The organism is Nonomuraea sp. NPDC049646, assembly GCF_044465525.1.
Taxonomy (GTDB): Bacteria; Actinomycetota; Actinomycetes; order Streptosporangiales; family Streptosporangiaceae; genus Nonomuraea.
In genome coordinates this window covers 161334-275246 of the sequence record NZ_JBITLU010000007.1, presented here as the reverse complement: position 1 = coordinate 275246, position 113913 = coordinate 161334, and the positions used below count along the sequence as shown (strand labels likewise).

Annotated in this window: 98 protein-coding genes, 1 tRNA gene and 1 pseudogene (1 of these 100 cut by a window edge); 62 read left to right on the top strand and 38 right to left on the bottom strand. The window is 71.8% G+C overall.

From position 1 onward, the window contains the following. The 5 genes from ACIBQ8_RS22540 to ACIBQ8_RS22520 all read left to right on the top strand — a co-directional run. On the top strand, positions 1-518 hold the 3' portion of the coding sequence (locus ACIBQ8_RS22540) for a YggS family pyridoxal phosphate-dependent enzyme (protein ID WP_397171362.1). Its footprint begins 175 nt before the window's first position; the window shows 518 of its 693 coding nt (coding positions 176-693); its start codon lies off the left edge, out of view; it ends in the stop codon at positions 516-518. A 138-nt stretch (positions 519-656) separates the two neighbouring features. After that, positions 657-1157: a cell division protein SepF gene (locus ACIBQ8_RS22535; protein WP_125630470.1), complete on the top strand. Its 501-nt coding sequence runs from the start codon at positions 657-659 to the stop codon at positions 1155-1157. An 80-nt stretch (positions 1158-1237) separates the two neighbouring features. Beyond that, complete coding sequence (locus tag ACIBQ8_RS22530) at positions 1238-1531, top strand: YggT family protein (protein WP_125630468.1); 294 nt, start codon at positions 1238-1240, stop codon at positions 1529-1531. Positions 1532-1639: 108 nt separating this feature from the next. Then, positions 1640-2515 carry a DivIVA domain-containing protein gene (locus tag ACIBQ8_RS22525; RefSeq protein WP_352325076.1) on the top strand — a complete coding sequence of 292 codons (876 nt, stop codon included), beginning with the start codon at positions 1640-1642 and terminating at the stop codon, positions 2513-2515. Positions 2516-2556: 41 nt separating this feature from the next. Beyond that, a complete protein-coding gene (locus ACIBQ8_RS22520) occupies positions 2557-4209 on the top strand; it encodes a hypothetical protein (RefSeq protein ID WP_397192889.1) in 1653 nt (550 codons plus the stop codon). 130 nt (positions 4210-4339) lie between these two features. On the opposite strand, the gene ACIBQ8_RS22515 is transcribed toward ACIBQ8_RS22520, so the two are convergent. Further along, positions 4340-4615, bottom strand: a complete 276-nt coding sequence (locus ACIBQ8_RS22515) for a hypothetical protein (RefSeq protein ID WP_397192888.1) — start codon at positions 4613-4615, stop codon at positions 4340-4342. Between the two features lie 262 nt (positions 4616-4877). Beyond that, positions 4878-8018 carry an isoleucine--tRNA ligase gene (gene ileS / locus ACIBQ8_RS22510; protein WP_397192887.1) on the bottom strand — a complete coding sequence of 1047 codons (3141 nt, stop codon included), beginning with the start codon at positions 8016-8018 and terminating at the stop codon, positions 4878-4880. Between the two features lie 451 nt (positions 8019-8469). Between ileS and ACIBQ8_RS22505 the strand changes: the two genes are divergently transcribed. The 3 genes from ACIBQ8_RS22505 to ACIBQ8_RS22495 are packed head-to-tail and all read left to right on the top strand — an operon-like array spanning position 8470 to position 10365. After that, positions 8470-8859 (top strand): TraR/DksA C4-type zinc finger protein, encoded by a 390-nt coding sequence (locus ACIBQ8_RS22505; protein ID WP_357705396.1) that lies wholly within the window; start codon positions 8470-8472, stop codon positions 8857-8859. After that, a complete protein-coding gene (lspA, locus tag ACIBQ8_RS22500; RefSeq protein ID WP_397171368.1) occupies positions 8823-9443 on the top strand; it encodes a signal peptidase II in 621 nt (206 codons plus the stop codon). The genes ACIBQ8_RS22505 and lspA overlap by 37 nt, the downstream gene beginning before the upstream one ends. Next, positions 9436-10365: an RluA family pseudouridine synthase gene (locus ACIBQ8_RS22495; protein WP_397171369.1), complete on the top strand. Its 930-nt coding sequence runs from the start codon at positions 9436-9438 to the stop codon at positions 10363-10365. The genes lspA and ACIBQ8_RS22495 overlap by 8 nt, the downstream gene beginning before the upstream one ends. Before the next feature lie 8 nt (positions 10366-10373). On the opposite strand, the gene ACIBQ8_RS22490 is transcribed toward ACIBQ8_RS22495, so the two are convergent. The 6 genes from ACIBQ8_RS22490 to ACIBQ8_RS22465 are packed head-to-tail and all read right to left on the bottom strand — an operon-like array spanning position 10374 to position 17216. Further along, positions 10374-11669 carry a protein kinase gene (locus ACIBQ8_RS22490; protein WP_397192886.1) on the bottom strand — a complete coding sequence of 432 codons (1296 nt, stop codon included), beginning with the start codon at positions 11667-11669 and terminating at the stop codon, positions 10374-10376. A gap of 9 nt (positions 11670-11678) precedes the next feature. Next, positions 11679-11990: an AzlD domain-containing protein gene (locus ACIBQ8_RS22485; protein WP_397171373.1), complete on the bottom strand. Its 312-nt coding sequence runs from the start codon at positions 11988-11990 to the stop codon at positions 11679-11681. Further along, positions 11987-12649 carry an AzlC family ABC transporter permease gene (locus ACIBQ8_RS22480; RefSeq protein ID WP_357968077.1) on the bottom strand — a complete coding sequence of 221 codons (663 nt, stop codon included), beginning with the start codon at positions 12647-12649 and terminating at the stop codon, positions 11987-11989. Before ACIBQ8_RS22480 ends, ACIBQ8_RS22485 begins: the two co-directional genes overlap by 4 nt. A gap of 10 nt (positions 12650-12659) precedes the next feature. Continuing rightward, positions 12660-13523, bottom strand: coding sequence for an AraC family ligand binding domain-containing protein (locus ACIBQ8_RS22475; RefSeq protein ID WP_397192885.1), 864 nt, complete (start codon positions 13521-13523; stop codon positions 12660-12662). Then, positions 13520-15367: a serine/threonine-protein kinase gene (locus tag ACIBQ8_RS22470; RefSeq protein ID WP_397192884.1), complete on the bottom strand. Its 1848-nt coding sequence runs from the start codon at positions 15365-15367 to the stop codon at positions 13520-13522. Before ACIBQ8_RS22470 ends, ACIBQ8_RS22475 begins: the two co-directional genes overlap by 4 nt. Before the next feature lie 10 nt (positions 15368-15377). Further along, positions 15378-17216, bottom strand: coding sequence for a protein kinase (locus ACIBQ8_RS22465; RefSeq protein WP_397192883.1), 1839 nt, complete (start codon positions 17214-17216; stop codon positions 15378-15380). A gap of 286 nt (positions 17217-17502) precedes the next feature. Here ACIBQ8_RS22465 and ACIBQ8_RS22460 point away from each other — a divergent pair, with 286 nt between their 5' ends. Then, positions 17503-18411, top strand: coding sequence for a chorismate mutase (locus tag ACIBQ8_RS22460; RefSeq protein WP_397192882.1), 909 nt, complete (start codon positions 17503-17505; stop codon positions 18409-18411). Between the two features lie 152 nt (positions 18412-18563). Here ACIBQ8_RS22460 and ACIBQ8_RS22455 read toward each other — a convergent pair whose 3' ends face one another. Together ACIBQ8_RS22455 and ACIBQ8_RS22450 are read right to left on the bottom strand one after the other, a co-directional pair. After that, positions 18564-19766, bottom strand: a complete 1203-nt coding sequence (locus ACIBQ8_RS22455; protein ID WP_397192881.1) for an SGNH/GDSL hydrolase family protein — start codon at positions 19764-19766, stop codon at positions 18564-18566. A 201-nt stretch (positions 19767-19967) separates the two neighbouring features. Beyond that, on the bottom strand, positions 19968-21332 hold the full coding sequence (locus ACIBQ8_RS22450) for an amino acid permease (protein WP_397171384.1): 1365 nt from the start codon (positions 21330-21332) through the stop codon (positions 19968-19970). 169 nt (positions 21333-21501) lie between these two features. Between ACIBQ8_RS22450 and dnaE the strand changes: the two genes are divergently transcribed. Both dnaE and ACIBQ8_RS22440 read left to right on the top strand, forming a co-directional pair. Further along, positions 21502-25029 (top strand): DNA polymerase III subunit alpha, encoded by a 3528-nt coding sequence (dnaE, locus tag ACIBQ8_RS22445; protein ID WP_397192880.1) that lies wholly within the window; start codon positions 21502-21504, stop codon positions 25027-25029. Positions 25030-25178: 149 nt separating this feature from the next. After that, positions 25179-26549 carry an amidase gene (locus tag ACIBQ8_RS22440; RefSeq protein WP_397192879.1) on the top strand — a complete coding sequence of 457 codons (1371 nt, stop codon included), beginning with the start codon at positions 25179-25181 and terminating at the stop codon, positions 26547-26549. On the opposite strand, the gene ACIBQ8_RS22435 is transcribed toward ACIBQ8_RS22440, so the two are convergent. After that, positions 26546-27058 (bottom strand): hypothetical protein, encoded by a 513-nt coding sequence (locus tag ACIBQ8_RS22435; protein WP_397171389.1) that lies wholly within the window; start codon positions 27056-27058, stop codon positions 26546-26548. The genes ACIBQ8_RS22440 and ACIBQ8_RS22435 overlap by 4 nt on opposite strands. A gap of 63 nt (positions 27059-27121) precedes the next feature. Here ACIBQ8_RS22435 and murA point away from each other — a divergent pair, with 63 nt between their 5' ends. After that, positions 27122-28432, top strand: coding sequence for a UDP-N-acetylglucosamine 1-carboxyvinyltransferase (gene murA / locus ACIBQ8_RS22430; RefSeq protein WP_397171391.1), 1311 nt, complete (start codon positions 27122-27124; stop codon positions 28430-28432). A 25-nt stretch (positions 28433-28457) separates the two neighbouring features. Next, positions 28458-30710 (top strand): transglycosylase domain-containing protein, encoded by a 2253-nt coding sequence (locus ACIBQ8_RS22425; RefSeq protein WP_397171393.1) that lies wholly within the window; start codon positions 28458-28460, stop codon positions 30708-30710. 16 nt (positions 30711-30726) lie between these two features. Here ACIBQ8_RS22425 and ybaK read toward each other — a convergent pair whose 3' ends face one another. Together ybaK and ACIBQ8_RS22415 are read right to left on the bottom strand one after the other, a co-directional pair. Further along, a complete protein-coding gene (gene ybaK, locus ACIBQ8_RS22420; RefSeq protein ID WP_397171649.1) occupies positions 30727-31182 on the bottom strand; it encodes a Cys-tRNA(Pro) deacylase in 456 nt (151 codons plus the stop codon). A 62-nt stretch (positions 31183-31244) separates the two neighbouring features. Further along, positions 31245-31982 (bottom strand): helix-turn-helix domain-containing protein, encoded by a 738-nt coding sequence (locus ACIBQ8_RS22415; protein ID WP_397171395.1) that lies wholly within the window; start codon positions 31980-31982, stop codon positions 31245-31247. Positions 31983-32037: 55 nt separating this feature from the next. Between ACIBQ8_RS22415 and ACIBQ8_RS22410 the strand changes: the two genes are divergently transcribed. Next, a complete protein-coding gene (locus tag ACIBQ8_RS22410) occupies positions 32038-33159 on the top strand; it encodes an MFS transporter (RefSeq protein WP_397192878.1) in 1122 nt (373 codons plus the stop codon). Between the two features lie 32 nt (positions 33160-33191). On the opposite strand, the pseudogene ACIBQ8_RS22405 reads toward ACIBQ8_RS22410, so the two are convergent. From ACIBQ8_RS22405 to ACIBQ8_RS22395, 3 genes and pseudogenes are all read right to left on the bottom strand, one after another. Further along, positions 33192-34484 (bottom strand): annotated as a pseudogene (locus ACIBQ8_RS22405) (trypsin-like serine peptidase); the annotation flags it as partial. Between the two features lie 337 nt (positions 34485-34821). Beyond that, entirely contained in the window at positions 34822-35823 is a 1002-nt protein-coding gene (gene ligD / locus ACIBQ8_RS22400; RefSeq protein WP_397171399.1) for a non-homologous end-joining DNA ligase, read from the bottom strand. A 48-nt stretch (positions 35824-35871) separates the two neighbouring features. Beyond that, positions 35872-36066, bottom strand: a complete 195-nt coding sequence (locus ACIBQ8_RS22395; RefSeq protein ID WP_397171401.1) for a hypothetical protein — start codon at positions 36064-36066, stop codon at positions 35872-35874. 367 nt (positions 36067-36433) lie between these two features. Between ACIBQ8_RS22395 and hisD the strand changes: the two genes are divergently transcribed. The 9 genes from hisD to hisF are packed head-to-tail and all read left to right on the top strand — an operon-like array spanning position 36434 to position 42462. Beyond that, positions 36434-37750: a histidinol dehydrogenase gene (gene hisD, locus ACIBQ8_RS22390; protein ID WP_397171403.1), complete on the top strand. Its 1317-nt coding sequence runs from the start codon at positions 36434-36436 to the stop codon at positions 37748-37750. Further along, the gene (locus ACIBQ8_RS22385; protein ID WP_397171404.1) at positions 37747-38859 is read left to right on the top strand and encodes a histidinol-phosphate transaminase; all 1113 of its coding nucleotides are present in this window, start codon (positions 37747-37749) and stop codon (positions 38857-38859) included. The genes hisD and ACIBQ8_RS22385 overlap by 4 nt, the downstream gene beginning before the upstream one ends. Then, a complete protein-coding gene (hisB, locus tag ACIBQ8_RS22380; protein ID WP_397171406.1) occupies positions 38856-39449 on the top strand; it encodes an imidazoleglycerol-phosphate dehydratase HisB in 594 nt (197 codons plus the stop codon). Before ACIBQ8_RS22385 ends, hisB begins: the two co-directional genes overlap by 4 nt. Further along, positions 39446-39601 (top strand): hypothetical protein, encoded by a 156-nt coding sequence (locus ACIBQ8_RS22375; protein WP_352326349.1) that lies wholly within the window; start codon positions 39446-39448, stop codon positions 39599-39601. Before hisB ends, ACIBQ8_RS22375 begins: the two co-directional genes overlap by 4 nt. Then, a complete protein-coding gene (gene hisH / locus ACIBQ8_RS22370) occupies positions 39598-40233 on the top strand; it encodes an imidazole glycerol phosphate synthase subunit HisH (protein ID WP_397171407.1) in 636 nt (211 codons plus the stop codon). Before ACIBQ8_RS22375 ends, hisH begins: the two co-directional genes overlap by 4 nt. Next, the gene (locus ACIBQ8_RS22365; RefSeq protein WP_397171409.1) at positions 40230-40559 is read left to right on the top strand and encodes a hypothetical protein; all 330 of its coding nucleotides are present in this window, start codon (positions 40230-40232) and stop codon (positions 40557-40559) included. The genes hisH and ACIBQ8_RS22365 overlap by 4 nt, the downstream gene beginning before the upstream one ends. Beyond that, positions 40560-41282: a bifunctional 1-(5-phosphoribosyl)-5-((5-phosphoribosylamino)methylideneamino)imidazole-4-carboxamide isomerase/phosphoribosylanthranilate isomerase PriA gene (priA, locus tag ACIBQ8_RS22360; protein WP_397171411.1), complete on the top strand. Its 723-nt coding sequence runs from the start codon at positions 40560-40562 to the stop codon at positions 41280-41282. It abuts the gene before it with no gap. 32 nt (positions 41283-41314) lie between these two features. Next, positions 41315-41704, top strand: a complete 390-nt coding sequence (locus ACIBQ8_RS22355) for a Rid family hydrolase (protein WP_352326354.1) — start codon at positions 41315-41317, stop codon at positions 41702-41704. Continuing rightward, positions 41701-42462, top strand: a complete 762-nt coding sequence (gene hisF, locus ACIBQ8_RS22350; RefSeq protein ID WP_352358369.1) for an imidazole glycerol phosphate synthase subunit HisF — start codon at positions 41701-41703, stop codon at positions 42460-42462. Before ACIBQ8_RS22355 ends, hisF begins: the two co-directional genes overlap by 4 nt. Positions 42463-42545: 83 nt before the next feature. Here the strand turns inward: hisF and ACIBQ8_RS22345 are convergent, their stop codons facing one another. The 3 genes from ACIBQ8_RS22345 to ACIBQ8_RS22335 all read right to left on the bottom strand — a co-directional run bounded on the left by ACIBQ8_RS22345 (position 42546) and on the right by ACIBQ8_RS22335 (position 44954). Further along, on the bottom strand, positions 42546-43907 hold the full coding sequence (locus tag ACIBQ8_RS22345) for a glutamine synthetase family protein (RefSeq protein ID WP_397171415.1): 1362 nt from the start codon (positions 43905-43907) through the stop codon (positions 42546-42548). Between the two features lie 62 nt (positions 43908-43969). Next, a complete protein-coding gene (locus ACIBQ8_RS22340; RefSeq protein ID WP_185844438.1) occupies positions 43970-44131 on the bottom strand; it encodes a hypothetical protein in 162 nt (53 codons plus the stop codon). Positions 44132-44294: 163 nt separating this feature from the next. Next, complete coding sequence (locus tag ACIBQ8_RS22335) at positions 44295-44954, bottom strand: TIGR03085 family metal-binding protein (RefSeq protein WP_397171417.1); 660 nt, start codon at positions 44952-44954, stop codon at positions 44295-44297. A gap of 117 nt (positions 44955-45071) precedes the next feature. Here ACIBQ8_RS22335 and ACIBQ8_RS22330 point away from each other — a divergent pair, with 117 nt between their 5' ends. Next, complete coding sequence (locus tag ACIBQ8_RS22330; RefSeq protein ID WP_397192993.1) at positions 45072-46874, top strand: ABC transporter ATP-binding protein; 1803 nt, start codon at positions 45072-45074, stop codon at positions 46872-46874. After that, a complete protein-coding gene (locus ACIBQ8_RS22325) occupies positions 46871-48649 on the top strand; it encodes an ABC transporter ATP-binding protein (protein WP_397171419.1) in 1779 nt (592 codons plus the stop codon). The genes ACIBQ8_RS22330 and ACIBQ8_RS22325 overlap by 4 nt, the downstream gene beginning before the upstream one ends. A 10-nt stretch (positions 48650-48659) precedes the next feature. Here ACIBQ8_RS22325 and ACIBQ8_RS22320 read toward each other — a convergent pair whose 3' ends face one another. Both ACIBQ8_RS22320 and ACIBQ8_RS22315 read right to left on the bottom strand, forming a co-directional pair. After that, positions 48660-49049, bottom strand: a complete 390-nt coding sequence (locus ACIBQ8_RS22320; RefSeq protein WP_397171421.1) for an ATP-binding protein — start codon at positions 49047-49049, stop codon at positions 48660-48662. Further along, positions 49042-49878 carry an MEDS domain-containing protein gene (locus tag ACIBQ8_RS22315; protein WP_397192877.1) on the bottom strand — a complete coding sequence of 279 codons (837 nt, stop codon included), beginning with the start codon at positions 49876-49878 and terminating at the stop codon, positions 49042-49044. Before ACIBQ8_RS22315 ends, ACIBQ8_RS22320 begins: the two co-directional genes overlap by 8 nt. A 141-nt stretch (positions 49879-50019) precedes the next feature. Between ACIBQ8_RS22315 and ACIBQ8_RS22310 the strand changes: the two genes are divergently transcribed. The 9 genes from ACIBQ8_RS22310 to trpA all read left to right on the top strand — a co-directional run bounded on the left by ACIBQ8_RS22310 (position 50020) and on the right by trpA (position 56430). Beyond that, on the top strand, positions 50020-50394 hold the full coding sequence (locus ACIBQ8_RS22310) for an STAS domain-containing protein (RefSeq protein ID WP_397171425.1): 375 nt from the start codon (positions 50020-50022) through the stop codon (positions 50392-50394). 8 nt (positions 50395-50402) lie between these two features. Further along, complete coding sequence (hisI, locus tag ACIBQ8_RS22305) at positions 50403-50738, top strand: phosphoribosyl-AMP cyclohydrolase (RefSeq protein ID WP_397192876.1); 336 nt, start codon at positions 50403-50405, stop codon at positions 50736-50738. A gap of 11 nt (positions 50739-50749) precedes the next feature. Further along, positions 50750-51406 (top strand): Trp biosynthesis-associated membrane protein, encoded by a 657-nt coding sequence (locus ACIBQ8_RS22300; RefSeq protein WP_397192875.1) that lies wholly within the window; start codon positions 50750-50752, stop codon positions 51404-51406. Positions 51407-51513: 107 nt separating this feature from the next. Next, positions 51514-52185 carry a DUF4190 domain-containing protein gene (locus tag ACIBQ8_RS22295; RefSeq protein WP_397171431.1) on the top strand — a complete coding sequence of 224 codons (672 nt, stop codon included), beginning with the start codon at positions 51514-51516 and terminating at the stop codon, positions 52183-52185. Positions 52186-52329: 144 nt separating this feature from the next. Then, entirely contained in the window at positions 52330-52896 is a 567-nt protein-coding gene (locus ACIBQ8_RS22290; protein ID WP_397171432.1) for a CD225/dispanin family protein, read from the top strand. A gap of 19 nt (positions 52897-52915) precedes the next feature. Further along, a complete protein-coding gene (locus ACIBQ8_RS22285) occupies positions 52916-53347 on the top strand; it encodes a DUF2752 domain-containing protein (RefSeq protein ID WP_397171433.1) in 432 nt (143 codons plus the stop codon). A gap of 119 nt (positions 53348-53466) precedes the next feature. Next, complete coding sequence (gene trpC, locus ACIBQ8_RS22280) at positions 53467-54306, top strand: indole-3-glycerol phosphate synthase TrpC (protein ID WP_125630391.1); 840 nt, start codon at positions 53467-53469, stop codon at positions 54304-54306. A gap of 20 nt (positions 54307-54326) precedes the next feature. Continuing rightward, complete coding sequence (gene trpB / locus ACIBQ8_RS22275; protein WP_397192992.1) at positions 54327-55550, top strand: tryptophan synthase subunit beta; 1224 nt, start codon at positions 54327-54329, stop codon at positions 55548-55550. 85 nt (positions 55551-55635) lie between these two features. Continuing rightward, positions 55636-56430: a tryptophan synthase subunit alpha gene (gene trpA, locus ACIBQ8_RS22270; RefSeq protein ID WP_357968156.1), complete on the top strand. Its 795-nt coding sequence runs from the start codon at positions 55636-55638 to the stop codon at positions 56428-56430. An 82-nt stretch (positions 56431-56512) separates the two neighbouring features. On the opposite strand, the gene ACIBQ8_RS22265 is transcribed toward trpA, so the two are convergent. Continuing rightward, complete coding sequence (locus tag ACIBQ8_RS22265; RefSeq protein WP_397192874.1) at positions 56513-58240, bottom strand: beta-galactosidase family protein; 1728 nt, start codon at positions 58238-58240, stop codon at positions 56513-56515. Between the two features lie 106 nt (positions 58241-58346). On the opposite strand from ACIBQ8_RS22265, the gene ACIBQ8_RS22260 reads away from it, so the two are divergent. From ACIBQ8_RS22260 to ACIBQ8_RS22230, 7 genes are all read left to right on the top strand, one after another. Next, a complete protein-coding gene (locus tag ACIBQ8_RS22260) occupies positions 58347-59186 on the top strand; it encodes a helix-turn-helix transcriptional regulator (protein ID WP_397192873.1) in 840 nt (279 codons plus the stop codon). Positions 59187-59330: 144 nt separating this feature from the next. Further along, positions 59331-59840, top strand: a complete 510-nt coding sequence (locus ACIBQ8_RS22255) for a MauE/DoxX family redox-associated membrane protein (protein WP_357968163.1) — start codon at positions 59331-59333, stop codon at positions 59838-59840. Beyond that, on the top strand, positions 59812-60576 hold the full coding sequence (locus tag ACIBQ8_RS22250; RefSeq protein WP_397192872.1) for a DsbA family protein: 765 nt from the start codon (positions 59812-59814) through the stop codon (positions 60574-60576). Before ACIBQ8_RS22255 ends, ACIBQ8_RS22250 begins: the two co-directional genes overlap by 29 nt. A gap of 27 nt (positions 60577-60603) precedes the next feature. Then, positions 60604-61611, top strand: a complete 1008-nt coding sequence (lgt, locus tag ACIBQ8_RS22245) for a prolipoprotein diacylglyceryl transferase (RefSeq protein ID WP_397192871.1) — start codon at positions 60604-60606, stop codon at positions 61609-61611. Then, the gene (locus tag ACIBQ8_RS22240) at positions 61608-62312 is read left to right on the top strand and encodes a VIT1/CCC1 transporter family protein (protein ID WP_397171442.1); all 705 of its coding nucleotides are present in this window, start codon (positions 61608-61610) and stop codon (positions 62310-62312) included. The genes lgt and ACIBQ8_RS22240 overlap by 4 nt, the downstream gene beginning before the upstream one ends. 1088 nt (positions 62313-63400) lie before the next feature. Continuing rightward, on the top strand, positions 63401-64405 hold the full coding sequence (locus tag ACIBQ8_RS22235; protein ID WP_397171444.1) for a hypothetical protein: 1005 nt from the start codon (positions 63401-63403) through the stop codon (positions 64403-64405). A 67-nt stretch (positions 64406-64472) separates the two neighbouring features. Beyond that, complete coding sequence (locus ACIBQ8_RS22230) at positions 64473-65063, top strand: hypothetical protein (protein ID WP_397171445.1); 591 nt, start codon at positions 64473-64475, stop codon at positions 65061-65063. A gap of 42 nt (positions 65064-65105) precedes the next feature. Here the strand turns inward: ACIBQ8_RS22230 and ACIBQ8_RS22225 are convergent, their stop codons facing one another. Continuing rightward, on the bottom strand, positions 65106-66647 hold the full coding sequence (locus tag ACIBQ8_RS22225) for a bis-aminopropyl spermidine synthase family protein (protein WP_397192870.1): 1542 nt from the start codon (positions 66645-66647) through the stop codon (positions 65106-65108). 312 nt (positions 66648-66959) lie between these two features. Here ACIBQ8_RS22225 and gltB point away from each other — a divergent pair, with 312 nt between their 5' ends. The 7 genes from gltB to pyk all read left to right on the top strand — a co-directional run bounded on the left by gltB (position 66960) and on the right by pyk (position 78846). Next, positions 66960-71465 carry a glutamate synthase large subunit gene (gene gltB / locus ACIBQ8_RS22220; protein ID WP_397192869.1) on the top strand — a complete coding sequence of 1502 codons (4506 nt, stop codon included), beginning with the start codon at positions 66960-66962 and terminating at the stop codon, positions 71463-71465. Between the two features lie 13 nt (positions 71466-71478). Beyond that, on the top strand, positions 71479-72957 hold the full coding sequence (locus ACIBQ8_RS22215; RefSeq protein WP_397192868.1) for a glutamate synthase subunit beta: 1479 nt from the start codon (positions 71479-71481) through the stop codon (positions 72955-72957). A gap of 102 nt (positions 72958-73059) precedes the next feature. Then, positions 73060-73641, top strand: a complete 582-nt coding sequence (locus ACIBQ8_RS22210) for a TetR/AcrR family transcriptional regulator (RefSeq protein WP_397171451.1) — start codon at positions 73060-73062, stop codon at positions 73639-73641. 90 nt (positions 73642-73731) lie between these two features. Further along, positions 73732-75177, top strand: coding sequence for an MDR family MFS transporter (locus ACIBQ8_RS22205; RefSeq protein ID WP_397192867.1), 1446 nt, complete (start codon positions 73732-73734; stop codon positions 75175-75177). A gap of 140 nt (positions 75178-75317) precedes the next feature. Continuing rightward, positions 75318-77033: a S8 family peptidase gene (locus ACIBQ8_RS22200; RefSeq protein WP_397192866.1), complete on the top strand. Its 1716-nt coding sequence runs from the start codon at positions 75318-75320 to the stop codon at positions 77031-77033. Further along, the gene (locus ACIBQ8_RS22195) at positions 77030-77380 is read left to right on the top strand and encodes a DUF2784 domain-containing protein (protein ID WP_397192865.1); all 351 of its coding nucleotides are present in this window, start codon (positions 77030-77032) and stop codon (positions 77378-77380) included. The genes ACIBQ8_RS22200 and ACIBQ8_RS22195 overlap by 4 nt, the downstream gene beginning before the upstream one ends. Positions 77381-77415: 35 nt before the next feature. Further along, complete coding sequence (gene pyk, locus ACIBQ8_RS22190) at positions 77416-78846, top strand: pyruvate kinase (RefSeq protein WP_352327603.1); 1431 nt, start codon at positions 77416-77418, stop codon at positions 78844-78846. Between the two features lie 227 nt (positions 78847-79073). Here the strand turns inward: pyk and dapD are convergent, their stop codons facing one another. Continuing rightward, positions 79074-80036, bottom strand: a complete 963-nt coding sequence (gene dapD, locus ACIBQ8_RS22185; protein ID WP_358293842.1) for a 2,3,4,5-tetrahydropyridine-2,6-dicarboxylate N-succinyltransferase — start codon at positions 80034-80036, stop codon at positions 79074-79076. A gap of 24 nt (positions 80037-80060) precedes the next feature. Next, complete coding sequence (locus ACIBQ8_RS22180) at positions 80061-80483, bottom strand: pyridoxamine 5'-phosphate oxidase family protein (RefSeq protein WP_397171458.1); 423 nt, start codon at positions 80481-80483, stop codon at positions 80061-80063. A 222-nt stretch (positions 80484-80705) separates the two neighbouring features. On the opposite strand from ACIBQ8_RS22180, the gene ACIBQ8_RS22175 reads away from it, so the two are divergent. Continuing rightward, positions 80706-81299, top strand: coding sequence for a TIGR03086 family metal-binding protein (locus ACIBQ8_RS22175; protein WP_397192864.1), 594 nt, complete (start codon positions 80706-80708; stop codon positions 81297-81299). Positions 81300-81391: 92 nt separating this feature from the next. Here the strand turns inward: ACIBQ8_RS22175 and ACIBQ8_RS22170 are convergent. Continuing rightward, positions 81392-81464: transfer RNA gene (locus ACIBQ8_RS22170), tRNA-Leu, on the bottom strand. Between the two features lie 89 nt (positions 81465-81553). Between ACIBQ8_RS22170 and ACIBQ8_RS22165 the strand changes: the two genes are divergently transcribed. From ACIBQ8_RS22165 to ACIBQ8_RS22155, 3 genes are all read left to right on the top strand, one after another. Then, positions 81554-82138 (top strand): response regulator, encoded by a 585-nt coding sequence (locus ACIBQ8_RS22165; protein WP_352327599.1) that lies wholly within the window; start codon positions 81554-81556, stop codon positions 82136-82138. Positions 82139-82289: 151 nt separating this feature from the next. Continuing rightward, complete coding sequence (locus ACIBQ8_RS22160) at positions 82290-83582, top strand: ABC transporter substrate-binding protein (RefSeq protein ID WP_397171461.1); 1293 nt, start codon at positions 82290-82292, stop codon at positions 83580-83582. Positions 83583-83836: 254 nt separating this feature from the next. Beyond that, on the top strand, positions 83837-85144 hold the full coding sequence (locus ACIBQ8_RS22155) for an ABC transporter substrate-binding protein (protein WP_387666576.1): 1308 nt from the start codon (positions 83837-83839) through the stop codon (positions 85142-85144). 3 nt (positions 85145-85147) lie between these two features. On the opposite strand, the gene ACIBQ8_RS22150 is transcribed toward ACIBQ8_RS22155, so the two are convergent. Next, complete coding sequence (locus tag ACIBQ8_RS22150) at positions 85148-85846, bottom strand: hypothetical protein (RefSeq protein ID WP_397192863.1); 699 nt, start codon at positions 85844-85846, stop codon at positions 85148-85150. Between the two features lie 340 nt (positions 85847-86186). Between ACIBQ8_RS22150 and ACIBQ8_RS22145 the strand changes: the two genes are divergently transcribed. Next, the gene (locus ACIBQ8_RS22145; RefSeq protein WP_397171464.1) at positions 86187-87482 is read left to right on the top strand and encodes an ABC transporter substrate-binding protein; all 1296 of its coding nucleotides are present in this window, start codon (positions 86187-86189) and stop codon (positions 87480-87482) included. A 57-nt stretch (positions 87483-87539) separates the two neighbouring features. On the opposite strand, the gene ACIBQ8_RS22140 is transcribed toward ACIBQ8_RS22145, so the two are convergent. The 6 genes from ACIBQ8_RS22140 to ACIBQ8_RS22115 form a co-directional block, all read right to left on the bottom strand. Then, a complete protein-coding gene (locus ACIBQ8_RS22140) occupies positions 87540-87941 on the bottom strand; it encodes a hypothetical protein (RefSeq protein WP_397171466.1) in 402 nt (133 codons plus the stop codon). 59 nt (positions 87942-88000) lie between these two features. Continuing rightward, a complete protein-coding gene (locus ACIBQ8_RS22135; protein ID WP_358293829.1) occupies positions 88001-88798 on the bottom strand; it encodes an ABC transporter ATP-binding protein in 798 nt (265 codons plus the stop codon). Next, positions 88795-89733 (bottom strand): ABC transporter ATP-binding protein, encoded by a 939-nt coding sequence (locus ACIBQ8_RS22130; protein WP_397171467.1) that lies wholly within the window; start codon positions 89731-89733, stop codon positions 88795-88797. The genes ACIBQ8_RS22135 and ACIBQ8_RS22130 overlap by 4 nt, the downstream gene beginning before the upstream one ends. Then, positions 89723-90721, bottom strand: coding sequence for a branched-chain amino acid ABC transporter permease (locus ACIBQ8_RS22125; RefSeq protein WP_352358296.1), 999 nt, complete (start codon positions 90719-90721; stop codon positions 89723-89725). The genes ACIBQ8_RS22130 and ACIBQ8_RS22125 overlap by 11 nt, the downstream gene beginning before the upstream one ends. Before the next feature lie 16 nt (positions 90722-90737). Next, positions 90738-91898: a branched-chain amino acid ABC transporter permease gene (locus tag ACIBQ8_RS22120; RefSeq protein ID WP_397171469.1), complete on the bottom strand. Its 1161-nt coding sequence runs from the start codon at positions 91896-91898 to the stop codon at positions 90738-90740. Positions 91899-92416: 518 nt separating this feature from the next. Then, on the bottom strand, positions 92417-92767 hold the full coding sequence (locus ACIBQ8_RS22115; RefSeq protein WP_387645449.1) for a PaaI family thioesterase: 351 nt from the start codon (positions 92765-92767) through the stop codon (positions 92417-92419). 131 nt (positions 92768-92898) lie between these two features. Here ACIBQ8_RS22115 and polA point away from each other — a divergent pair, with 131 nt between their 5' ends. From polA to ACIBQ8_RS22090, 5 genes are all read left to right on the top strand, one after another. Beyond that, positions 92899-95589, top strand: coding sequence for a DNA polymerase I (polA, locus tag ACIBQ8_RS22110; protein WP_397192862.1), 2691 nt, complete (start codon positions 92899-92901; stop codon positions 95587-95589). A 162-nt stretch (positions 95590-95751) separates the two neighbouring features. Next, a complete protein-coding gene (locus ACIBQ8_RS22105) occupies positions 95752-96807 on the top strand; it encodes a polysaccharide deacetylase family protein (protein WP_397192861.1) in 1056 nt (351 codons plus the stop codon). Positions 96808-96996: 189 nt separating this feature from the next. Continuing rightward, a complete protein-coding gene (gene rpsA / locus ACIBQ8_RS22100; protein WP_352358288.1) occupies positions 96997-98478 on the top strand; it encodes a 30S ribosomal protein S1 in 1482 nt (493 codons plus the stop codon). Between the two features lie 796 nt (positions 98479-99274). Next, positions 99275-101557, top strand: a complete 2283-nt coding sequence (locus ACIBQ8_RS22095) for an alpha/beta hydrolase (protein ID WP_397192991.1) — start codon at positions 99275-99277, stop codon at positions 101555-101557. A gap of 99 nt (positions 101558-101656) precedes the next feature. Further along, positions 101657-102112 (top strand): GNAT family N-acetyltransferase, encoded by a 456-nt coding sequence (locus tag ACIBQ8_RS22090; RefSeq protein ID WP_397192860.1) that lies wholly within the window; start codon positions 101657-101659, stop codon positions 102110-102112. A 307-nt stretch (positions 102113-102419) separates the two neighbouring features. On the opposite strand, the gene ACIBQ8_RS22085 is transcribed toward ACIBQ8_RS22090, so the two are convergent. Continuing rightward, positions 102420-102992 (bottom strand): TetR/AcrR family transcriptional regulator, encoded by a 573-nt coding sequence (locus ACIBQ8_RS22085; RefSeq protein WP_397171476.1) that lies wholly within the window; start codon positions 102990-102992, stop codon positions 102420-102422. A gap of 72 nt (positions 102993-103064) precedes the next feature. Here ACIBQ8_RS22085 and ACIBQ8_RS22080 point away from each other — a divergent pair, with 72 nt between their 5' ends. The 3 genes from ACIBQ8_RS22080 to coaE are packed head-to-tail and all read left to right on the top strand — an operon-like array spanning position 103065 to position 104483. Next, complete coding sequence (locus ACIBQ8_RS22080; protein ID WP_397171478.1) at positions 103065-103637, top strand: dihydrofolate reductase family protein; 573 nt, start codon at positions 103065-103067, stop codon at positions 103635-103637. A 24-nt stretch (positions 103638-103661) separates the two neighbouring features. Further along, entirely contained in the window at positions 103662-103832 is a 171-nt protein-coding gene (locus tag ACIBQ8_RS22075; RefSeq protein ID WP_397192859.1) for a hypothetical protein, read from the top strand. Positions 103833-103880: 48 nt separating this feature from the next. Beyond that, the gene (gene coaE, locus ACIBQ8_RS22070; protein WP_397171480.1) at positions 103881-104483 is read left to right on the top strand and encodes a dephospho-CoA kinase; all 603 of its coding nucleotides are present in this window, start codon (positions 103881-103883) and stop codon (positions 104481-104483) included. Between the two features lie 14 nt (positions 104484-104497). Here coaE and ACIBQ8_RS22065 read toward each other — a convergent pair whose 3' ends face one another. After that, positions 104498-110092 (bottom strand): TIR domain-containing protein, encoded by a 5595-nt coding sequence (locus ACIBQ8_RS22065; protein ID WP_397192858.1) that lies wholly within the window; start codon positions 110090-110092, stop codon positions 104498-104500. Between the two features lie 75 nt (positions 110093-110167). Here ACIBQ8_RS22065 and ACIBQ8_RS22060 point away from each other — a divergent pair, with 75 nt between their 5' ends. Next, the gene (locus ACIBQ8_RS22060; RefSeq protein WP_397192857.1) at positions 110168-111322 is read left to right on the top strand and encodes an SLC13 family permease; all 1155 of its coding nucleotides are present in this window, start codon (positions 110168-110170) and stop codon (positions 111320-111322) included. A 13-nt stretch (positions 111323-111335) separates the two neighbouring features. Here the strand turns inward: ACIBQ8_RS22060 and ACIBQ8_RS22055 are convergent, their stop codons facing one another. From ACIBQ8_RS22055 to ACIBQ8_RS22045, 3 genes are read right to left on the bottom strand one after another with little or no spacing between them, the layout of a single operon-like run. After that, a complete protein-coding gene (locus ACIBQ8_RS22055) occupies positions 111336-112115 on the bottom strand; it encodes an inositol monophosphatase family protein (RefSeq protein ID WP_397171485.1) in 780 nt (259 codons plus the stop codon). 34 nt (positions 112116-112149) lie between these two features. Further along, entirely contained in the window at positions 112150-112770 is a 621-nt protein-coding gene (locus tag ACIBQ8_RS22050; protein ID WP_358293794.1) for a hypothetical protein, read from the bottom strand. A gap of 9 nt (positions 112771-112779) precedes the next feature. Beyond that, the gene (locus ACIBQ8_RS22045; protein ID WP_397171487.1) at positions 112780-113832 is read right to left on the bottom strand and encodes a hypothetical protein; all 1053 of its coding nucleotides are present in this window, start codon (positions 113830-113832) and stop codon (positions 112780-112782) included. Between the last annotated feature and the right edge of the window lie 81 nt (positions 113833-113913).

The window sequence follows — 113913 nt, the reverse complement described above, 5'->3', positions numbered from 1 at the left end:
ACCGCGACCAGGAGGCCGCGCCCAAGGCGCACGAGCTGGCCGGCCTGCCGCTGACCTGGCACTTCGTCGGCCAGTTGCAGACCAACAAGGTGCGGTCCGTCGTCGGGTACGCCGACGTGATCCACTCGCTCGACCGCCTCCGGCTGCTGGAGGCGATCAGCAAGGAGGCCGTGCGGCAGGGCCGCAAGGTCGGCTGCCTGATCCAGGTGGCGCTCGACGACGACCCCTCCAGGGGCGGCGCCCGGCCCGCCGACGTGCTCGCGCTGGCCGACGAGGTGGCGCTGGCCGACGGAGTGTGGCTGGGCGGCGTCATGGCGGTCGCTCCCTTGGGGGAGGAGCCCGCCCGCGCCTTCGCCGTGCTGCGCGATGTCGCCGACCGCGTCCAGGAGCAGCATCCGCGGGCCACGATGGTCTCCGCGGGCATGAGCCAGGACCTCGACGAGGCGGTCGCGTACGGTGCGACACACGTGCGGATCGGTACGGCGTTGCTCGGTCGTCGCAGGCCCTTCGTCAGGTAATGTCCCCTCAAGTGGGTCTTCAGGCCCATGATCAAGTAGAGGTCGATCCGCGGTGAGCTCCAAGGGGGTACGGCTGCCGCCTCGGCCCCGGCGACGGGTCCGAGCCAGTGCGACCATGAGCAGGAGGACGACGTAGCGATGGCCGGCGCGATGCGCAAGATGGCGGTCTACCTCGGTCTCGTGGAGGACGACCGCTACGAGAGGTACGAGACCTACACCGACGAGTACGCCTACGACGACGATGTCCAGCGGACCGGCGAGGAACGGCCCGTGGCGGTCCAGGACCGCGACGAGGAGGCCGACTCCGGGGTCCCCGCGCCCAGGCCCGCCACGACGATCCTGGAGCGCCGTACGACCGACCTGGCGCGCATCACGACCCTCCATCCCCGGACCTACAACGAGGCCCGAACCATCGGAGAGCACTTCCGCGACGGCACCCCGGTCATCATGAATCTGACCGAAATGGTTGACAGCGACGCGAAGCGGCTCGTGGATTTCGCGGCAGGTCTGGTCTTCGGCCTACATGGAAGCATTGAACGTGTTACCAACAAGGTGTTCCTGTTGTCCCCTGCCAATGTCGAGGTGACCGCCGAGGACAAGGCCCGAATCGCGGAACGCGGGTTCTTCAACCAGAGTTAGAGTCTCTGTATGTCCATCGCACCCAACCGGGTCCACGCGCGGCCGGGAGGGCACACCAGAAGTGGAGGCGCGGCCGGGCCGTGGAGATCGTGAGTGGGATCTTGGTCGTAGTCCTGTCTCTGTATTTGGTACTGCTCATCGGCAGGATGATCTTTGAGACGGTGCAGGCGTTCGCCCGGCAGTGGCGGCCCTCCGGGGTCGTGCTGGTGCTGGCGGAGGCCACGTACACCGCGACAGACCCACCTCTCAAGTTCCTCCGCCGTTTCATTCCCCCGCTCCGGTTGGGTACGGTGGCCTTTGACCTAAGCTTCACTGTCCTGTTCATCGTCGTTCTGATCTTGATCCAGATCGCTGGGTCACTGGGCGGCCGGTGAGGCGGGCTGGTGGGGTGGCCGGTCGTGATCCAACTCGTGTCCGCGCTGAAGTGATTCGGGTTCACCGTCCCTCCGGACAGACTCCAAGCGCGCCAAGGAGACCAAAAAATGCCGCTGACGCCCGCTGATGTGCGGAACAAGCAGTTCAGTACCACCCGGCTGCGGCCGGGCTACGACGAGGAGGAGGTCGACGCCTTCCTCGACGAGGTGGAGGCTGAGCTCGACCGCCTGATCCAAGAGAACGAGGAGCTACGCGCCAAACTGGCCGAGTGCCTGCGTGGGAAGGTGCCGGGCGGCATGGGCATGCCCATGGCCTCCGCACCCGTCCAGGAGCAGCCGAAGCCGGAGATGATGGCGCCGCCGCAGCCGGAGCCCATGCGGGCCCCCGAGCCGCAGCCGATGCGAGCCCCCGAGCCGCAGCCCGTGGCCATGAGCATGCCTCCCGCCGAGGACAACATGGACACCGCGGCCCGCGTGCTGGCCCTCGCCCAGCAGACCGCCGACCAGGCGATCGCCGACGCCCGCCGGGAGGCGGACGAGACGGTGACCCGCGCCCGCCGCGAGGCCGACGAGATCCTCACCAAGGCCCGCCGCCAGGCCGAGCAGGTCATCGGCGACGCCCGCGCCCGCGCCGAGACGCTTGAGCGCGACGCGCAGGAGCGTCACCGCCAGGCGATGGGCTCGCTGGTGCAGACCCGCGACGAGCTCGAGCGCAAGGTCGAGGAGCTGCGCAGCTTCGAGCGCGAGTACCGCAGCCGCCTCAAGCTCTACCTGGAGAACCAGCTCGCCGAGCTCAACGTCTCCGCGGAGGGCAGCGGCGGGTTCCCGGTCATGTCCGGTCCGCAGGGTCAGGCTCCCGCCATGTCGCACGCGGTTCCCCAGGGTGGCCAGCAGCCTCTTCCCGGTGGCCCCAACCCGTTCGGCGGCGAGGCTCCGCAGGGCGCCTTCCCCGGCGGCGACGGTCCGCACAACGACCGCCGGTAAAGTAACGGGTCACTAGGACCTGTCACTCGAAAGAGCCCCCTGTGATCCTTATCAGTGCTGGTTTGGTGCTCGCGGCGGTCGTGCTGCTGATCGCGGGCTTCGTACTGGCTAAGCCGTTCCTGATCATGTGGTCCATCGTGGTCAGCGTGCTGTCCGCGCTGTTCCTGGTGATCGGGGCGTTGCTGCGGCGTCACGAGCTGTTTCCCGGTGGTGGGCGGGCCGCTGCGCCGGCCACCCCTCCGGCCCCGCTCCCGCCGCCCGGCCTGCCGTACAACCAGACCGGTCCTGCCGGGCCCCAGCCGCACCCGCGGCCGCAACCCCACCCGCAACCGCACCCGCAGACGCTTCAGCGGACCGCCGTTCCGGCCTCCGCGCCTCGCCGCCCCGCGGCGAGCGGCATCTCGCCGGACGCGATCGTGCTGGTGATCCCGGGCCGCAGGAGATACCACGTGCCGGGCTGCCGCCAGCTGGCCGGACGGGATCACGAGGAGCTCACCTACGAGGAGGCACGCGAGGAGGGCTTCACGCCCTGCACCACGTGCCTTCCGGACGCCGCGCTCGGCGGACGGCAGTTGCCGCCTGCCGCCGACCCCGAGCCCGTCGTCGCCCCCGGCCCCGGTGCCACCCCCTCCGCCGTGGCGGAGAGCCGGGCCGAGACCTCCGCGGAGACCCGGGACCTGCGCCCGCCGGTCGTACCGCCGAAGCCCGACACGAAGGCTTCCACCCCCACCCCGGAGCCCGCCGCCCCCCGCGAAGAGGGCGCCACCGGGTGGTTCGGCCGTCCGGCCGCCGCCGTCAAGGCGAGCGACCCGGCCAAGTCCCCCTCCGCCGCCGTGCCCGATCCTGCGCCCGATTCCGGGGCCGGTCCGGACGACGACGAGCAGGGGGAGATCGAGACTTCCTACTTCCGGCCGCCGTCGGAGCGCGAGCGGCCCGCGCGTCCCGCTTCGCCGGACGACGCCAAGGGCCCGTCGGCCGCCCCCGCGAGCCCCGCCTCCAAGAGCCCGGCCAAGAGCTCGTCGGCTGCCGGGGCTGGTGAGGGTGAGGATGCGGCCAAGTCGTCCAAGGGCGCGGCTGCGGCCAAGGCCGGCGCGGGTGCGGCGGCTTCGGGGCAGAGCGGTGATGACGCGGCTGTTTCCGGCAAGTCGAGCGAGAGCGCGCCGGGCAAGCCGTCCTCGGCAGCCCGGCCGTCGCCCGCCGACCAGCCCGTACGGCCCGCCGACCGGCCCGCACGGCCCGCCGAGCAGCCCGAGCAGCCCGCCGATGACGGTGACGACGCGTCCGACCCCGACACGGCTCCGCAGCCTCGTGTGACGTCCTCCGGGCTGCCGGTCCAGCCGGAACCCTCCGGTCGGGCTTCCGGGGCGTCCGAGCGGCCCTCTGGGGCTGCGCCGGCCCCCTCCGCCCGTCCGGCGGGGGCGGCCGCCCCGGCGGCGAAGGGCGAGAGCAAGGACGCCAAGCCCGGCAAGACGGGCGAAGGCTCGAAGGGCGAGACCGGCGCCGCGTCCGGTCCGGCCGCCCGCCCGAGGACGGTCAAGGTCATCACCGGCACCCGCCGCTACCACAGCGCCACCTGCCCGCTGATCAGGGGCGCGGGGGAGACGGGCGTGGAGACCATGACGGTCCCCGAGGCCGAGGACGCCGGTCTGACCAGCTGCCCGGTGTGCCAGCACGACCGCGAGACGGCCAAGTAACACCCGACCTCCCCGGCCCGCCGCGCATTCGCCGGCGGGCCTTTCGGGCTCGTCCGGGGTCCGCGGAGGGCGGGCGTCAGGGGTGGCGTTCGGTGGCGGCGGCGTGCAGGCCGTGGTGCAGGCGGGTGAGCTACGGGTGGGTGGCGTGCTCGGTACGCAGGGCCGCGGCGGGCCAGCGGCGGCGGCCGTCGTCCAGCAGCGGCAGGACGGTCTCGAAGTCGATCTCGTCCTTGGGGCGCGGGCCGTGGACCTGTGGAGGAGCTGCACTTCCGGTGCGAGGCGCCGGAAGCCGTCCCGCGTGATTGTCAGGTCTGTCAGGGGGCGGCGGAGCGATGTCGACGTCGTCGTGCTCGCGGCAGGCGCGTCCGGCGGCCAGTTCCAGCGCGTGGCCGCCGCCACCCATCATGGCGCGGCCGGCCCGCGCAGCAGCGCGACGACCTCCTCCAGAGGCACCGCCTCCCAAGGGCCCCACGGCGTGTTGGTCCACGTCATGCGCCCATTGTCCGACCATGTCCGGACGAAGCGGCTTATCGCGGGCGAGAGGAGGCGGTCATGCGCGTCGGGGGCGCCACCGAGGTCATCGGTGGCGCCCCCGCGCGTTCGCCGGCCGGATCAGGTCCGGCACGCCGTTCGCCGGTCCGGGAGCGGAGGCTCCGCGGCGGGCGGGGTCAGGCGCGGCGGAGGTGGAACGTCAGGCCCAGGTCCTCGTCGTGGTGGGCCGGGAGGTCCTCCTGACCGCCCTCGGTGAGGGACGCGGCCAGGACCTCCTCGGCGACCGTGCCGCCGCCGGAGCGCAGCGCGGCGGCCAGGTCGGGCGAGGAGGACGTCCACCACAGGTCGATGCGGTCGGTGATCGACAGGCCGGAGGACTTGCGGGCCTCCTGGACCAGCCGGATCACCTCGCGCAGCAGGCCCGCGCGGCGCAGCTCGTCGGACAGCTCCAGGTCGAGGGCGACGGTCTCGCCGGTGCCGGTGCCGATGGCGCCGGTCTCCACGGCCCAGCCCGCGCGCGGCTGCTCGGTGACGATCACCTCGTCGGGGCCGAGCATGATCTCGCCCAGCTCGTCCGCCTCGATCATGACGGGGGTGCCGCCACGCAGCGTACGGGCCACGCGGGTGGCGTCGGCGGCGGTCACCGCGGCGGCCACCAGCTTGGTACGCGACCCGAACCGCTTGCCGAGCGCCCGGAAGTTCGGCTTCACCGTGTACGACACGAGATCGGCGTCGAATCCTGACATGTCCTCAAGAGCCTGGACGTTCAGCTCGTCCGCCACCAGCCCCCGCAACTCGGCGGGCAGCGACGGCCAGCCGTGCGCGCCCACCAGCGCCCGGCGCAGCGGCTGCCGCGTCTTCACACCGGAGGAGGCGCGCGCCGAGCGGCCCAGCTCGACCAGCCGGCGGACCAGGGCCATCTGGTCCGACAGCGCCGGATCGAGCAGGTCTTCGCGCACCTGCGGCCAGCTCGTCAGGTGGACCGAGGAGGGCGCGCCGGGCGCGCGCAGCACGTCCCAGAGGTAGTCGGTGACGAACGGCGTGATCGGCGCCATCAGCCGGGTGACCGTCTCCAGGCACTCGTACAGGGTGGCGAACGCCTCGCGCGAACCCTGCCAGAAGCGGCGGCGGGAGCGGCGGACGTACCAGTTGGACAGGTCGTCGAGGAAGTCGGCCAGGCGGCGGCCGGCGCGCTGGGTGTCGTACTCGTCGAGGGACGCGGTGACCTCGGCGACCGTCCGGTGCAGCTCGGCCAGCACCCAGCGGTCCAGCAGCGGACGCTCGGCGGCCGGCGGAGCCGGCTCGGACGGGCTCCAGGACTCGGCGTTGGCGTACAGGGTGAAGAAGGAGGAGGTGTTCCACAGGGTCAGCAGGACCTTGCGGACGATCTCCTCCAGGGCGTTGTGCCCCACCCGGCGGGCCGCCCACGGCGATCCGGAGCAGGCCATGAACCAGCGCAGCGCGTCGGCGCCGTGCTGGTCCATCAGCGGGATCGGCTCCAGGATGTTGCCCAGGTGCTTGCTCATCTTGCGGCCGTCCTCGGCCAGGATGAGGCCGAGGCAGAGCACGTTCTCGTAGGAGGACTGGCCGAAGACCAGCGTGCCGACCGCCATCAGCGAGTAGAACCAGCCGCGGGTCTGGTCGGTGGCCTCGCAGATGAACTGCGCGGGGTAGACGCCCTCCGGCTTGCCGTGCTCGCCCCACTGCGCGAACGGCATCGAGCCCGAGTCGTACCAGGCGTCGATCACGTCGGGCACGCGGGTGGCGAGCGCGCCGCAGGAGGGGCAGTCGAAGCTCACGTCGTCGACGTACGGGCGGTGCGGGTCGAGCGCGGAGACGTCCTGGCCGGCCAGCGTGCCCAGCTCGGCCAGCGAGCCGACGCAGGTGACGTGGCTCTCGTCCGCCGAGCACACCCACAGCGGCAGCGGCGTGCCCCAGTAGCGCGAGCGCGACAGCGACCAGTCGACGTTGTTGCGCAGCCACTCGCCGAACCGGCCCCACTTGATGGTCTCGGGGAACCAGTTGGTGCCGGCGTTCTCCGACAGCATCTGGTCCTTGACCGCGGTGGTGCGGATGTACCAGGACGGGAGCGCGTAGTACAGCAGCGCGGTGTGGCAGCGCCAGCAGTGGGGGTAGGCGTGCTCGAAGTGGGTGCCCCGGTACAGCAGTCCGCGCCGGCGCAGGTCCTCGGTGAGCTCCTCGTCGGCGTCCTTGAAGAAGCGGCCGCCGACCATGGGCACGTCGTCGAGGAAGCGGCCGTCGGGGCCGATCGGGTTGACGATCGGCATGTCGTACCGCTTGATGACGGCCATGTCGTCGGCGCCGAAGGCGGGGGCCTGGTGGACCAGGCCGGTGCCGTCCTCGACGGTGACGTAGTCGCCGAGCACGACGTAGTGGGCGCCGGGGATGTCGACCAGGTCGAAGGGTCGGCTGTAGCGGGTGCGCTCCAGCTCGCGGCCGGTGCAGCGGGCCACCTCGGTGACGTCCTCGCCGAGGACGGACAGCAGCGGCTCGGCCACCACCAGCACCTCGCCGTCGGCGGTCCTGGCCGCGACGTAGGTGACGTCGGGGTGCACGGCGACGGCCGTGTTGGACACCAGCGTCCAGGGGGTGGTGGTCCAGATCAGCAGCGCCGCGCCCAGCTCGGCCAGCGGCCCGGACGTCACGGGCATGCGCACGTAGACCGACGGGCTGGAGACGTTCTCGTAGCCGCCCGGCTGGCCCAGCTCGTGGTCGGACAGGCCGGTGCCGCAGCGCGGGCAGTACGGCGTGATGCGGAAGTCGCGGAACAGCAGCCCCTTGTCGAAGACGACCTTCAGCGACCACCAGACCGACTCGATGTAGGACGGGTCCATCGTCCGGTACGCCTGGGACAGGTCGATCCAGTAGCCCATGCGCTCGGTCATCTGCTCGAACGCGTCGACGTGCCGCAGCACCGACTCGCGGCACTTGGCGTTGAACTCGGCGATGCCGTAGTCCTCGATGTCCTTCTTGCCGGTCAGGCCCAGCTCACGCTCGATGCCGACCTCTACGGGCAGGCCGTGGCAGTCCCAGCCGGCCTTGCGCGGGACGCTGAAGCCGCGCATCGACTTGTAGCGCGGGAACAGGTCCTTGAACACCCGGGCCTCGACGTGGTGCACGCCGGGCAGGCCGTTGGCGGTGGGCGGGCCCTCGTAGAAGACCCAGGAGGGGTTGCCGGCGTTCTGCTCGACGGACCGCTCGAAGATCTTCCCGTCCCGCCAGCGGTCGAGGACCTCGCGCTCGAGCGCGGGCAGGTCGACCTGCGCGGGAAGAGAGCGGAATGTTGGGGAAGACATGTCGGGCGGGACCTCCACGCGTCGTCGGCCGGTTGTGGCGTGCGCGAAGGGACGAAGCCTCGCGGCTCCGCGGTACCACCCTTCTTGGCCTCCGGGGAGGCCCTCTTCATTCGCTTGCTGCCGGGTCTAGTGAGCTCTGCCGAGCCGTTCTTCCGGCGGCTCCGGGGTGATATCCCTCACAGCATCGCTCGCGGTGGGGCCCCATCAACGCCTTGCAGTCTCAAACCATAACGCAGAGTGGAGCCGAAGACTTCCAGGTTTCCTCCCGCTGCCGCCGCCGTTGGTACGCAAGGAGGAAATTTGTGGGAATGGACGTCCCCGGGGAGGAGTTGAACGGGCGAGGCGGGATAGTACGGGTGAGGTAAACCATCCGGCGGGTCGTTTGCCGTTCCGTTATGAGGATCCTAAGCTGCCCGCACCATTCACGGCCTTGATCAGCATGGAGGCAGCCATGGCGGCAGTCACGCAGACCGCTACACCGTCGATGTGGTCGGAAGAGGAGCTGGCCGAGGTACGCGGCAGGCTGCGGACCGAGATCGACGAGCTCGAGGCCGACATCCTCCGCCACGAGTCGGAGATAGCCTCTGGTGACGTCACCCAGGGCGCGGGCGACGACCAGGCGGACGCCGGCGCCAAGACGTACGAGCGCGAACGCGAGATCGCCCTTACCCTGAATGCGCGCGATCTGGTCGCGCAGAACGAACGTGCGATCGCCAGGATCGACGCAGGGACCTATGGAGTGTGCGAATCGTGCCACAAGCCGATCGGCAAGGAACGTCTTCAGGCGTTCCCGAGGGCGACGCTGTGCGTGGCCTGCAAGCAGAAGGAGGAACGCCGCTAGGCAGGCCGCGCGGACGTCTCCTCGCGATCCTCACCTCGCTGGCGGTCGTCGTCTACGCGGCTGACCTGATCAGCAAGACGATCGTGCTGCGAGCGCTCGAAGGCAAGGCGCCGCTCGTCGTCCTCCAGGACGTCCTGCAGTTCCGGGTGATCTTCAACTCGGGCGCGGCGTTCAGCATCGGCACGGGGATGACGTTCGTGTTCACGTTCATCGCGGCGGGCGTGGTGGTGGCGATCGTGCGCACCGCGCGCAAGCTCCACAGCCTGCCGTGGGCGATCACTCTCGGGCTGCTCCTCGGCGGGGCGCTCGGCAACCTGACCGACAGGCTGCTGCGCTACCCGTCGGGGTTCGGCCGGTCCACGCAGCTCCAGGGGCACGTCGTGGACTTCATCGAGGTGCTGCCCGGTCACTTCCCGGTGATCGACTACTTCCCGGTGTTCAACGTCGCCGACTCGGCGATCGTCTGCGGCGGCATCCTGGCGGTGCTGCTGGCCTGGCGCAACGTGCAGATCGACGGCACCAGGGAGACCGACACCACCACGGGAAGCACTGCGGAGACCGGGAAGGAGCCCCAGGATGGCTGAGCGGCGGAGCCTGCCCGTCCCCGACGGGCTGGAGGGCGAGCGGGTCGACGCGGCGATCTCGCGGCTGTTCGGCTTCTCGCGCACCCGCGCGGCCGAGCTGATCGCCGCCGGCGAGGTGCAGGTCGACGGCGGGCAGCCGGCCAAGTCCGACCGCGTGCACGCCGGCGCCTGGCTGGAGGTGACGCTGCCGCCCCCGGTCAGCACGCCGATGCCGGTGGCCGAGCCGGTGCCGGGCATGACGATCGTCTACGAGGACGACGACATCATCGTGGTCAACAAGCCGATCGGGGTGGCCGCCCATCCCACCGTCGGCTGGACCGGCCCGACCGTGATCGGCGGCCTGCTCGGCGCCGGGCACACGATCGCCACCAGCGGCGCGGCCGAGCGGCAGGGCATCGTCCACCGGCTCGACGCCAACACCACGGGCGCGATGGTCGTGGCCAAGAGCGAGCACGCGTACTCGGTGCTGAAACGGGCCTTCAAGGAGCGCACGGTCGACAAGCGCTACCACGCGCTGGTCCAGGGCCACCCCGACCCGTTCCGGGGCACCGTCGACGCGCCCATCGACCGCCACCCCTCGGGCGAGGGCAAGTTCGCCGTGGTGGCGGGCGGCAAGCCGTCGGTCACCCACTACGACACGATCGAGGCCTTCCGGGCGGCCTCGCTGCTCGACATCAAGCTGGAGACCGGCCGTACGCACCAGATCCGGGTGCACATGTCGGCCCTGCGCCACCCCTGCGTCGGCGACATGCTCTACGGCGCCGACCCCACGCTCGCGGCCCGGCTGGGCGTCACCCGGCAGTGGCTGCACGCGGTCTCGCTCGGCTTCGAGCACCCGGCCACCGGCGAGTGGATGTCCTTCAGCACCGATTACCCCGAGGACCTGCAGAAGGCGCTCGACGCGGTCGCCGCCGACGCCTGAGCCGGGCGCTACTCCTCGCCGTCCTGCGAGGGGTCGATCTGGCCGGGGGTTCTGGAGGGGGCGTCGTCCTTCTTGTCGTCCTGCTCGTCCCGCTCGGCCGCCGATCTGGTCGGCGTCGGCTTCTTCGCCGGGGACTTCGCGGGGGTGCTGGTCCGTTCGCCGCTGGTGGGCGAGGGGGCGCTGCGCCGGGGGGCGGCGGACTGCGAGGGACGCGCGGGTTGCGAGGTCGCGGGGGGCGGCTCGGAGTCGGTGACGGCGGTCTTCGGGGCGTCCGTCGGGGCGTCGCTGCCGGGCGGGGTGACGACCGCCGGGATCGTCGGGGCGCGGCCCTGCACCGGCTGGTCCGACTGCTTCGTCCACCAGGCCGCGCCGCCGGTGACCAGGCCCACGAGCAGCGCGCCCGCCGCGATGGCCAGGATCGGCGTCCTGCGCGGGCGGCGTACGGCCATCGGGGGCACCGGCACCGGGCCGGTCTGCTCAAGCGGCCCGCCGGTCAGGACCAGCCTCAGCCGCTGCTCGGCCTCCTCCAGCGACATGCGCTGCGCGGGGTTCTTGCGCAGCAGCCCGAGCAGGACGGGGGCGAGCACGCCCGCGCGGGCCAGCGGCTCCGGCTCGGCGTGCATGACCGCGCCGAGCGTGGCCAGGGCGTTGTCCCGGTGGAAGGGGGAGTGGCCCTCCACCGCCATGTACAGCGTCACGCCCAGCGACCACAGGTCGGAGGCGGGCCTGGCCTGGCCGCCGGCCGCCCGTTCAGGGGCCATGAAGGCGGGGGTGCCGATGAGGATGCCGGTCCTGGTGACGGGGGCCTCGTCCTCGGTGGTGGCGATGCCGAAGTCGGTCAGCACCGCCCGGCCGTCCTCGGTCAGCAGCACGTTGTCGGGCTTGACGTCACGATGGAGCACGCCCGCCGCGTGCGCGGCGCGCAGCGCCTCCAGCAGTTGCAGCCCGATGGCGGCGACCTTGGCCGGCGGCAGCGGGCCGTCGGCGCGGATGGTCTCGCCCAGGGTGCGGGAGTGCACGAGCTGCATGACGATCCACGGATGCCCGCCCTCCTCCAGCACGTCGTAGACCGCCGCCACCCCCGGATGCGCCACCCGGCCGGCCGCCCGCGCCTCGCGGAACGTGCGCACGGCGAACACCTCGCGCTCAGGGCCGCTCAGGTCCGGTGGCGGCAGCACCTCCTTGACGGCCACGTCACGGCCGAGCACCTCGTCGTGCGCCTGCCACACGGTTCCCATACCGCCCTGGCCGATCGTCCTGAGCAGCCGGTAGCGGCCACCGACCATCCCCGCAGAATCGGACATGCACGGCGACTACCCAAGAAACATCCGGGCAAGCGCGGTGACGACGGCCGCCGCCGCCAGGACGACGAGGAACGGCGCCCGCAGCACCAGGGCGACCACGGCCGCCACCAGCCCCGCCGTACGCGCCGGGTCGAACGCGGGCCTGCCCTCCTCGGTGAACATCTGCACCGCGATCAGAGCCGACAGCAGCGCCACGGGCACCAGCTCGGCGAACCTGCGCACCGCCGGATGGTCCAGCACCCGGCGCGGCGCGGCCAGCCCGGCCAGCTTGAGCGCGTAGCAGCCGAGGCTGACCGCGACGATGGCCCACCAGACCGTCATCGCACCATCACCACCAGCACCGCGACCGCCGACAGCAGCACCGGCACGCCCGGCGGGAAGAACGGGCTGGCCGCCAGCGCGACCGCCGCCCCGGCCACCGCCAGCACCCGCAGCCGCCCGCTGGCCGCCAGCCGGGGCCACAGGATGGCCAGGAACGTGGCCGGGCCCACGGCGTCCAGCCCGAGCACCCGCGGGTCGCCCAGGAAGGACGTGCCGACCGCGCCGGCGAGGGTGGTGAGGTTCCAGGCGACGTACAGGCTGGCGAAGGTGGTCAGGAAGCCGGTGCGGGCCGAGGGCTCGTCCGGCTGGGCCAGCGTGACGGCCGTGGTCTCGTCGATCACGCCGTGGGCGGCCAGCAGGCGGCGCGGGCCGCGGACGTTCAGCAGGTCGGCCAGGCGCAGGCCGTAAAGGGTGTTGCGGCCGCCGAGCAGCAGGGCGCCCGCGGCCGCGGCCGTCAGGTCGCCGCCGGCGCCGATCGCCCCGGCCAGCGCGAACTGCGAGGCGCCGGTGAAGGCCAGCAGGCTCAGCACGCACGCCTGCGGCACGCTGAGCCCGGCGGTGATCGCCGCCGCGCCGAACGCGAGACCGGACAACCCCACGGCCAGTCCCACACCGAGGCCGTCACGCACCGCGGCGGAACGGCGAGTTGTCTGTTCCATGGGAAACAGCTTATGAACTGGGCAAATATCCGGTCTTGTACGTTCCTGCGGCCTTTTGGTAGGCGGCGGGCGGCACGCCCACGACGCGTTTGAAGTGCCGGTTCAGGTGGGCCTGGTCGGTGAAGCCCACGTCCGCCGCCACCTGCGCCGGGCGTACCCCCTCAAGGAGTAGCCGGCGGGCCTGCCGCACCCGCAGCGAGGTGAGGTAGGCGTGCGGCGGCAGGCCCGTCACGGCCTTGAACGCGCGCAGCAGCGGGAACGGCCGCACCCCCACCGCCGCGGCCAGCGTCTCCAGCGTCGGCGGGTCGAGCAGGCTCTCGTGCAGCAGCGCCATCGCCTCGCGCACCGCCTGCCGGCCCGCGCCCGGCGGGCTCGCGTCCGGCCTGGGCGCGGCGTGCCTGCTCAGCAGCCGGGCGAACAGCGTGCGCGACAAGGTGGAGGCGGCCAGCGCGTCGCCGCGCTCGGCCGCCCGGTGCGCCCGCCCGAGCAGCACCGCCAGCTCCGGGTCGCGCACCACCTGCTCGGGGAAGTACGGGGTGCCCGGCGGCGCGTCGAGCTCGGCCGCGATCCCGGCCAGCGCCTCGACCGACGGATACAGCATCCGGTACGCCCACCCGCCCGGCGTGCCCGCCTGGCCGGTGTGCACCGAGTCCGCGTTGACCAGCACCAGCTCGCCCGCGCCCGCCCGATGCAGGGTTCCGCGGTACTCGAACTCCTCCACGCCCGCCACGATCAGCCCGATGGCGTACCCGTCGTGGACGTGCCGGGAGAAGCGGTGGGTGACGTAGCGGGCCTTGAGCAGGTCGGTCCCGGGGACCGCCGGATGCCGCCAGAACCGGGCCCGTTCGCGCGCGCCGTCGTGCTCCGGCGTCATTCCGGACGGAAGGTCTTGACGAAGGCGTCGAACCAGTGCCGGTCGGCGGCCCAGCGGGAGTCGAGGGTCTCCCAGTACAGGGCGTACGGGCGGCCGGCCGCGGTGTGGAAGCCGCGGTTGATCACGTGGATGAGCTGCCCCTTGCGCATGTGGGTGAACTCCCAGTCGGAGGCGCGCAGGCCGAGGTATTCGGTGGGGGTGATGCCGATCCGGGTGTACTGGTCGAACTCGCCCTTGGCCTTGATCTCCTTCTCCAGGCCGATCCAGTGCTGTTGCGGGTCCTTCCACGGGATGTCGGGGACGGTCCACTCGACGATCATCGCGCCGGGGGTGCCGGGGCCGGACAGGCGGATGCTGTCCCTGGTCGGGTTCTTGGCGGCCGTCCAGGTCTTGGGGATGGCCATGGAGAAGCGGCCGGCGGCGCTGGTGAGGGGTCGCCAGCCGGCGGGCACCGCCGGGGCCGTCGCGGTGGGCTCGCCGGTGGGCTCCTCGGTGGGCTCCTCGGTCGGCTGGGGGCTCGGCTCGGGCGTCGGGGACTTCGGCGGCGATGTCGACGGCGGTGTCGACGGCGGTGTCGAGGCGGTGGCTTCGCCGGTGGCGGGCGGCTGGGCGCCGGCCGTCGGGGTGGGCGTGGCGGACCCTGACAACTGGTCGTAGAGCAGCACGCCGCCGCCGCCCAGGAGCGCCAGGACGGCCGCCGTGGCGGGCACCGCGATCCACATCGTCCGGGCGCGCCGCCGCGGCTCTCCCGGGACCGTCCGGTGCGGCGGCCGCGCGTCGCCGGTGACGGGCTGCGATCCCTGCGGCGGCGGGTAGGGGCCGCTGGGGGTTGGATGGGGACCGCTCGGCATTGGGTGCGGGTGCGGGCCGCTGGGTGTGGGGTGGGGGCCACTGGGTGTGGCGTGCGGGTCGTGCGGGGCCTGGTCTTGGGGGTACGGGCCTGGGGGGTACGGGCCTGGGGGGTACGGGCCGGGGGCGGCGGGGCCCGGGGCCGGGAAGGGCGTCGACCACATGGGGGTCTGGTCGGCCAGCAGCGGCTGCCCGGTGGCCACCTGGTGGAGCAGGCGCGCCGCCTCGCCGGCCGGCATCCTGGCCGCCGGGTCGCGGCGCAGCAGCCCCATGACGACCGGCTGCAACGCCCCCGCCCGCACGGGCGGCTCGGGCTCGTCGCGCAGCACGGCCGCCACCGTGGCCGCCCACGAGTCGCGCTTGAACGGCGGCCGCCCCTCCACCGCCGCGTAGAGGGTGGCCCCCAGCGACCACAGGTCGGACTCCGGACGGGCGGCCTCGCCGTTGAGCCGCTCCGGCGGCATGTACGCCGGCGTGCCCACCAGCCCGCCGGTCGCCGTCAGCCCCGACTCGGCCTCCAGCGCGGCGATGCCGAAGTCGGTCAGCACCACCCTGCCGTCGTCGGCCAGCAGCACGTTCTCGGGTTTCACGTCACGGTGGAGCACCCCGGTGGCGTGGGCGGCCCGCAGCGCGTCGAGCACCCGGCCGCCGACCATCGCCACCAGCGCCGCCGGCAGCGGCCCGCGCTCGCCGATCACCTCGGCCAGCGAACGGGACCGGACGAGCTGCATGACGATCCACGGCCGGCCGTCCTCCTCGACGACGTCGTGGATGACGATCACCGACGGGTGGTCGAGGCGGCCGGCCGCCCTGGCCTCCCTGATGGTCCGGCGGTTGAGGTCGGCCCGCTTGGCGTCGCCCACGCCCGTGTAGCGGACCTCCTTGATCGCCACCGTACGGTCGAGCAGCTCGTCGTAGGCACGCCAGACCACCCCCATGCCGCCCTCCCCGAGGGGCTCGATGAGGCGATACCGGTTGCTGACCTGCCTTTCCACGCGGGGAAGCCTACTTGGCGGGTTTGAAGGTCGCGCTGAACCCCTCGAAGAAGTGGTAGTCCTTCTTCCAGTGGCTGTTGAGGGTGTGCCAGTAGATGGCGTACGCCTTCCCGTTCTCGGTGATGAAGCCGCGGTCGCGCACCCGGGTCTTGCCCGTGTTGGTGTTCCAGGTGAAGTCCCAGTCGGCGGCGGCCTTCATGTAGTCGACCTTCTTGATGCCGATCTTCTTGTAGCCGCCGAAGTTGTGCTTGAGCGACGGCTCCTGCTTCTTCCAGTCCTTGTACGGGTCCTTGCCGGGCTTGGCCGCCTCCTCGATCATCAGGTACGCGTTCGAGGCCGCGCCGGGGCCCTTGAACTTGACCTGACGGCCGCCGCGGTCCCAGACGTTCCAGCCCTTGGGGAGCCCGATGGAGAAGCCGAGCTCCTTGTCCTTGTACATCTTCCAGCCGCTGGGCAGCGGGTCGGACTCCTCCGTCTTGTCCGGCGTGGCCGAGGGCGAGGAGGACGGCGAAGCCGACGGCGTGCTCGTGGCCGGCGGCTTCGACTCGGTGCCCGAGGCGGGCCCGGACGGCGAGGTGTGGGCCTTGGCCGACTGCCTGGCCTGCGGCGGCCTGGACGAGTGGTCCTCGGGGGCCGATCTCAGGCCGAGATAGCCGCCGACCCCGGCGACCAGCACGACCGCCGCGGCGGCCAGCGCGATCGGCCCGAACTTGCGGCCCTCCTGGCGGCTGCCCACCGTGGGCTCGCCGGTGGGCTCGTCGGGGAGCGCGGAGTCCCTGGTCGAGGGCGGGATCCGCCGGCCGGTCTCGACGGGCGGCGGCGTGCCGGCGGCCCTGCCCCTCGGCGTGGGCGCGGGCCTCGGAGCGGTCCGGGGCGCGGGCCGGGACGAGGACCGGGGCGCGGACCGGGGCGGGGGGACGGCCAGGTCGGGGTCGGTGGGGGTGTCGTCCTCGTCCTCGACGGGGTCCGGGGCCGGGACGGCGGCGCGCAGCTTCCGGCTGGGGAAGCGCCTGGTCTCCGCCGGGCTCGACGCGGTGGCGGCCTCGCGCAGCATCCGCGCGGCCTCCTCGTACGTCAGGCGCTGCACCGGCTCCTTGACCAGCAGCCCGCTGATCACCCCGGCCAGCGGCCCGGCGTGCGGCGCGGGGTCGGGCTCGTCGGTCAGGACGGCGTGCATCGTGGCCAGCGCCATGCCGCGCTCGTGCGGCGAGCGGCCCTCCACGGCCGTGTAGAGCGTCGCGCCCAGCGACCACAGGTCGGACTCGCGGCGCGCGGGCAGCCCCTTGAGCCGCTCGGGCGCGATGAAGGCGGGGGTGCCCGCCAGGCCCGTCACGGTGAGCTGCGTCTCGGTCTCCAGCGTGGCGATGCCGAAGTCGGTCAGCACCACCCTGCCGTCGTCGGCCAGCAGCACGTTCTCGGGCTTGACGTCGCGGTGGAGCACCCCGGCCTCGTGCGCCCGGTGCAGCGCGTCGAGCACGGCGACGCCGATCTCGGCCACCCGCTCGGGCGGCAGCGGCCCCTCCTGCTTGATCACCGCCCCCAGGGAGCGCGACTGGACCAGCTGCATGACGATCCAGGGCCGGCCGTCCTCCTCGATCACGTCGTGGACGACGATCACGTTGGGGTGCTCGAACCTGGCCGCGGCCCGCGCCTCGCGCATCGTGCGCCGGTTGAGCAGCTGCACCTCGTCGCCCAGGGCAGCGGCGTAACGGACTTCCTTGATGGCGACGGTGCGGTCGAGGAGCTCGTCGTGGGCGCGCCAGACGATGCCCATGCCGCCCTTGCCGATGGGCTCCAGCAGCTCGTACCGGCCGGCGATGCGGCGTCCGTCCTGCTTGCGATCCGACATCAACGGCCTCAAACCCTCCCTCTCGGCCAAGAAATACTCCCATAGCGAGGGATCATCGGCGACTCGCCGGAAGGTCAGTCCGCCATATGAGAAGGAACGTCCAGCAGGTGGAGGCGGGTGTAAGGTTTCAGACATGACTTGTCGCTACATCTTTACCGAGCCGGCTCCGGGAGGGCCGGTCGTCAGCTAGCGACCACCTGGAGTCGGCACAAGGCAGAGACGCCCCGTCTCTGCCTTTTGGTTTTTCCTGCCGGCTTCGCTGGGCCGGCCCGAGTGGGGAGTCGAGATGACATCGACCTTGGAGCGGCACATGGTGACGATCGGCGGGCTGCGCGTGGGTCACGGCCCGGCCGTGGTGATCGGCGGGCGGGTGAGCCTGCGCCCGCATCGGGGGCAGGTCGACGCGCGTGAGGCGCTGGGGGAGCGGGCCACGCTGGTGGAGCCGTACTCGGCGGCCGACCTGCCGGCGATCGCGGCGCTGGCCGACGCCGTGGTGGTGGGGGCCACGTGGACGCGCGACATCCCGCTGGTGCGGGCCGCGGCCGGGCTCGGGCTGCCGGTGGTGGTCGAGCGGCGGCCGTCGGCGTCGGTGGAGGAGTGGGTGGGCCTGGCCGGCTACTGCGCGGCCGAGGGGAACGACCAGGTGGTCCTGTGCGAGGGGGGCCGGCTCGACCTCGGGGTGCTGCGGGCGGCGCGGGCCGCGTCGGGGCGTCCGGTGCTGGCCGACGTCTCGCGCGACCCGGGGCTGGCGGCGGCGGCCGTGGCGGCGGGCGCCGACGGCCTCGTGATCGCCGGGCCCGGCGGCTCGGGCACCTCTGGCGGCCCCGGTGGCTCGGGCGCGTCCGGGCGGGGGGAGGAGGCTGCGGACGTGCGGGCGGCCGAGGAGGCCGTGACGCTGGTCGGCGCGCTGTTGCGGCCCGAGTCGCCGGAGACGCTGGCCGAGTGCCGGGAGGCGATCGACCGGGTCGACGCGGCGCTGGCGACCCTCCTGGAGCGGCGCGCCGCCCTGGCGGGCGTCGTGCAGCGGCTCAAGCCGGTGGGCGGGTTCGCCGGACGGGACCTGGCGCGGGAGCGTGCGCTGGTGGCCCGGATGGCGACGCGGGCCCCCCAACTGGGCGAGGAGCGGCTGGCGGCCGTCATGAACGCCGTCATCGAAGCGGGCCTCCACCTGGCCGAGGAACGCGCCCGCCGCTGAGCCCACCACCGAGCCACCCCTGAGCCGCGGGCTGGGCCGTCTCTGAGCCGCGGGCGGGCCGCCCGCTCGCGGATCAGGAGCTTCGAGCTGGACGTCGTGCAGGGGGGCAGTCGGGATGGGGGGCGTTGAGGCCGGGGCGGGAGGCTCGCGGCTCAGGGGGTGGTGAGGTGGTAGTTGTGCAACGGGCGGCCGGGGCCGGTGGCGATCTGGTGGTTGATCAGCTCGGCGAAGCGGCGGTAGCCGTCGCCGGTGGGGTGGAAGCTGCGGGCGTTGACGGTCAGCGGGTCCATGTCGACGGCCAGGCTGTTGAGGTACGGCTGCGGCGTGCCGGCCTCGTGGCCCGTGAACGCCTCGTAGGCGTCGACGTACTCGACGCTGCCGGGGGCGCCGAGGCCGGCCAGGCCGCGGTCGTGCTCGGCCGCGACGGCGCCGACCGTGTCGTTGAGCTTGCGCGTGACGGTGTTGAGCCACCGCTGGTCGGCCACGCTCAGGTTGTCGACCGTGCGGACGGGCGAGGCGGGGAACGGCCTGGGGTAGCCGAGAACGATGACCCGGGCCCCCGGCGCGCGGGCGCGCAGCTCGCCGAGCACCCTGGTCAGGCTCGGCCGCAGCTCGGCGATGCGCCGGGCGACCGCGGCGTCCTGGTCGACGCAGGCCGACGACCAGGGCAGCTTGACGATGCACCCGGTCAGGACGTCGGTGAACCCGGCGTCGTTGCCGCCGATGCTCAGCGTCACCAGGCTGGCCGACGGGCCGACGCGGGTGATCTGGGGCTGCTGGCCGTACTGGCCGGACAGGAGCTGGCGGGTGGTGGCGCCGCTGCAGGCGTAGAAGGCGCTGCCGCCGGTGAACGGGTGTGCCTTCGCCACCAGCGGGACGTAGGAGCCGCGGGCGCGGTGGCAGCGGTCGGCGCCGTCGTTGACCGGGCCGGCGTCCTGCTCGTAGACGCCCTCGCCGGAGGAGTAGGAGTCGCCGAGCGCGACGTACGTGCCGCTCAGCGCGGCCTGGACGGGCGTCAGCCGGGTCAGCCGCGGCAGGTCGCCGCGCGGCTCCTGCAGCGGCCCCGACGGGCAGCCGGGGGAGAGCACGGCGCAGGCGAGCTTCGGGTAGACGCCCAGCGGCACGCCGATCAGCGCGAGCGCGGCACCCGCCGCCGCGGCCGCCACCGCGACCCGCCATCCGGCCCCCCGCCGCTCCCGCCCCCGCCGCTCCGCCCCGACCCCGGCTCCGACCGGGGCCGAGGGCACGGTGGCGGGCTCGGTGGCGGGCTCGGTGGCGGGCTCGATGGCGGGCTCGATGGCGGGCATCGCGGGAAGCATGGTGGCGGGCATGGTGGCGGGCATGGTGGCGGGCATGGCGGCGGGCACCGTGGCGGTGGCGGCCCCGACGGTGTCCGGCGACCCGGCGACGGGCTCAGCGGTGTCCGGCGGCCCGGTGACGGGCCCGGTGGCGTTCGGTGGCTTGGGGGTGGGGGTGGCGGGTGCCGTACGGCCGAGTGTGTCGTCCAGCTTGTCCAGTTTGGCCTCCCCCGAGTGGCGAATCCTGCCCGGACGAGACTAACCCGCCTCCTGCGCGGCCTCCCGCGTCCGGCGGCGGCGGCGTACCATCAGCCAGCCGAGCGCGATGCCCGCGACCAGGGCCGGGATGAGGAAGAAGGCCACCCGCTGATCGCGGTCGGCGAACGGCATCAGCAGGATCACCAGCGCCAGGAACCCGAGCGTCAGCCAGTTGGTGTACGGCGAGCCCGGCATCGGGAACGCCGACCGGTGCCCGGTGGCGCGCAGCCGCGTCTGGCAATGGACCAGCACCCCCCACGTGGTGATCACCCCCAGCGAGGCGACCGCCGTGGCGATGTTGAAGGCGCGCTCGGGCAGGTAGTAGAACAGCGCCACGCCGCCGAGGAACATGGCCGCGGTGAACACGATCCCGCCGATCGGCACGTGCCGGGAGCTGAGCGTGGCGGCGAAGGCGGGGGCCTCCCGCTTGGTGGCCATCGACCGCAGGATGCGCCCGGTGGCGTACAGGCCCGAGTTGCAGGACGAGAGCGCGGCCGTGATCACCACGAGGTTCATCGCGTCGGCCGCCCAGGGCACCCCGAGCCCGGCGAAGAACGTGACGAACGGCGAGGTGCCGGCGCTGTAAGCCGTCCAGGGCAGGACCATGGCCAGCAGCAGCACCGAGCCCACGTAGAAGATCGCGATGCGCCAGATGACGCCGTTGATCGCCCGCGGCATGACCTCGTGCGGCCGGGCGGTCTCGCCGGCGGTGATGCCGACCAGCTCGATCGAGGCGTAGGCGAACACCACCGACTGCAGGCTCATCAGCACCAGCGGGAAGCCGGTGGGGAAGAAGCCGCCGTGCGCGACCAGGTTGCGCGGCCCGGCCTCGCCGACGGCGAAGACCACCAGCACCAGCGCGACCACCAGGAAGATCACGATGGCCAGCACTTTGAGCATCGCGAACCAGAACTCCAGCTCGCCGAACAGGCGGACCGACAGCAGGTTGACCACCAGCACGAACCCCAGCGCGAGCAGCGCGGTCAGCCACTGGGGGAAGCCGCCGGCCCAGTAGTGGACGTACGCGGCGATGGCGGTCAGCTCGGCGATGCCGGTGAAGGCCCAGTTGACCCAGTACATCCAGCCGCTGGCGAAGGCCGCCCACGGGCCGATGAACTCGCCGGCGTACTCGACGAAGGACCCCGAGGCCGGGCGGTAGAGCACCAGCTCGCCGAGCGCCCGCATGACGAAGAAGGCGGCCAGCCCGGCGGTGGCGTAGGAGAGCACGAGCGCGGGCCCGGTGGCGGCCAGGCGGCCGCCCGCGCCGAGGAAGAGGCCGACCCCGATCGCGCCGCCGATCGCGATCATCTGGATCTGGCGGTTGCCCAGCGCGTGGCTGTACCCCTCGTCGGACTGCGTGCGCACCCGGTGTCTCCTTCATTACTTTGCGTGAGGGAGACGATATCGAGGCCGGTGGCCGCGACGCTTCCGGCGCGCCGGGTTCGCGGGGCGCGCGAGGCGGCTCCGGGATGTCGGTCAGGCCCACTAGAGTCGGAGCGCACCATCGCATCCAGACCCGGGGAGGCGCCGCTCCATGTCGTCCAGCGACTCGTTCGTCCATCTGCATGTGCACACCGAATACTCCATGCTCGACGGGGCCGCCCGGCTCAAGCAGATGTTCAAACAGGTCGGCGACCTGGGCATGCCCGCCATCGCGATCACCGACCACGGCAACATGCACGGCGCGTACGACTTCTACCGGCAGGCCACGGGCGCCGGCATCAAGCCGATCATCGGCATCGAGGCCTACGTCGCGCCGGAGCTGCGGCACAACAAGAAGCCCGTGCTGTGGGGCGAGCCGCACCAGAAGAAGGACGACGTCTCGGCGGGTGGCTACTACACCCACATGACGATCTGGGCGCGCAACAAGACCGGCCTGCACAACCTGATGAAGCTCAGCTCGCGCGCCTACACCGAGGGCTTCGTGCGCAAGTGGGCCCGCATGGACGCCGAGATCCTGGCCGAGCACGCCAACGGCCTGATGGCCACCACCGGCTGCCCGTCGGGCGAGGTGCAGACGAGGCTGCGGCTCGGCCAGTACGACGAGGCCCTCAAGGCCGCCGCGAAATATCAGGAAATCTTCGGCAAGGACAATTTCTTCCTGGAGATCATGGACCACGGCCTCGACATCGAGCGCCGGGTCCGCGACGGCCTGACCCGCATCAGCAAAGAGCTCGCCATCCCGCCGCTGGTGACCAACGACTCCCACTACACCTACGAGTCCGACGCCGCCTCCCACGACGCCCTCCTGTGCATCCAGACCGGCAAGCAGCTGTCCGACCCCGACCGCTTCCGCTTCGACGGGTCCGGCTACTACATCAAGACCGCCGACGAGATGCGCGCCGTCGACTCCTCCGACCTGTGGGCCGAGGGCTGCCGCAACACGCTGCTGGTGGCCGAGAAGGTCGATCCGACCGGGTTCTTCGAGTTCAAGAACCTCATGCCCACCTACCCCATCCCCGACGGCATGACGGAGAGCGAGTTCTTCCGCAAGACCGTCTGGGAGGGCATGGACCGCCGCTGGCCCGAGGGCTACGACGACGAGCACAAGCGGCAGGCCGACTACGAGATCGGCATCATCGAGCAGATGGGCTTCCCGAGCTACTTCCTCGTGGTCGCCGACTTCATCATGTGGGCCAAGCAGAACGGCATCCCGGTCGGCCCGGGCCGTGGCTCGGCGGCCGGCTCGCTGGTGGCGTACGCGATGGGCATCACCGACCTCGACCCGCTCCCGCACGGCCTGATCTTCGAGCGCTTCCTCAACCCCGACCGCGTCTCCATGCCCGACGTCGACATCGACTTCGACGAGCGCAGGCGCGGCGACGTGATCCGCTACGTGACCGAGAAGTGGGGCGCCGACAAGGTCGCCATGATCGCCACGTTCGGCACCATCAAGGCGAAGGCCGCCATCAAGGACGCCGGTCGCGTCCTGGGCTATCCCTACGCGCTGGGCGACAAGGTGTCCAAGGCGTTCCCGCCGGCCGTGATGGGCAAGGACATCCCGCTGTCGGGCATCTTCGACAAGGACCACCCGCGCTACAACGAGGCCGGCGAGCTGCGCCGGCTCTACGAGGAAGACGTCGACGTCAAGGCGACGATGGACCTCGGCAAGGGCCTGGAGGGCCTGATCAGGCAGACGGGCGTGCACGCCGCCGGCGTGATCATGTCCCGCGAGGTGATCACCGACCACATCCCGATCATGCGCCGCGACTCCGACGGCGCGATCATCACGCAGTTCGACTACCCGACCTGCGAGACGCTCGGCCTGCTGAAGATGGACTTCCTGGGCCTGCGCAACCTCACGATCATCGACGACTGCCTGAAGATGATCGAGTCCACCACCGGCGAGCAGATCGACCTGCTGAAGCTGCCGCTCGACGACCGCAAGACGTACGAGCTGCTGGGCAGGGGCGACACGCTGGGCGTGTTCCAGCTCGACGGCGGTGGCATGCGCTCGCTGCTGCGGCTGATGAAGCCCGACAACTTCGAGGACATCTCGGCCGTCGGCGCCCTCTACCGTCCCGGCCCGATGGGCGCCAACTCCCACACCAACTACGCCCTGCGCAAGAACGGCCAGCAGGAGATCACCCCGATCCATCCGGAGTTCAAGGAGTCGCTGGCCGAGATCCTCGACACGACCTACGGCCTGATCGTCTATCAGGAGCAGGTCATGGCCATCGCGCAGAAGGTCGCCGGGTTCTCGCTCGGCAAAGCCGACCTGCTGCGCCGGGCGATGGGCAAGAAGAAGAAGGCCGAGCTGGACAAACAGTTCGAGTCCTTCGAGAGCGGCATGAAGGACAACGGCTACTCCTCCGAGGCCGTCAAGACGCTCTGGGACATCCTGCTGCCCTTCTCCGACTACGCCTTCAACAAGGCCCACTCGGCGGCCTACGGCCTGGTCTCCTACTGGACGGCCTACCTCAAGGCCAACCACCCGGCCGCGTACATGGCGGCGCTGCTGTCGAGCGTCAAGGACGACAAGGACAAGTCGGCCCTCTACCTCAACGAGTGCCGCCGCATGGGCATCAAGGTGTTCCCGCCGGACGTCAACGACTCCGACTTCGACTTCACCCCGCGCGGCACCGACATCCGCTTCGGCCTGTCGGCGGTGCGCAACGTCGGCGGCAACGTCGTCGACGGCATCATCGCGGCGCGCAAGTCCAAGGGCCGCTTCGCCGACTTCAAGGACTTCCTGCGCAAGGTGCCCGCGATCGTGTGCAACAAGCGCGTGATCGAGTCGCTGGTCAAGGCCGGGGCCTTCGACTCGCTCGGCCACGTGCGCAAGGGCCTGGTCATGGTGCACGAGCAGGCCGTCGACGCGATCATCGACATCAAGAAGAACGAGGCCATCGGCCAGGACTCCCTGTTCGGCGCGATCGACGGCGGCGAGGACCAGACCTTCGACGTGCAGATCCCGCCCGGGGAGTGGGACAAGAACACGCTGCTGCAGTTCGAGCGGGAGATGCTCGGCCTCTATGTCTCCGACCACCCGCTGTTCGGCGTGGAGCACATCCTGGCCGCGGGGGCCGACTGCTCGATCGCCGCCGTCCAGGACGAGAGCCGGGCCGACGGGCAGGTCGTGACGCTGGGCGGCATCCTGAGCGGGGTGCAGCGCAAGGTCACCAAGAAGGGTGACACGTGGGTGCTCACCCAGCTCGAAGACCTCGAAGGCGCGATCGAGGTGATGATCTTCCCGTCGGCGTACCAGCTGTGCTCGACGATCCTGGCCGAGGACGCGATCGTCTTCGTCAAGGGGCGCATCGACAAGCGGGAGGACGTCGCGAAGATCATCGCCATGGAGGTGACCGCGCCCGACCTGACCCAGGAGGCGGGCGGGCCGCTGCTGGTGAGCCTGCCGCTGACCCGGTGCACGCCGCCGGTGGTCGGGCGGCTGAAGGAGATCCTCACCACGCATCCGGGCACCTCGGAGGTGCACCTCCAGGTGCACAACGGCCCGAAGACGACCGTCATGCGGGTCGACGACCGCCTGCGGGTGTCGCCGTCACCGGCGCTGATGGGCGACCTCAAGCAGCTCCTCGGCCCGGCCTGCCTGGGCGCCTGACCCTCTGCGGCCTCCCCGGCCGGCCCGTCCCGGCGTCTGACCGCGCCGGGGCTCCCCGGCCCGTCTTGTGCGTGGATGCCAAGGCGGGCGGGGGAGGTGGGCAAAGGTCGCCGTCGTGTCCCGGCGCGCGGGTGGGGCAGGATCGCAGGGTGAGCGAACTGCACTACCTGACCGCGACCGAGATGGCCCGCCTGATCAGGGCCGGGCAGGTGAGCGCCGTCGAGCTGCTCCAGGCCCACCTCGACCGCATCGAGCAGGTCAACCCCCGGGTCAACGCCATCGTGACGCTGGTGGCCGAGCGGGCGCTGGAGGCGGCCAGGGCGGCCGACGCGGCCGAGCCCGAGGGGCCGCTGCACGGCGTCCCGGTGGCCCACAAGGACCTGGTGGACACCGCGGGCATCCGCACCACGTACGGTTCGCCGCTGTTCGCGCGGAACGTCCCCGACAAGGACGACCTGATCGTGCGCCGCCTGCGCGCCGCCGGGGCGATCACGATCGGCAAGACCAACACGCCCGAGTTCGGCACCGGCTCGCACACCGTCAACGAGGTCTTCGGCGCCACCAGGAACCCCTACGACCTGGCCAGGTCGGCCGGCGGCAGCAGCGGCGGGGCCGCGGCGGCCCTGGCCACCGGCATGGTCCCGCTGGCCGACGGCTCCGACATGGGCGGCTCGCTGCGCAACCCCGCCTCGTTCTGCAACGTCGTGGGCCTGCGCCCCACGCCGGGGCGCGTCCCCGACCCCTCCGACACGGCCGCCTGGTACACGCTGGCCGTGCCGGGGCCGATGGCGCGCACGGTCGAGGACCTCACGCTGATGCTCGGGGCCGTCGCCGGGTTCGACGCCCGCTCGCCGTACGCGATCAAGGAGACCTTCGCGCCCGAGCCCGAGGAGGGCGTGCGCGGGATGCGGGTGGCGTGGAGCCCCGACCTGGGCGGGCTGCCGGTCGACCCGCGCACGGCCGCGGTGACCGCGACGGCGCCGGCCGTGTTCGAGGAGCTGGGGGCGCACGTGGAGCAGGTCGCGCTCGACCTGTCCGACGCCGAGGACGCCTTCCGGATCTACCGCGCCTGGTACTACGCGCTGTCCTTCGGCGACCTGACCGGCCTCGGCCCCAACACGAGCTGGAACGTCGAGCGCGGCCGCACGGTCACCGGCGCCGACCTGGCCCGCGCCGAACGGCTGCGCAGCGGCCTCTACCAGCGCATGGCCGGCTTCTTCGACACCTACGACGTGCTCATCGCGCCGGTCAGCCAGGTGCCGCCGTTCCCGGTGGAGCAGCCGCACGTGAGCGAGATCAACGGCGAAAGGCTGCCCGACTACCTGGCCTGGATGCGCTCGGCGTACTGGATCAGCGTGCTGCACGCGCCGGCGGCCTCGGTGCCGGCCGGGTTCACGCCCGAGGGGCTGCCGGTCGGGGTGCAGATCGTCGGGCGGCCGTTCGCCGACGCCAGGGTGCTGCGCGTGGCCCGCGCGTTCGAGCAGGCCACCGGCCACGGCCTGCGCCGCCCGCCGGTCTAGGGCTCGATGCCGTACGGGTGCCGCAACGGCGACTCGCGGTAGCCGTGCATGCCCTCCAGCAGCCCGAACAGGCCGACCGCGAGCAGCGGCCAGGCCACCAGCACCCCTTCGGCGGTCAGCTTCAGCGCTCCCGGGACGATCCGCACCCCGGGCTCGGCCGCGGCCTCCACCGCCACCGCGCCGACCGTGAACGTGGACCCGGCCCACAACGTGAGGAAGCTGCCCGCCACCCCGCCCGCGCACAGCCCGAGCAGCACCGCCAGCATCCAGCGCCGCCCGGCGAACCACGCCAGACCGCCGCAGAGCAGCCCCAGCGCGCCCGTGATCACCGCGAACCAGCCGTCGGCCGCGATCAACGCCTGCGTGGTGAGGTCGGCCAGCACCAGGCCGTGCTCGGTCACCTGGTACGGAGCCCGCGGCGAGATCGCGGACCAGCTCAGCCCGGCGGCGACCCCGAGAGTGGCGAGTATGAGGACAGTTACCGCAAAAGCGCGTACTTCCCTCGTCACGCCATTCCCCCTCACAACTGCATCCGAACCAGCTCGATGGTATCTCCCGGTTAGGCTCGCTTCGTGATTGCAGAAGAGGTCTGGCTGATCGAGCCCTCCGGCCCCCTCCGCGGGGACGTCGTCGTACGGGGCTCCAAGAACGGTGTGTCCAAGCACATGGTCGCCGCCATGCTGGGCAATGGCGAGAGCAGCATCCACAACGCCCCCGACGTGGGCGAGGTGGGCATCACCGCGGCGATGCTGGAGGCGCTCGGCATCCACGTCGAGATCGCCGGTCCCGAGATCCGCATCGAGCGCGGGGCGGAGATCAGGCCGCGGGTGCCCGACGCGTTCACCGGGCTCAACCGCATCCCCATCCTCATGCTCGGGCCGTTGCTGCACCTGGCGGGGGAGGCGTTCGTGCCGCTGGTCGGCGGCGACCCGATCGGGCGGCGGCCGGTGAACTTCCACGTGGAGGCGTTGCGCTCGATGGGGGCCGAGGTGGAGGTGGGCGACACCGGCATCTCGGCCAAGGCCAAGCGGCTCAACGGGGCCCGGCTCGAACTGCCGTACCCCAGCGTGGGGGCGACGGAGACGATCCTCATGTCGGCGGTGCTGGCCGAGGGCAAGACCGTGCTGAAGAACGCCGCCATGGAGCCCGAGGTGGTGGAGCTGGCGCTGTTCCTGCAGCGCATGGGCGCCCGGATCGAGCTGTCGCCCGACCGCCGGATCGTCATCGAGGGCGTCGACCACCTGCGCGGCGCCTCCACCTGGCTGAACGGCGACCGCATCGAGGCGTTCTCCTACCTGGCGGCCGGGCTGATCACCGGGGGCGAGGTGCGCGTGCACGGCTGCCCCCAGGACCGCCTGGTCACCGCGATCACCACGCTGGCCAGGATGGGCGCCCGGTTCGACATCAACGACGAGTACCTGTGCGCCACCGCCCCGCCCGAGGGGCTGCGCTCGGCGGCCGTGCAGACCGACACCCACCCCGGCTTCATGACTGACTGGCAGACCCCGCTCATGGTGCTGTTCACGCAGAGCCAGGGCATGTCGGTGCTGCACGAGACGGTCTTCGAGAACCGTCTGGTCTACGTGCCCGCGCTGCAGCGGATGGGCTGCGAGATCGAGGTGTTCGACCAGTGCCTGGGCGGGCCTGCCTGCCGTTACCACGACACCAACGCCCGGCACTCGGCCGTGGTGCGCGGCGTCTCCAAGCTCAGGGGCGCCGACGTGACGCTGCCCGACATCCGGGCCGGGTTCTCGGCCGTGCTGGCCGCCGCGGTGGCCGACGGGACGTCCACGCTGCGGGGCGTGCACCACATCGAGCGGGGCTACCACCGGCCGTACGAGCAGTTCGCCTCGCTTGGTCTGAACATCCGAAGAGAACGGTAAAGACCGAGGAAGTGGGCGTTTGCCGATGATCTGCTGGTTGCAGATCATCTGCGTGACCGTACTCAGATCCATCGGTGGCCTCGCCATGGCGGGGGCGCTCGGCGGGGTGCTGGCGGCGGCACTGGCCGTTCCCGTGGTGAGCGGCGGCGGCCTGGCCGCCAAGAACGTCGCCGACACCTTCGTCGACCTGCCGCCCGCGCCCCGCGAGGAGCCCCTGGCGCAGGTGACCAGGCTGCTGGACAAGGACGGCAGGCAGTTCGCCCAGTTCTACGAGGCCAACAGGACGGCCGTGCCGCTCGCGTCCGTGGCGCCCATGATGCGCAAGGCCATCGTGGCCATCGAGGACGCCCGCTTCTACGAGCACGGCGGCCTCGACGTCCGGGGCACGTTGCGGGCGCTGCTCACCAACACGCAGGCGGGCGGCATCCGGCAGGGCGGCTCGTCGCTGACGCAGCAGCTCGTCAAGAACATCCTGGTCGAGAGCGCACGCACCGACGCTGAACGGGACAAGGCGCGCGCCCCCAACCTGGCCCGCAAGATCACCGAACTGCGGTACGCGATGGCCCTGGAACACAAGTACCGCAAGGACGAGATCCTTGAGCGTTACCTCAACATCGCCTACTTCGGCGCCGGCGCCCACGGGGTTGAGGCGGCGGCCCGGCGCTTCTTCTCCACCACCGCCTCCAAGCTGACGCTGACCCAGGCGGCCACGCTGGCGGGGGCGGTGCGGATGCCGTACTCGACCGATCCCTCGCTCGGCCGCTCGCACCAGGCGCGGCTGAAGGAGCGGCGCGACCTCGTGCTGGACCGGATGGCCGGGCTCAAGCTGATCACGCAGGCCCAGGCCGGCGCCGCCAAGAGCACGCCGCTGGCGCTGCGGCTGCGGCCCGAGCCGGGCGGCTGCGGGCAGAGCCCGTACCCCTATTACTGCCTGTACGTCCAGAACGAGATGTTGTCGAACCCGGCGTTCGGCAACACCCCGGCCGAGCGGCGGGCCAGGATGGCGAGGGGCGGCCTGGTGATCAGGACCGGCCTCGACCCGGTCGCGCAGCGCGCGGCCGAGCGCGCGATCCGGCGGCACGTCTCGCCGGAGGACACCGAGGTGGCCGCGGAGGCCATGATCGAGCCCGGCACCGGCCGGATCAGGGCGATGGCGGCCAGCAAGGAGTTCGGCCGCAACCGCGGAAACAAGAAGAACGGCCCGAGGACCACCTTCAACCTGCCCGCCGACGTGGCGCACGGCGGCGGCCAGGGCTTCCAGGCGGGCTCGACGTTCAAGGTCTTCACCCTGGCCACGGCGTTGCAGCAGGGCTGGCGGTTCGGCGACGGCTTCCAGACGCCGGGCGAGCTGGTGCCCGCGCAGGGCTACCGCAACTGCGCCGGCCGCCCGGTCAACGACCCCGGCACGCGCATTCTCAACGCCAGCGGCGAGGGCTCGGGCGGCCCGCACAGCATCGAGACCGGCACCTGGAAGTCGGTGAACATCTTCTACATGATGCTGGAGCGCAAGGTCGGGCTCTGCAACGTGGTCAAGACGGCCAGGGCCCTCGGGGCGGTGCGGGCCGACGGCAGGCCGCTGCGCGAGGTGCCGACGTTCACGCTGGGCGTCAACGAGATGGACCCGGTGACGGTCGCGGGGGCCTTCGCCACGTTCGCGGCCCGCGGCGTGCACTGCCGGCCGCTGGCGATCGTGGAGATCACCGACCGGAGCGGCCGGCGCGCGCACGTGCCGCCGTCCTGCGAGCAGGTCATGGAACGGCCGGTCGCCGACGCGGTCAACCACGTCCTGTCCGGGGTGTTCGACAAGGGCACCATGCAGGGGCAGAGCATCGGCCGCCCGGCAGCCGGCAAGACCGGCACCAACAACGGCTACACCTCGGCCTGGTTCGCCGGGTACACGCCGGACCTGGCCGCGGCGGTGAGCCTGGGCGACATCCGGGGCTCCTACCGCTACCCGCTCCAGGGCGTGCAGATCGGCGACCAGTACTACGGCGCCGTGCAGGGGGCGTCGCTGCCCGGCCCGATCTGGGTGGAGTCGATGCAGCAGGCCCTGGAGAACACCGGGCCGAGGGGGTTCCCCGGGCCGGACATGGGCCGGTTCGGCGGCGGGTTCACGCCCGGCCTGAAGGAGGCCGAGGCGCTGGAGCAGGACAAGAAGAAGAACCGGCGGCAGGGCGAGCGCGCGTTCTTCCGGCACCACCGGCGGCTGTTCGAGTGGCTGCTCGGGCAGGGCCCGCCCGACCCGTCGTTCCGCCGCCCGCGCCACCGCTCCCGGTAGCCGCCCGGCGGGAGGCTCAGCCCGCCTTGCCGATGGGGGCGGTGACCGCGCGGGTGAGGGTGATCAGGTTGTCGGGGCCGGTCTCGATCTGGAGCCCGCGCCGGCCGGCCGAGAAGTAGATCGTCTCGTGGTCGAGCGCCGAGGAGTCGACCACGGTGGGAAGCTGCTTGCGCTGGCCGAGCGGGCTGATGCCGCCCACCACGTAGCCGGTCACCCGCTCGACCTTGGCCGCCTCGGCCATGGCGGCCCGCTTGCCGCCCAGCGCCGAGGCCAGGGCCTTGAGGTCGAGCTTGCCCGACACCGGCACGACCGCCACCGCGAGGCCGCTGTCGGTCTCGGCGACCAGGGTCTTGAAGATGCGGTCGTAGGGCACGCCGAGCGCGTCGGCCGCCTCCTCGCCGTACGCCTGGGCGCTCGGGTCGTGGTCGTAGGGGTGGAGCGTGAAGTCGGCCTTGGCCTTGGTCAGCGCCATGGTGGCCGGGGTGCCGCCGCCCTTGCCTTTCGTTTTGCTCACGTCTGACAAGTGTAGCGAATCTACATTGTAAAGGCGCGGCCCGGCGTGTACCCGAGCGCCCGCCGGAAGACGTCGATGAACGCGCTGGCCGAGGCCCAGCCGCAGCGATGGGCGACCACGGTCACCGGCAGGCCGTCGGCCAGCAGCAGCAGCGCCTGGTGCAGGCGGAGCTGGGTGCGCCACTGGGGGAAGCTCATGCCGAGCTCGCGGCGGCACAGCCGGGCGAGCGTCCGCTCGCTGGTGCCCGCCACGGCGGCGAGGGTGGCCAGGGTGCGCCCGTCGGCGGGGTCGTCGTGCAGGGCGGCGCAGACGGCGGCCAGGCGCGGGTCGCGCGCGGCGGGCACGTGGAAGGGCTGTTCGGGGGCGCGTCTGAGCCGGTCGAGCAGGACGGCGAGCAGCCGTTCGCGCTCCGCGCCCACGGGGGCGTCGTCGTCGGTGTAGGCCATGACGAGCTCGCGCAGCAGCGGGCCGACGGCGAGCACGGCGGGCCGGTCGAGGCCGAGCGGGTTGCCGGTGAGCCCGACCAGGCGCAGGTCGGTGCTGCCGTGGGCGCGGTGTTCGTGCACGGTGCCGGCGGGCACCCAGATGGCGCGGTTGGCGGGGGCGACCCAGGTGCCGGCGTCGGTGGTGACGGAGAGCATGCCGGCGCAGGCGTAGGCGATCTGGTGGGTGTCGTGCCGGTGGGCGTCGATGCCCGTGCCGGGGGCCAGGGGGCGGCGGCCGGTGGGCGCCACGGGGGTGTGGCGGATATTCGGCATAGGTTGGCATTTTATCGGAAGCAGGCCAGATCGGGTCGGGGACATCATCGGGGGCGTGAACAGGATCCGGTCGCTGGCTGCGGGGCACGCGTGTGTGGACTTCTACCAGGGCGCGGTGCCGGCGTTGGTGCCGTTCCTGGTGTCCGGGCGGGGGTACGGCTATGTGGCGGTGTCGGGGATCGTGCTGGCGGCCACGTTGTCGTCGTCGGTCGTGCAGCCGGTGTTCGGGCTGCTGACGGACCGGTGGCGGATGCCGTGGCTGATCCCGTCGGCCATGGTGGTGGCGGGGGCGGGCGTGGCGTGCGCCGGGGTGACGGGGTCGTACGCGGTGACGTGGCTGGCGGCGGCGGTGTCGGGGCTGGGGGTGGCGGCCTACCATCCGGAGTCGGCGCGGCTGGCCAGGATCGCCAGCCAGGGCGGTCATGTGCGGATGAGCTGGTTCTCCTTGGGCGGGACGCTGGGGTTCGCCGCGGCGCCGGTGCTGGTGACGCCGCTGTTGTCGGCGTGGGGGCTGGGGGCCTCGCCGCTGCTGGCCGGGCCGGCGGTGCTGGGGGCGGTGCTGACGCTCCCGGCGGTGCGGGCCCTGGCGGGCGGGCGGGGCGGGGCGCGTCCGGCGGTGCGGGCGGCGGGTCGTGACGACTGGCCGGGGTTCGTCCGGCTGACGTCGGTGATCGTCTTCCGGTCGGTGGTGTACGTCGGTCTGAGCGCGTTCGTGGCCCTGTACGTGGGCGGCGGCGCGGCGGGCGCGGCGGCGTTGTTCGTGCTGTTCGCGGGCGGGGCGGCGGGCACGGTGCTGGGCGGGCGGCTGGCGGCCCGGTGGGGGAGGGTGCCGGCGATGCGGGCGGCGTACGCGGCGGCGGCGCCCGCGGTGGCGGGGGTGGTGCTGGCGCCGGGCCCGCTGGTCTACGTCTTCGTCGCCGCGTCGTCGGTCGCCCTGTACGTCCCGTTCTCCCTGCATGTGACCCTGGGCCAGGATCTCCTGCCGAACCGGGTGGGCACGGCGAGCGGCGTCACGCTGGGGCTGGCGGTGAGCGTGGGCGGCCTGACCAGCCCGCTGGTGGGCGCGGTGGCCGAGGCCGCCTCGCTCAGGACGGCGCTGGCCTGCCTGATCGCCTTCCCGGTGCTGGCCTGGCTGCTGGCGCGGACGCTGCGGGAGCCGGCGCCGGCCGCGGCCTGACCGGTGGCGGTGCGCAGGCGCACGACGGCGGAGTTGTCGCGCTGGGCGGGGTCGAGGCGGGTGGAGGTGACGTGCAGGGTGACCGGCAGGGCGGCCTCGGCGTCGCGGCCGACGGAGACCTTGGCGGAGATGCGGACCGGCCGGCCGGGGTGGATGACGTCGATCACGCATTCGGCGCGGTGGTCGCCGTGGCGGCAGGCGGCGCCGTCGACGGAGGTCAGGGTGGCGCCGGACGGGAGCGTGAGGGTGACGGGCACCTGGGCGGCGGCCATGAGCCCGCGCATGGTGACGGTCGCGGTGACGGTGGCGGTGCCGCCGCGGCGGACGGGCGCGCCGGGGCCGGCGGCGTCGAGGGAGAGGGAGTCGTAGACGCCCTTGGGGTCGGCCTGGCGGACGATCGCGCCGTAGCCCTCGGCGTTGAGCGCGGTGGCGACGGAGTTGCCGTCGGGCTCGCCGTCCTCCTTGCCGGCCGACAGCACGCCGACCAGGTCGTCGCTGCCGCGGACGATCCATGGCCCGCCGCTGTGGCCCTTGGCCAGGTGGCAGTTGTAGGTCTCCATCCGTCCGGCCGGGTCGCCGGCGCCGGCCAGCCGGGCGGCGAGCATGTCGCCGGTGGTGTTCTCGCCGCGGGCCTGCTGGGTGCGGCCGAGGCACCAGAGCTGGTCGCGGCCGTCGTAGGGGCGGCGGCCGAGCACGCCGGGGTAGCCGGTGGTGGCGATGGTGAAGCGGCCGCCCTCGTTGCGCAGGGGCGTGAGGGCGCCGACGGTGTCCTGCAGGGTGCGGTTGCGGCCGCCGACCTCGACGAGCGCGACGTCGTAGACGGAGTTCCAGTCGCCGCCGGTGCGTCCGGTGTAGGCGTCGGGCTTCCAGGCGCGCCGTCCGCCCCATCTGCCGTACGGCTCGCGCTGCGCGGCGGTGGCGGCGCGGCCGTCGTAGGCGGGGACGAACGCGAAGTTGGTGTGCCACGTGCCGGACGCCGAGCCGTCGGGGCTGCTGTAGACGCAGTGGGCGGCGGTGATGACCAGCAGCCTGCTGGCCGAGCGGACGACGGAGGCGCTGCAGGAGTCGTCGCGGCCGGTGGCGTTGACGAAGAACAGGCGTCCGGTGACGCGGCTGCTGCCGTCGGCGGTGTACGGCCGGCGCACGGGGGCGTAGCCGTTGGCGTCGCCGCCGGGGGTGAGCCGTTTGGCGCCGGGCACGCTGCGCCGCTCGGCGGCGCTGTGGTCGGCCGGGTCGGGGACGGACGTGCTGAGGGGGAGGGGGACGGCCTTGGCCTTGGCCTGTTTGCCGGGCGTCCAGTAGCGGGCGGCGCGTCCGGGTCGCATGAGCGGCGACGAGGCGGCGCCCGGACTGCGGTCCCGGTTTCTGGTCGCGGCAGGGCTCTGGGCGGGGCTCTGCGCGGGCCGCTGGGCGGGGCTCTGCGCGGTGGCGGCCCTGAGCGGGGGCGGTTCGGCGGTGGCTGGTGCGGTGGCGAGCGTGCTGGCGAGTGCGGTGGTGAGTGCGGTGGTGAGCGAGACGCCGGCGAGCGCGGCCAGCGTGGTGACCAGGGTCTTCGACACGATGTCCCCTTGAGCGGTCCGGAGCGATTCCGATCACTGTAAGTCATGACTTCATCGCTTACCGTGGCCAAGCGGGACGTGTCGCGCCATGTCCTGCGCCCGGTCAGCCCGCCGCGGCGTCCCCCGGGGCGAGGAACTCGGCGGTGCTGGCCTCGCCGGGTTCGCGGTCGGGCCGCAGGCCGCGCCAGGACGGGTGGCGCAGGCGGCCGTCGCCGGTGACCTCGGCGTACTGGACCTCGCCGACGACGCGGGGTTCGACCCAGCGCGCGTGGCGGGCGTGCTCGCGCGGGACGGGCTCGTCGAAGGGCGGGCCGGGGCGTTCCAGGGGCGTGAGGAGGTCCTGGAGGTCGCGCAGCATCTGCTGGGTGAAGCCGGTGCCGACGTGTCCGACGTAGAGCAGCCGGCCGCGCGGGTCGTAGGCGCCGAGCAGCAGCGAGCCGATCATGCCGGACCGCCGTCCGCCGCCGGGGTGCCAGCCGCCGATGACGACCTCGGCGGCGCTGACGTTCTTGACCTTGGTCCATTCGCCGCTGCGCCGGCCGGGCCGGTAGGGGGAGCCGAGCCGCTTGCAGACGATCCCTTCGAGCCCGAGCTGGCGGGAGGAGTCGAAGGCGCGGTCGGCGTGGTCGGCGAACCACACGGGCACCTCCCAGCGGAAGCCGGGCCGCAGGGTGCCCTCCAGCAGCTCGCGGCGCTCGCGGTAGGGGCGGCCGATGACGCTGTCGGCGTCGAGGTGCAGGATGTCGAAGGCCATGAACGTCACCGGCACCGCCCGGGTGAGCTCGGCGACGGTGGCGGGGTTGCGCTGGTGCATGCGGGGCTGGAGGGCGGCGAAGCTGGGGCGTCCGGTCTCGTCGAAGGCGACGATCTCGCCGTCGATCACGGCCGCGTGCCGGCCGGTGGAGCCGGCCATGAGCTGCAGCTCGGGGTAGGCGGGGGTGATGTTCTTGTTGTTGCGCGACATCAGGCGGACCGAGCCGCCTTCGACGTAGGCGAGGGCGCGTACGCCGTCCCATTTCATCTCCACGGCCCAGCCCTCGCCCTGGACGGAGGTCAGGGTGCCCAGCTGGGCCATCATCGGCGCGTAGGCCGGCAGCCCCACCATGGATCATGCCGTACCCCGGGGGGTTGATCGACAGTGGCGGGCCGGGGTCTACAAATGGTCAAGCGGGGTGTCTTCCACCAGTTCGCCGAGGTCCACGCCGTGTTCGTCCAGTTCGGACACCGTCTTGCAGTAGCCGCGCAGGTACGTCCGGCCGTTGACGCGGTGGGAGACGCGCAGCAGTGGACGATCACCGAGGATGATCGCCTCCACCAGGATGCCGCCGGGGGCTCGCCACTGTCCCATGCCGCCCAGAGTAGGCGAGCGGACATAATGGACATGTAATGCGAAAGGCGTTACGAACCGCCTACGCCGCGCCGAGCGGGGCAAACAGCCGCAAGGTTATTTTTAACTCACCGAGAGTTTTCTTTGCCGCAGGGTGTTAGACGCCTGGCGCGCCGGGCAGAAGGGGGCCAGGCCATTCCCCCGGCCGTGACCGCGCCCCCGTGGCGGCCACGGCCACTCGGCCCCGGCTTGGCCCGGTCCGGGGCTCCGGCGGCCGCGAGCGCGGTGTCGGCGAACGCCGCGCTCGCGGCCCCCGTAAGGCGTCCTGCCTGCGTCCCGCATTCTGGACAGAAGCGGATCCGGGGCCCGGACTCCGTAGACTGTCAGGGTGATTTCCCGTATTGACATGCGCGGTTCCCTTCCTGCGGACCTGCGCGACGTGCTGCCCCGCGCCGAGCTCGACGTCGAGGCCGCCCTGGAGAAGGTGCGGCCCATCTGCGACGACGTGCGCCATCGCGGGGCGGCAGCCGTACGGGAGCTGACCGCCAGGTTCGACGGTGTCGAGATCGCCTCCGCCCGCGTCCCCGCCGACGCCGTCCGGCGGGCGCTCGACGAGCTCGACCCCCGGGTCAGGGCCGCGCTGGAGGAGTCGATCAGGCGGGCCCGGCTGGTCCACCGCGACCAGCGCCGCTCCGACGTCACCACGCAGGTCGTGCCCGGCGGCACGGTGACCGAGCGCTGGGTGCCGGTCGACCGCGTGGGCCTCTACGTGCCCGGCGGCCGTGCCGTCTATCCCTCCAGCGTGGTCATGAACGTCGTCCCGGCCCAGGAGGCGGGCGTCGCCTCGCTGGCCGTCACCAGCCCGGCGCAGAAGGAGTTCGGCGGGCTGCCCCACCCCACCGTCCTGGCCGCGTGCGCGCTGCTCGGCGTCGAGGAGGTCTACTCCGTGGGCGGGGCGCAGGCCGTGGCCATGTTCGCCTACGGCACCGAGGAGTGCCCGCCCGCGACCATGGTGACCGGCCCCGGCAACATCTGGGTCGCCGCCGCCAAGCGCCTGCTCAAGGGCCGCATCGGCATCGACTCCGAGGCCGGCCCCACCGAGATCGCCATCCTGGCCGACGAGACCGCCGACCCGGTGCACGTCGCCGCCGACCTGATCAGCCAGGCCGAGCACGACACGATCGCCGCCGCCGTCCTGGTCACCACCAGCCTTGAGCTGGCCGAGGCGGTCGAGAAGGAGCTGCCGGGCCAGGTCTCGGCCACCCGCCACTCCGAGCGCATCACCGAGGCCCTGGGCGGCCGGCAGTCGGGCATCGTGCTGGTCTCCTCGATCGACGACGGCATCAAGGTCGTCGACGCGTACGCGGCCGAGCACCTGGAGATCCACACCGCCGACGCGGCCGAGGTCGCGGCCCGGATCCGCAACGCCGGGGCGATCTTCGTCGGCCCCTACGCGCCGGTCTCGCTCGGCGACTACCTCGCCGGATCCAACCACGTGCTGCCCACGGGCGGCTGCGCCTGCCACTCCAGCGGCCTGTCGGTGCAGTCGTTCCTGCGCGGCATCCACGTCGTCGACTACACGCGCGACGCGCTGGCCGGCGCGGCGGCCCACGTGTCGGTGCTGGCCGACGCCGAAGACCTGCCGGCGCACGGCGCCGCGATCCGCGCCCGTTTCGACTGGCGAGTCCCCACGGAGTCAGAGTGAACCCCACCGACGTGCCGCCCGGCGTGACGCCCACTGACGTGACGCTCGACGACCTGCCGATCCGCGATGACCTGAAGGGTCGCTCGCCCTACGGCGCGCCGCAGATCGACGTGCCGGTCCGGCTCAACACCAACGAGAACCCCTATCCGCCCTCGCCGGCGCTGGTCGCCGACCTGGCCGAGGCGGTCGCCGCGAACGCCGGCGAGCTCAACCGCTACCCCGACCGCGACGCCACCGGGCTGCGCGCCGACCTGGCCGCCTACCTGGGCCACGGGCTGAGCCCCGAGCAGGTGTGGGCGGCCAACGGCTCCAACGAGGTGCTCCAGCAGATCCTGCAGGCCTTCGGCGGCCACGGGCGCACCGCGATCGGGTTCGAGCCGTCGTACTCGATGCACCCGATCCTCACGACCGGCACCAGCACCGAGTGGATCAGCGCCGCCCGCGAGGACGACTTCTCCCTCGACCCCGGCAAGGCCGTGGCGGCGATCGAGGAGCACCGGCCCGACATCGTCTTCCTGGCCTCGCCCAACAACCCGACGGGCACCGCGCAGCCGCTGTCGACGATCGAGGCGGTGCTCGCCGCCGCGCCGGGCGTGGTGGTGATCGACGAGGCCTACGCCGAGTTCGCCCGCCAGGGCACTCCGTCGGCGCTCACGCTGCTGCCGCGCCACCCGAGGCTGATCGTCACCCGCACGATGTCCAAGGCGTTCGCCATGGCCGGCACCCGCCTCGGCTACCTGGCCGCGCACCCGGCGGTGGTGCAGGCGCTGCTGCTGGTGCGGCTGCCGTACCACCTGTCCACGCTCACCCAGACGGCCGCGCGGGTCGCGCTGCGCCACCGCGCCGAACTGCTCGGCACGGTCGACGCGCTGCGCGCCGAGCGCGACGCCACGGTCGCGTGGCTGCGCGGCAAGGGGCTGTCGGTGGCCGACTCCGACGCCAACTTCGTGCTGTTCGGGCGGTTCCCCGACCGGCGCGCGGTGTGGGAGGGGCTGCTGGCGCGCGGTGTGCTCATCCGCGAGGTGGGCCCGCCAGAATGGCTGCGTGTGTCGATCGGCACCGGCGAGGAGATGGCGGCCTTCCGCGCCGCGATGGAGGAGGTTCTGTGAGTCGCGTAGGGCGCGTGGAGCGGGCAACGAAGGAGACCTCGGTCCTGGTCGAGGTGGGCCTCGACGGCACCGGCCTGGTCGACGTCTCGACCGGGGTGGGCTTCTTCGACCACATGCTGGCCCAGCTCGGCAAGCACGGTCTGTTCGACCTGACCGTCAAGACCGAGGGCGACCTGCACATCGACTCCCACCACACGATCGAGGACACCGCGCTGGCGCTGGGCGCGGCCTTCCGCCAGGCGCTGGGCGACAAGTCCGGCATCCGGCGGTTCGGCAGCGCGTCGTGCCCGCTGGACGAGTCGCTGGCCCAGGTCACGGTCGACCTGTCCGGGCGGCCGTACCTCGTGCACACCGAGCCCGAGGGCATGGCGCCGATGATCGGCCCCGACTACGACACGACGATGACCCGGCACATCCTGGAGTCGCTGGTGGCCCAGGCGGCCATCTGCCTGCACGTGCACGTGCCGTACGGGCGCAACGCCCATCACATCGTCGAGGCCCAGTTCAAGGCGCTGGCCAGGGCGATGCGCGAGGCGTCCGAGCTCGACCCGCGCGCCTCGGGCGTGCCGAGCACCAAGGGCGTCCTATGACCGACAACCTCATCGCGGGCGTGATGGTGTTCCTCGGGCTGTTCCTCGCCGGAGGCGTGTTCTCGCTGGCCAAGCAGGGTCTCAAGGTGGGCGCGGCCTGCTGCGCGCTCGGCGCGGCGATGGCGATCACGGCGGGGGTGTTGTGGTGGTGAGCAAGAAGATCGTGGTGCTCGACTACGGCTCGGGCAACCTGCGCTCGGCCGAGCGGGCCCTGGCCAGGGTGGGCGCCGACGTCACCGTGACGGCCGACTTCGACACGGCGCTCGACGCCGAGGGGCTGGTCGTGCCGGGCGTCGGCGCGTTCGCCGCCTGCATGGCGGGCCTGAAGGGCGTCCACGGCGACCGGGTCATCGGCCGCCGCCTGGCCGGCGGGCGGCCGGTGCTGGGCATCTGCGTCGGCATGCAGATCCTGTTCGCTCGGGGCGTCGAGCACGGCGTCGAGACCGAGGGCTGCGGTGAGTGGCCGGGCACGGTCGAGCGGCTGGAGGCGCCCGTGCTGCCGCACATGGGGTGGAACACGGTCAAGGCGCCCGCCGACAGCGTGCTGTTCGCCGGGCTCGACGCCGACACCCGCTTCTACTTCGTGCACTCCTACGGCGTGCGCGAGTGGGAGCTGCAGCCGGCCGACCCCGGTTTCGCCGCGCCCGTGGTGACCTGGGCCGAGCACGGCGTGCCGTTCGTGGCCGCCGCCGAGAACGGCCCGCTCATGGCCACCCAGTTCCACCCGGAGAAGTCCGGCGACGCCGGAGCCGCCCTGCTGAGGAACTGGCTAGAGACGGTATGAGCAAGGAGCGGGCGCGCCGGCGGGCCGAGCGGGAGGCCGGGCGGGCGCGCGCGATCCGGCTCAACGAGGAGCGGCAGGCGCGCCGCGCCCGGCGCCGCGCCCTGACCGCCCGTCTGATCCCGCGCCCGGTCAGGTTCGCCCGGCAGGGCGGCCTGATCGCCCGCCGCCATCGCGCCCAGAACGTCGCGGTGGCGCTCGGCTTCCTGATCGTGCAGGCGATCGCGTGGCTGGTCTGGGGCTCGCCGGCGGTGAGCCTGGCCGTGTTCGTCTTCTCCCTGCTGCTCGCACCTGTTGTCGTGACCCTCGCTTTCGACCGGAGGACCTGAATGTCGCTCGTATTGCTGCCCGCCGTGGACGTCGCCGATGGCCAGGCCGTACGTCTCGTCCAGGGTGAGGCCGGGACCGAGACCGGCTTCGGCGAGCCGCTCGCCGCGGCGCTGGCCTGGCAGGAGGCGGGCGCCGAGTGGATCCACCTGGTCGACCTCGACGCCGCGTTCGGCAGGGGCTCCAACAAGGAGCTGATCAGCGAGGTGATCGGCAAGCTCGACGTCAAGGTGGAGCTGTCCGGCGGCATCCGCGACGACGAGTCGCTGGCGGCCGCCCTGGCCACCGGCTGCCGCCGGGTCAACATCGGCACCGCCGCCCTGGAGAACCCCGACTGGTGCCGGAAGATCATCGCCGAGCACGGCGACCGGATCGCGGTGGGCCTCGACGTGCGCGGCACCACGCTGGCCGCCCGCGGCTGGACGAAGGACGGCGGCGACCTGTGGGAGGTGCTCGACCGCCTGGAGGCCGACGGCTGCCCCCGCTACGTCGTCACCGACGTGACCAAGGACGGCATGCTCCAGGGGCCCAATCTCGACCTCTACCGGCGGATCTGCGCACACACCGACAAGCCCGTGATCGCCAGTGGCGGCGTGTCCAGTCTTGACGACCTGGTGGCACTGGCTTCTCTCGTCCCGGACGGAGTGGAGGGAGCCATCGTGGGCAGGGCCCTGTACGCTCACGCGTTCACTCTGGAGGACGCGCTGGCCGCGGTACGCGTTTAGCTTCGCCGGGAGGGGGCGGAATGAGCGTCAGCATGGAAAGCACCGGTCCGAGGGTGTTTTCGGGCGGCATCTGGGAGGAGAAGTACGGCTACGCCCGCGCCGTGGTCGTGGGCGAGCGCGTGATCGTCTCCGGGTGCACGGCCACGATCGACGGCGAGGTACGCCACGTCGGCGACGCCTACCGGCAGAGCCTGACCGCCATCGACATCGCGCTCGACGCCGTCGAGGTAGGCGGCCTGACCCGCGAGGACGTCGTCATGGTCCGCTACTACGTGGTGGAGCAGCGCCACTTCGACCTCGTCGGCCGGGCCATCTACGAAGTCTTCGGGCACGTGCGGCCCGCCTGCACAGGAGTGAGGGTCGCCGGGCTGGTCGACCCTCGAATGCTGGTCGAGATCGAAATCGAGGCACTGCGAGCATGACCGTAGCGGTAAGAGTGATCCCCTGTCTCGACGTGGACGCCGGGCGGGTCGTCAAGGGCGTCAACTTCGAGAACATGCGCGACGCGGGAGATCCGGTCGAGCTGGCCAGGCGCTACGACGAGGAGGGCGCCGACGAGCTGACCTTCCTCGACATCACCGCCTCGTCGGGCGAGCGGGAGACCATGCTCGACGTGGTGCGCAGGACCGCCGAGCAGGTGTTCATCCCGCTCACCGTGGGCGGCGGCGTGCGCGCGGTCGACGACGTCAACCGGCTGCTGCGGGCCGGGGCCGACAAGGTGTCCCTGAACACCGCGGCCATCGCCAGGCCCGAGCTGCTGACCGAGGCGTCGCGGCGGTTCGGCGCGCAGTGCGTGGTGCTGTCGGTCGACGCCCGCCGGGCGCCGGGCATGCCCAGCGGGTTCGAGGTGACCACCCACGGCGGCCGGCGCGGCACCGGCATCGACGCGGTGGAGTGGTCGGCGCGCGGCGAGGAGCTGGGCGTCGGCGAGATCCTGCTCAACTCCATGGACGGCGACGGCACCCTCGACGGCTACGACCTGGAGCTGCTGCACGCGGTGCGCGCGGCGGTGCGGGTGCCGGTGATCGCCAGCGGCGGGGCCGGCCGGCTGGAGGACTTCCCGCCGGCGATCGAGGCCGGGGCCGACGCCGTGCTGGCCGCCAGCGTGTTCCACTTCGGCACGCTGAAGATCGGCGACGTCAAGGAGACGCTGCGGATGGCGGGCCACCCGGTCCGCTGACACCGGTCCGTTGACACCTGGTCCGTTGTGACCGGCCGTCGGCCCCGCCCGTGCGGGGCCGGCGGCGTGGGCCCGGCGGCCGGTCAGAACACGCGCATGTGGTGGAAGAGCTCGTAGGAGGCGTCCTTGGCGGCGAACGCGGCCGCCTCCGAGCGTTTGACCGCCAGGTACGCGCTGCGCCGCAACGGCCCGAGCGCCTCCATGAGCACCTCGTCGGCCTCCAGCGCGTCGAGCGCCTCCTCCAGGGAGCCGGGCAGGCGGGGATAGCGGTCCGGCACGGTGTCGGGATCGACGTCCACGGCCTCGCCCGGGTCGAGCTTGCGGCGGATGCCGTCGAGCCCGGCGTGGATGACCGCGCCGAGCGACAGGTACGGGTTGGCCGAGGAGTCCGACGGCTTCAGCTCCAGGTTCGGCTCGCCGCTCTCGCCCAGCGGCGAGCACACGCGCACGGCCGCCTCCCGGTTGTCGGGGCCGTAGACCGCGTAGGCGCTGGACCACATGCGGGGTGCGAGCCGGCGGAAGCTGTTGACGCTGCCGCAGGTCAGGGCGGTCAGGCCGGGCAGGTGGGCGATCAGGCCGCCGATGAAGTGCGCGCGTTCGGCGCCGTCCTCGGCGAACAGGTTGTGGGTGTCGCGCCACAGCGACAGGTGCAGGTGGGCGCCGTTGCCGGCCTGGTCGGCCAGCGGCTTGGGGGCCAGCGAGGCCCACATTGACATGCGCATCGCCACGCCGCGCACGGTCTCCCGGTAGAGCACGTGGTTGTCGGCGGCGCGCAGCGCGGGCGCGTGGCGCACCGACAGCTCCTGCTGGCCGGGGCCGAGCTCGGGGTGGTAGTGCTCGACGCGCAGGCCCTGGGTCTCCAGCGCGCGCATGAGCTTGATCGTGTAGTCGTGCGCGGTGTCGAAGCCCGTGCCGGCATAGCAAAGAGAGTCGTCGAGCGGCACCAGCCGGTCGGGGCCGCCGTTGAGGTCGGGCAGGCGGCGGCCGAGCGTGAACTCGGGCTCGAAGGCCGCCTCGATCCGGTAGCCGTCGCCGGCCAGCTCCGCGACGGCGTCCTTGAGGAACGTGCGTGCGCAGGCTTCCCAGGGCGAGCCGTCGGGCCGGCGCAGGTCCGACAGCATCGCGGCGGCGCCCGGTGCATGGGGCAACGGGACGAACGTGGCCGGGTCGGGGACAATGCGAACCTCGCCCACCGGACCCAGATGCTCGACCTCCTGGAGCTGGTCGAGCATGTTCATCGCCATCATGGCCACCGTGTGCCCGATGCCCGAGTTGAGCCGTTCGGCCAACCGGGACCGGGACGCCGCCTTGCCACGGACCACGCCACCGTGGTCGGCGTACAGGAAACGGATCAGCTCGATGCCCTCAAGCTCTGCCCGTTCGAGGACGCGCCGGGCCTGCGGATCGAGCTGATTGATCTTGGTGCCGCTGGGGCGATCTCTCATCCTGCCTGCGTAACACGATCTGTCAGCGCGTGGAAGCACCTAGCGCGGACAGAACGCGAACATCAGGTCAGAACATTCGTAAAGAAGACCGCCAATTGGTTGGCTCCTTGGACAATTCCGTCAAACACACCGTTGACCGCGGCCGCCGCCTGGGCCGGCCGGGTGAACAGGTAGAAGACCACGAACGCCACCAGAACGTACGTAGCCACCTTCTTGACCTGCATGGGGGGCCTCCTGCAGTCCATTCCCAGCCGTATATACCCGGATCTGGGCGATCACGGTCATCTTCTGTGAAGATGTCCAAGATCCTAACCGGGGGGCTTCTTTCCTGTGCCATCGTACGGGCTGGAGGTTTAAGACGAGGGGTTTCTGGGCCGAGGGTTTCGGTCAGAATCCGAGCCGGGCTTCGGTTGCCCGGCTCACCGCCGCGTCGTCGCCGGTCAGCTCCACCCGGGCGTGCTCCTGCCGGCCGAAGCAGAACAGCAGCAGCTCCTGGGCCGTGCCGGTGACCTGAACCTTGGCGCCCTCCCGCGCCCCGCCGAGCGCCACCCCGCCGGCCGAACCCCGGCCGGCCGCACTTCCGCCGCCCGTGCGGCGCAGCACCAGGCGCACCGGCGAGCGGCGCAGCATGATCCGGGCGCCCGCCGACACTCGCTTCCAGATGAGCTCGTCGAGGTCGGCCGGCAGCTCGCGCGGCTCCCATCCGGGCTGCGCGCGGCGCACGTCCTCGTGGTGGACGAAGAACTCCAGCGTGTTGACCGCCGTGTCCAGGAAGGGCAGCAGGCCGTAGACGCCGCCCGGCCGCCGCACGATGCCCACCAGCTCGGGGTAGGGGTGCTTGGCCTTCAGGCCGTTCTGGACCGAGGCCGTGTAGCCCGCCAGCGCGCTGATCCCGATGCCGCCCATGGCGTCCGGCCGGCGCTCGCGCAGGACGAGGTGGGCGGCCAGGTCGTAGGTGGTCCACCCCTCGCACAACGTGGGCGCCTCGGGGCCGAGCCGGTCGAACAGGTCGCAGAGCGCGGTGCGTTCGCCACGAGCGTGAGTCACCCGGCCAAGCCTACCTGTGGGAATAAGGAGACGATCGGCCGTGATAGGGACATAGATAGAAATATCGACGTTTGAAGGGAAAAATATCGAGTGGCGAGCAAGGTCACCTCGGCCGTCATGCGTCAAGGACTGCGGGTCCTTGGGGTGGCCATTCGCACGGAGAGAGCCGTGTTCGCGATGGCCGCGCTGGCCAGCGCGGTCTACGGCGGCATGACCGTCGCCTCGGCCTGGGCACTGGGCTGGGCGACGCAGAACGTGGTGCTGCCCGCCTTCGACCAGGGCCGGACCTCCGCCGGCGCCATGTGGACCGGAGCACTGCTGATCATCGGCACCGCGCTGCTCAAGGCGATCGGCGTGGCGGGGCGGCGCATCCTGGCCGGCGTCGTGCAGTACCGCATGCAGGCCAGGTCGCGCAGGGACGTGACCAAGCAGTACCTGCGGCTGCCGCTGTCCTGGCACCACCGGCACCCGACCGGGCAACTGCTGTCCAACGCCAGCGCCGACGCCGAGGCCGCCTGGGCGCCGCTCGCGCCGCTGCCGATGGCCGTCGGCGTGCTGGTCATGCTGTTCACCGCGGCCGTCGCCATGCTGTTCACCGACCTGGTGCTCGCGCTGGTGGGCTTCCTGATCTTCCCGGCCATCGCCGTGCTGAACCTGATCTACCAGCGCCGGCTCAGCCCCCTGGCCACCCGCGCCCAGCAGTTGCGCGCCGAGGTGAGCGAGATCGCGCACGAGAGCTTCGACGGCGCCCTGGTCATCAAGACCCTCGGCCGCGAGGAGCTGGAGACCGACCGGTTCCGCCGCCGCGCCCACGAGCTGCGCGACGCCAACATCGCCGTCGGCCGGGTGCGCGGGCTGTTCGACCCCATGCTGGAGGCGCTGCCCACGATCGGCGTGCTGGCCGTGCTGGCGGTCGGCGCGCTGCGCCTTTCCACCGGCTCGATCGACTCCGGCGATCTGGTGCAGGTCGCCTACCTGTTCACGCTGCTGGCCTTCCCGATCAGGGCGCTGGGCTGGGTGCTGGCCGAGCTGCCGCGCAGCGTCGTCGGCTGGCAGCGGGTGCAGGCCGTGCTCGACGCCGAGGGCTCCATGGACTACGGCGACACGCCCGTGGCCGCGTCCGGGCCCGCCGAGCTGAAGGTGGCCGGCGTGTCCTACGCCTACGACCAGGCCAAGGTGCTGCACGACGTCACCTTCGACGTGCCGCCCGGCCGTACCGTGGCCCTGGTGGGGCCGACCGGGTCGGGCAAGTCGACGCTGGTCCAGCTCCTGGTCCGGCTCGTCGACCCCGACTCCGGGCAGGTGCTGCTCGACGGCGTCGACGTGCGCGACCTGCCCTACGGCGCCATCGCCGCCTCCGCCGCCCTGGTGCCGCAGCAGACGTTCCTGTTCGACGACACCGTACGCGGCAACGTCGCGCTCGGCCTGGACGCCGCCGACGAGGACGTGCGGGCGGCGCTGCGCCTGGCCCAGGCCGACGGCTTCGTCGGCCGCCTGGGCGACGGGCTCGACACCCGCGTCGGCGAGCGCGGCGCCTCGCTGTCCGGCGGCCAGCGCCAGCGCATCGCGCTGGCCCGCGCGGTGGTCCGCCGCCCCCGCCTGCTCATCCTGGACGACGCCACCTCCAGCGTGGACCCCCAGGTCGAGGCCAAGATCCTGCACGGGCTGCGGGACACCGCGCACGCCTCCACCGTCGTGGTCGTCGCCTACCGGATGGCCACCATCGCCCTGGCCGACGAGGTGGTCTACCTCGACCACGGCCGGGTCGTGGACCGCGGGACCCACGAGGAGCTGCTCGTGCGCTGCCCCGGCTACCGCAACCTGGTGACCGCCTACGAGCGCGAGGAGGCCGAACGGGCCGCCATCGACCTGTCGCCTGCGGGGGACGCCGAAGAGGAAGAGGAAGAGGTCAGCGCATGAGCGAGGCGCTCCAGGGCAACGTCGAGCGGTCGGCGCTGGCCACCATCTGGCACGGCCTGTCGCTCACCCCCGAGTTCCGCAAGGGCCTGGCCGGCACGCTCGGACTGGCCGTCGTGGCGACCATCGGCAAGATCATCGTGCCGATCGCGGTGCAGCAGACGATCGACACCGGCATCAAGAGCGGCACGCCGGACCTGCCGTACATCACCCGGGCCGTCCTGGTGTGCGCCGCGGCCGTGCTGCTGACCGCGCTGGCCGGCTACGTCATGAACGTGCGCCTGTACAAGGCCACCGAGTCCTCGCTGGCCAGCCTGCGCGTGCGCGGGTTCCGGCACGTGCACGACCTGTCGGTGCTCACCCAGAACAGCGAGCGGCGCGGCGCGCTGGTCTCGCGGGTCACCAACGACATCGACCAGATCAGCACGTTCATGCAGTGGGGCGGGCTGATGATCATCGTGGCGTTCGGCCAGCTCTTCGTGGCCAGCGTGCTCATGCTGGTCTACTCCTGGCAGCTCACGCTGCTGGTGTGGGTGTGCTTCGTGCCGCTGATGATCGCGCTGCCGCGCTTCCAGCGGCTGTTGTCGCGGGCGTACACGACCGTGCGCGAGCGGACCGGCGACATGCTGGCCGCGGTCAGCGAGTCCGTGGTCGGCGCGGCCGTCATCAGGGCCTACGCCTCAGAGCGGCGTACCGCCGACCGCATCGACAAGGCCGTGGACGCCAACCGGACCGCGCAGATCAAGGCGCAGACCATCGTCGGCTTCGTCTTCCCGCTGACCGAGATCGTCGCGGCGCTGGCCATCGCCGGGATCGTGCTGCTCGGGGTCCGGCTCGGCGTGTCCGGCGACATCACCGCGGGCAAGCTGGTGGCCTTCCTCTTCCTGGTCACGCTGTTCGTCTCGCCGCTGCAGACCGCCACCGAGGTGCTGAACGAGGCCCAGAACGCGGTGGCCGGGTACCGCCGCATCCTGGGCGTCCTGGACACCCCGCCGGACGTCGCCGACCCCGGCGACAAGGGCGTGCGGCTGCCCAGGGGCCCGATCTCGGTGGCCTTCGAGAACGTGCACTTCTCCTACCCGGGCGGCCCGCCCGTGCTGCGCGAGGTCTCGCTGGAGATCCCGCCGCGCTCGCGCGTCGCCGTCGTCGGCGAGACCGGGTCGGGCAAGACCACGTTCGCCAAGCTGCTGACCCGGCTCATGGACCCGGTCGGCGGCCGCGTCACGGTGGACGGCCACGACCTGCGCGACGTGCGCTTCTCCTCCCTGCGCGAACGCATCGTCATGGTCCCCCAGGACGGCTTCCTGTTCGACGGCACCCTGGAGGACAACGTCCGGTACGGCAGGCCGCCGGCCACCCGCGAGGAGATCCAGCTCGCGATGACCGAGCTGGGCCTGGCCGACTGGGTCGAGGGCCTGCCCGCGGGCCTGGACACGCCCGTCGGCCAGCGCGGGGAGTCGCTGTCGGCGGGCGAGCGCCAGCTCGTCGCCCTGGCCCGCGCCTACCTCGCCGACCCCGACCTGCTGCTGCTGGACGAGGCCACCTCGGCCGTCGACCCGGCCACCGAGGTGCGCCTGGCCCGCGCGCTGGAGGGCGTCACCAGGGGCCGGACGGCCGTCTCGATCGCCCACCGGCTCTCGACGGCGGAGAACGCCGACGAGGTGCTGGTGTTCGACGCCGGCCGACTGGTGCAGCGCGGCCCGCACGCCGAGCTGGTCACCCAGCCGGGCGTCTACGCCGACCTGCACGCCTCCTGGGTCTCGGCGGCGCACTCCTGAGCACGCGGTCCTAGTCGAGGGCGGCGGCGAACGTCACGCTCGTGCCCGCCGGGCCGGACACGATCGTGATGTGGTCGCACAACATCCGGGTCAGCCACAGCCCCCGCCCGCGGAACTCCAGCCCCGCGGGCGGGCGCGCCTGGCCCATCCAGCCGGGCGGCAGCCCCGGGCCCTGGTCGGTGACCTCGCACCACAGCCGTCCCTCGCCCGACCAGAGCCGCAGCCGTCCCTGGCCGCCGCCGTGCAGGACCGCGTTGGTGGTGACCTCGTTGACCGCCAGCACGAAGTCCTCCAGGCGCCGCCCGCTCAGCCCCTCGTAGGCGGCCTGCTCGGCCACGGCCCTGCGCAGGAACGTGATGCGCCCGCGCGCGAAGGTCGCGCGCAGCACCTGCCTACCCATCGCCCACCCGGCGGACGACGACGTGCGTGTCCGCCCTGACCAGCCGCAGCACCCGGGCCACCCGCTCGGCGCAGACGACCACGGTCGAGCCGTAGGGCCTGGCCGCGGCCGTGACGGTCAGCAGCCGGGCCGAGCCGGCGTCGATGAAGTCGAGGTGGGAGGCGTCGATCACGACCTGCCCCGGCTCCTTCTGCAGCGGCGACAGCACCGAGCCGAACGCCGGCCTGTTGGTGAGGTCGACGTCGCCCCACACCCGCAGCCCCGGCGGCGCGGAGGTGCTGGCGAAGCGCAGCAGGGCCTGCTCGGGCGCGATGGGGTGCACCGCGGTGGCGCGCTCGATGGCGTCGAGGGGGAACAGCTCGCGGTCGTACTGGCACACCGCGGCCAGCCAGCGCTCGCCGAACAGCTCGTTGGCGGTGGCCTCGAACGCCGCCTGGGCCTGCGCGTCGCGCGCTCCCCAGGAGGCGTCGATCAGGGCGTAGACGCCGTGCTGGCCGTGCCTGCGCGCCCGGTGGTGGGCGTCGGCCAGGGCGTGCAGCAGGCGGTCGGGGTCGAGGCGGCCGCCGGTGAAGTGCGTGTCGGCGCAGGACAGGATCTCCACCTGCCCGGCCGCCTCGGCGTCGTCGAACCCCGGGACGAGCGGCGCCAGCCAGCCCCGGGTGCGCTCAGGGGTCTCCGCATGGGTGATGATCACCACCTTGGTCCGGCGGCGCAGCCCGTTGAGTGTGAACTGCCTGGTCGTCGTCATGCGCTCCCGCTCGCCCTCGAACGGCAGGCAGACGTGGTCCCCCAGATCCGGGTCGAGGACCGAGCCCGCGACGTGCACCACGATGTGTCCTCCCTAGCACGCGTCGCCTAGAAATTACCGTGATGCCCGCGATCACGTAGCGCGTTCTCGGCAAAACACACCGTCACCCGTTCCGCCGGTGTACGTTTTCGGCGGGGCCGCCCAGGAAGGGTCACGAAAGGCATGGGCGTGGACGTTCTGGAGACGACGCACAGCAGGCACGGGGAGATCGTGGTGGTCGCCCTCGCGGGCGAGGTCGACGTGGACAACGTCGCCCAGGTCAGGAAGTGCCTCGACGAGGCGATGGCGGCCGACGGCACCCGGCTGGTGGTCGACCTGACCGGGCTGACCTTCATCGACACCACGGGGCTCGGGGTCCTGGTGCGCCAGCTCGCCGCGTTGCGCGACAGGGACGGCACGATGGCGCTGGTGGCCTCCGACGGCCAGGTGCTGCGGCGGCTGCGCAGGACGAACCTGGCGGCCCTGTTCCCCATCCACGACACCTTGCCGCAGGCGCTGGCCCAGCCGGAGGCGGGAGCACGGGGGCGGGCTGGTTGAATGGCAGCATGTCCCTCGACCCCGAGATCGCCGCACGGCTGAAGCGCAACGCGGACGGCCTCGTGCCCGCCATCGCCCAGCAGCACGACACCGGCGAAGTGCTCATGATGGCCTGGATGAACGACGAGGCGCTGCATCGCACGCTCACCACCGGCCGGGCCACCTACTGGTCGCGCAGCCGCGACGAGCTGTGGGTCAAGGGCGACACCTCGGGCAACGTCCAGCACGTCAAGAGCGTGGCCCTCGACTGCGACGGCGACACGATCCTGCTCAAGGTCGACCAGGTCGGCGCCGCGTGCCACACCGGCGACCGCACCTGCTTCGACGCCGGTTCGCTCGGTTAGCGGCTTCCGGCATGACGTCTGGTGAGGTTTCCGGCAAAGGCTCCGGGAACGGGCGGCGCGAGTTGTGGGCGTGGCTGGCGCTGACCGTCCTGGGGAGCTGCCTCGTGCTGCTGGCGGCCGGTCAGGTGTGGGTGCGGGTGCTCGGCGCGCAGGCCGCCGACGCGGCCGCGCCGACCGGCGGCGACCTGAGCCCCGTGCTCTCGCCGCTGGGGCTGGCGGGGCTGGCGGGCGTGGTCGCCGTGCCGGCGACCAAGGGCGCCGGGCGCCGGGTCGTCGGCGCGCTGGTCGCGCTCTGCGGCGCGGGCGCGGCGGCGGGCACGTGGGCGGGGCTGGCCTCGAACACCGTGACCGGCTGGCTGCGCGAGCACAACGCGGTCCGCGCGGTGGCCGGCCTGCCGTGGGAGCCGGTGCCGGGCTGGCCGGTCGTGGCCGGGCTCGGCGCGTTCCTGCTCCTGGCCGGCGGCGTGCTGGCCGCGGTGCGCGGCGGCAGGTGGGCGGGCATGTCGTCGCGCTACGACAGGGCGGCCGACGCGACGGGCGAGCGGGCGGGCGAGCCGGCCGGCGAGCGGGCGGGCGCGGTCGCGGCCCGCAGGGGCCATGAGGACCGCGAGCTGTGGGACGCGCTCGACCGCGGCGACGACCCGACGGAGTCCCCGGAACCCCGCTGAGGTCGGTAGTTACGAAATCTCCACGGTTCTGAACCTCTGTCTGCTTGGCAAACGTTTTCTCAATAAGCTGCCGGTGCAACTCGTCAAAAGACAAGAGGAGCCAGCTCATGAGCTACGGGGACCAGGGCGGCAGCGGGGGCTACGGCGCGCAGCCCCCCGGCGGCGGCTACGGCCAGCAGCCGCCCACCGGCGGCGGCTACGGCCAGGGCCCGGGCTACGGCCAGCAGCCCCAGAACAACGGGGGCTACGGCCAGCAGCCGCAGAGCGGCGGCGGTTACGGTCAGCAGCCCCAGAGCGGCGGCGGTTACAACCAGCAGCCGCCCAGCGGCGGCGGTTACGGCTACAACCAGCAGCCGCCGAGCTACCCGCAGGAGCCCCTGGGGTACGGCCAGCAGCCCCAGCCCCCGAGCGGCGGCTACGCCCAGCCCGGCTACGGCCAGCAGAATTACGGGCAGCAGGGCTACGGCCAGCCCGGCTACGGCCAGTACGGCGCCCCGCAGCCCCGCTCCACCAACGGCATGGCGGTGGCCTCGCTCATCCTGGGCATCGTCGGCCTGGTCACCTGCGGGGCGACCAGCATCGTCGGCGTCGTCCTCGGCCACATCGCGCTCAACCGCATCAAGCGCACGGGGGAGGAGGGCCAGGGCATGGCGATGGGCGGCCTGGTGACCTCCTACATCATGGTCGTGCTGTTCGTACTCTTCTGGATCTTCTTCGGCGGCTTCTGGCTGACCCTGATCGGCCTCGGCTCGGCGGCCTCCGTCAGCGACTACTCGTGAACGGGCGGGGCGCAGCGTGACGCCCCGCTTGCGGTGTGATTACGAATTGTCCGCAACGTGGGCGTTAGTCCACGTAGGGGATGCTTTATCGCTAGGCTGCCGCGCGCAACTCGCTTCACGCTGACGACATGAGGAGTCACGAGCATGAGTTACGGAAACCAGGGCGACGGCGGTTACGGCGCCCAGCCGCCCGGCGGCGGTTACGGGCAGCAGCCGCCGAGCGGTGGTGGCGGCTACGGCCAGCAGCCGCCCAGCGGCGGCGGTTACGGCGGCGGCTACGGCCAGCAGCCTCCGAGTGGCGGCGGCTATGGTGAGCAGCCCCCCGGTGGCGGCTACGGCCAGCAGCCCCCGAGCGGTGGCGGCTACGGCCAGCCCCCTGGCGGCGGTTACGGGCAGCCGCCCGGTGGCTACCCCGGTGGCGGTTACGGCCCCGGCGGCACCCCGCCGGACAACCAGCTGGTCCCGGCGATCCTCACCACCCTGTTCTGCTGCCTGCCCCTCGGCATCGTGGCGATCGTGAAGTCGTCGCAGGTCAACTCCAAGTGGCAGGTCGGCGACGTCCAGGGCGCCATGCAGGCCGCCGAGGAGGCCAAGACCTGGTGGAAGCGCAGCCTGATCTTCGGCATCATCGCCATCGTCCTGCTCATCATCTTCTACGTGGTGGTGTTCGTGCTGCTCGCCGCCTCGACGAGCAGCTACGGCTCGTACTGACAAGCGGGATACTGAAAGCATGGACATCGCAACAACCGGGCGGCGGGGGACGGGGCGGCTGAAGGGCCTGCTCGCGCCGCTCGGTGTTGCGGCCGCGACGGGCGCCGTGTTCGGGGTGGTCGGCGTGGTCGACCCCAACCAGCCCGGCCACTATCCGACCTGCCCGTTCCTGTGGGTCACCGGCCTCTACTGCCCGGGCTGCGGCACGCTGCGCACCATCCACGCGCTGGCCCACCTCGACCCGGTGGCCGCCCTGGGGCTCAATCCGCTGGCCGTCGCCATGATCCCGTTCCTGCTGTTCTGGTGGGGCCGGTGGGTCGTACGGGCGTGGCAGGGCAGGCCGCGGCGCACCACTTTGGCCCATCCGGCGTGGCTGTGGGCCTTCCTCGCGGTCGTGATGGTCTACTGGGTCGTCCGAAACCTCCCCTTCGGGGCGTTCCTCGCGCCGTAGTACGGGCCCTGTGGCGAGGTGACCCCGGTGGGGCCGATACCATCGCAGGACAAGGCCGAGAGCGGACGCGAGGCGAACTCTCTGCCACCCCCACTGTCAACCGGAGGGACCCCAAGCGCGTGAGTGAGCGGACGGAAGGACCGAGTGTCCTCGACGACATCCTCGAAGGGGTGCGCGCCGATCTCGCCGCACGTCAGCAGGCCGTGTCGATCGACGAGCTCAAGCGGCGAGCCGAGCGGGCCCAGGGGCCCAGAGACGCGATGGCCGCCCTCGGGGGTGACAGGATCTCGGTGATCGCCGAGGTCAAGCGGTCGAGCCCGTCCAAGGGCGCGCTCGCCGCCATCGCCGACCCCGCCGCGCTTGCGGCCGACTACGAGGCCGGCGGGGCCCACGTGATCAGCGTGCTGACCGAGCGGCGCAAGTTCGGGGGCAGCCTGGAGGACCTGGCGGCCGTCCGCGCCCGCGTCGACATCCCCATCCTGCGTAAAGATTTCATCCTCACCTCCTACCAGCTCTGGGAGGCCCGGGCCCACGGCGCCGACCTGGCGCTGCTGATGGTCGTCTGCCTGGAGCAGGAGGCGCTGGTGTCGCTGATCGAGCGGGCCGAGTCCATCGGGCTCACCCCGCTGGTCGAGGTGCACACCGAGGAGGAGCTGGAGCGGGCGGTCGCCGCCGGGGCGCGGGTCATCGGGGTCAACGCGCGTAATTTGAAGACTCTTGAGGTCGACCGCGACGTCTTCGCGAAGCTGGCGCCGAAGATCCCGGATAATGTGATCAAGATCGCCGAGTCGGGCGTGCGCGGCCCGCACGACCTGCTCGCCTACGCCAGGGGTGGCGCCGACGCCGTCCTGGTGGGGGAGAGCCTGGTCACCGGCAAGGATCCGCGCAAGGCCGTGGAGGCGCTGGTGACCGCCGGCGCTCACCCGTCGACGCGCCCCGACCACTCAGCAGAGGGATAGCAGTGGCTAACGAAGGCTCCATCCTCAGCGCCGCCGACCTGGCCGGTGGCGCCGCGTACGGCAACGACCCCGACCTGCACGGCAAGTTCGGCATCTTCGGCGGCCGCTACGTGCCCGAGGCGCTGATCCCCGCGCTCGACGAGGTGGCCGCCGTCTACGACAAGGCCAAGACCGACCCCGAGTTCCTGCGCGAGTTCGACCACCTGCTGCGCACCTACGCCGGCCGGCCGACCACGCTGACCGACGTGCCGCGCTTCAGCCAGGAGGCCGGCGGCGCGCGCATCGTGCTCAAGCGGGAAGACCTCACCCACACCGGCGCCCACAAGATCAACAACGTGCTCGGCCAGGCGCTGCTGACCAGGCGCCTGGGCAAGAAGCGGGTGATCGCCGAGACCGGCGCCGGCCAGCACGGCGTGGCCACGGCCACCGCGGCCGCGCTGCTCGGCCTGGAGTGCGTCATCTACATGGGCGCGGTCGACTGCGAGCGCCAGGCGCTCAACGTGGCCCGGATGAAGCTGCTCGGCGCCACCGTGGTGCCCGTCCACAACGGCTCCAAGACGCTGAAGGACGCCATCAACGAGGCGTTCCGCGACTGGGTGACCAACGTCGACACCACCCACTACCTGTTCGGCACCGTCGCCGGCCCCCACCCGTTCCCCGAGATCGTGCGCGACTTCGCCCGCATCATCGGCGTCGAGGCCCGCCGCCAGATGCAGGAGCTGACCGGCGCCCTGCCCGACGCCGTGTGCGCGGCGGTCGGCGGCGGCAGCAACGCCATCGGCATCTTCCACGCCTTCATCGGCGACGAGGGCGTGGCCCTGCACGGCTACGAGGCGGCCGGCCACGGCCTGGAGAGCGGCGAGCACGCGCTCACCCTCACCGCCGGCTCGGTGGGCGTGCTGCACGGCTCGCGCACGTACGTGCTCCAGGACGACGAGGGCCAGACGATCGAGTCCCACTCGATCTCGGCCGGCCTCGACTACCCGGGCGTCGGCCCCGAGCACGCCTGGCTGAAGGACTCCGGCCGCGCCACCTACCACGGCGTCACCGACGACGAGGCCATGGCGGCGTTCTCGCTGCTGGCCAGGACCGAGGGCATCATCCCGGCCATCGAGTCCTCCCACGCGCTGGCGGGCGCGCTGAAGCTGGGCCGCGAGCTCGGCCCCGAGTCGACGATCCTGGTCAACCTGTCCGGGCGCGGCGACAAGGACATGGGCACCGCCATGAAGTACTTCAACCTCTGACGCCCTCGGCAGCGCGGCGCGGGTGACCGGACGACGGCCCGCGTCAGGGCATCATGGTGGGACTCGACCTTCGAAACGGACAGACATGACGACTCTTCAGACGGTTTTCGCCAAGGCGAAGGCGGACAACCGGGCCGCGCTCGTCGGCTACCTGCCTGCCGGCTTCCCGTCCAAGGACGGCGCGATCGCCGCCGCCGCGGCCCTGGTCGAGGCGGGCTGCGACGTCATCGAGATCGGCCTGCCCTACTCCGACCCGCTCATGGACGGGCCGACGATCCAGGACGCGGTGCACCGCTCGCTGGTCAACGGCACCCGCATCGCCGACGTGATGCGCACCGTCGAGGGGGTCGCCGCCACGGGCGCCGCCACGCTCGTCATGACGTACTGGAACCCGATCGACCGCTACGGCGCCGACCGGTTCGCCCGCGACCTGGCCAACGCGGGCGGCGTGGGCACGATCACGCCCGACCTGACGCCGGAGGAGTCCGAGCCGTGGCGCACCGCCTCGGCCGCGGCGGGCATCGACACGGTGTTCCTGGTGGCGCCCAGCTCCACGGAGGAGCGCATCAAGGCCGTGGTCGACTGCTGCACCGGCTTCGTCTACGCCGCCTCGCTGATGGGCGTCACAGGCGCCAGGGAGAGCGTGAACTCGGCGGCCGAGGGCCTGGTCAAGCGCACCCGCGCGCACACCGACCTGCCCGTGTGCGTGGGCCTGGGCGTCGGCACGGGCGCGCAGGCGGCCGAGGTGGCCCGCTACGCCGACGGCGTGATCGTCGGGTCGGCGTTCATCCGCCGCATCCTCGACGCGCCCGACGAGGCCGCCGGGCGCGAGTCGATCATGGCGCTGGCCGGCGACATGGCCCGCGGCGTGCGCCGCTGAGTCCTCTGCGGGCTGTCCCGATCATCACGAAGGCGCGTCCCCTGAGCGGGGGCGCGCCTTCCGTCATGTCGTGCCGCGGGGGTCAGCCCAGGTCGGGTTCCGCGCGCAGTTCCACGGCCGGGCCCACCTGGTCCAGCTCCAGGACGACGATCTCGTTCGTCCCGGCGTGCAGCAGCGGGGCCGGGACGTAGAGGGTGCGCTGCGGGCCGCGGTCCCAGTAGCGGCCCAGGCAGAAGCCGTTCACCCAGACGTACCCCTTGCCCCAGCCGGGCAGCGCCAGGAACGTGTCGGCGGGCTCGTCCACCTCCAGGACGAACCGGAAGAACGACCTGGGCCCGGCCTGCGCGCCGTCGGCGAACGGCACCGCGGAGACGTCCCGCAGCGGGATCGGCCGCGCGCTCCACCCGTTCAGGTACTGCTGGTGGTGCAGGACCCCGCCGGTCAGGCCCTTGCTCTCGCCGGTCAGCGGCCCGTAGTTCGTCCGTCCCATCGACTCCACCAGCAGCTCCACCGTGGCGGGGCCGGACACCGTCACCTCCGGCTCCTCGGCGTCGCGCTCGAACACCCCGGCGAGCCGGCCGTCCACGAACACGTGCGCCCGGTCGCGCAGCCCCGGCAGCCGCAGCCGGTACGCGCCGCGCGGCCCCGGCACCTGCGCCCTGTACAGCACCAGCCCGTGCTCCAGCCCCAGCTCCTCGAACGACGGCGGCACCGGCGCGCTCGCCGGCGGCCCCGCCACCGCCTCCAGCGCGTCGACCAGCGGCACCGACTGGACCGGCCGCAACGTCGCCGGCGGCAGCACGGCCGGGACCGGCGGCACCGCCGGCGGCTCGCCCGCGAAGCGCGACAACACCTCGCGGAAGCGCCAGAACTTCTCGGTCGGCGCCCCGCGCTCGTCGATCGGCGCGTCGTAGTCGTAGGAGGTCACGGTCGGCCGCCAGTCGCCCATCGCCCGCTCGCCGGCCTGGTTGGCGCCCGCCCAGGTGCCGAAGTTGGTGCCGCCGTGCGCCATGTACAGGTTCACCGACGCGCCGAGTTCGAGGATGCGCTCCAGGACGGCGGCCGCGTCACCGGCGTCCCTGGTCATGTGCTTGTGGCCCCAGTGGTCGAACCAGCCGCACCAGAACTCCATGCAGAACGGCGGGTCGTCCGGCCGGTGCTCGCGCAGCGCGGCGAACGCCCGGTCGGGGTCGGAGCCGAAGTTCACCGTGGCCAGCACGCCCGGCAGGGTGCCGCCGGTCAGGTACCAGTCGGCCGGGCCGTCGGAGGTGAACAGGGGCACCTCGACGCCCCTGGCCGTCAGGCCGTCGGCCAGGTGCCGCAGGTAGGCCGGGTCGCTGCCGTAGGAGCCGTACTCGTTCTCCACCTGGACCATGATCACGTTGCCGCCGCGGGTCACCTGCCGCTCGACGACCTGGGGGAGCAGCCGGTCGAAGTAGCGGTCCACGTGGCCCAGGTACTCGGGGTCGCAGGTCCTGATCCGGCCGGTGAGCCAGGCGGGCAGGCCTCCGTTGTCCCATTCCGCGCAGATGTACGGGCCCGGCCGCACGATCGCCAGCAGCCCCTCCTCGGCCGCCGCGTCCAGGAACGCGCCCAGCTCCTCCAGCCGGTGGAACTCGCCCCTGCGCGGCTCGTGCAGGTTCCACGGCACGTACGTCTCGACGGTGTTCAGCCCCATCGCCCGCAGCATCGCCAGCCGGTGCCGCCACTGGCCGGGATGCACCCGGAAGTAGTGCATGGCGCCCGACAACACCCTGAACTCCGCACCGTCGAGCCGGAACACTCCGTTCTCGACCGAGAAAACACCCATAACTCTTCCTCCGGTAGGATTTCGCGCCCCGCAACCCTGCCAAGACCGCAGGTCAACGGCCATGGACAAACCCAGACAACCTGTTGGACTCACCCGCGGAGACCGGATGACCCCGCCCTACGACAAGTGGATGCAGTACCTGACCCCGGGCCCCGCCCATCGCGGGCTCGGCCTGGTGTGCCTCGGCGTCGGGCGGCAGGAGGGGCGGCTGCCCACGGTCGGGCCGCGCACCCTGCAGCACCACGTTGCCGTCCTGGTGACCGCGGGCCGCGGCTGGTTCTCCCAGGGGGAGGGGCCCGTCGTAGACGTCGTCGCGCCCGCCGTCATCTGGCTCCTGCCCGGCGTACGCCACCACTACGCGCCCGACGAGGCCGGCTGGGACGAGTGGTTCGTCGACTTCACCGGCCCCGCCGCCACCGCCTACCAGGACCTCGGCTTCGTGGACGCGGACAACCCGGTCACCCCGCTCACCACGGCCGAACCGGCCGCCCACGCCATCGGCCGCATCGCCCAGGCGTGCCGCAGGGGCGGCCCGTACCTGGAGGTGGAGACCTCGGCCATCGTGCACGAGGTCCTGGTCGCCCTCAGGCGCGGCCGCGCCGACGAGGACCCCTACGGCGACCCGGTGCTGGCCGGGCTGGCCAGGGACGCCTGCCTGCCGGTGCCGGTCGCCGAGCACGCCAGGCGCCTCGGCATGCCGCTGACCGAGCTGCGCCGCGCCGTGCGCCGGCTGGCCGGGTGCAGCCCCAAGGACTACGTGCTGTCCATCAGGCTCAACCGGGCCAAGGACCTGCTGGCCACCACCGACCTGCCGGTCGCCGCCGTGGCCCGGCGCGTCGGCTACGACGACCCGGCCTATTTCACCAGGTTGTTCACCCGCCGCGCCGGTCTGCCGCCGAGCGAATTCCGGGCGCAGCAGTATCGTGGACTTCCTACCATTTCATGAACGGGACTCTGCCTTAGCCGACGCTTATCCCGAGCGTGATCGGATGATGTCCCGGTACTGTGCGCATTCCCGGCGCAGAGAAAGAGGAGATCACCCGTGGCCGCGTCACAACCGTCACACAACGGCAGATCGGCGATACCCTGGGTGACGACCGTCGCCCGGCTGATCCTGGGGGGCGTGCTGATCGCGGCGGGGGCGCTGAAGATCGGCAATCCGTCCGACTCCGTGGTCGCGGTCAAGGCGTACCAGTTGCTGCCCGAGTCGATCGCCGAGATGGTGGGCTACGTCCTGCCGATCCTGGAGATCGTCGTCGGCGTGCTCCTGGTCGTCGGTCTGCTGACCAGGGTGGCAGCGGTGATCGCCGCGCTGCTCATGTTCGCCTTCGTGTTCGGCATCGCCTGGGCCTGGGCGCACGGCCTGCGGATCGACTGCGGCTGCTTCGGCGGCGGCGGCCAGCTGGAGACAGGGCAAGAGCCGGCCTACCTGCTCGACATCCTGCGCGACTTCGGCCTGGTGCTGCTCGGCGCATGGACGGCCCGCTTCCCGCCGGGACGGTTCGCCCTCGACGGGGCGCTCGGACTGGCGGGTGCCGAGGAGGACACAGGTGACGAAGAGGAGATCGAGGATGAACAAAGCGCAGCGCACCAAGTCTGACCAGAACATGTCGGCGCGCGAGAAGATCAGAGAGCAGCAGGCGGCGGCCCGTGCCCAGGAGAAGCGCAGGAAGCTGGTGACCTACACCACGGCGGCCGTGGTCGCGGTGGCCGCGGTCGGCCTCGGCGCCTGGTACACGATCAGCTCCTCCAAGTCGGAGGAGGCCGGGGCCGAGCTCGCGCCGATCACCCTGCAGCCCGACGGCAGCGCGGTGATGGCCAAGGCGGGCGTGACGCAGCCGGTGGTCGACGTCTACGAGGACTTCCAGTGCCCGGTCTGCAAGGAGCTGGAGCGGGTCAGCGGCTCGACCTTCAAGAACCTGGCCGCCGAGGGCAAGGCCAAGGTCGTCTTCCACCCGATCACGATCTTCTCCAGGGAGCCGACGAAGGGCAACTCCGTACGCGCGGCCGCGGCCGCCCGCTGCGTCGCCGACGGCAAGCAGTGGATGGCCTTCCACGACCTGATCTACAAGAACCAGCCGGCCGAGACCGTCGAGGGGTTCAAGACCGACCAGCTCGTCGAGTGGGGCAAGGAGGCCGGGGTCACCTCGCCCGATTTCGAGAGTTGCGTCACGTCCCAGAAGCACGCGCCCACCGTGCTGACCGACAGTGCGAAGATCATGTCGGCGCAGTCGATCGAGGGCACGCCCACCGTGAAGCTCAACGGCACCGGCATCGGCGAGGCGGCGTTCTCGCCGCAGCAACTTCGCGATGCGGTCACGAAGGCCGCCAAGTAGCCGCAGGCTGCGCTACCCTCACCTGACATGCCCCTAGCCTCGATTCCCAGCCCTTCCCAGGGGGTCTGGTATCTCGGAATCATCCCGATCCGGGCCTATGCACTGTGCATCGTGCTCGGCGTCGTCGTCGCCGTCTGGCTGAGCGAGCGGCGCTGGGTCGCCCGCGGCGGCCAGAAGGGGACGATCATCGACATCGCCGTCCCCGCGGTGATCTTCGGTCTGATCGGCGGCCGGCTCTACCACGTCATCACCGACTGGCAGACCTACTTCGGCAGCCGTGCGATCAAGGAGCCGTACCAGGCCCTGTTCATCTGGGAGGGCGGGCTCGGCATCTGGGGCGCGATCGCGCTCGGCGGCGTCGGCGTGTGGTGGGCCGTGCGCAAGCGCGGCATCTCCATGAGCGCCGTCGCCGACACGGTCGCGCCGGGCATCGCCTTCGCGCAGGCCATCGGCCGCTGGGGCAACTGGTTCAACCAGGAGCTCTACGGCGGCCCGACCACGCTGCCGTGGGGCCTGGAGATCGACGTCGACCACGGCGGCGAGCCGGGCGTCCTGTACCACCCGACCTTCCTGTACGAGTCGTTGTGGGACGTCGCGCTCGGCTTCCTGCTCATCCTGGCGGGCAAGCGGTTCGCGCTGCGGCACGGGCGGCTGTTCGCCCTGTACGTCGCCGGCTACACGCTGGGCCGCTTCTGGATCGAGGGCCTGCGCATCGACCCTGTCGGCGGGGTCGACCACGCGGTGACCTTCCTCAGCCTGCGGCTCAACCAGTGGACGTCCATCGTGCTGTTCGTCGGCGCGCTGGTCTACCTCTGGGTGACCAGGAACAAGGACACCGAGGAGCGGGTCGTGCCGCTCGACCTGGCGGTGGATCCGGCGCACGAGAGCGGCCAGGCCGATCCCGGCTCGTCCGACGCGCCGGCCGCCTCGGCCGCCTCGGACGAACCCGCCGAACCCGCCGGCACCGGCGCGGGCAACGACGCGGATGACGACGCCGACGACGGTGCCGCGACGAAGGAGAAGAACCCGCGATGACCGGCGGCGCGGAGATCCACCATCGCCATCGCGACGTCAGCGGGGGCTGGTTGCGTCCCTCGGTGTTCGGCGCGATGGACGGCCTGGTGTCGAACTTCGCGCTCATCGCCGGCGTCGCGGGCGGCACCGCCAGCACCAAGGTCGTCGCCCTCAGCGGCGTGGCCGGGCTGGCGGCCGGGGCCCTGTCCATGGCGGGCGGCGAGTACGTCTCCGTGGCCAGCCAGCGCGAACTGGCCCAGGCCGAGATCGCCGTGGAGCAGCGGGAGCTCGCCGGCAACCCGGAGGCCGAGCTGGCCGAGCTGGCTCAGTCGTTCGTGGACAAGGGGGTCGAGCCCGACCTCGCCGCGGCGGTGGCCGGGCAGATCTCCCGCAATCCCGAGCGGGCCCTTGAGGTCCACGCCCAGAACGAGCTGGGTGTCGTTCCCGGCGCGCTGCCCTCGCCGAAGGTGGCGGCGGTGTCGTCGTTCCTGTCGTTCAGTGTGGGGGCGGTGCTGCCGCTCCTGCCGTACCTGTTCGGAGTCGAGGGGCTTACCTTGTCGGCCGTGGTGTCGTGCGCGGCGTTGTTCGGGGCGGGCGCGCTGGTGTCCGCCGTGACGGCGCGCAGCTGGTGGTACTCGGGGTTGCGGCAGCTCGTGGTGGGCGCGGTGGCCGCGGGCATCACGTACGGGCTGGGCAACCTGATCGGGGCGTCAGGGCTGTGAGATCGGGACGACGCTCCGGCGACTCCGCCGGCGACAACACTCCGGGCACCGGCGGACCCTTCGGCTCCGGCGGCGCTTCGGGCGGGTATGGCGGTGCTCCTGGCACCTATGACGGTTCCGGCCGTTCCAGCGGTGCTCCCGGTGTTCCCGGCGCTGCGGGCGTTCCGGGCGCTTCGGGTGCTCCTGGCGCTCCCGGCGCTCCCGGCGCTGCTGGCACTGCCGGTGGCGTCGGTGGCGGCGGCGCTCATGGCGGGGCCGACGGCGGTGCTGCTGGCGGGGGCGGTGCTGCTGGCGGGGTCGGCGGCGGGCGAGGCGGTGGTTCGCGTGGCGGGCGTGGCGCGGGGTCCGGGAGGGCTCGTCGCCGTGCCGCTGCTCGCGCTGCCGAGGCCGCGACCCCCGAGCAGCCGGTGGCCGGTGCCGAGGGCGGACAGGACCTCTGGGCGGCCCGCCGCGCCGCCCGCCCCCAACAGCCCGCCGACGCAGGCTGGGCCGCCCGCCCACCCGCCCCCCAGGGGCCCGACGCTTCCTGGCCTTCGCATCCCGCCCCTCAAGGCTCCGACGCACAGTGGGCGGCTCGTCCGGGCTCCCAGGGCTCGAACGCGCAGTGGCCCGCCGCCTCTCAGGGGTCCGACGCACAGGGGGCGGCTCGTCCGGGCTCGCAGGGTTCCAACGCGCAGTGGCCCGCTGCCTCTCAGGGATCGAACGCGCAGTGGCCTGTGGGTTCTGGGTCGCAAGGGTCCGACGCGCAGTGGCCCGCCGGGGCCGGTGCGCAGGGGGCGGACGCGCAGTGGGCGGCTCGGGGTGAGCGGAGTGACGGTCAGCGGGCCGCGTCCCCGGCTTCCGATGCCGGACGGGCCGCGCAGCCCGCTGCGCCGGCGGCGTCCATGCCTGCCGACGACGCCGACGCGCCGCGCGGCAGACGTTCCCAGCGGGGCAGACGTTCCCAGGCAGGCCCGGAGTCCAGCCGGGGCAGGCGTGCCCAGGAGGGCGGAGAGGCGTCCCGGGGGAGACGCGCCCACGACGGCGGGGAAACCGCTCGCGGGAGGAGGCGGGCGTCGGACGACGACGACTCCGTCTGGGCCGCGAGCATGGACGACCTGGCCGAGGCCGCCCGTACGGGCCGTCGAGCCGCGGCCACCGACGGCGGCGCGCAGTCCCGTCCGGGACGCCGGAGCGCCCCCGCGGACGGTGGCGGGCACGACGACGCAGAGGGTTTCGCCGCGTTCGGGGCGTCGGTATCGTCCGCGGAGTCCGGAAGGACCGGGGAGTCCGCCGAGATCCCGACCGGCTCCGGGTCGCGCAAACGACGCCGCACACCGCGTTCCGACTGGCAGTTCCCGGTGCTCACCGAGTGGGGCCTGCGCCCGGAGCAGCAGCGGCTGATCGTCATCATCGCCACGGTCATCGGCGTCGTCGCGGGCGCGGCGGGGCTGGTGGCGGTCGTCGGCTCGCTCGGCGACTACGCCCCCGAGCGGGAGGCCAGCGCCGCCGTCCTCGGCCCGGACGCCGCCATGCCGATGTCCTACCAGGGCTGGAGCTCGCCCAAGCTGTTCGCGGCGCTGGCCGACCGGGCCAAGGACAGCCGGGAGCTCACCGACAAGGAGGTCTTCGGGCAGAGCGAGCTCGCGGTCTCCAAGAAGCTCACGCTCAAGCTGGCCGCCAAGCGCATCGACGCCGACTGCTCGGCCGCCCTGTGGGGCACGGCCCTGCTGGAGAAGGTGGCCGACGCCGACTGCCTCCAGGCGGCCCGCGGCCTGTACGTCAGCTCCGACGGCCGCTACGTCGGCCAGTACACGCTGCTCAATCTCAAGGACGGCCAGTCGGCCGGCGACCTGGTCGAATCCCTGAAGACGCTCTACCGGGGCGGCTGGGCACGGCCGTTGACCTCGTCCAAGGCGGCCTTCCCGGCGGGCGGCTACTCCGAGGGCGGCGGCTACGCGCTCGGCCACTACGTCGGCCTCGTCTGGCTCGGCAAGACCGACGGCCTCGACCCCACCGCCCGGGACGACTTCGTCTCCGTCACCCTGGCCCTGCGCGGGGCCGAGAAGTCCGTCTACCGCCGCGTCGTCGCGATCACGGGACCGGCCTCGTGACGTCGCCTCGGGCGGTCGCGATCAAGGGAGCGGCCCTGATGTCCCGCGTCGGGGTGGGATGCGCGTGATGTCCCGTCGTGTCGTCGTGGTGGCGGGGGCGGCCGTGGGGGCGCTGGCGGTCGCCGTGGCCGGGTGGTTGTGGCTGCGTCCGGGGGAGCCGCGGCCGGCCGCCTTCCGGGGCGAGCCCACCTCGGCCTTCTACGCGGCCGTCGACTCCCGTCAGGCCGACGCCGCGCCGCTGACCGCGCAGGAGGTCTTCACCGCCGAGACGCAGACGCTCGGCGCGCTGCGGCGGGTCTCCACGCAGGAGCACGACGACTGCGACGAGGTCCTGTGGGGGGCGTCGGCGTCCGGGTGCACGCAGGTGCTGGCGGCGGCGTACGAGGGCGACGGGCTGGCCGGGCAGTTCGCCATCTTCAACCTGCCCGACGGGCGCGCGGCCGACGCCCTGGTGGCGGCCCTGGGCAAGGACGGCTTCGTCCGGCAGGACGCCGCGTTCGACGCCGCCCGCAGCCGTGCCCAGGCGCGTGCCATGGGCCACTACGTGACGGTGAGCTGGGCGGGCGGCACGGTCTCCGCCGACGACCTGGTCACGGCGCTGGTCGCCCTCGACGGTCTCGGCCGCGTGGTGCAGAACCGCATCCTCGCCGCCACCTGACCGCCCACCCCGTCCAGCCACCCTCTCCTGCGGGCTCCGGGGTCAGGGGATTGTGGTGGTGAGGGCGGTGACGCTGGTGGAGACGGCGGCGGGTAGGCCGCTCAGGCGGTGGAGGGGGGCTTCCAGGGGGGTCAGGTCGTCGGACCAGGGAGCGGTCTGGCGGATGAGGGTGCGGGCCTCGTTCTTGGTGAGCGCCGTGCCCTGGTCGCGGGCGACCGCGATGAGCGCCTCCCGCCAGGTGTTGGCCAGCTTGGCGTGGCCGTTGTCGAGGATCCTGCGCAGCACCGCGCCGGCCGCCCCGGCGGGCTGCGGGCGGCGTACGGCGTCGAGCGCCCCGCCCGTGCGGCGGAACTCGTAGACGGCGGACAGCGCCTCCGGCAGCGAGGGCAGGTCGGCCCCCCACACGCGTACGTGCGCCGCGCGGGTGGCGAGCAGCACGCGGGGGAGCGCCGCCTCCAGCCCCGGCGGCAGCGCGACGGCCACCCGCTCGACGGCCGCCGCGTACGGCTTGGCCAGCCAGGTCGCCAGCCGCACCCGGGCCTGGGGCAGCTCCTTGGGCCACTCGCCCACCAGCAGGTCAGCCTCGAACCCGGCCAGATCGGAGGCCGGGACCGCCGCCGGGGCCGACTCGACCGACTGGGGGCCCTGGGTGTAGATGGCCGTGGCCTGACGGCCCAGCCGGGCGTTGACCGCCGGGCGGGTCTTGGTGGTGGGACGCAGCAGGTAGAGGTCGGCCGCCGAGCCGATCGCCTCCGCCCCGAAATAGCGATTGAAATCCGGATAGATCGCCTCATAGGCGAGGTTGAGCTCCGACAACGCCTGCTGAACCTTGAACGCCAGCATCGGCGTACGCTCGCTGGCCCCGTACGCCACCAGCACCCGCCCGTCGTCCTTCAGCCCCTCCACGGCGCGCGCCGCGAACAGCCCGATCCCCTCCGGCGTGTACGGCGGGTCGGTGAAGGCCAGGTCGTGCTCCCGCGCCGAGGCCGGCAGCCCGAGCCGCAGGTCGGCCCAGCGCGTGCGGACCCCGAGCCCCTGCTCGTCGATGTAGGCCAGGATGCGCTCGTCGACGTCGACCACCGTGACGTCGGTCTCGGGATGGACCAGCTTGACGGCCAGCGAGGTCAGGTCGTGGTCGCCGACGCACAGCAGCCGCGCCCCGGGCAGCCAGAACCGCGCCCCGAGCAGCAGCGCGCGCCGCAGGGCCGTCTCGGGAGTGGCCGAGACGTGGTCGAGCACGTGACGGGCCCGCGGCGCGCCCGCGACCAGCGCGGTCAGGCGTTCGAGCACGCCGGGGTAGTGGGGGAGCATGTGGGCCACCGGGTCTTCGGGCGGCGGCGCCATGGCCAGCAGGTCCTGATAGGCGGGCGTGTCGCCGGGCGGCACCCGGAACCTCTCGCCCGAGCGCTCCAGGCGCACCTCGCGCAGCAGCGCCTCGACGGTCCGCCGGGAGGTGGCGGTCTCCCTGACCAGACCTGCCAGGGACCACCACTGGCCGTCGCACAGGAGGGTGAGGGCGTGCCGCAGCCGCCTGCCGTCGACGCCCGCCTCGGCGAGCAGGCGCTCCACCCCGTCACGATCCATGCGCCAACCCTATCGAGGGGCGGGCCCGGCTCCGGCCGCCCGCCGGGGAGGGGCGGGCCCGTTCGGGGGAGCGTCCGGGGTCTGTGAGGGCCATGGGACAACAGGGGCGTGAACTGGGAATTCTGATGGCCGGGTCCGGGGTTTGGGATGGGGAGTTCGGATGCTGGAACCCTGCGCAATGTTCGCAATGCGGACGTGGCGGGCACCATTCCGGCATCGTGCGGTAATCTCTACCCACGATATGCAGCAGGGCCAACGTCGTCCCCGCCTGTAGAGCAGTTCTTGACAGACGAAGACGACGGGAGGGATTCAATGCCTGCTGCCCACCTCGGATTCCCCGAGCCTCAGGGCCTCTACCACCCCGCCAACGAGCATGATGCCTGCGGTGTCGCCATGGTCGCCGACGTCGCAGGACGCCGTGGGCACACGATCGTGGTCAAGGCGCTGACGGCGTTGTGCAATCTCGATCACAGGGGAGCCAAGGGTAGCGAGCCGGACACCGGCGACGGAGCCGGGATCCTGACGCAGATCCCCGATGAGTTCTACCGCGCGAGCGTGCCGTTCGCGCTGCCCGAGGCCGGCGCGTACGCGACCGGCATCGCCTTCCTGCCGGCCGACGAGCAGGCCAGGGCCGTCGCCACCGCCCTGATCGAGGAGATCGCGGCCGAGGAGAACCTCACGGTGCTGGGCTGGCGGGACGTCCCCGTCGACCGCGCCCTGCCGGGCCCGAGCGCCCGCGCCGTCATGCCGCACTTCGCCCAGCTCTTCGTCTCGAGCCCCGGCGGCGAGCAGGGCCTCGACCTCGACCGGCTGGCCTTCTGCCTGCGCAAGCGGTCCGAGCACGAGGCGGACGTCTACTTCCCCTCGCTGTCGGCCCGCACGGTGGTCTACAAGGGGATGCTCACGCCCGACCAGGTGGAGCCGTTCTTCCCCGACCTGAGCGACGAGCGTTACGAGAGCGCGATCGCGCTGGTGCACTCGCGCTTCTCCACCAACACCTTCCCGAGCTGGCCGCTGGCCCACCCCTACCGGTACGTGGCGCACAACGGCGAGATCAACACGGTCAAGGGCAACCGCAACTGGATGCGGGCCCGCGAGGCGATGCTGTCATCGGCCCACATCCCGGGCGACATCTCGCGGCTCTTCCCGATCTGCGACCCCGACGGCAGCGACACCGCCAGCTTCGACGAGGCCCTGGAGCTGCTGCACATCGGCGGCCGGAGCCTGCCGCACGCGGTGCTGATGATGATCCCCGAGGCGTGGGAGAACCACACCGAGATGGATCCGGCGCGCCGCGCCTTCTACGAGTTCCACTCCTCCCTGATGGAGGCGTGGGACGGCCCGGCCTCGATCACGTTCACCGACGGCACCCTGGCCGGGGCCGTGCTCGACCGCAACGGGCTGCGTCCCGGGCGGTTCTGGGTGACCGCCGACGGGCTGGTCGTGCTGGCCTCGGAGGCCGGCGTGCTCGACTTCAAGCCCGAGGACGTCGTCCGCAAGGGCCGCCTGCAGCCGGGCCGCATGTTCCTCATCGACACCGCCCGCGGCAAGATCATCGAGGACGACGAGATCAAGGCCGAGCTGGCCGCCGCGCTCCCGTACGAGGAGTGGCTGCACGCCGGGCTGGTCAGGTTCGAGGAGCTGCCCGCGCGGCAGCGGGAGATCCCCACGCACGAGGCGCTGGTCAAGCGGCAGCAGACCTTCGGCTACACCGAGGAAGAGCTGCGGATCATCCTGTCGCCGATGGCCAGGACCGGCGCCGAGCCGATCGGCTCGATGGGCACCGACACGCCGGTCGCGGTGCTGAGCGAGAAGCCGCGGCTGCTGTTCGACTACTTCACCCAGCTGTTCGCGCAGGTCACCAACCCGCCGCTGGACGCCATCCGGGAGGAGCTGGTCACCTCGCTGGCCAGCGTGCTCGGCCCCGAGGGCAACCTGCTCGACCCGGGCCCGACCTCCTGCCGCCAGCTCGTGCTGCCGTACCCGGTGATCGACAACGACGAGCTCGCCAAGATCATCCACATCAACGACGAGCACGACCTGCCGGGCTTCCACCCGCACGTCATCAGCGGCCTGTACGAGGTCGCCGGCGGCGGCCAGGCGCTGCTCGCGCGCCTTGAGGAGATCAGGGCCGAGGCGTCCGCGGCCATCGCCGACGGCGCGCGCATCATCGTGCTGTCCGACCGTGGCTCCTCCGACGCGCTCGCCCCGATCCCGTCGCTGCTGCTCACCGGCGCGGTGCACCACCACCTGATCCAGGAGAAGACCCGGACCAAGATCGGGCTGGTCATCGAGACCGGCGAGGCACGCGAGTGCCACCACATGGCGCTGCTCATCGGCTACGGCGCCGGCGCGGTCAACCCGTACCTGGCGATCGAGACCGTCGAGGACCTGGTCGACACCGGTGTGCTGCAGATCGGCAAGCACAAGGCGGTGCGCAACCTGATCAAGGCGTACGGCAAGGGCGTCATCAAGGTCATGTCGAAGATGGGCGTGTCCACGGTGGCCTCCTACACCGGCGCGCAGATCTTCGAGGCGCTCGGCCTGAGCCAGGAGGTCATCGACGCCTGCTTCACCGGCACGACGTCCCGGCTGGGCGGCGTCGGCTTCGACGTGCTGGCCGAGGAGACCGCCCAGCGTCACCGCCACGCCTACCCGCGGGCGGAGAACGCCCACCGCAGGCTCCAGGTCGGCGGCGAGTACCAGTGGCGGCGCGAGGGCGAGCCGCACCTGTTCAACCCCGAGACCGTCTTCAAGCTCCAGCACGCCACCCGCACCCGCCGCTACGAGATCTTCAAGGAGTACACGAGCCTCGTGGACTCCCAGGCCGAGCGGCTGATGACCCTGCGCGGCCTGTTCAAGCTGCGCAAGGGCCGGTCGATCCCGATCGAGGAGGTCGAGCCGGTCGAGAGCATCGTCAAGCGCTTCTCCACGGGCGCGATGTCGTACGGCTCGATCTCGATGGAGGCGCACGAGACGCTCGCCATCGCGATGAACCGGCTCGGCGGCAAGTCCAACACCGGCGAGGGCGGCGAGGACCCCGAGCGCCTGTACGACGCCACCCGCAGGTCGGCGATCAAGCAGGTCGCCTCCGGCCGGTTCGGCGTCACCAGCGAATACCTGGTCAACGCGACCGACCTGCAGATCAAGATGGCTCAGGGTGCCAAGCCCGGCGAGGGCGGCCAGCTCCCCGGCCACAAGGTCTACCCGTGGATCGCCAAGACCCGCCACTCCACGCCCGGCGTCGGCCTCATCTCGCCGCCGCCGCACCACGACATCTACTCGATCGAGGACCTGGCCCAGCTCATCCACGACCTGAAGAACTCCAACCCGGAGGCCAGGGTCCACGTGAAGCTGGTCGCCGAGGTCGGCGTCGGCACGGTCGCGGCGGGCGTGTCCAAGGCGCACGCCGACGTGGTGCTCATCTCCGGCCACGACGGCGGCACCGGCGCCTCGCCGCTGACCTCGCTCAAGCACGCGGGCGCGCCCTGGGAGCTCGGCCTGGCCGAGACCCAGCAGACGCTGCTGCTGAACGACCTGCGCGACCGCATCGTGGTGCAGGTGGACGGCCAGCTCAAGACCGGCCGCGACGTCGTCATCGCCGCCCTGCTGGGCGCCGAGGAGTACGGCTTCGCCACCGCCCCGCTGGTCGTCTCCGGCTGCGTGATGATGCGGGTCTGCCACCTCGACACCTGCCCGGTGGGCGTGGCCACGCAGAACCCCGAGCTGCGCAAGCGCTTCAGCGGCAAGCCCGAGTTCGTGGTCAACTTCTTCGAGTTCATCGCCGAGGAGATCCGCGAGTACCTGGCCGAGCTGGGCTTCCGCTCGCTCGACGAGGCGATCGGGCACGTCGAGATGCTCGACACGACGGCCGCCGAGAACCACTGGAAGGCCGGCGGGCTCGACCTGTCGCCGATCCTGCACCAGCCCGAGCTGCCCGCCGGCACGCCCAAGCGGCGCACCGTCGAGCAGGACCACGGCCTGGAGCACGCCCTCGACAACACCCTGATCCAGCTCGCCGAGGGCGCCCTCGACGACGGCACCCCGGTCACGCTGGAGCTGCCCATCCGCAACGTCAACCGCACGGTCGGCACCATGCTCGGCTACCAGGTGACCAAGCGGTACGGCGGCCAGGGCCTGCCCGAGAACACCATCGACATCGGCTTCACCGGCTCGGCGGGCAACTCCTTCGGCGCGTTCGTGCCCCGCGGGATCACGCTGCGGCTGACCGGCGACGCCAACGACTACCTCGGCAAGGGCCTGTCGGGCGGGCGGATCACCGTCCGGCCGCACGAGGAGGCCCCGCTCGACGGGCACATCATCGCCGGCAACGTCGCCCTGTACGGCGCCACGTCCGGCGAGGTGTTCGTCCGCGGGGTGGTCGGCGAGCGGTTCTGCGTCCGCAACTCCGGCGCCACGGCGGTCGTCGAGGGCGTGGGCGACCACGGGTGCGAGTACATGACCGGCGGCCGGGTGGTCGTGCTCGGGCCGACCGGGCGCAACTTCGCGGCCGGCATGTCCGGCGGCGTGGCGTACCTGCTCGACCTGCGGCCCGAGCGGGTCAACCGGGAGATGGTCGCCATCGAGCCGCTGACCGCGCAGGACGCGGAGTTCCTGAAGGAGACGGTCGAGAAGCACTTCGCCGAGACCGCGTCCCCGGTGGCCAAGCAGCTGCTGGCCGACTGGGACGCCGCGCTCGCCCGGTTCGGCAAGATCATGCCGACCGACTACAAGAGGGTGCTGGAGGCCGCCGAGGCCGCCCGCGCCGAAGGCAGGGACATCGACGAGGCCGTCATGGCGGCTGCGGTTCAGGGCTAGGGAGGCGTACTCGATGGCTGACCCCAAGGGTTTTCTCACGCACGAGCGGGAGCTGCCGGCGCGCCGCCCGGTCGACGTCCGCATCAGCGACTGGCGGGAGGTCTACCAGGACTTCCCGCAGGAGAAGCTGACCAGGCAGGCGGCTCGCTGCATGGACTGCGGCATCCCGTTCTGCCACAACGGCTGCCCGCTCGGGAACCTCATCCCCGAGTGGAACGACCTCGTCTACCGCACCGACTGGCGCGAGGCGATCGAGCGGCTGCACGCCACGAACAACTTCCCGGAGTTCACCGGCAGGCTCTGCCCGGCTCCGTGCGAGGCGGCGTGCGTGCTCGGCATCAACTCCGACCCGGTGGCGATCAAGCGGGTCGAGGTCGAGATCATCGACCGCGCGTTCGCCGAGGGCTGGGTGACCCCGCAGCCGCCGCGGGTGCGCACCGGCAAGAAGGTGGCCGTCGTCGGCTCGGGCCCCGCGGGCCTGGCCGCCGCCCAGCAGCTCACCAGGGCCGGGCACGACGTGGTGGTGTTCGAACGCGCCGACCGCCTCGGCGGCCTGCTGCGGTACGGCATCCCCGAGTTCAAGATGGAGAAGCGCCACATCGAGCGGCGCCTGGAGCAGATGCGGGCCGAGGGCACCCGGTTCCGCACCGGCGTGAACGTCGGCGTCGACGTCACCGCGGCCGAGCTGCGCGAGCAGTTCGACGCGGTGGTGCTGTCGGGCGGCGCCACCCAGTGGCGCGACCTGCCGGTCGCCGGGCGCGAGCTCAAGGGCGTCTACCAGGCGATGGAGTACCTGCCGCTGGCCAACAAGGTCCAGGAGGGCGACTACGCGGTCGCGCCGGTCTCGGCCGAGGGCAAGCACGTCGTGGTGATCGGCGGCGGCGACACCGGGGCCGACTGCATCGGCACCGCGATCCGGCAGGGCGCCGCCTCGGTGACCCAGCTGGAGATCATGCCGCAGCCGCCGGCGTCCCGGCCCGGCACCCAGCCGTGGCCGACGTTCCCCATCCTGTTCAAGATGGAGAGCGCGCACGAGGAGCTGGCCGACGGCGGCGGGGAGCGCGTCTACGCGGTCTCCACCACCGAGTTCGTCGGCGACGACGAGGGCAACGTCAGGGCGCTGCGCCTGGTCGAGGTCGAGGGGCCGCAGAACGGCTTCAAGCCGATCCCCGGCACCGAGCGGGAGATCCCGGCCGAGCTGATCACGCTGTCCATGGGCTTCGTCGGGCCGGAGAAGGGCTCCCTGCTGGAGGACCTGGCCGAGGTCGCGGGCGAGGGCTTCTACGACGCCCGCGGCAACGTCGCCCGGGACAAGACGTACATGTCGAAGGTGGACGGCGTGTTCGTGGCCGGTGACATGGGCCGCGGGCAGTCGCTCATCGTGTGGGCCATCGCCGAGGGCCGTTCGGCCGCCTCGGGCGTCGACCGGTACCTGAGCGGGGAGACGGCGCTGCCGTACCCGATCCTGCCGACGGCGCGTCCGCTGGTCTGACCTGCGCGAAGGGCCCCGGAGCCGGCCGGCTCCGGGGCCCTTCGTCTTTTGCACACTCTGCAAGTCTTGCAGAGTGTGCAAAAGCTGCGTAGAGTGCAACGCATGGAGAGTCCGGAACAGCGCCGTGAGCGCCGCCGGGCCGAGAAGCGGCAGGCCATCCGGCTGGCCGCGGTGCGGCTGGCGCTCGACGAGGGCCTCGACGCCGTGACCGTCGAGGCCGTCAGCGCGGCGGCCGACATCTCGCCCCGCACGTTCTTCAACTACTTCGCCTCCAAGGAGGAGGCGCTCGTCATGGAGCCGATCTGGCGGCCCGACGACATCGCCGCCATGCTCGCCGACCGCCCGGCCGACGAGCCCGCCTTCCGGTCGCTCAAGACGGTGGCCCGGGAGCTCGCCGTGCGCGTGCGCCCGATCTGGGACACCATGCAGCCGTTCATGGAGCTCAACAACCGTTATCCCGAACTGGCCGCCAGGGCGCGCGCCGCCGACCAGACCCAGATCATGGAGACGGTCCTCGGCGCCGTGCGGGCCAGGCCCGGGGTGACCGGCGGCATGCACGCCCGGATGCTGCTCATCACGACGTTCGGCGCGATGATCTCGGCCATCCAGGAGTCGGCGGCCACGGACCAGCCGGTCGAAGAACTGCTCGACGAGGCGTTCACGCTGCTCGAACGCGGACTCTGACACATCCGGAAAGTAAGCGGCGATCGGGGTGGCACCCCCGACCGCCGCGGATTCCTCCTGCCCTCGCGAAAGAAGCAAGGAGACAACTGAATGGTATCGACAATCGCCCAGGAGGCCGCACCTCGGCGCGGCCTCCTGCTCAGCATGGGCTCGCTCCTGCTGTGCCTGTTCCTGGCCGCCGTCGACCAGACGGTGGTGGCCACGGCCACCCCCACCATCGTGGGCGAGCTGAACGGCCTGGAGAACGTGTCGTGGCTGGTCACGGCCTTCTCCCTGACCTCGGGCATCGTCGCGCCCCTCTACGGCAAGCTCAGCGACATGTACGGCCGCCGCAACCTGTACCTGTCGGCCATCGCCCTGTTCCTCGCCGGCTCGGCCCTGTGCGGGCTCGCCCAGACGATGGCCCAGCTCATCGCCTTCCGCGCCTTCCAGGGCATCGGCGCCGGCGGCCTGATGGTGCTGACCCTGGCGATCTCGGCCGACATCGCCACCCCGCGCGAGCGCGCCAAGTTCCAGGGCCTGTTCGGGGCGGTGATCGGCGTGGCCGCCGTCCTCGGGCCGATCATCGGCGGCTACCTCACCGAGCACGTCTCCTGGCGCTGGATCTTCTACATCAACCTGCCGCTCGGGGCCGTCGCGCTGGCGGTCGCGTTCGCCGTGCTGCGGCTGCCGCGGCGCACCTCGCCGCACCGGATCGACTGGGCGGGAGCCGCGCTGATCTCCGGGGTGCTGACCTGCCTGACGCTGTTCGCCTCGTGGGGCGGGACGACGTACGCGTGGACCTCGCCGGTCGTCGTCGGGCTGGGCGTCGGGGCGGTCGTGCTGGCGGGGCTGTTCGTGCTGGTGGAGCAGAGGGCGAAGGAGCCGGTGCTGCCGCTCGGGCTGTTCCGCGACCGCACGCTCACGATCGCCACGGCGACCATCGTGCTGATGGCCACCGGGATGGTGGGGGCGGCCACCTTCCTCCCGCTCTACCTGCAACTGGCCGCCGGGGCCAGCGCGTCGAACTCGGGGCTGCTGCTGCTTCCCCTGATGGCGGGCATGATCGCCGCCTCGGCCGTCGCGGGGCGGGTGGTGACCGCGCTGGGGACGTACAAGTGGGTCGTGGTGATCGGGGCGGCGCTGGCGACGGTGGCCGCGTTCCTGTTCTCGACCATGGGGCTCGCGACCGGGGCGGTCACGTCCGGGCTGTACATGGTGCTGTTCGGGGTCGGGCTCGGCATGGTGCTGCAGAACCTGATGCTGGCCGTCCAGGTCAGCGCGCCCGCCGCCGACCGGGGCGCGGCCACGTCGGTGGTGTCCTTCGCCAGGAACGTGGGCGGCGCCGTGGGGGTGGCCGTGCTCGGGGGCGTCTTCACCGGCAGGCTGGGGCAGGCGGCCCTGGCCGCGGGGGCCGCGGGTGCGGTGCCCGAGTCCGTACGGCCGGCCTTCGCCGAGGCGGTCACCGGGGTCTTCGCCTGGGTCACGCCGGTCATGCTGGCCGGCGTCGTGTTGCTGGTCTGCCTGCCGAACGTGCGCCTGCACCGCGACTCCTGACCCCGTACGACGCGGGCTCCCGACAAAAACCCCCAGAGCCCGCGTCACCCCCCATCAGCCGAAATTTCACACCTAAGTTGCATCAGCCGTTGACTGTCGGGAAGATGCAGATTCTGCGACAGTCGGTGGATGGGGGAGCAATGCGGCGAGTCGCCACTGGACTGACGGCGCTGGCCGTCGCCGCCGCGCTGACCGCGTGCTCGGCCGCCGCCGGCGACCGGGCCACCCCCGAGGAGCCCGCGCAGGACGGCCCCACCAGCTCCACGCAGGCCACCCAGTCCGCGCAGCCCGGCGCGACCTCCCCCGCCGGCCAGAACCAGAACCTGGTCTTCTACGCCGACGGCAAGCAGGGCCAGGCCCTGGCGGCCGTCAAGCGCGCCGGCGGCACGGTCGTCGAGGAGGACGGCAAGCTCGGCTACGTGCTCACCCAGGGCGGCGGCGACGGTTTCGCCGAGAGCGTCGGCGCCGACCCGGCCGTCGTCGGCGTCTCGCCCGACCGCCGCGTCATCGGCGCCACCTCCTCCCTCGCCGCCCGCGCCGGCGGCAGGGGCTTCCCCGACGCCGGATCCATGGCCGGGAAGGGCCTGGCCCAGGAGCCCCTGGCCCACCTGCAGTGGGACATGAAGATGATCGGCGCCGACCGGGCCAACGCCAAGGCCCCCGGCAACAAGAAGGTGCTGGTCGGCGTCATCGACACCGGCGTCGACGGCAAGCACCCTGACATCGCGCCCAACTTCGACCGCGAACTGAGCCGCAACTTCGTCACCGACAAGCCCAAGGACGAGCGCGGCGAGACCCTGGACGGCCCCTGCGAGGTCCCCTCCTGCAAGGACCCCGTGGACGAGGACGACGACGGCCACGGCACCCACGTCGCCAGCACCATCGCCTCCCCGATCAACGGCATCGGCATCGCCGGCGTCGCCCCGGACGTGCGGATCGTCAGCATCAGGGCCGGCCAGGACTCCGGCTTCTTCTTCCTCAAGCCCAGCCTCGACGCCCTCACCTACGCCGCCGACATCGGCGTGGACGTCGTCAACATGAGCTACTACGTCGACCCCTGGCTGTTCAACTGCGCCGCCAACCCGGCCGACACCAAGAAGGAGCAGCTCGAACAGCGGGCCGTCGTCGTCGGCATGCAGCGCGCCCTCGACTACGCCCGTGGCAAGGGCGTCACGCTCATCTCCGCACTCGGCAACGGCTCCACCGACCTCGGACACCCCACGGCCGACAAGCAGAGCCCCGGCTACCCGCGCGGCGACGAGAAGACCCGCAAGATAGACAACTCGTGCATCAACGTGCCGGCCGAGTCCAAGGGCGTGATCTCGATCTCCGCCGTCGGGCCGTCCGGACGCAAGGCCGTCTACAGCGACTACGGCCTGGAGCAGACCGACCTGGCCGCCCCCGGCGGCGACGCGCTGGACGGCAAGGGCGCCGAGGCCAGCCGGTCGATCCTGGCCGCCGCCCCCGAGCACGTGCTCAAGGCGGGCGGCCGGATCGACGCCTCCGGCAAGCCCAAGGGCGCCGACGTCGTGCGCGACTGCCACAAGGGCGTCTGCTCCTACTACCAGTACCTCGACGGCACCTCCATGGCCGCCCCGCACGCCACCGGCGTCGCCGCCATCCTGATCAGCCGGTTCGGCAAGCCCGGCCCCGGGGGCCTGTCCATGGACCCGGCCACCGTGGAGGACCTGCTCTACCGGACCGCGACGCCCGTGGCCTGCCCGACCCCGCGCGCCTACGTCTACAAGGTGTACGGCGAGAACGAGACCCATCAGTGCGAGGGCGACCAGGCCAGGAACGGCTTCTACGGGCACGGCGTCGTGAACGCCTGGAAGGCGGCCACCATAGAGCCATGATGTACCGCCTGCTCGCGGACGCGGTGATGGTGACGCACTTCGCCTTCCTCGCCTACGTGGCCCTGGGCGGGTTCCTGGCCTGGCGGTGGCGGCGGACGATCTACCTCCACCTCGCGGCCGTCGGCTGGGCCGTGGTGACGCTCGTCACCCACGTGGACTGCCCGCTGACCGTCGCCGAGGACTGGGCGCGGCGCAGGGGAGGGCTGCCGGGCCTGCCGCCGAGCGGCTTCGTGGACCACTACATCGAAGGCGTCGTCTACCCTGAACAGTACGCGAACTTGGTACGGCTGGGACTCGCCGTTCTCGTGTTGTTCTCCTACGTCGGGTACGTTCTCCGTCGTCAGTGACTGCCAAGTGGTCTGTACCAATTAAGGTAGGACTCGTGACTCGTCGCGCGAAAATCGTCTGCACCCTAGGCCCAGCCACTTCGTCCAAAGAACGCCTCCACGAGCTGATCTCCGCGGGCATGGACGTGGCACGGTTCAACCTCAGCCATGGCAACCATGACATGCACAGAGAGGTCTACGACCGGGTCCGGGAGGTGGCGGCCGACCTCGGCCGCGGCGTAGGCGTGCTCGCCGACCTGCAGGGCCCCAAGATCCGCGTCGGCACCTTCGAGGAAGGGCCGGTGCGCCTCGGCTTCGGCGACGTCTTCACCATCACCACCGAAGACGTGCCCGGAGACCGCGAGCAGGTCTCGACCACCTACAAGGGCCTGCCCGGCGACGTGCGTCCCGGTGACAAGATCCTCGTCGACGACGGCCGCCTGGTCCTGGAGGCCACCCGCGTCGACGGCGACCGCGTCATCACCCGCGTCGTCATCGGCGGCATGATCTCCAACAACAAGGGCCTCAACCTGCCGGGCGTCAACGTCAGCGCGCCCGCCCTCACCGACAAGGACGAGGCCGACCTGCGCTGGGCGCTGCGCACCGGCTTCGACATGATCGCGCTGTCCTTCGTCCGCCGTCCCTCCGACGCCGACGTCGTGCGCAACATCATGGAGCAGGAGGCCGTCCGCCTGCCGCTGCTGGCCAAGATCGAGAAGCCGCAGGCCGTCGACCGCCTGCCGGAGATCGTCGAGGCCTTCGACGGCATCATGGTCGCCCGCGGCGACCTCGGCGTGGAACTGCCCCTGGAGCAGGTGCCGATCGTCCAGCGGCGCATCATCGGGCTGTGCCGCGAGAAGGCCCGCCCGGTCATCGTCGCCACGCAGATGCTCGACTCCATGATGAGCGCCCCGCGCCCCACCCGCGCCGAGGCCAGCGACGTCGCCTACGCCGTCATGGACGGCGCCGACGCCGTCATGCTGTCGGGCGAGACGTCGGTCGGCAGCTACCCGATCGAGTCGGTCGCGACGATGGACCGCATCGCCTGCGCCGCCGAGAAGTCGTCCCTGCACGCCACCCACAGCCTGGAGCGCCTGCCGGAGACCACCGGCGGGGCCATCGCCAGGGCCGCGGCCGAGGTCGGCGCGATCGTCGGCGCCAAGGCGCTGATCGCGTTCACCATGTCCGGCGAGACGGCCCGACGGCTGGCCCGCTACCGCTCGCCGATCCCGCTGCTGGCCTTCACCTCGGCCCCGCACGTGCGCGGGCAGCTGTCGCTGACGTGGGGCGTGGAGACGTTCCACGTGCCGTTCGTGCACCACACCGACGACATGGTGCGGCAGGTGGAGGCGTCGCTGCTGTCGCTCGGGCGGCTGGAGAAGGGCGACAAGGTGGTCATCGTGGCCGGCTCGCCTCCCGGCACGCCGGGCAGCACCAACGCGCTGCGGGTGCACACCATCGGCTCCGCGGTCTCGCACGCGAACTGACCGCCCCGCCCACGCCCCGCGCGGGCTCGCCCGTCCGGGCGAGCCTCCGCCGGTGCGTCCCGCGGCTTTTCCTTCCTTACGGCTTCGCCCGGCCGGCCACCCGCCGCACTCCGGCCGGGGGCCCTCCAGGAAACGCCCGCTGACCCTTCACCGGCGCGCCACCGTGACGCAGCGCCCTGTGGGCCCCCTCCGTGGCACATGGCCGGCGGAGAGGGCCTTGATGGGGGTCAGTGGGCGTGCAGGGCGGCGTTCAGGGTGATGCCGGAGCCCGTGCGGGGCAGGGCCTCCACCGCGCCCGACTGCGAGTTGCGGCGCAGCAGGATCCCGTTGGAGCCCGACAGCTCCGCCGCCTTGACCACCGTGCCGTCGGGCAGCGTCACCCGGGTGCCCGCGGTCACGTAGAGGCCCGCCTCCACCACGCAGTCGTCGCCCAGCGAGATGCCGATGCCGGCGTTGGCGCCCAGCAGGCAGCGCTCGCCGATCGAGATGACCTGCTTGCCGCCGCCCGACAGCGTGCCCATGATCGAGGCGCCGCCGCCGACGTCGGAGCCGTCGCCGACCACCACGCCCGCCGAGATGCGCCCCTCGACCATCGAGGTGCCCACCGTGCCGGCGTTGAAGTTCACGAAGCCCTCGTGCATGACGACCGTGCCCGACGCCAGGTGGGCGCCCAGCCGCACCCGATCGGCGTCGGCGATGCGCACGCCCTCCGGCAGCACGTAGTCGACCATCCGCGGGAACTTGTCCACCCCGTACACCGTCACCACGCCCTTGGCCCGCAGTCGCAGCCGCGTGCGCTCGAAGCCGGGCACCGGGCACGGCCCGAAGTTGGTCCACACCACGTTGGCCAGCAGGCCGAACTGGCCGTCCAGGTTCACGCCGTGCGGCCGGACGAGCCGGTGGGAGAGCAGGTGCAGCCGCAGGTAGACGTCGTGGGCGTCGACCGGAGGCTCGGAGAGCTTGGCGACGCCCGTGCGCACCGCCACCACCTCGACGCCCCGCGCCGCGTCGCGGCCGGTCAGCGCGGCCAGCTCGCCGGCCTCCTCGGCGGAGATCCGCTCGGTGCCCGTCGCGGGCGGCTCGCCCAGCTCGGGAGCCGGGAACCAGGTGTCGAGAACGGTGCCGTCGTCGGCGATGGTGGCGAGGCCGACGCCGAACGCGCCGGTCGAGGTGGGATCGATAGCAGTCACGAGCCAAAAATACCGGGCGCCCGCTCAGCCCAAGGAGCCCAGGTCCGCCGACAGCCACCGCTCGGGCCGCATCCGGAACGTCACCAGGACGTGCAGGTCCGAGCCGTACACGTAGCCCGACACCGCCTCCTGCGGCAGGTAGCGGGCGGCGATGCGGGTCAGCTCCTCGATCGTCGTGGGGTCGGAGCGCACCACCGGGCCCTCGACCGACACGTACCGGTAGGTCGGGCTGACCCGCTGGACCAGCATCGTGAACCGGCCCGCCTTCGCCACCAGCCGCGCCTTGCGCGACTCGCTGTCGGTCAGGAACCTGATCTCGCCGCCGGGGCTGTAGTCGTACCAGACGGGCACGGCCAGCGGCGACCGCCCCGCGCCCGTCTCCACCGCCAGGCTCGCGATGTGCGGCTCGGCCAGGAACGTCTCCCGTTCGGTCACGCTCAACGGCATCCCCCGCCACCCCCGTCTCGTCCGTCGCAACTCGTCACAAAGGACTGTTCCCGGCGAACCGCCCGCGAAATCCCGCGCCTCGGCTCCTTGATCACGCCGGTGCCTTCACGGGTGAAAACCACTCGCACCGCCGCCGAGGGTGCCGCCATCATCGACAGGTTGGCCACCCGCGGGCCGCACGCGCCGGCCGGGTGGGTTCTTCGACGATGACGGGACATCGCCTTGGCAGACATCATCGAGCTCAACCGGCGGTCGGTGCTGGCCACCGTCGACCTGGTGAACACGATCAAGCCCGCCGACCTCGACCGGCCGACGCCCTGCGCCGGATGGGCCGTCCGCGACCTGCTGGAGCACCAGATCGTGCAGAACCACGGCTTCGCCCTGGCCGCCTCGGGCGCGCGGTCGGAACTGGCGAGCTGGCAGCCGCGCCCTCTGGGCGAGGACCACGCGGCCGAGTACGCCGCCTCCGCGCAGGCCGTCGTCGCCGCCTTCGCCGCGGACGGCGTGCTCGACCGGGCCTTCTTCCTGCCCGAGATCCGCGACGGCGGCCCGTTCCCGGCGGCCATGGCGATCGGCTTCCACTTCATCGACTGCGTGGTGCACGCCTGGGACTTCGCCAGGGCGCTCGGCGTGCCGCCCGGCATCGACGACGCCCTCGCCGCGGCCGCTCTCCCGCTGGCCGCGCAGGTGCCCGACACGCCGGAATCGCGCGGTTCGGGGAAGGCGTTCCTGCCCGGCGTCGAGCCCGGGGGAGCCGCCACGGCGCTCGATCGCGTGGTCGCCCTGCTCGGCCGCGCGCCCTCCTGGACGCCCTGAACCGGTCGGCATTTCGGGCCTGCCCGTCGAGGCGGCAGTCATGGGGAACGAAAAACCGCCCGGCCTATGAGGGAGCCGGGCGGTCAGGCCGGTGCCCCGGGTGGGATTCGAACCCACACTGTATGGATTTTGAGGCCATCGACTCTGCCGTTGGTCTACCGGGGCGACTTCGTCCGGTTGGTGATCTCGCAGCGTAATGCCCGAGGCCGCACCGGCGTGGATCTAATCTACCGGACGTCTGTACTCTTCTGCTCGTGAGTACGCAGCGGCGAGTAGTGATCGCGGAAGACGAGGCCCTGATCCGCCTCGACCTCAAGGAGATGCTCCAGGAGGACGGTTACGTCGTCGTGGGCGAGGCCGGTGACGGGGAGCAGGCGATCCAGCTCGCCGCCGACCTGCGGCCCGACCTCGTCATCCTCGACGTGAAGATGCCCGTGCTCGACGGCATCTCGGCGGCCGAGCGCATCGTGGCCGACCGGATCGCGCCGTGCCTGATCCTCACCGCCTTCTCCCAGCGTGACCTGGTGGAGCGGGCCCGCGACGCGGGGGCGATGGCCTACCTGGTCAAGCCGTTCACCAAGGCCGACCTGGTGCCGGCGATCGAGATGGCGGTCAGCAGGCACGAGGAGATGGTGGCGCTCAGCGCGGAGGTGTCCAGCCTCTCCGAGCGGCTGGAGACCCGCAAGCTGGTCGAGCGGGCCAAGGGCCAGTTGATGGCCCAGCACGGCTGGACCGAGCCGCAGGCGTTCCGGTGGATCCAGAAGGCGTCGATGGACCGGCGGCTGAGCATGCGGGAGGTTGCTCAGATCGTTATAGACGACGCGGCCGAGCGGGCATGAAAAGCGCCTATATCAGGTGATTTAGCCCCGCGGGTTGTGGCCCGGTCACGACTGGGCATCCAACCGGCTTCGGCTTCTTTCTGCGCAGGCGTCCCGGCGCATGCTGATGGGCGGACGGAAGGTCCGCTCATCTCGAACGGAGACGCTTTCGATGATCCGCATTTCCCGCGCGCTGGCCGTCGCCACAGCGGCGAGCCTGGCACTGGCGGCGTGTTCGACCGGCGGCACGACCGCCGGGACGGGCGCCACCGGCGCCGCGTCCGTGCAACCCTCCACGGCCGCCGCGGCCAAGGGGGACGGCACGCTGACGATCGGCACCGTGCTGCCCCAGACGGGCAATCTCGCCTATCTGGGACCACCCGAGTTCGCCGGGGTCGACCTGGCGCTCAAGGAGATCAACGACGCCGGGGGAGTGCTCGGCAAGCCGGTGGCGAAGATCGACACCGACTCGGGCGACACCACGACCAACATCGCCTCGCAGTCGGTGGACAAGCTGCTCGGCCAGAAGGCCGACGCGATCATCGGCGCGGCGTCCTCGTCGGTGTCGGAGTCGATCGTGGACAAGATCACGCGGGCGGGCGTGGTGCAGTTCTCGCCGGCCAACACCTCCGACAAGTTCACCACGATCAACGACCAGGGCCTGTACTTCCGCACGGCGCCCCCGGACAAGCTCCAGGGCCGCGTGCTGGGCGACCTGGTGGCCGCCGACGGCAACGACACGGTCGCCATCCTGGCCATGCAGGACTCCTACGGCTCGGGCCTGGCCGACCAGGTGACCAAGACGGCCGAGGAGGCCGGCGCGAGCGTGGTCGAGCGGGTCGACTACGACCCCAAGGCGGCCGAGTTCTCCGCGGACGTGGCCAAGGTCAAGGCCAAGAACCCGAAGGCGATCGTGCTGATCGGCTTCGAGGAGACGGCGAAGGTCGTGCAGGAGCTGGTCAAGCAGGGCCTGACGGCCGACAAGGTCAAGTGGTACATGGTGGACGGCAACATGTCGAACTCCAACTACCTCAAGATGCCCAAGGGCACACTCAAGGGCGTGAAGGGCACGATCCCCGGCGCCGCGGCCCCGGAGGCGTTCCAGAAGCGGCTGCTGACGGTGAACCCGAAGCTGACGAACTACACCTACGCGGCGGAGTCGTACGACGCGACGACCCTGATCGCGCTGGCGGCCGAGGCGGCCAAGGACGACTCGGGCACCGCGCTGGCCCCCAAGCTGATCGAGGTCAGCAAGGGCGGCGAGAAGTGCCAGGACTTCAAGGCGTGCGCCGACCTGCTCAAGGCGGGCAAGGACATCGACTACGACGGCGTGAGCGGCCCGGTGGACTTCAACGACGCCGGTGACCCGTCGATCGCGACGATCGGCGTCTACCAGTACGACAAGGACAACAAGTACGACGCGGCCAAGGCGCTCGAATATCGCAAGGGCAACATCGCCGGCTAGGGCAGTGCCCCCCGGCAAGCCGGACAACCCGCCATACAACCACCCCAGTCCCGAAATTTCGGGCTGGGGTGGTTCATATGGAGTCATGACCGTAACGCTGATGAAACATGCAATTACAGAGGGTGATTGCGACATTACAAATTAGCATAAAAGTACCCGAAATCCCCACATCTCCCCGGCAAAGAGGCATGCTGAGCTCGGAAAACGCAGCGAGGGAGATCGTTCCCCCGCTGGGAATAAGGGGAGTCTCTTTTATGATCCGCATTGCTCCAGCAGGGCGCTTCCTGGCCGTCGCGGCAGCGGCGAGCCTGGCCCTGACGGCCTGTGGCGGCGGTGGCGACACGGCCGCGCAGCAGACCACGTCCGCGGCGCCGTCCTCGTCGGCCCCGGCCACCCAGACGGAGGCGGCCAAGGGCGACGGCACGCTCACGATCGGCACCGTGCTGCCCCAGACCGGCTCGCTGGCGTTCCTCGGCCCGCCCGAGTTCGCCGGCGTCGACCAGGCCGTCAAGGAGATCAACGACGCGGGCGGCGTGCTCGGCAAGCCGGTCACCAAGATCCACACGGACTCGGGTGACACCACCACGAACGTGGCCTCGCAGTCGGCGGACAAGCTGATCGCGCAGAAGGCCGACGCCATCATCGGCGCCGCCTCCTCGTCGGTGTCGGAGTCGATCATCGACAAGGTCACCGGTGCCGGCGTGGTGCAGTTCTCGCCCGCCAACACCTCTGACAAGTTCACCACCATCAGTGACCAGGGCCTGTACTTCCGTACCGCGCCCCCGGACAAGCTCCAGGGCCGCGTGCTGGGCGACCTGATCGCCGCCGACGGCAACGACACCATCGGCATCCTGGCCATGCAGGACTCCTACGGCTCCGGCCTGGCCGACCAGGTGACCAAGACCGCCGAGGCGGCCGGCGCCAGCGTCGTGGAGCGCGTGGACTACGACCCCAAGGCGGCCGAGTTCTCCGCGGACGTCGCCAAGATCAAGGCCAAGAACCCGAAGGCGATCGTGCTGATCGGCTTCGAGGAGGGCGCCAAGGTCATCCAGGAGCTGGTCAAGCAGGGCCTGACGGTCGACAAGGTCAAGTGGTACATGGTGGACGGCAACATGTCGAACACCAACTACCTCAAGATGCCCAAGGGCACGCTCAAGGGCGTCAAGGGCACGATCCCCGGCGCCGAGGCTCCGGAGGACTTCCGCAAGAAGCTCCTGGAGATCGACCCCAAGCTGGAGGACTACACCTACGCCGCCGAGTCCTACGACGCCGCGATCCTCATCGCCCTTGCGGCCGAGGCCGCCAAGGACGACAGCGGCAAGTCCATCGCCGCGAAGCTGCCCGAGGTCAGCAAGGGCGGCGAGAAGTGCAAGACCTTCAAGGAGTGCGCCGACCTGCTGAAGGCCGGCAAGGACATCGACTACGACGGCATCAGCGGCCCGATCGAGTTCAACGACGCCGGTGACCCCGCCGTGGCCACCATCGGCGTCTACCAGTACGGCGAGGACAACAAGTACGCGCCCAAGGCCCTGGAGTACCGCACGGGCAACATCGAGGGCTGACCCTCACCCGCCGCCCAGGCCGCACACTCGCAACGAGTACTGGATCAACCGGTCCTGCAGCGGCTTGGGCGGCACCACGATCACCACCCGCTCGGGCCCGCCGTCCACGGTGGCCCGCACCGGGAACAGGAACGCCTTCTTGGCCTCGGCGAAGGCGTGGGGGTCGCAGCGGCCGGGGGTGAGCGTCACCGGCACCTCCGTCCGCTGCTGCCCGCTCTCCAGCACGGCCACGGGCCGCCCGCCGGCCTCCGGCGTGATGATGTAGTGCGTGGTGCCGTCGAGCTCGGTCAGCGTCACCTTGCCTGCGCCGCGCCGGGTGACCACCAGCTTGCCCCGCATTTCCTTGCCCACCTGCTTCCAGTCGGGCCCGAACTCGATGCCGGCGGCCTCCTTGATGAGGAATTCCGAGCATTCGTCCCGAAGCAGGCGGGTCAGCAGCGGGCTGGGGTGCGGCACCTTGAAGACCACCCGGCGCGGCTGCTCGGCGCCGGCGCGGATGTTGGCCACCACGGTGGCGGGCTGAAGCTGGGGCAGGCCCGCGGGCAGGCAGTTGGCCGCGCCGTAGGTGATGCGCAGGTCGGTGCGCTCGGTCCGCCTGATCGTGGCGTCCGTCTTTTCCGGTGGCAGTGTTTTGAACGACGGCGTCACGAGCTGGACGTCGGCGAAATACACGGGTATGCCGCTGGTATTACGGACGGCCACCTCCAGAGCGTGCACGGGCTCGTCGGAACGCCATTGCTCCAGCGTGACCGATACGCCGGCGGGAGGATCCGAGGAAGGCGGCGGGGGCGGCGGCGACGAGGCGCACCCGGCAAGAAGGACCGCCGTGACTAGGACAGGCGTAAAACGCTTCACCCGTCGCACATTAAGCCTGCTAGCGCAGGTCCGTAAGTTGAGGACTGATTACGACTCCGCATCCAAGTGCCGACAGTTCACCCCGCCATCTGGTTCGAGTACACGGCGATTTTGTACGTTTCCGTCATTCGATCGGGAGCGCTCGGCGGTGCTGACGATCCCGGCCTGGAAATGAAGGAGACACTTCATGATCCGCATTGCTCCCGTGGGGCGGGCGCTGGCTGTCGTGGCCGCCACCAGCTTGGCCCTGACGGCCTGCGGCGGTGGCGGCAGCAACACCGCCACGCAGTCCTCGCAGCCGGCCGCGCCATCCTCGTCGGCTCCCGCGGCCAAGGGCGACGGCACCCTCACGATCGGTACGCTGCTGCCCCAGACCGGTTCGCTCGCCTTCCTCGGCCCGCCCGAGTTCGCCGGCGTCGACCTGGCCATCAAGGAGATCAACGAGGCCGGGGGCGTGCTGGGCAAGCCCGTCACCAAGTACGACACCGACTCGGGCGACACCACCACGAACATCGCCTCGCAGTCGGTGGACAAGCTGCTGGCCCAGAAGGCCGACGCCATCATCGGCGCGGCGTCGTCCTCGGTGTCGGAGTCGGTGATCGACAAGATCACGGGCGCGGGCGTCATCCACTTCTCGCCCGCCAACACCTCCGACAAGTTCACCACGATCGAGGACAAGGGCCTGTACTTCCGCACCTCGCCGCCGGACAAGCTGCAGGGCCGCGTGCTCGGCGACCTGGTGGTGTCCGACGGCAACGACACCGTCGGCATCCTGGCGATGCAGGACTCCTACGGCACCGGCCTGGCCGACCAGGTGCAGAAGACGGTCACCGACGGCGGCGGCGAGGTCGTCGAGCGCGTGGACTACGACCCCAAGGCCGCCGACTTCTCCGCCGACGTGGCGAAGATCAAGGCCAAGAACCCCAAGGGCATCGTCATGATCGGGTTCGAGGAGACCGCCAAGGTCATCCAGGAGCTGGTCAAGCAGGGCCTGCCGGCCGACAAGCACAAGTGGTACATGGTCGACGGCAACACCTCCAACACCAACTACGTCAAGATGCCCAAGGGCACGCTTGAGGGCGTCAAGGGCACCATCCCGGGCGCGGCCGCTCCGGAGGAGTTCCAGAAGAAGCTCCTCGGCATCAACCCAAAGCTGGAGGACTACAGCTACGCCCCCGAGTCCTACGACGCGATGAACCTGCTCGCCCTGGCCGCCGAGGCCGCCAAGAGCGACGCGGGCACCGACATCGCCGCCAAGCTGGCCGAGGTCAGCAAGGGCGGCGAGAAGTGCAAGGACTTCAAGAGCTGCGACGACCTGCTCAAGGCCGGCAAGGACATCGACTACGACGGCGTGAGCGGCCCGGTCGAGTTCAACGACGCCGGTGACCCCGCCGTGGCCACCATCGGCATCTACCAGTACGGCAAGGACAACAAGTACGCCACCAAGGCGCTGGAGTACCGCACCGGCAACATCGCCGGCTGACCGGCCTCCCGCAGCACCTCTGAGAAGGGCCCGGTCCGCGCGGACCGGGCCCTTCCGTCATGCGCAGCCGGCCACGATCTGGTCGGCGGCGGCCCGGTACTGCCGCAGCAGCGCGACCTGCCGCGCGTGCGGCACGTCGTTCCTGGACAGGCCCGCGGTGGCCGTCTCGACGCTCTGGACGGCGGCGTGCAGCGAGGCCGGCAGCCGGTCGCCGAACTGGAGGGTGATGCCGCGCAGCTCGGCCAGCCGGCCGATGACGGCGTCCTCGAAGTACTGCTGCTCCTCCTGGCCCTTCGGCCGCAGCATCAGGTCGGCGTAGCCGATGGCCGAGACCACGCGCGCGCACGGGCTGTCGGTCGGGTCGCCGCCGGTGCTGTACCGCTGCGCCGAGGAGGCGTCCTCCTGGCAACCGACGAGCAGGACGGGCAGGACGAGCGCCACTGTCAGCATTCGTTTCACAGCGTTCATTAAAAAACGGAGAAGGGACCCCGGGGGAGCCCCTTCTTCGTTCGATTCGGTTACGCCTTGGCCAGCGTGCCCAGGTACAGCTCGATGACCTTGGGGTCGTTGGCGAGCTGCCTGCCGGTGCCGGTGTAGGCGTTGCGGCCCTGGTCGAGCACGTAGCCGCGGTGGCAGATCTGCAGGCAGCGGCGGGCGTTCTGCTCCACCATGATCACCGTCACGCCCGCCTTGTTGATCTGCTGGGCCTGGATGAAGACCAGGTCCTGGAGCTTGGGCGACAGGCCCGCCGACGGCTCGTCCAGCAGCAGCACCGACGGCTCGGTCATGAGCGCCCTGGCCATGGCCACCATCTGCCGCTCACCGCCGGACAGGGATCCCGCGCGCTGCTTGCGCCGCTCCTTGAGGGCCGGGAACAGCTCGGCGACGAACTCGAAGCGCTCCTTGAACTTGCCGGGCACCTGGAAGGCGCCCATCTCCAGGTTCTCCTCGATGGTCAGGCTGGGGAAGACGTTGTTGGTCTGCGGGACGTAGCCGACGCCGCGGGAGACCAGCGAGTGCGCCTTCATGTTCGTGATGTTCTCACCCTTGAGCAGCACCGTGCCGCTGCGGATGTTGACCAGCCCGAACATGGCCTTCAGCAGCGTCGACTTGCCGGCGCCGTTGGGGCCGATGATGCCGATCAGCTCGCCCTCTTTGACGTAGAGGTCGGAGCCGTTGAGGATGTTGACGCCCGGCAGGTAGCCGGCGATCAGCTCGTCGCACCGCAGCACGGCGTCTTCGGCGCCTTCCAGGTGCGCGGCGCGGTCGGTGACGGCCGCCTGCGACTCGGGGGCGGCCTCGGGGGCGTCGCTCACTTCTGCGTCTCCTCTTCGATCTCGGCCTCCAGAGCCGCCTCGGCCTCGTGGAGCTGCGACTCCAGTTCGGTGTCCGAGAGCGGGGCGTCGTGGTGGGCGCCGAGGTAGGCGTCGATCACGCGCTCGTCCGACATGATCGTGTCGGGCGGGCCCTCGGCGATCACGGCGCCCTGCGCCATGACGATCACCCAGTCGCTGATGTCGCGGACCATGTCCATGTCGTGCTCGACGAACAGCACCGTCATGCCCTGCTCGCGCAGGTCCTTGACGTGGCCGAGCAGCGACTGGGTCAGGGCCGGGTTCACGCCCGCCATGGGCTCGTCCAGCATGACCAGCTCCGGCTGGACCATGAGGGCGCGGGCCATCTCCAGCAGCTTGCGCTGGCCGCCGGACAGCGAGCCGGCGAAGTCGTCCCGCTTGGCGCCGAGCTTGAAGCGTTCGAGGAGCTCCTCGGCGCGGGCGGTGATCTCGTCCTCCTGGCCGCGCCACATCGACGGGATGAGCGCCCGCCAGAACGTCTCGCCCTTCTGCCGCTGGGCGCCCAGGCGCATGTTCTCCATGACGGTCAGGCGGGACAGCGCCTTGGTGAGCTGGAAGGTGCGCACCATGCCGGCGCGGGCGACCTTGTGGGCCGGCACCCCGCTCATGCTGCGCCCGTTGAACGTCCACGAGCCGGAGTCGGCGGTGTCGAAGCCGGTGAGCTGGTTGAAGAACGTCGTCTTGCCGGCGCCGTTGGGGCCGATCAGCGCGGTGATGGAACCCCGCTGGATCTCGACGTGGGCGACCTCGACCGCGGTCAGGCCGCCGAAGCGGCGCACGACGTTGTCGACGGTGAGGATCGGGTCCGGCTTCGGCACGCCCGGGTCGCGGGCCAGGTCCTTGAAGGCGGCCAGCGCCGCGGCCTTGCGCTCGGTGGCCGTGGTTTCAGCGTGCATTGATTGCTATCTCCCTCTTGTCGCCGAAGATGCCCTGTGGCCGGAAGATGAGCAACAGGACGAGACCCAGGCCGACCAGGATCCAGCGGACGGCGCCCACCTGGTTCGTGTCCATGAAGGTGATGATCCCGGCGCCGACGGCCTCGGACAGCACGCCGTAGATCAGGACGAGCAGCACCCAGAAGATCGACGCGCCCACGACGGGCCCGAGCACGCGGGCGGCGCCGCCCAGGATGACCATCGTGTACGCGTAGAACGTGGTCTCGGTGCCGAAGATGTCCGGCTGGACCGAGGCGTAGGCCAGGCCGTAGATGAAGCCGCCCAGGCAGCCCACGACGCCGCCCAGGATGAGCGACTGCATCTTGTAGGAGAAGACGTTCTTGCCGAGGCTGCGCACGGCGTCCTCGTCCTCGCGGATGGCCTTGAGCACGCGGCCCCACGGGCTCTTCATCAGCAGGTAGACCAGCCCGCAGCACAGGGCGATGAGCACCCAGCCGACGGTCAGCACCCACAGCACCCGGTGGTTGAAGAACAGGGGGACCGAGCCGAGGTTGAAGCCGTACTGGCCCTCGGGGTAGGGGTTGAGCGCGTAGAAGCCGTCGGAGAAGCCGCGCTGGCCGTCCGAGCCGCCGAAGACGCTCTTGAACGCCACCGAGCGGAACACCAGCCGGACGATCTCGGCCGCCGCGATCGTCACGATGGCCAGGTAGTCGGCGCGCAGCTGGAGGGTCGGGATGCCGAGCAGGATCGCCAGGAGCACCGCGGCGAGCAGGCCGACGATGATGCCGACCCAGAACGGCAGGCCCATGACGGTGACGGTGACGGCCAGGCCGTAGCCGGCCACGCCCATGAACGCCGCCTGGCCGAAGTTGAGCAGGCCGGTGTAGCCGAATTGGATGTTGATGCCGATCGCGGCGAGCGCGTACAGCACGGTCTCGACGCCGACCGCGGACTTCAGCGTCGTGCTGATGATCGTGATCCAGTCCATTCTGATCCTCCCCCGATCAGCCGATTCGCTCGCGGCGGCCCAGGATGCCCTGGGGCCGGACGAGGAGCACGATGATGAGCACGACCAGCGCGCCGACGCTCTTGAGCTCCGGCGGCACCCACAGGGTCGAGACCTGGATGAACAGGCCGACCACCAGCGAGCCGACCAGCGCGCCGAAGGCGGTGCCGAGCCCGCCGAGCGTGACGCCGGCGAAGATGAGCAGCAGGATGTCCTGGCCCATCGTGTACTTCAGGTTCTGGGAGAGCCCGAGCATGATGCCGGCCAGCGCCGCGATGGCGCCGCCCAGGGTCCAGATGATCCGGATGACCCGGTCGACGTTGATGCCGGACGAGGCCGCGAGCGCGGGGTTGTCCGACACGGCCCTGGCCGCCTTGCCGGTACGGGTGCGCAGCAGCGCGAAGCCGACCAGGAGCAGCACGGCCAGCTCGATGCCCATCGCCACGAAGTTCTTGGGCGCCGCGGAGATCGGCCCGAACTGGACGCCCGGCTGGGCCGTGTACTGGGCGTAGGCCTCGTTCTGGCCGCCGAAGAAGATCAGCATGACGTAGCGCATGACCAGCGCGACGCCGATGGAGACGATCATCATGGCGACGATGCCGGTGCCCCGCCTGCGCAGCTGGCCCCAGAACAGGCGGTCCTGGGCGTAGCCGAACGCGCCGCCCAGCGCCACCGCGAGCACCGCGGCGGGGATGAGATGGAGCCCGAAGCCCACGTTGAACATGTAGGCCAGCACCGCGCCGAGCGTGACCAGCTCGCCGTGGGCGAAGTTGGTCAGGCCGGTCGTGCCGTAGATCAGCGACAGGCCGAGCGCGGCCAGGGCGATGATCAGGCCGAGGTTGAGCCCTTCGAAGGCGAGCTGCGCCGCGGTGTCCCAGAAGGTGGCCGCCCCGCTCTCCTCGTCTCCCTGGGGCTGGCCGGCGACGCCCTTGGCCTGCAACGCGAACAGCACGGTCGAGCAGTTGCCCTCGAAGACGGTCGGGGTGCGGACGTTGCTGCCACCGCGCACCTCGGCGTTCTTCGGAAGGGAGTTCGGGTCAAGGGTGACCTTGAACTTGCCCTTGTCGGTAGGAACTTCCCACGTGCCCTGTGCGTTTGTTGTGACCTCCTTGACGGGTTGTCCGCCCTCGGTGGTCACGGCGATTTTGACGCCGTTCACTGGCTGGCCTTGGAGTTTGAGCGTCCCCTTCAAGCCCTGGCATCCGGCCGGCCCCGCCTGCGCGGGACTGGCCAGCAGGAAGATGAGTCCACCCAGGAAGGCCGTGAACGCGATCACGGCTCTGCGCAATGGTGCTCCCTCAAATAGGTCAAGGCGGGGTTGTACCCCTCCATCTCGACACGCGCGCATCGCAGGCACAACTGGGATGCAATGGCGGGAGCTTATTCCGCAGACGCCCGTTTCAGCATGGTTCGTCACCAATTAGTGACATGCGTGTGCCACACATGTGAGCAAACAACGCGGCAGGTCAGGGGCTAAATGAGGGAAGACGCCTGGCCGGGCCGAAAACGAAACGGTAACGATGGGGAGAAAACGTGAACGAGCCCGCGGAGCGGCCTTTGGGGCCATGTAGGGCTTCCCCGGCCGTACACGTTATCTACCGGGCCTCCCCGCGGGCTCTGTTCGGACAACCGTAGCGATCGATGGGGCCGCTGCGCAAAGGTTCGGTCAAAGTGACGTCAGGGGCGCTGGTCGCGCAGCATGCACGTCAAGCGGGAGGTGCACACCCGCCGTCCCTCCTCGTCGGTGATCTCGATGTCGTACGTCGCCAAAGTGCGTCCGCCGTGCAACCTCGTCGCGACCCCCGTCACGTACCCGGAGGTCGCCGAGCGGTGGTGGGTGGCGTTGATCTCGATGCCGACGGCGATGCGGCCGGGGCCGGCGTGGATCGCCGCGGCCACCGAGCCCAGCGTCTCGGCCAGCACCGCCGACGCGCCGCCGTGCAGCAGGCCGTAGGGCTGGGTGTTGCCCTCGACCGGCATCCTGCCGACGACGCGCTCGGGCCCGGCCTCGACGAACTCGATGCCCATGCGGTGGGCCAGCGTGCCCTCGTGCACCGCGCCGTAGGCGGAGAAGTCGAGAGGATCGGTCTGCGTCAAGGGGATGTCTCCACTCTTCCGAGCTCGGGTTTTCTGTCGTTGACGCAGACTAGGCTGCGTACGTGCCGAAGAGTGAAGTGACCCCCAGCCGCCCGTGCCTGTTGCTGCTTGACGGGCATTCCCTGGCCTACCGCGCCTTCTACGCGCTCAAAGACGCCAACCTCATGACCACCGACGGTCAGCACACCGAGGCGGTCTACGGGTTCACCTCGATGCTGACGAACATCCTGCGCGACGAGCAGCCGACGCACGTGGCGGTGGCCTTCGACCGGTCGGAGCCGACGTTCCGCCATGAGGAGTACTCCGACTACAAGGCCAACCGGAGCGAGACCCCCGAAGACTTCCGCGGCCAGATGCAGCTCATCTACGAGCTGCTCGACACGCTGCGCATCCCGCATCTGTCCAAGGCGGGCTTCGAGGCCGACGACCTCATCGCCACCCTGGCCACCCGCGCGGCCGCCGAGGGCATGAACGTCCTGATCGTCACCGGCGACCGCGACGCCCTGCAGCTCGTCGACGAGCACGTCACCGTGCTGATGACCCGCCGCGGCATCAGCGACATGACCCGCTTCACCCCCGAGGCGGTCGAGGAGAAGTACGGCCTGACCCCGGCCCAGTACCCCGACTTCGCCGCCCTGCGCGGCGACCCCAGCGACAACCTGCTGTCCATCCCCAGCGTCGGCGAGAAGACCGCGGCCAAGTGGGTGCGCGAGTTCGGCTCCCTCACCGCGCTGGTCGACCGCGTCGACGAGGTCAAGGGCAAGGTCGGCGACAAGCTGCGCGAGCACGTCGCCCAGGTGCTGATGAACCGCCGCCTGACCGAGCTGCTGCGCGACGTGCCGCTCGACGTCGCGCTCGGCGACCTCACCCAGGGGGCGTGGGAGCGCGAGGAGATCAACAAGCTGTTCGACACCCTGCAGATCCGCGGCGAGCTGCGCGAGCGCGTCTTCAAGGTGCTCGGCACCGGCGAGGCGGAGCCCGAGCAGGGCTTCGAGGTCGAGACCGTCATCCTCGGCCCCGACCGGGTGGCCGGCTGGCTGGCGGCGCTCCCGCAGGGCCGCGCCGGGCTGGCCTTCAAGGGCTCCTACGGCAGCGGCTCGGGCCGCATCGACGGCATCGCCGTCGCCTCGCCCGACGGCACCGCCGCCCACATCGACCCCGTCAAGCTCACCGAGGCCGACGAGGCGGCGCTGCGGGCCTGGCTGGGCGACGAGAGCAGGCCCAAGGCCGTCCACGACGCCAAGGGCCCGATCCTGGCCCTGTGGGCCCAGGGCATGGAGCTGCGCGGCCTGAGCTGCGACACCGCGCTGGCCGCCTACCTCGCCATGCCGGGCCAGCGCACGTTCGCGCTTGAGGACCTGGCCAGGCGCTACCTCCACCGCGACCTGCGGGCCGAGGAGGAGTCCGGCGGCCAGGCCGCCCTGTTCGGCGACGACGAGGACGCGCCGGCCAAAGACCTCGCGCTGCGCGCCCACGCCGTGCGCGAGCTGGCCGACTCCCTGGAGGGCTTCCTGGCCGGCCGCGGCGGCACCCAGCTCCTGGCCGACGTCGAGCTGCCGCTGCTGTCGGTGCTGGCCGGGATGGAGCGGGCCGGCATCGCCGTCGACAGCGAGTACTTCGCGGGCCTGGAGGCCGAGTTCGGCGCCGCGGTCAAGCACGCCGTGGAGGAGGCCCACCGCTCCGTCGGCGAGCAGTTCAACCTGGGCTCGCCCAAGCAGCTCCAGGAGATCCTGTTCACCCGGCTCAACCTGCCGAAGACCAAGAAGATCAAGACCGGCTACAGCACCGACGCCGACCAGCTCGCCTGGCTCGCCACCCAGACCGAGCACGAGCTGCCGACGATCATGCTGCGCCACCGCGACCAGCAGAAGCTGCGCACCACGGTCGAGGGCCTGATCAAGGAGGTCGGCGACGACGGGCGCATCCACACCACGTTCAACCAGATCATCGCCGCCACCGGCCGGCTGTCGTCGGAGAAGCCCAACCTGCAGAACATCCCGATCCGCACCGCCGAGGGCCGCCGCATCCGGCAGGGCTTCGTGGTCGGCGAGGGCTACGAGCGGCTGCTGACGGCCGACTACAGCCAGATCGAGCTGCGCATCATGGCCCACCTGTCCGGCGACGAGTCGCTGATCGAGGCCTTCGAGTCCGGCCACGACTTCCACCAGGCCACCGCGGCGCGGGTGTTCGACCTGCCGCCCGAGCAGATCGACAGCGAGCTGCGGGCGCGCATCAAGGCGATGAACTACGGCCTGGCCTACGGCCTGTCCGACTTCGGCCTGTCCGGGCAGCTCAACATCCCGGTCTCGGAGGCGCGGGCGCTGAAGGAGGAGTACTTCACCGAGTTCGGCGGCGTGCGCGACTTCCTGCAGGCCATCGTGGCCCAGGCGCGCACCGACGGCTACACCGAGACGATCATGGGCCGCCGTCGCTACCTGCCCGACCTGACCAGCGACAACCGCCAGCGCAGGGAGATGGCCGAGCGCATGGCGCTCAACGCCCCCATCCAGGGCTCGGCGGCCGACATCATCAAGGTCGCCATGCTCCACGTCCACCAGGCCATCGCCGAGGAGGGGCTGGCCTCGCGGATGTTGCTGCAGGTCCACGACGAGCTGGTGTTCGAGGTCGCGCCGGGCGAGCTGGAGACGCTGCGGCAGCTCGTGTGCGACCAGATGAACGCCGCCTACCACCTGCGCGTCCCGCTGGAGGTCTCGGTGGGCGTCGGGCGTACGTGGCAGGACGCCGGCCACTGACGATGTTTATCCCGACACGGCGGGGCAGTCCGACATATCGCGAACGGCGAGGCCCCGCCGTCTCCGGGGCATCTCGTCTACGCTGAAGACAGTTTTGGCCGAGATGCCGGGAGATTTGTGCGGGTACCAGCGTCCTATACGCGGATCATCGCAATCGCGAACGTGGCCGTGGTGAGCGTGGCCGTCGTGGGGCTGAGCCTCTTACCCGACGGTGACACTCCTACTACCCAGGCGTCGGCCCGGGTCGGCGTGATCGCCCCCGTCTCACCCCCGCAGGGGCAGCCGCAGGACACCTCCCAGCCTCCCGGCGTGGTCGCCACCCCCGACTTCGCCCGGCAGGTGCGCGCCAACGAGGCGGGCCTGGTGCCGGTCATCATGTACCACCGGATCCTGCGCAAGCGCGTGGCCTCCATCGACCGCACCCCCGGCCAGCTCAGGCAGGAGCTGGAGAAGCTGGCCAGGCAGGGCTACGTGCCCATCACGGCCAGGGAGTTCGCCACCGGCGACATCCGGGTGCCGGCCGGGCGGTTCCCGGTCGTGCTGACGTTCGACGACGGTCATCCGAGCCACTTCGCGCTCGACGACTCGGGCAACCCCAAGCCCGACACCGCCGTCGGCGTGATCCTCGACGTGGCCAATCGTTACCCCTCGTTCCGGCCGGCCGCGACGTTCTGGATCACCCGTGAGCCGTTCGGGCTGCGCGACCAGGAGCGGCAGGCGGCGGCGGTGCGGTGGCTGGTCGATCACGGCTTCGAGGTCGCCAACCACACCTGGTCCCATCCGGACCTGCGGCGGCTGGGCAAGAAGAAGGTGCGCGAGCAGATCGTCCGGCTGGAGCGCCTGCTCAAGAAGCTCGGGGCGCCGCCGGACAAGACCCTGGCCCTGCCGTACGGGTCGGTGCCGCGGCCCAAGAAGCTCGCCCGTACCGGCTCCTGGGACGGGACCCGCTATGATTTCGCGGGCGTGTTCCTCGCCGGGGCCCAGCCGTCCCTTTCGCCCTTCGCGAAAAACTTCGACCGTGGGGCGATCCAGCGGATCCAGAGCAACGGCAAGCGGGGAGAGTGCCGCAAGTGGTGCTCGCAGTACTGGCTGGAGTGGCTGAACAAGCACCCTGGCGAGCGCTACGTGTCGGACGGCGACCCCACGCGGATCTCCGTCCCGCGCAAACTACGGGGTAATATCAACCCCAAGCGGGAGTCCCAGATCATCGCGTACTGATGTGCCTCCGGATTGACCCCGCGGCCAAGGTCTCATATGCTGATCGCTGCGCTGTGGGCTCGCGCGCGCCTCAGACGGAGCGGGCTCGCGCTCGGTCACGTCGATGTCGTAATTCCTCGGCTTGATGCGGAAGAGGGCCTGCCGCGCACGCCACATCGACATCTGTCCGCGTTCGGAGCAATTCCACACATGACGTCCAGCACTGAGGCCACCTCGAGCACCCCGCAGGTAGCGGTCAACGACATCGGGTCCGAGGAAGCCTTCCTCGCCGCGATCGACGAGACCATCAAATACTTCAACGACGGCGACATCGTCGAGGGCACCGTCGTCAAGGTCGATCGAGACGAGGTCCTTCTCGACATCGGCTACAAGACCGAGGGTGTCATCCCCTCGCGCGAGCTTTCGATCAAGCACGATGTCGACCCTGCTGACGTCGTGGAGGTCGGGGAGCACGTCGAGGCCCTTGTTCTCCAGAAGGAGGACAAAGAGGGCCGCCTGATCCTGTCCAAGAAGCGCGCGCAGTACGAGCGCGCCTGGGGCACGATCGAGAAGATCAAGGACGAGGACGGCATCGTCACCGGTACCGTCATCGAGGTCGTCAAGGGTGGTCTCATCCTCGACATCGGCCTGCGCGGCTTCCTCCCCGCCTCCCTGGTCGAGATGCGACGGGTCCGCGACCTGCAGCCGTACGTCGGCCGCGAGCTCGAGGCGAAGATCATCGAACTCGACAAGAACCGCAACAACGTGGTTCTCTCCCGCCGCGCCTGGCTGGAGCAGACGCAGTCCGAGGTTCGCCAGACGTTCCTCAACACCCTGCAGAAGGGCCAGGTCCGCAAGGGCGTCGTCTCCTCGATCGTCAACTTCGGCGCCTTCGTCGACCTCGGCGGGGTCGACGGTCTGGTCCACGTGTCCGAGCTGTCCTGGAAGCACATCGACCACCCGTCCGAGGTCGTCGAGGTGGGCCAGGAGGTCACGGTCGAGGTCCTCGACGTCGACATGGAGCGCGAGCGCGTCTCCCTGTCGCTCAAGGCCACGCAGGAAGACCCGTGGCAGCAGTTCGCCCGTACCCACCAGATCGGCCAGGTCGTGCCGGGCCGCGTCACCAAGCTGGTGCCGTTCGGTGCGTTCGTCCGGGTCGAGGAGGGCATCGAGGGCCTGGTCCACATCTCCGAGCTGGCCGAGCGCCACGTGGAGATCCCGGAGCAGGTCGTCCAGGTCGGCGACGAGATCTTCGTGAAGATCATCGACATCGACCTCGACCGTCGTCGCATCAGCCTCTCGCTGAAGCAGGCCAACGAGGGTGTCGGCACCGAGGTCGAGTTCGACCCGACCCTCTACGGCATGGCGGCCACGTACGACGACCAGGGCAACTACATCTACCCCGAGGGCTTCGACCCGGAGACCGGGGAGTGGCTCGAGGGCTTCGACAAGCAGCGTGAGGAGTGGGAGCGGCAGTACGCCGAGGCCCAGACGCGCTTCGAGGCTCACCGCAAGCAGATCGAGGAGGCCCGCAAGGCCGAGGCGGAGGCCGGCGAGGCCGCTCCCTCGTCCTACAGCGGCGAGACCGCTCCTCCGTCGGGCAGCTCGTCGTCGGCTCCGGCCAGCGGCGCGCTCGCCTCTGACGAGGCGCTCGCAGCCCTCCGCGAGAAGCTCGCGGGCGGCCAGAGCTAAGGCTCAGCCTTGAAAAGCCCCGCACGGGTTACCCGTGCGGGGCTTTTTCATGCCCTCTTCTCCGGGACGGGCGTGGGGTCCCAAGGGGCTTCCGTGACGCCCTTCGCCTCGGCGTTCCGGAGCCTGCCGCCCAACTCGCGGCCTTGTCGAACCACCTTGCCCGGTACGCCTCAGGCCCGCGTAGGCGGCGCGCCCTGGCCGCTCCCCTCGGCAGCAGCCCGCTGCTGAGACGCAGCCGCACTCAGTGAGGCCGTCGGGGCTCCTTGCGGCGGGCTCGGAGGGGCCGCGCCGGAGATCGAGCAGTGGACGGTGTCGCACAGGGCTGGCGCGCGGCCCACCGCGAGGCCCGCCCGCATTCGTCGCCATCCCTACCCCGGCGGGCCCGCCGCCTCCCTCCCACCATCACCCAAGCCGTCACCGCCGCCCTGCGCCGGCACAGTGGCGTATGAGCGTGCGGTCATCGGGGTGGCCGTCAGCTTCGTTTCACTCGGCCGGCGCCGCCAGGTCCTCGCCGGCTGAACCCGCTTGAGAGTGGTCTGCGGGTGTGGCGACTGCCGCATGGCCCCTGAGAGGGTGATACGCCCGATCTGTCTTTTCCGTCCTCTGGCCCGAGCGGGGTTCTCTAAGGGGTCGGGGAGTCGGTGGCACGGAGAATCGCCGAGCGGGCGCGAGATTTTACCCATCGACCTTTTACGACTTCTCTACCTGCGAAGACGGCCGCTGGGAAACTGGCATGCGGCTGGAGGTACGAGCGTTCGGGGGCGATGCGGTGCGTATGGTTCGGCGCGTGATCCCGATGGTGGCGGCGGTCACCGTCCTGGTCCTGGCGGCAGGCGGGGGAGTCGGGCAGGAGATGCGCCTGATGGCCTCGCCGACCCCGTGGCCGGAACGCGACGCGACCGAGCTCGCGGAGCCGCGACCCGAGACCGCCTGGCCTGAGCAGCCGCGGCAGGGCACGGCCGGATCGTCCGGGGCGGAGCTGGGGTCGGCCGGATCGACGGCGTCCGAGCTCGGGACGGCCGGGTCGGCAGCATCGGAGCTCGGGTCAGCCGGAGCAGCCGGGGCAGCCGGCGCGGCGGGGGCGGCAGGGCGGGAGCTGGGGGCGGCCGAGCCGGGGGCGGCGGGTGGGAAGCAGGGCGTCGCCGGGCGGGTGCGGCCGGTGCCAGGGCGGGAGACGCTCGCCTGGTCCGAGTGCGGTGGCGGGCTGCGGTGTGCCACGTTGCCCGTCCCCGCCGACTGGGCCAGGCCGCGCGAGGGCCGCGTGACCGTCCGGCTCGCCATGGTGCCCGCCCAGGACCCGCTGCGGCGGCTCGGCGCGCTGGTGGTCAACACGGGGGCCGAGTCGGTCGTACGAGAGGTCGCAGCGCGGCCGGACACCGTGGGCGAACTGGCCAGATGGTTCGACGTCGTGCTGGTCGAGGCGCGCGGGGCCGGGGATGGGGGGCACGCGGGGGCGTGCCCCCGACCCCGGCCGGACCCGGCCCGGCTGCAGGTGTCCGAGGGGCGGACGGCCTGGCGCGCGTTCGCCCGGGACAACGCCGTCTACGACCGGGCCTGCCGCGCCGCGCTCGGGCCCGCCTACGCCGGGCTGACGTCCTGGCAGGTCGCCCACGACCTCGATGCCGTACGTGCCGCGCTGGGGGAGTCGCGCCTGCGCTACCTCGGCAACGGCTACGGGAGCGTGTACGGGCAGGCGTACCTGGAGCTGTTCCCCGGCCGGGCCGGGCGGATGTACCTGGAGGGGCTGCCCGACCACACCGAGACCGGGCTCGAACGGCGACTGCTCGCCCATGCCCGCGCCCAGGAGCGGCAGCTCGGGTACTTCCGCGACTGGTGCCGGAACCGTCCCGGTTGCCCGCTCGGCCGCGCGGACGCCGTCCGGGTGTTCGACGGCCTGGTCAGGCGCGCGCCGCTGCGGCTGGGGGGCGGCGGGCGTACGGTGAGCGGGCACGAGATCGCCGCCGCCGTATGGGCTGGCCTCACGCCCGCACGATGGCCGGCGCTCGCCCACGCCCTCTCCAGCGCCCGTACGGGCGACGCCACGAGCCTAGCCGCCCTCCTCCCGGCCCAGCCCCCACAGCCCACCCCTCCCGGCCCAACAGCGGCCACCCCTGGCGCAGGACAGCCGGCCCCCGGGGGTACGGCGGGAGCCCGCCTGGGCGCTGGCCAGGTGCCTCCCGGCCCGATGGGGGCAGTCCCCGGCGCGGGACTGGTGCCTCCTGGTACGGCGGGGGCAGCTCCCGGTGCGGGACAGGCGGCCCCTTCGGGGATGGCGGGAACACCCCTTGGTGCAGGGCAGACGCCTCTCGGAACGGCCGCGACCGGGCCCTCTGAGGCGCTGCCGGGGAGGCCGGGGGCGACGCCTCAGAGGATGGTGGGGGCGACCCCTCGGGGCGGGGCGGTAGTTCCTGGAGCGGCGGTTTCTGACACGGCGGCTCCTGGAGCTGTGGCCCCTGGTGCCGCGGCCCCTGGAGTGGCCTCCGGAGCGGTGACCCCTGGAGTGGCGGATGGAGGCGTCGTGTCCGGTGCGGGGGCGGCGTCAGGGACGGTGGGGGCGGTGCCGCAGCCTCGGGAGGCGGTTCCCGGTGCGGTAGGGGGAGTGGCGTCGGAGGTGGGGACGGAGAGTGCTGAGGGGGTCAGGTGGTGTCATGACTTCGGGTTGGCGGTGCCTGGTTATCGACGGTTCCTCCAGGTGGAGGCGCTACTGCGGAAGGAGGCCCCGCGGGTGGGGTGGCTGAGCGGGCGGGCGGAGGTCGGCAGGTGCCTGGGGGTGGCGCGCTCGCCGGGCTGGGCGCCGCACTCGTTGGCGGCCGGGCTCAAGGTGCCCCCGGTGCTGGTCGGCGTGGGACGGCTGGACAACGAGACCCCGTCCTCCGGGGCCGCCCGCGTGGCGGCGCAGATCCCCGGGGCCAGGGTGCTGTGGCACGGGGACGGGCAGGGCGCGTACCTGGCGCAGGGCGTGAGCAGGCTGCGCGCCGCCTGCCTGCGTACGAAGGTGCACGACTACCTGGTCAACGGCGTGCTGCCGAAGCCGGGCACGTTCTGCCCGGGCGAGCTCACGGCGGGCAACGCCCCCTAGCAGGCAGGCGCGGGAGGAAGGACCGGGGCCGGGAACCAGGATGCCGGAGGGCCTGGAAGTCGGCGGTGGCGGTGGGAAGGCAGCAGATAGGGTGCTGGCGTGAAGATCGAACGGGCGGTGGCGGCGGACGCGGGCGAGATCCTCACCCTGCAGCGGGCGGCGTACGTGAGCGAGGCCCAGCTCTACGGCGACCCCTACATCCCTCCGCTCGTGGAGTCTCTGGAGCAGGTGCGCAAGGCCGTCGAGACGGGCGTCGTCCTCAAGGCCGTGGACGCCGGCCGGATCGTCGGCGCAGTGCGTGGGCAGGTGGCCGGCACCACCTGCCTGGTCGGGCGGCTCGTGGTCGCGCCCGACCGCCAGGGCCAGGGGCTCGGTACGGCGCTGCTCGCGGCGCTGCACGAGCAGGTTCCGGAGGCGGGGGCGTTCGACCTGTTCACAGGGCATCTGTCGGAGGGGAACCTGCGGCTGTACCGGCGGCTCGGCTACCGCGAGACCCGGCGCGAGCGGATGGACGACCACCTCACCTTGATCCACTTGCGCCGCAGCCCGGCCTGATCGTTTCCCCGGCGCGGCCTTCCCCGCGACGGCGCAGTCCCTACCCCGCCCTCGCAAACCGACAAGGGCGAGGCGCCCCGGCGAAGAACGGTGGCATGGGCGCTTCGGCCCAGAACGGCGTCGCGGGCGCTCCGGCTCAGAACGGCGGTGCAGGCATGCCCGCTGTCTGCGCGGCGAGTCCGGCGGCGTCTTGGCCACGGGCGCGCAGGTCTTCCACTTGGGCCAGTTCGCCTCGCCCGACGCCGCCTTCAGCAAGCTCCCCGCCCGGTAACCCTGCCCGGGCCGGGACCGATCGCCCCGGGCAGGGTCAGCCGTTCAGTGACCTTCGTACGGCGGCGTCCACGAGCTGGTGGACCTCCTGCTCGCTGAAGATGTCCGGCAGGGTCAGTCGTTCGACGATGAGCCAGTTCAGGGCGAGGTAGAGCAGGACCACCGAGGTCGAGTCGCCGGGCAGGCCCGACGTCGCGTGGTAGCCGATGTTGGCGTCGATGTCCTCGCGGATGCGCTTGGTGAGCACGGCGCGCAGCTCAGGACGCCGGGTGGACTCCAGCCGCAGTTCGAGCAGGGCCAGGTAGCCGGAGTTGAAGGCGGTGATCCGGTCCACCAGCTCGTGCATGAGCTCGGCGTAGCGGGTCTCGTCCTGGACGCCTTCCTGGCCGCGGGCGAGCGTGGCCGCGTCGGGCAGCAGGCGTTCGTAGATGCGTCCGCCTGCCTGGGTGAACAGGTCGTCACGGCTGGCGAAGTAGTTGGAGGCCGTGCCGGGAGGCACGGCCGCCTCGGCGTCGACGGCCCGGAACGTCAGCCCGCGCGCTCCCTCCCTGGCCAGCACCTCGATGGCCGCGTCGATCAGCGCCTGCCTCCGCTCGGGGTTCTTCCGCACTTGACACCACTCCAGACGTAGTACTACGTTCAAACCACTCCACTCATAGTACTACAGCGGGAGTTGCTGCGAATGCGAAAGCTCGTCTACTACATCGGCGTGTCCCTCGACGGCTACATCGCCGGGCCCGGCGCCGAGTTCGACTTCTACCCCGTGTCCGCCGAGATGGCCGAGTGGATCAACACCCGCTATCCCGAGACGCTGCCCACCCACATCCGCCGGCTCGTCGGCCTTGAGGGCGTGCCCAACAAGGTGTTCGACACCCTGGTGATGGGCCGCGGCACCTTCGAGCCGGCCCTGGAGGTGCCCACCACCAGCCCGTACTCCCACCTGCGCCAGTACGTCGTCTCCAGCACGCTGACGATCGACGACCCCACGGTGCACGTGGAGAAGGGCGACCCGATCGAGCTCGTCCGGCGGCTGAAGGCCGAGGACACCGGCATGGACATCTACCTCTGCGGCGGCGGCAGGCTCGCCGGCTCGCTGCTCCCGGAGATCGACGAGATCATCCTCAAGCGCTACCCCGTGGTGGCGGGGGCGGGCATCTCCATGTTCTCCGGCCGCTTCAGCCCCACCCTGTTCACCCCTACCAGGCGCGAGTCCTTCGACAACGGCGCCCAGGTCACCTGGCTCACCCGGGCCTGACACACACCCCCGAGGAGGAAACGTATGCGAATCAAACTTCCCGCCACGATCACCCAGGCCAGGTCCGGCCGGCCGGCCCGCTCTCCGGAGCGGCACGACCAGCAGCCGCGCGACCTCAAGCCCGCGGGCCGGCTCACGGGCCCGGCCAATCTCTCCCGCCGCCCGACCGCCGCGCCACGCCGCGGCGGCTACTGAGCGAGCCGCCGGGATGACCGGGTACGCCGGGATGGGTAGTCTTTTCCGGTGCTGAAGATTGGGCTCACCGGCGGCATCGGCTCCGGCAAGAGCGAGGTGTCCAAGCGGCTGTCGGCCAGGGGCGCCGTCGTCATCGACGCCGACAAGATCGCGCGGGAGGTGGTCGAGCCCGGCACGGTGGGGCTGTCCCGGGTGGTGGCCGCGTTCGGGGAAGGGGTGCTGCGCCCCGACGGCTCGCTGAACCGGGAGCGGTTGGGCTCGGTGGTCTTCGCCGACCCCGACCGGCTGGCCGCGCTCAACGCCATCGTGCATCCGCTGGTGGGGGAGCGGGTGGCCGAGCTGCAGGGCCAGGCCGCCGACGACGCGATCGTGGTCTACGACGTGCCGCTGCTCGTGGAGAACAAGCTGGCGCCCATGTACGACCTGGTGATCGTGGTCGACGCGGCCGACGAGGTGCGCATCCGGCGCCTGGCCGACCATCGCGGCATGCCGGAGGCCGACGCCAAGGCCCGCATCGCCGCCCAGGCGAGCCGGGAGGACCGCCTGGCCGCCGCCGACCTGGTGATCCCCAACGAGGGCTCGCTCGACGACCTGGAGGCCCGGGTCGAGGAGGTCTGGCACGAGCTCGTCCGCCGCGCCGCCCGCGGCTAGCCGACCGCCTGCGGTCAGAAGGGCGAGTCGAGCGGCACCTGACTCACCTCCGGCAGGTACGGATCCAGCTCCCCCAGCTCGAACCGCGACATCCCGATGACGTGCCAGAACTGGCCGCCCGGATCGCCGTGCACCTTGTACCGCCCGTCCGGCGCCAGGGCGGCCCAGCCCTCGGGCAGCCCCAGCAGGGTCGCCCGCCGCTTGCCGCCCTCCCACAGGATCACCACGCCGTCGTCGCCGGCGCTGGCCAGCAGGTCGGACGTGGGGCTGTAGGCCACCGACCACACCCGGCGCGCGTGCCCGGAGAGGGTGTGCAGGAGCTGCCCGGTCGCGGTCTCCCACACCCGTACGGTCATGTCGTCGCCGCCGGTGGCCAGGTGGCGGCCCGTGGCGTCGAAGGCCAGGCTCCACAGCCGGCCGTCGTGCTGGGTGAGCGTGTGCGCCAGGCGCGGCTGCCAGGGCTGGCCGGGCCGTAGCTCCCACACCATCGCCCGGCCGTCGTTGCCGGCGCTGGCCAGGTAGCGGCCGTCGGGGGAGAAGGCCACGGAGTACACCCGGTCGGTGTGGCCCTCCAGCGTCGCCACCCGGCCGCCGGAGGAGACGTGCCACAGGCGGACGAGCTTGTCGTCGCAGCCGGTGGCCACGTAGTCGCCGAGGGGGCTGAAGGCGATCGAGCGCACCCGCCCCCGGTGGTCGACCAGGTCGACGGCCATGCGGCCGGTCGGCCGGTACCAGATCTTGACGCTGTCGTCGTCGTTGGCCGTGGCCAGCATGTTGCCGTCGGGGCTGAACGCCTCGGCCCACACGTGGTCGGTCTCGGCGTGCAGCTCGCGCTCGTAGTCGCCGGTGGTGGCGTTCCAGAAGTGCACGCCGCCGTCGTTGCTGGAGGTGGCCAGCACCGGGCCGGCGGGCGAGAACAGCGCGGAGATCAGCCGGTCGGCGGTGCCGGTGAACTCCCGCAGCCGCCGCCCGGTGTGCGGCTCCCAGACCCGGACGACGCCGTCGTTGCCGCTGGTGGCCAGCATCGAGCCGTCGGCGCTGAAGCGCACCGACGAGATGCGCCGGCCGTGGCCGCGCAGCAGCCGCTGGCACTGCCCGGTGAGCGGGTCCCACAGGCGGACGGTGCCGTCGTTGCTGCTGGTGGCCAGCTGCTGGCCGTCGGGATGGAACGCGAAGGGCCAGACCGAGCTGCGGTGGCCGGTCAGCTCGACGCGCTTGCCGCCGCCCATGGGCTGGAGCCGGACCGTGCCGCCGGAGTCGCCGCTGGCCACCGTGCGGCCGTCGGGGCTGAAGGTCACCTGGTAGACGGCCGCCGCGTGGGTGGTGTGCACGCCGAGCGGCTCGCCGGACGGCTCCCACAGGCGCACGCTGCCGGACGTGTCGCCGCTGGCCAGCATCGAGCCGTCGGGGGAGAACGTCAGGCAGTAGACGCTGCCGGTGTGCCCGGTCAGCTCGTGCCGGGGGGACCAGGTGGCGGTGTCCCAGAGCCGGATCGTGCCCGCCTGGTCGCCGGTGGCCAGCAGGGTGCCGTCGGGGCTGTGCACGGCCCGGTAGACGCTGCCGCGGTGGCCGTCGAGGGTGACGGCCGTCTGCCCGGCGGTCAGGTCCCAGACCCGGACGACGCCCGCCGAGTCGCCCGTCACGAGCTGCGAGCGGCCGAAGGAGGCGGTGTAGACGGGGGCGCGGTGGCCCGGGAGCTCGTGGACCAGCCGGCCGGTCGCGGTCTCCCATACCCGGACCACGCCGTCGCCGCCGCCGGCCGCCACCAGCTCGCCCGAGGCGCTGAGGCGTACCGGCCACACGCCGTCGGGGTGGCCGGTCAGGGTGTGCAGGCGCCGGCCGGTGAGGGCGTCCCAGAGCAGGACCGTTCCGTCGCTCGCGCCGGTGGCCAGCAGGTCGCCGGCGAAGGTGACGGCGTAGACGCGGCCGCGGTGGCCCTGGAGGGTGCGGACCGGGGAGCCGCCGACGCACAGCAGCACGCCGCCGTCCTCGTTGCCGATGGCGATGGTCGAGCCGTCGGGGCTGTAGGCGATGGGCTCGGGCAGGCGGGACGTCTGGAAGTGGTAGCCGTACGGGACGCCGATGCCGGCGGGCGCGAACTCCACCTCCACCGGTTGCCCCGGCACCACCGCCGCGCCCGGCAGGCGCGGCAGCGTGCCGGTGACGTTGATCAGGGACGCCCGGTGCCAGCGGGCGCCCTCCACCGTGACGTCGCTCAGGTCGACCTGCGCCAGCCGCGCGCCCGACAGGTCGGCGCCGGTCAGGTCGGCGCCGGTCAGCCTGGCGCCGTCGAGCCGGGCGCCGGCCAGGCTGGCGTCGCGCAGGACGGCCCTGGACAGGTTCGTGCCGGCGAGGGTGGCCTCCGACAGGTCGGCGCCGGTCAGGTCGACCTCCTGCAGGTCGCGCGCCGACAGGTCCTCGCCCTTGAGGTTCGCGCCGCGCAGGTCGGCCTTGGCCGGGGTGCGCAGCCTGGCCGCGATCTTGACCGCGTTCGCCCTGGCCACGTCGTCGGCGGGCGGGTCGGCCACCCAGGCGCGCAACGCCCGTACGTCGGCCAGGTCGCACAGGAACTCGACGGTCAGCGCCGACAGCGGCCTGCGGGCCAGCGGGAGAGGATTGTCGAGGTTCGCGGCGATGTGGCGGGCGATGAGCCATTCCATCACCGAGGCGTGGATGAACCCGAACATGCCCTCCTCGGTGCGCACCAGCAGGCTGCCCGAGCCCATGGCGTGCGCGGCGTGCGCGGGGGAGAGCTGGCCCGAGGCCAGGTCGCTCAGCGTCTCGCCGATCTCGGTCAGCTCGTCGACGCCGAGCAGCGTCTCGCCGCTGTCCCACAGGCGCAGCGCCAGCGCGGTGACCACCCGCCACAGCTCGCCGATCGACAACGCGCCGGGCGAGCCGGGGACGCGGGCCCGCCGCTCCTCGAAGGCCAGCCAGGTGCTGAGGATCTCCTCGTACAGCAGGGCCGGGCTGAGGGTGTGCTGGGCGCCGGCGACCGTGCGCAGGCGGTCGGCGTCGAGGTCGGCGATGAAGCTGAGCATGCGCGGGTTCTGGGCCAGGGCCAGCAGGTCTTTGATCTCGCCCATGAGCGACATGCGGGCGCCGGCCTCGTCGCCGTCGTCGAACCGGTTGTCCAGGTAGGAGCGGATCTGGTCGTGCGTGAAGTCCTCCACGCTGAGCACCCGCCGCTGCGGCAGCACGCCCACCATCTCGCCGAGCGAGGTCAGCACCTGGCTGTGCGACTTGAAGTGCTGCGTACGGCTGGCCACCACGATCTTGGCCTTGTCCTCGGCCGCGGCGAGCAGGGTGGCCAGGTGGTCGGCCGCCCGGTCGTAGGTCAGCCGGGTGACCAGCTCGTCGAACCCGTCGAACAGCAGCACGATGCGCCCCTGCCGGAGCAGGTAGCGGAACGCCTTGAGGTCGATGAACTCCTCGCCGTGCCCGGCCAGGTGCGCGGCCACCAGGGCGTCGACCGAGTGGGCCTTGTCGAGGGCGCGCAGCTCGATGAAGATCGGCGTCAGGTGCGGCAGCTCGGCCGGGATGCGCCTGGCCAGCTCGCGCAGCGCGAACGTCTTGCCGTGGCCGAAGTCGCCGAGCAGCAGCAGGAACCGGCCGTGGTCGGCGGCCAGCAGCCGCATCAGCTCGTCGGTGAGCCCCTCCCTGATCTGGCTGCCCGGCCGGTCGAGCTCGCGGTAGCGCTGGGGGACGTAGAGGCCGGGCGGGTAACGGCGGTCGCCGGTGAGCCTGGCGGTCTGCTCGGCGACGTATCCCGACAGGTCGAGCAGGCCCTGGAACTCCAGGAAGCTGCGCACCCGCACGCCCTTGCGCATGAGGTCGTCGCGGAGCGCGCGGGAGGCCGGCGGGCCCTGGTAGATCAGCTCGGCGGCCAGGTCGGCGGCGTGGGCGCGGCGGGCGAACCCGGTCGCGGCGGCCTCGGTCAGCTCGCCGACGTGCGCGCCGATCATGAGCTGCCGGACGAACCCGTCCTCGGGGTGGGTGACCACCAGGTGGTCGGGGAAACGCCGGATCTTGGCCCGCTCGTGCCGGGCCTCGCAGACCTCGGTGATGCGGTCGAGCAGCAGCTCGACGGGGCTCGGCTCGCGCTCCTCGGGCTGGGGGACGGGCGGCGGGGTGCCGGGGGTCTCGCCGGTGAACGTGGCCCGAACCGCCCGCCAGCCGTGCCGGGCGCGAGCGGGCTTGCCGGTGTCGGGCGTCCAGGTGCGCATGCCGTCGGGGGAGATCTCGACCACCTGGTGGCGGCCGGAGCGCGGGGCCACGACCGCGGCGAAGCCCGGCCGCGGCTCGGCGGCCGGGACGCCCGCGCCGGAGCCGTGGAAGAGCAGGTTGAGCCGGTGGGTGAGCAGCCGGTCGAACGTGGGCGCGTCCCGCAACGCGGCGGGCGGATGGCCGATCGCGCCCAGCCGCAGCCAGGCGCTCTCCTCGTAGGGGCGCAGCCGCTCGGCGAACCACGCGGCCTGCGCCTCGCCCAGCAGCGCGTACGCGTCGCGCTCCAGATGGCTCATCGCCATCGTCGAGTTGAGCCCCGCCACGACCACCCGCAGGTCGGGCACCTCGAACAACGTCCAGGGCTGGCCCCCGTCGAACACCCGGTCGTCGAGCCCCTGGTACACCTCGCGGAACAGCCCGGCGAAATGCCGCCACTTGGGCCAGTAGGGGGGCTGCGGGCTCACGTCGTCGGCCTCGCAGGTCATGAAGTACGCGCTGGCCGCGGCCTTGGTGACGTCGCGCGGGCCGGGCAGCAGCACCAGCCGGTGGGGCTCCAGCCCGATCAGCAGCCGCAGGTCGGTGACGAACTGCGTGGCCTGCGCGAACTGCCCCAGGCTGCCGGACTCGGTCAGGTCGCCGCTGACCACCATGAGGTCGGGACGCGGCATGCCCCGGTCGTACATGGCCGTCAGGTCGGCCCAGATGCGGGCCTGCATGTCCTCCGGCGTGAACGGCTCGCCGGGATCGGGCAGCGCCCGCCCGAACCTCGGCCCGCCGATGTGCAGCACGTTGACCGACTCGCGCCCGCGGTCGTCGCCGCCCGAGGGCGGGAACTTGGGGGCCGTCACCGGGGTGCGGCGGGCCCTGGCCAGGTCGGTCGTCGGGGGCAGCGTCGGGGTGGCCGGGGGCGGGACGACCCGGCCGGAGGGGAAGGCGGGGGCGGACTCGGGCTTGGCCCGCCCGGCCAGCGCCTCGCCGACCCGGCCCAGCAGCAGCGCCCTGGCCTGCCCCGAGTCGGTGACGCCGAGCAGGTCGACCCAGGTGATGGTGGACAGCAGGCCCTCCAGCTGCACGTCCTCCAGCCGGATCGTGACGAGCTTGTTGGAGGGGTTGTCGGGGTCGGCGCGCATGGCCGCCTGCCATTCCATGCGCCCGTAGCGCGAGGTGAGGTAGTTGCGCGAGAGCACGGCCACGACGAGCTGCGCCTCGCTGACCCCGCGGTCCATGAAGTCGATGAAGTTGGTGCCGGGCACGAAGTCCCAGGCTTGGATCATGGTCCGGTAGCCGGCCGCCTCCAGCTCCCAGGCGATCCAGGTCGCCCAGGCGGTGTCGGCCGGGGAGTAGCTGACGAAGATCTCGGTCGGCCTGCCGTCACGTGCCATCTGCTCAGTATCCACCGAGGAATCGGTGATTTGGAGTCAGTGTGCGATCATCGTCGAGTGTGGCGGCGTCTGGCTGTGCTCGATCTGATCCGGATCGGGCTGCTTGCTCTCGGTCTGATCTTCGTGGCGACCGGTCTGCTGCCGTGGCGCGACGCCGCGGAGAGCCTCGCTGACATCGGGCCGTTGCTGGTCTTCCTGGTCGCCATCATCGTGCTGGCCGAGCTGACCAAGGAAGCGCAGGTCTTCGACGCCATCGCGGCTCGGATGGCGGTGCTCGGCCGCGGCAACTACACCGCGCTTTTCTTTCTTTGTACGGCTTTCGCGTCATTTGTCACGATTTTTCTGAACCTCGACACCACCGCCGTCCTGCTGACCCCCGTCATGCTCGCCCTGGCGCCCCGGGCCCGCATCGCCGCCCTGCCGCTGGCGATGACCACCATCTGGCTGGCCAACACCGCGAGCCTGCTGCTGCCCGTCTCCAACCTGACCAACCTGCTCGCCATGGACAAGCTCGGCCTCGACGCCCAGGGCTTCGCCGCCCGCATGTGGGCCCCGCAGCTCGCCTCGATCGCGGTGACGATGGTGTTCCTGTGGGTGTTCTTCTGGCGCCGGGGCGAGCGCCGCGACCTGCGCTACACGCCGCCGGTGCTGGCGCCGGTGGCCGACCGCGTGCTGTTCGGCGCGGCCTCGGCCGGCTGCCTGCTGTTCATCGTCCTGCTGCTGCTCAAGGCGCACGTCGCCGTCGCCGCCACCGCCGCGGCCGTGCTGGTGGTGGCGGCCTTCCTGGTGCGCGACCGGGCCCGGCTGACCTGGAGCCTGATCCCCTGGCAGCTCGTCGTCTTCGTGACCGGGCTGTTCCTGGTGGTGCCCACGCTCAGCGCCCACGGGCTCGACGCGCTGATGACGTGGATGATCGGTACGGAGGGCGACCCGTACCGGACGGCCGCGGTGGGCGCGGGCCTGTCCAACGCGATCAACAACCTGCCCGCCTACAAGGCCGTCGAGGCGGTGATCCCGGCCGCCGACCAGGATCACCTGCTGGCCCTGCTCGTGGGCACGAACGTGGGCACGGTGATCACCCCGTGGGCGTCGCTGGCCACGCTGCTGTGGTTCGAGTCGTGCCGCCGCCACGGCGTCGCGGTGCCGCTGCGCCGCTTCCTGCTGACCGGCGCGGGCCTGGCTGTCACCGGGCTGCTGGCCACGGTCTGGGCCCTGGTCACGTTCGGCTGAGCGCCGGGGCGATCTACCCGGGCAGCAGCGCCATCAGTCCGGGCAGCGCGCGGGGGTGGGCGGCCACGAAGCTGCGGTCCTCGGCCGTGCCGTCGATGCTCTCCTCGAACGGGCCGCCGTCGAGCGCCCTGATCTCGATCCCGGCCTCCTGGGCCAGCAGCGCGCCGGCCGGCAGGTCGACCGCCTCGGCGCGGTAGCCGACGATGCCGTCGATGTCGCCGCGGGCCAGCATCGCCCACGACAGCAGCGGCGCCCACAGTTGCAGCACCCGCCGCGCGCCCACCTCCAGCGCCGTCTTCAACGCCAGCACGGTGGCGTCGCCCCTGCTCACGCCGTACCCCTGGGTCCAGGCCAGCAGCAGGCCGTGCGGGCTTGCCGTGTACGGCGGCGCCAGCCGCGCCCCCGTGGACGCCACGGCCCCACGGCCCCGGATCGCCGACCACGTCTGGGCCGTCACCGGGTCGTGCACCACGCCCAGCACCGGCCGCCCGGCCCGGCACAACGCCACCCCCACCACGTACGTGGGCAGCCCGATGGCCACGTTGTTGGTGCCGTCGAGCGGGTCGACCAGCCACGTCCACTCGCCGCCCGCCGCGCCGATCAGCCCCGACTCCTCGGCCACGATCGCGTGCGAGGGGAAGGCCGTCAGGATGCGCTCGACCAGCAGCTTCTCCGAGGCCAGGTCGAGATCGGTGACGACGTCGCCGGCGTCGCCCTTGGCCCGGATGCCGACGGCCCCACGCGTGCCCGCCGCGAGCAGCGCCCCGGCGGCCTGGGCGGCCTCGACGGCCACAGAGCGAGCGTGATCCAGGTCCATCGGGCACCCCTCAGGTCAGGTGGGCGGTGATCAGCCGGACGGCCAGCGCCGTCTCCTCGGCGTTCAGCGGTTCCCGGGGAACGTGGTGGCCGCCCGCCCCGAGCGGGCCGAGCGACAGGTCGCGGCTGCCGGGCCGGCCGCGCCCGAGCGCGATCGTGGCCGCCTCGCCGCCCTCCGGCACCACGCTGCTGTGGAAGCGGTCGGCCGGCAGGGTGTAGGTGTCGCCGGGGCCGAACAGCTCCACCAGCCCGGTGGCGTGCCGCACGGTGCGGCGGGTGGGCGAGATGCGGTCGCCGTCGGCGCCGCTGACCACCTCGAACACCCGGTGCGTGGCGTCGGGCCCCGCGTCGGTGACCACCGCGTGCACGTTGCGCACCTGGCCGTAGAGCACGTGGCTGACCAGGTCCCAGCTGTGGCAGTGGATCTGCGAGGTGGTGCTCTCGGCGTGCTGGAGCGAGTCGGACCACAGGTGGAGGCATACCCCCTCGCCGCCCTCTCGCTCCAGCGGCAGGCAGACGAAGCCGAGCGGATGGCGTACGGCCCTCGGGCGCGCGGTCTCCCGCAGCACGCCGAGCGCCCACGACCTGGCCTGTCCGTCGCGGACCCGCTGGAAGACCGACCGATAGCTCATGAGCTGCACTCACGTTCCGTCTCGTCGGAGGGCCGCAGGACGAGCCTCGCCGTAGGGATCGACGGCGCGCAGGGCCTTGCGCGCGATGTCCACGACGTCGCGGCCGTCGTAGGCCTTGGGAAGAGGCACCCCGATGCGACCGAACAGGTCCTGGACCTCCTCGATCGTGGGCTCGTCGCCGAGCGGCGCCTTCTTGTACATGTCCATCGGCACCCGCCGCGCCTGCTCGAAGCTGAGCCGCAGCTCGGTGTCGCAGTTCTCGTAGTAGAACGTGCCGGCCAGCGCGGTCATGGCGCGGTTGGGGTCCTCCACCGTCATGATCAGCCGGGTGGCCGACAGGTCCCAGCGGAACGTCGTCATCGACGACGACAGGCCGACCTCGATGTCGAGCAGGCCGTAACGCTGGCGGTACCAGAAGGCGGCCAGGATCGTCGCGTACGACTCCTTCCTGACCCGGTCGGTCGTCCACGTCTCGCCGGTCGCGTCGGGGGAGTCCGACAGGGAGCGCCGGTAGTGGGCGTAGGTCTCGCACACCTCGACGTTGGACGGGTCGATCACCTCCACCCGCACCACGAGGTGGCGTTTCTCCCGGCGGGCGGCGGCCACGCACTCGGGCAGGGTGACCGCGCGCAGGTAGGTGCCGGTGCCGCCCTTGAAGCTCCACCGGGTGGTGTCCTTGCGCGCCTCGGCGTGCATCTGGGCGATCTCCTGCTTGCTGCCCAGCACCCTGACCAGTTGCAGCGCGTCGAGGGCCTTGCGGGTGCCGTGGACGAGCGTCTCGATCTCCTCCAGCCGCGACAGCCGGACGGGGAGCTGGGCCAGCGCGCCGGAGGTGATGGTCTCCTCGACCGGGGCCTGGCGGGCGCGGTCGCGCAGCAGGGCGGTGGCCACCAGCGCCATGATCACCAGCGTCGCGGCGTTGACGAGCTGGGTCTGCACATCGGTCGGCACCACCGTGTCGGGCATGATGCCGAGCACGCCGATCACCACGGCCAGTAACAAGGCGATGGCGCCGTCGGCGTTCTGGGCCGCCCATGGGGCGACCCGCTTCAGCGCCGCCATGAACCGTGCCATCGTTCGCCCGCCCGTCCGACGATCAGTCAATCCCCTAGGTCATCGTAACGACCGTCGGCATGCGACTTC

Excerpts from the sequence above, each read along its gene's own strand:
- ACIBQ8_RS22210 (WP_397171451.1), top strand. The coding sequence starts at position 73,060 with ATGGAGAGTCCGGAACAGCGCCGTGAGCGCCGCCGGGCCGAGAAGCGG.
- ACIBQ8_RS22535 (WP_125630470.1), top strand. The coding sequence starts at position 657 with ATGGCCGGCGCGATGCGCAAGATGGCGGTCTACCTCGGTCTCGTGGAG.
- ACIBQ8_RS22215 (WP_397192868.1), top strand. The coding sequence starts at position 71,479 with ATGGCTGACCCCAAGGGTTTTCTCACGCACGAGCGGGAGCTGCCGGCG.
- ACIBQ8_RS22125 (WP_352358296.1), bottom strand. The coding sequence starts at position 90,721 with ATGGACTGGATCACGATCATCAGCACGACGCTGAAGTCCGCGGTCGGC.
- ACIBQ8_RS22080 (WP_397171478.1), top strand. The coding sequence starts at position 103,065 with ATGCGAAAGCTCGTCTACTACATCGGCGTGTCCCTCGACGGCTACATC.
- ACIBQ8_RS22475 (WP_397192885.1), bottom strand. The coding sequence starts at position 13,523 with ATGACGCCGGAGCACGACGGCGCGCGCGAACGGGCCCGGTTCTGGCGG.
- ACIBQ8_RS22265 (WP_397192874.1), bottom strand. The coding sequence starts at position 58,240 with ATGGGTGTTTTCTCGGTCGAGAACGGAGTGTTCCGGCTCGACGGTGCG.
- ACIBQ8_RS22180 (WP_397171458.1), bottom strand. The coding sequence starts at position 80,483 with ATGCCGTTGAGCGTGACCGAACGGGAGACGTTCCTGGCCGAGCCGCAC.
- ACIBQ8_RS22050 (WP_358293794.1), bottom strand. The coding sequence starts at position 112,770 with ATGAGCTATCGGTCGGTCTTCCAGCGGGTCCGCGACGGACAGGCCAGG.
- ACIBQ8_RS22260 (WP_397192873.1), top strand. The coding sequence starts at position 58,347 with ATGACCCCGCCCTACGACAAGTGGATGCAGTACCTGACCCCGGGCCCC.
- priA (WP_397171411.1), top strand. The coding sequence starts at position 40,560 with ATGTCGCTCGTATTGCTGCCCGCCGTGGACGTCGCCGATGGCCAGGCC.
- ACIBQ8_RS22065 (WP_397192858.1), bottom strand. The coding sequence starts at position 110,092 with ATGGCACGTGACGGCAGGCCGACCGAGATCTTCGTCAGCTACTCCCCG.
- ACIBQ8_RS22465 (WP_397192883.1), bottom strand. The coding sequence starts at position 17,216 with ATGTCGGATCGCAAGCAGGACGGACGCCGCATCGCCGGCCGGTACGAG.
- ACIBQ8_RS22485 (WP_397171373.1), bottom strand. The coding sequence starts at position 11,990 with ATGACGGTCTGGTGGGCCATCGTCGCGGTCAGCCTCGGCTGCTACGCG.
- ACIBQ8_RS22130 (WP_397171467.1), bottom strand. The coding sequence starts at position 89,733 with ATGCACGCTGAAACCACGGCCACCGAGCGCAAGGCCGCGGCGCTGGCC.
- dnaE (WP_397192880.1), top strand. The coding sequence starts at position 21,502 with ATGTCGTCCAGCGACTCGTTCGTCCATCTGCATGTGCACACCGAATAC.
- ACIBQ8_RS22495 (WP_397171369.1), top strand. The coding sequence starts at position 9,436 with ATGGCTGAGCGGCGGAGCCTGCCCGTCCCCGACGGGCTGGAGGGCGAG.
- ACIBQ8_RS22145 (WP_397171464.1), top strand. The coding sequence starts at position 86,187 with ATGATCCGCATTGCTCCCGTGGGGCGGGCGCTGGCTGTCGTGGCCGCC.
- ACIBQ8_RS22200 (WP_397192866.1), top strand. The coding sequence starts at position 75,318 with ATGCGGCGAGTCGCCACTGGACTGACGGCGCTGGCCGTCGCCGCCGCG.
- ACIBQ8_RS22515 (WP_397192888.1), bottom strand. The coding sequence starts at position 4,615 with ATGATGGGTGGCGGCGGCCACGCGCTGGAACTGGCCGCCGGACGCGCC.
- rpsA (WP_352358288.1), top strand. The coding sequence starts at position 96,997 with ATGACGTCCAGCACTGAGGCCACCTCGAGCACCCCGCAGGTAGCGGTC.
- ACIBQ8_RS22240 (WP_397171442.1), top strand. The coding sequence starts at position 61,608 with ATGACCGGCGGCGCGGAGATCCACCATCGCCATCGCGACGTCAGCGGG.
- ACIBQ8_RS22250 (WP_397192872.1), top strand. The coding sequence starts at position 59,812 with ATGAACAAAGCGCAGCGCACCAAGTCTGACCAGAACATGTCGGCGCGC.
- ACIBQ8_RS22415 (WP_397171395.1), bottom strand. The coding sequence starts at position 31,982 with ATGCCGAATATCCGCCACACCCCCGTGGCGCCCACCGGCCGCCGCCCC.
- ACIBQ8_RS22225 (WP_397192870.1), bottom strand. The coding sequence starts at position 66,647 with ATGGATCGTGACGGGGTGGAGCGCCTGCTCGCCGAGGCGGGCGTCGAC.
- ACIBQ8_RS22330 (WP_397192993.1), top strand. The coding sequence starts at position 45,072 with ATGCGTCAAGGACTGCGGGTCCTTGGGGTGGCCATTCGCACGGAGAGA.
- ACIBQ8_RS22310 (WP_397171425.1), top strand. The coding sequence starts at position 50,020 with ATGGGCGTGGACGTTCTGGAGACGACGCACAGCAGGCACGGGGAGATC.
- ACIBQ8_RS22115 (WP_387645449.1), bottom strand. The coding sequence starts at position 92,767 with ATGGGCATCGAGTTCGTCGAGGCCGGGCCCGAGCGCGTCGTCGGCAGG.
- ACIBQ8_RS22285 (WP_397171433.1), top strand. The coding sequence starts at position 52,916 with ATGGACATCGCAACAACCGGGCGGCGGGGGACGGGGCGGCTGAAGGGC.
- ACIBQ8_RS22340 (WP_185844438.1), bottom strand. The coding sequence starts at position 44,131 with ATGCAGGTCAAGAAGGTGGCTACGTACGTTCTGGTGGCGTTCGTGGTC.
- trpA (WP_357968156.1), top strand. The coding sequence starts at position 55,636 with ATGACGACTCTTCAGACGGTTTTCGCCAAGGCGAAGGCGGACAACCGG.
- ACIBQ8_RS22160 (WP_397171461.1), top strand. The coding sequence starts at position 82,290 with ATGATCCGCATTTCCCGCGCGCTGGCCGTCGCCACAGCGGCGAGCCTG.
- ACIBQ8_RS22295 (WP_397171431.1), top strand. The coding sequence starts at position 51,514 with ATGAGCTACGGGGACCAGGGCGGCAGCGGGGGCTACGGCGCGCAGCCC.
- ACIBQ8_RS22480 (WP_357968077.1), bottom strand. The coding sequence starts at position 12,649 with ATGGAACAGACAACTCGCCGTTCCGCCGCGGTGCGTGACGGCCTCGGT.
- ACIBQ8_RS22155 (WP_387666576.1), top strand. The coding sequence starts at position 83,837 with ATGATCCGCATTGCTCCAGCAGGGCGCTTCCTGGCCGTCGCGGCAGCG.
- ACIBQ8_RS22195 (WP_397192865.1), top strand. The coding sequence starts at position 77,030 with ATGATGTACCGCCTGCTCGCGGACGCGGTGATGGTGACGCACTTCGCC.
- ACIBQ8_RS22230 (WP_397171445.1), top strand. The coding sequence starts at position 64,473 with ATGTCCCGTCGTGTCGTCGTGGTGGCGGGGGCGGCCGTGGGGGCGCTG.
- lgt (WP_397192871.1), top strand. The coding sequence starts at position 60,604 with ATGCCCCTAGCCTCGATTCCCAGCCCTTCCCAGGGGGTCTGGTATCTC.
- ACIBQ8_RS22345 (WP_397171415.1), bottom strand. The coding sequence starts at position 43,907 with ATGAGAGATCGCCCCAGCGGCACCAAGATCAATCAGCTCGATCCGCAG.
- ileS (WP_397192887.1), bottom strand. The coding sequence starts at position 8,018 with ATGTCTTCCCCAACATTCCGCTCTCTTCCCGCGCAGGTCGACCTGCCC.
- ligD (WP_397171399.1), bottom strand. The coding sequence starts at position 35,823 with ATGGTGGGGCTGCCGGCCTACGCGCCGATGATGGCCCAGCTGGGCACC.
- ybaK (WP_397171649.1), bottom strand. The coding sequence starts at position 31,182 with ATGGCGCTGACCAAGGCCAAGGCCGACTTCACGCTCCACCCCTACGAC.
- ACIBQ8_RS22525 (WP_352325076.1), top strand. The coding sequence starts at position 1,640 with ATGCCGCTGACGCCCGCTGATGTGCGGAACAAGCAGTTCAGTACCACC.
- ACIBQ8_RS22455 (WP_397192881.1), bottom strand. The coding sequence starts at position 19,766 with ATGCCCGCCACCATGCCCGCCACCATGCCCGCCACCATGCTTCCCGCG.
- hisI (WP_397192876.1), top strand. The coding sequence starts at position 50,403 with ATGTCCCTCGACCCCGAGATCGCCGCACGGCTGAAGCGCAACGCGGAC.
- ACIBQ8_RS22460 (WP_397192882.1), top strand. The coding sequence starts at position 17,503 with ATGACATCGACCTTGGAGCGGCACATGGTGACGATCGGCGGGCTGCGC.
- ACIBQ8_RS22075 (WP_397192859.1), top strand. The coding sequence starts at position 103,662 with ATGCGAATCAAACTTCCCGCCACGATCACCCAGGCCAGGTCCGGCCGG.
- ACIBQ8_RS22490 (WP_397192886.1), bottom strand. The coding sequence starts at position 11,669 with ATGTCCGATTCTGCGGGGATGGTCGGTGGCCGCTACCGGCTGCTCAGG.
- ACIBQ8_RS22205 (WP_397192867.1), top strand. The coding sequence starts at position 73,732 with ATGGTATCGACAATCGCCCAGGAGGCCGCACCTCGGCGCGGCCTCCTG.
- ACIBQ8_RS22045 (WP_397171487.1), bottom strand. The coding sequence starts at position 113,832 with ATGGCGGCGCTGAAGCGGGTCGCCCCATGGGCGGCCCAGAACGCCGAC.
- ACIBQ8_RS22425 (WP_397171393.1), top strand. The coding sequence starts at position 28,458 with ATGATCTGCTGGTTGCAGATCATCTGCGTGACCGTACTCAGATCCATC.
- ACIBQ8_RS22395 (WP_397171401.1), bottom strand. The coding sequence starts at position 36,066 with ATGGGACAGTGGCGAGCCCCCGGCGGCATCCTGGTGGAGGCGATCATC.
- ACIBQ8_RS22235 (WP_397171444.1), top strand. The coding sequence starts at position 63,401 with ATGGACGACCTGGCCGAGGCCGCCCGTACGGGCCGTCGAGCCGCGGCC.
- ACIBQ8_RS22290 (WP_397171432.1), top strand. The coding sequence starts at position 52,330 with ATGAGTTACGGAAACCAGGGCGACGGCGGTTACGGCGCCCAGCCGCCC.
- ACIBQ8_RS22355 (WP_352326354.1), top strand. The coding sequence starts at position 41,315 with ATGGAAAGCACCGGTCCGAGGGTGTTTTCGGGCGGCATCTGGGAGGAG.
- hisF (WP_352358369.1), top strand. The coding sequence starts at position 41,701 with ATGACCGTAGCGGTAAGAGTGATCCCCTGTCTCGACGTGGACGCCGGG.
- ACIBQ8_RS22300 (WP_397192875.1), top strand. The coding sequence starts at position 50,750 with ATGACGTCTGGTGAGGTTTCCGGCAAAGGCTCCGGGAACGGGCGGCGC.
- gltB (WP_397192869.1), top strand. The coding sequence starts at position 66,960 with ATGCCTGCTGCCCACCTCGGATTCCCCGAGCCTCAGGGCCTCTACCAC.
- ACIBQ8_RS22505 (WP_357705396.1), top strand. The coding sequence starts at position 8,470 with ATGGCGGCAGTCACGCAGACCGCTACACCGTCGATGTGGTCGGAAGAG.
- ACIBQ8_RS22375 (WP_352326349.1), top strand. The coding sequence starts at position 39,446 with ATGACCGACAACCTCATCGCGGGCGTGATGGTGTTCCTCGGGCTGTTC.
- ACIBQ8_RS22365 (WP_397171409.1), top strand. The coding sequence starts at position 40,230 with ATGAGCAAGGAGCGGGCGCGCCGGCGGGCCGAGCGGGAGGCCGGGCGG.
- ACIBQ8_RS22095 (WP_397192991.1), top strand. The coding sequence starts at position 99,275 with ATGGTGGCGGCGGTCACCGTCCTGGTCCTGGCGGCAGGCGGGGGAGTC.
- ACIBQ8_RS22325 (WP_397171419.1), top strand. The coding sequence starts at position 46,871 with ATGAGCGAGGCGCTCCAGGGCAACGTCGAGCGGTCGGCGCTGGCCACC.
- ACIBQ8_RS22320 (WP_397171421.1), bottom strand. The coding sequence starts at position 49,049 with ATGGGTAGGCAGGTGCTGCGCGCGACCTTCGCGCGCGGGCGCATCACG.